133 protein-coding genes, 1 tRNA gene, 5 pseudogenes, 2 riboswitches and 1 other annotated feature (2 of these 142 only partly in view) are annotated in these 115343 nt (G+C 36.6%); of the genes and pseudogenes, 107 read left to right on the top strand and 32 right to left on the bottom strand.

Annotated elements, in window-relative coordinates; all coding sequences use genetic code 11:
- A protein-coding gene (locus CSE16_RS12175; RefSeq protein ID WP_371514655.1) for a hypothetical protein crosses the window boundary here: on the top strand, positions 1–57 show its 3' portion. The gene continues 132 nt to the left of window position 1, outside the view; the window shows 57 of its 189 coding nt (coding positions 133–189); the start codon falls outside the window, past its left edge; the stop codon is at positions 55–57.
- 1110 nt (positions 58–1167) lie between these two features.
- On the top strand, positions 1168–1761 hold the full coding sequence (locus CSE16_RS12165; protein WP_099424150.1) for a YpjP family protein: 594 nt from the start codon (positions 1168–1170) through the stop codon (positions 1759–1761).
- Positions 1762–1925: 164 nt separating this feature from the next.
- Here the strand turns inward: CSE16_RS12165 and CSE16_RS12160 are convergent, their stop codons facing one another.
- From CSE16_RS12160 to CSE16_RS12150, 3 genes are read right to left on the bottom strand one after another with little or no spacing between them, the layout of a single operon-like run.
- Entirely contained in the window at positions 1926–3092 is a 1167-nt protein-coding gene (locus tag CSE16_RS12160; protein WP_099424149.1) for a tyrosine-type recombinase/integrase, read from the bottom strand.
- Between the two features lie 46 nt (positions 3093–3138).
- Positions 3139–3567, bottom strand: coding sequence for an ImmA/IrrE family metallo-endopeptidase (locus CSE16_RS12155; protein ID WP_099424148.1), 429 nt, complete (start codon positions 3565–3567; stop codon positions 3139–3141).
- A gap of 28 nt (positions 3568–3595) precedes the next feature.
- Complete coding sequence (locus CSE16_RS12150) at positions 3596–4009, bottom strand: helix-turn-helix domain-containing protein (protein ID WP_099424147.1); 414 nt, start codon at positions 4007–4009, stop codon at positions 3596–3598.
- A 155-nt stretch (positions 4010–4164) separates the two neighbouring features.
- Between CSE16_RS12150 and CSE16_RS12145 the strand changes: the two genes are divergently transcribed.
- The 13 genes from CSE16_RS12145 to CSE16_RS12085 all read left to right on the top strand — a co-directional run bounded on the left by CSE16_RS12145 (position 4165) and on the right by CSE16_RS12085 (position 10979).
- Positions 4165–4425 carry a helix-turn-helix transcriptional regulator gene (locus CSE16_RS12145; RefSeq protein ID WP_099424146.1) on the top strand — a complete coding sequence of 87 codons (261 nt, stop codon included), beginning with the start codon at positions 4165–4167 and terminating at the stop codon, positions 4423–4425.
- A 26-nt stretch (positions 4426–4451) separates the two neighbouring features.
- Positions 4452–5144 carry a Rha family transcriptional regulator gene (locus CSE16_RS12140; RefSeq protein ID WP_172954385.1) on the top strand — a complete coding sequence of 231 codons (693 nt, stop codon included), beginning with the start codon at positions 4452–4454 and terminating at the stop codon, positions 5142–5144.
- 43 nt (positions 5145–5187) lie between these two features.
- Positions 5188–5496 (top strand): hypothetical protein, encoded by a 309-nt coding sequence (locus CSE16_RS12135; protein ID WP_099424144.1) that lies wholly within the window; start codon positions 5188–5190, stop codon positions 5494–5496.
- A 201-nt stretch (positions 5497–5697) separates the two neighbouring features.
- Positions 5698–5979, top strand: a complete 282-nt coding sequence (locus CSE16_RS12130) for a helix-turn-helix domain-containing protein (RefSeq protein ID WP_099424143.1) — start codon at positions 5698–5700, stop codon at positions 5977–5979.
- A 287-nt stretch (positions 5980–6266) separates the two neighbouring features.
- Complete coding sequence (locus tag CSE16_RS12125) at positions 6267–6545, top strand: hypothetical protein (RefSeq protein WP_099424142.1); 279 nt, start codon at positions 6267–6269, stop codon at positions 6543–6545.
- A 73-nt stretch (positions 6546–6618) separates the two neighbouring features.
- Positions 6619–7557, top strand: a complete 939-nt coding sequence (locus CSE16_RS12120) for a YqaJ viral recombinase family nuclease (protein ID WP_099424141.1) — start codon at positions 6619–6621, stop codon at positions 7555–7557.
- Positions 7558–7560: 3 nt separating this feature from the next.
- Positions 7561–8361 carry a recombinase RecT gene (locus CSE16_RS12115; RefSeq protein WP_099424140.1) on the top strand — a complete coding sequence of 267 codons (801 nt, stop codon included), beginning with the start codon at positions 7561–7563 and terminating at the stop codon, positions 8359–8361.
- Between the two features lie 49 nt (positions 8362–8410).
- The gene (locus tag CSE16_RS21415) at positions 8411–9436 is read left to right on the top strand and encodes a DnaD domain protein (RefSeq protein ID WP_157764810.1); all 1026 of its coding nucleotides are present in this window, start codon (positions 8411–8413) and stop codon (positions 9434–9436) included.
- Entirely contained in the window at positions 9433–9630 is a 198-nt protein-coding gene (locus CSE16_RS12100) for a DUF6877 family protein (protein ID WP_099424137.1), read from the top strand. The genes CSE16_RS21415 and CSE16_RS12100 overlap by 4 nt, the downstream gene beginning before the upstream one ends.
- Positions 9631–9945: 315 nt before the next feature.
- Positions 9946–10197, top strand: a complete 252-nt coding sequence (locus CSE16_RS12095) for a hypothetical protein (protein ID WP_099424136.1) — start codon at positions 9946–9948, stop codon at positions 10195–10197.
- A 139-nt stretch (positions 10198–10336) separates the two neighbouring features.
- Positions 10337–10579, top strand: coding sequence for a RusA family crossover junction endodeoxyribonuclease (locus tag CSE16_RS21900; RefSeq protein WP_371514477.1), 243 nt, complete (start codon positions 10337–10339; stop codon positions 10577–10579).
- A complete protein-coding gene (locus CSE16_RS21895; protein ID WP_253896077.1) occupies positions 10521–10754 on the top strand; it encodes a RusA family crossover junction endodeoxyribonuclease in 234 nt (77 codons plus the stop codon). The genes CSE16_RS21900 and CSE16_RS21895 overlap by 59 nt, the downstream gene beginning before the upstream one ends.
- Before the next feature lie 30 nt (positions 10755–10784).
- Positions 10785–10979, top strand: coding sequence for a hypothetical protein (locus CSE16_RS12085; protein ID WP_099424135.1), 195 nt, complete (start codon positions 10785–10787; stop codon positions 10977–10979).
- Between the two features lie 33 nt (positions 10980–11012).
- Here the strand turns inward: CSE16_RS12085 and CSE16_RS12080 are convergent, their stop codons facing one another.
- Both CSE16_RS12080 and CSE16_RS12075 read right to left on the bottom strand, forming a co-directional pair.
- Positions 11013–11165 carry an aspartyl-phosphate phosphatase Spo0E family protein gene (locus CSE16_RS12080; protein WP_253896076.1) on the bottom strand — a complete coding sequence of 51 codons (153 nt, stop codon included), beginning with the start codon at positions 11163–11165 and terminating at the stop codon, positions 11013–11015.
- Positions 11166–11741: 576 nt separating this feature from the next.
- A complete protein-coding gene (locus tag CSE16_RS12075) occupies positions 11742–12287 on the bottom strand; it encodes a collagen-like protein (protein ID WP_371514476.1) in 546 nt (181 codons plus the stop codon).
- Positions 12288–12524: 237 nt separating this feature from the next.
- Here CSE16_RS12075 and CSE16_RS12070 point away from each other — a divergent pair, with 237 nt between their 5' ends.
- Complete coding sequence (locus tag CSE16_RS12070) at positions 12525–12719, top strand: hypothetical protein (protein ID WP_099424133.1); 195 nt, start codon at positions 12525–12527, stop codon at positions 12717–12719.
- 68 nt (positions 12720–12787) lie between these two features.
- On the opposite strand, the gene CSE16_RS12065 is transcribed toward CSE16_RS12070, so the two are convergent.
- Positions 12788–13297 carry a DUF3231 family protein gene (locus tag CSE16_RS12065; RefSeq protein ID WP_099424132.1) on the bottom strand — a complete coding sequence of 170 codons (510 nt, stop codon included), beginning with the start codon at positions 13295–13297 and terminating at the stop codon, positions 12788–12790.
- Between the two features lie 275 nt (positions 13298–13572).
- Here CSE16_RS12065 and CSE16_RS12060 point away from each other — a divergent pair, with 275 nt between their 5' ends.
- Positions 13573–14070, top strand: a complete 498-nt coding sequence (locus CSE16_RS12060) for a sigma-70 family RNA polymerase sigma factor (RefSeq protein WP_253896075.1) — start codon at positions 13573–13575, stop codon at positions 14068–14070.
- A 41-nt stretch (positions 14071–14111) separates the two neighbouring features.
- Positions 14112–14681, top strand: coding sequence for a sce7726 family protein (locus CSE16_RS12055; protein ID WP_099424131.1), 570 nt, complete (start codon positions 14112–14114; stop codon positions 14679–14681).
- Here the strand turns inward: CSE16_RS12055 and CSE16_RS12050 are convergent.
- Positions 14673–15704: a beta family protein gene (locus tag CSE16_RS12050; RefSeq protein WP_099424130.1), complete on the bottom strand. Its 1032-nt coding sequence runs from the start codon at positions 15702–15704 to the stop codon at positions 14673–14675. The genes CSE16_RS12055 and CSE16_RS12050 overlap by 9 nt on opposite strands.
- 395 nt (positions 15705–16099) lie before the next feature.
- Here CSE16_RS12050 and CSE16_RS12045 point away from each other — a divergent pair, with 395 nt between their 5' ends.
- The 31 genes from CSE16_RS12045 to CSE16_RS11900 all read left to right on the top strand — a co-directional run bounded on the left by CSE16_RS12045 (position 16100) and on the right by CSE16_RS11900 (position 37868).
- Positions 16100–16996, top strand: coding sequence for a DUF6731 family protein (locus CSE16_RS12045; protein ID WP_099424129.1), 897 nt, complete (start codon positions 16100–16102; stop codon positions 16994–16996).
- A 19-nt stretch (positions 16997–17015) separates the two neighbouring features.
- Positions 17016–17465, top strand: a complete 450-nt coding sequence (locus CSE16_RS12040) for a hypothetical protein (protein WP_099424128.1) — start codon at positions 17016–17018, stop codon at positions 17463–17465.
- Positions 17466–17579: 114 nt separating this feature from the next.
- Positions 17580–18356, top strand: a complete 777-nt coding sequence (terS, locus tag CSE16_RS12035) for a phage terminase small subunit (protein ID WP_099424127.1) — start codon at positions 17580–17582, stop codon at positions 18354–18356.
- Positions 18356–19690: a PBSX family phage terminase large subunit gene (locus CSE16_RS12030; protein ID WP_099424126.1), complete on the top strand. Its 1335-nt coding sequence runs from the start codon at positions 18356–18358 to the stop codon at positions 19688–19690. The genes terS and CSE16_RS12030 overlap by 1 nt, the downstream gene beginning before the upstream one ends.
- Positions 19691–19694: 4 nt before the next feature.
- A complete protein-coding gene (locus CSE16_RS12025; protein WP_099424125.1) occupies positions 19695–21074 on the top strand; it encodes a phage portal protein in 1380 nt (459 codons plus the stop codon).
- Entirely contained in the window at positions 21058–22101 is a 1044-nt protein-coding gene (locus CSE16_RS12020) for a minor capsid protein (RefSeq protein WP_099424124.1), read from the top strand. The genes CSE16_RS12025 and CSE16_RS12020 overlap by 17 nt, the downstream gene beginning before the upstream one ends.
- Positions 22102–22398: 297 nt before the next feature.
- Positions 22399–23088, top strand: a complete 690-nt coding sequence (locus CSE16_RS12015) for a DUF4355 domain-containing protein (RefSeq protein WP_216641123.1) — start codon at positions 22399–22401, stop codon at positions 23086–23088.
- A 15-nt stretch (positions 23089–23103) separates the two neighbouring features.
- Positions 23104–23415 (top strand): hypothetical protein, encoded by a 312-nt coding sequence (locus CSE16_RS12010; RefSeq protein WP_099424123.1) that lies wholly within the window; start codon positions 23104–23106, stop codon positions 23413–23415.
- 27 nt (positions 23416–23442) lie between these two features.
- Positions 23443–24465 carry a major capsid protein gene (locus CSE16_RS12005; RefSeq protein ID WP_099424122.1) on the top strand — a complete coding sequence of 341 codons (1023 nt, stop codon included), beginning with the start codon at positions 23443–23445 and terminating at the stop codon, positions 24463–24465.
- Between the two features lie 14 nt (positions 24466–24479).
- Positions 24480–24641 carry a hypothetical protein gene (locus CSE16_RS21405; RefSeq protein ID WP_157764808.1) on the top strand — a complete coding sequence of 54 codons (162 nt, stop codon included), beginning with the start codon at positions 24480–24482 and terminating at the stop codon, positions 24639–24641.
- Positions 24642–24669: 28 nt separating this feature from the next.
- Positions 24670–24984 carry a phage head-tail connector protein gene (locus CSE16_RS12000; RefSeq protein ID WP_099424121.1) on the top strand — a complete coding sequence of 105 codons (315 nt, stop codon included), beginning with the start codon at positions 24670–24672 and terminating at the stop codon, positions 24982–24984.
- On the top strand, positions 24974–25297 hold the full coding sequence (locus tag CSE16_RS11995; RefSeq protein ID WP_099424120.1) for a hypothetical protein: 324 nt from the start codon (positions 24974–24976) through the stop codon (positions 25295–25297). The genes CSE16_RS12000 and CSE16_RS11995 overlap by 11 nt, the downstream gene beginning before the upstream one ends.
- Before the next feature lie 2 nt (positions 25298–25299).
- Entirely contained in the window at positions 25300–25740 is a 441-nt protein-coding gene (locus CSE16_RS11990; RefSeq protein ID WP_099424119.1) for an HK97-gp10 family putative phage morphogenesis protein, read from the top strand.
- Positions 25741–26094, top strand: a complete 354-nt coding sequence (locus CSE16_RS11985; protein WP_099424118.1) for a hypothetical protein — start codon at positions 25741–25743, stop codon at positions 26092–26094. It begins immediately after the preceding gene.
- Between the two features lie 15 nt (positions 26095–26109).
- Positions 26110–26529 (top strand): phage tail tube protein, encoded by a 420-nt coding sequence (locus CSE16_RS11980; RefSeq protein ID WP_099424117.1) that lies wholly within the window; start codon positions 26110–26112, stop codon positions 26527–26529.
- A gap of 131 nt (positions 26530–26660) precedes the next feature.
- Positions 26661–27197 (top strand): hypothetical protein, encoded by a 537-nt coding sequence (locus CSE16_RS11975; protein ID WP_253896074.1) that lies wholly within the window; start codon positions 26661–26663, stop codon positions 27195–27197.
- 54 nt (positions 27198–27251) lie between these two features.
- Positions 27252–27608: a DUF6096 family protein gene (locus CSE16_RS11970; protein ID WP_099424116.1), complete on the top strand. Its 357-nt coding sequence runs from the start codon at positions 27252–27254 to the stop codon at positions 27606–27608.
- A gap of 53 nt (positions 27609–27661) precedes the next feature.
- Positions 27662–27994, top strand: coding sequence for a hypothetical protein (locus CSE16_RS11965; RefSeq protein WP_099424115.1), 333 nt, complete (start codon positions 27662–27664; stop codon positions 27992–27994).
- Positions 27945–31031 (top strand): phage tail family protein, encoded by a 3087-nt coding sequence (locus tag CSE16_RS11960; RefSeq protein ID WP_157764807.1) that lies wholly within the window; start codon positions 27945–27947, stop codon positions 31029–31031. The genes CSE16_RS11965 and CSE16_RS11960 overlap by 50 nt, the downstream gene beginning before the upstream one ends.
- Before the next feature lie 15 nt (positions 31032–31046).
- A complete protein-coding gene (locus CSE16_RS11955; RefSeq protein ID WP_099424113.1) occupies positions 31047–31391 on the top strand; it encodes a DUF6711 family protein in 345 nt (114 codons plus the stop codon).
- Between the two features lie 8 nt (positions 31392–31399).
- On the top strand, positions 31400–33028 hold the full coding sequence (locus tag CSE16_RS11950; RefSeq protein WP_099424112.1) for a hypothetical protein: 1629 nt from the start codon (positions 31400–31402) through the stop codon (positions 33026–33028).
- Positions 33029–33424 carry a hypothetical protein gene (locus tag CSE16_RS11945; protein WP_099424111.1) on the top strand — a complete coding sequence of 132 codons (396 nt, stop codon included), beginning with the start codon at positions 33029–33031 and terminating at the stop codon, positions 33422–33424.
- Positions 33425–34480, top strand: a complete 1056-nt coding sequence (locus CSE16_RS11940; RefSeq protein WP_099424110.1) for a hypothetical protein — start codon at positions 33425–33427, stop codon at positions 34478–34480.
- 24 nt (positions 34481–34504) lie between these two features.
- Complete coding sequence (locus tag CSE16_RS11935; RefSeq protein WP_099424109.1) at positions 34505–34804, top strand: hypothetical protein; 300 nt, start codon at positions 34505–34507, stop codon at positions 34802–34804.
- Positions 34804–34968: a hypothetical protein gene (locus tag CSE16_RS21575; RefSeq protein ID WP_099424108.1), complete on the top strand. Its 165-nt coding sequence runs from the start codon at positions 34804–34806 to the stop codon at positions 34966–34968. The genes CSE16_RS11935 and CSE16_RS21575 overlap by 1 nt, the downstream gene beginning before the upstream one ends.
- Before the next feature lie 13 nt (positions 34969–34981).
- Positions 34982–35239 (top strand): hypothetical protein, encoded by a 258-nt coding sequence (locus CSE16_RS11925; RefSeq protein WP_157764806.1) that lies wholly within the window; start codon positions 34982–34984, stop codon positions 35237–35239.
- A gap of 102 nt (positions 35240–35341) precedes the next feature.
- Positions 35342–36079, top strand: coding sequence for a hypothetical protein (locus CSE16_RS11920; protein WP_099424106.1), 738 nt, complete (start codon positions 35342–35344; stop codon positions 36077–36079).
- A gap of 80 nt (positions 36080–36159) precedes the next feature.
- Positions 36160–36414 carry a hypothetical protein gene (locus tag CSE16_RS11915; protein WP_099424105.1) on the top strand — a complete coding sequence of 85 codons (255 nt, stop codon included), beginning with the start codon at positions 36160–36162 and terminating at the stop codon, positions 36412–36414.
- 191 nt (positions 36415–36605) lie between these two features.
- The gene (locus tag CSE16_RS11910; RefSeq protein ID WP_216641122.1) at positions 36606–36959 is read left to right on the top strand and encodes a hypothetical protein; all 354 of its coding nucleotides are present in this window, start codon (positions 36606–36608) and stop codon (positions 36957–36959) included.
- 1 nt (position 36960) lies between these two features.
- Complete coding sequence (locus CSE16_RS11905; RefSeq protein ID WP_099424104.1) at positions 36961–37224, top strand: hypothetical protein; 264 nt, start codon at positions 36961–36963, stop codon at positions 37222–37224.
- Entirely contained in the window at positions 37221–37868 is a 648-nt protein-coding gene (locus tag CSE16_RS11900; protein WP_099424103.1) for a M15 family metallopeptidase, read from the top strand. Before CSE16_RS11905 ends, CSE16_RS11900 begins: the two co-directional genes overlap by 4 nt.
- Before the next feature lie 78 nt (positions 37869–37946).
- Here the strand turns inward: CSE16_RS11900 and CSE16_RS11895 are convergent, their stop codons facing one another.
- Positions 37947–38531, bottom strand: coding sequence for a hypothetical protein (locus CSE16_RS11895; protein WP_157764805.1), 585 nt, complete (start codon positions 38529–38531; stop codon positions 37947–37949).
- A gap of 194 nt (positions 38532–38725) precedes the next feature.
- On the opposite strand from CSE16_RS11895, the gene CSE16_RS11890 reads away from it, so the two are divergent.
- The 11 genes and pseudogenes from CSE16_RS11890 to CSE16_RS11835 all read left to right on the top strand — a co-directional run bounded on the left by CSE16_RS11890 (position 38726) and on the right by CSE16_RS11835 (position 49074).
- Positions 38726–38947: a transcriptional regulator gene (locus tag CSE16_RS11890; RefSeq protein WP_099424101.1), complete on the top strand. Its 222-nt coding sequence runs from the start codon at positions 38726–38728 to the stop codon at positions 38945–38947.
- Positions 38947–39297, top strand: a complete 351-nt coding sequence (locus CSE16_RS11885) for a YhjD family protein (RefSeq protein ID WP_099424100.1) — start codon at positions 38947–38949, stop codon at positions 39295–39297. The genes CSE16_RS11890 and CSE16_RS11885 overlap by 1 nt, the downstream gene beginning before the upstream one ends.
- A gap of 330 nt (positions 39298–39627) precedes the next feature.
- Positions 39628–40464, top strand: coding sequence for a discoidin domain-containing protein (locus tag CSE16_RS11880; protein ID WP_099424099.1), 837 nt, complete (start codon positions 39628–39630; stop codon positions 40462–40464).
- Between the two features lie 452 nt (positions 40465–40916).
- Positions 40917–41189 carry a hypothetical protein gene (locus CSE16_RS11875; protein ID WP_099424098.1) on the top strand — a complete coding sequence of 91 codons (273 nt, stop codon included), beginning with the start codon at positions 40917–40919 and terminating at the stop codon, positions 41187–41189.
- Positions 41190–41225: 36 nt separating this feature from the next.
- Positions 41226–41429 (top strand): hypothetical protein, encoded by a 204-nt coding sequence (locus tag CSE16_RS11870; protein ID WP_099424097.1) that lies wholly within the window; start codon positions 41226–41228, stop codon positions 41427–41429.
- A gap of 252 nt (positions 41430–41681) precedes the next feature.
- Positions 41682–42527, top strand: a complete 846-nt coding sequence (locus tag CSE16_RS11865) for a copper amine oxidase N-terminal domain-containing protein (RefSeq protein WP_099424096.1) — start codon at positions 41682–41684, stop codon at positions 42525–42527.
- A 258-nt stretch (positions 42528–42785) separates the two neighbouring features.
- Positions 42786–43187 carry a DUF4362 domain-containing protein gene (locus tag CSE16_RS11860; RefSeq protein WP_253896265.1) on the top strand — a complete coding sequence of 134 codons (402 nt, stop codon included), beginning with the start codon at positions 42786–42788 and terminating at the stop codon, positions 43185–43187.
- A gap of 391 nt (positions 43188–43578) precedes the next feature.
- Positions 43579–45177 carry a stalk domain-containing protein gene (locus CSE16_RS21890; RefSeq protein WP_099424094.1) on the top strand — a complete coding sequence of 533 codons (1599 nt, stop codon included), beginning with the start codon at positions 43579–43581 and terminating at the stop codon, positions 45175–45177.
- 648 nt (positions 45178–45825) lie between these two features.
- On the top strand, positions 45826–46641 hold the full coding sequence (locus tag CSE16_RS11850; protein WP_099424093.1) for a glycerophosphodiester phosphodiesterase: 816 nt from the start codon (positions 45826–45828) through the stop codon (positions 46639–46641).
- 1088 nt (positions 46642–47729) lie between these two features.
- A pseudogene (locus tag CSE16_RS11840) lies at positions 47730–48438 on the top strand (SDR family NAD(P)-dependent oxidoreductase).
- A 33-nt stretch (positions 48439–48471) separates the two neighbouring features.
- Positions 48472–49074 (top strand): hypothetical protein, encoded by a 603-nt coding sequence (locus CSE16_RS11835; RefSeq protein WP_099424091.1) that lies wholly within the window; start codon positions 48472–48474, stop codon positions 49072–49074.
- Positions 49075–49609: 535 nt separating this feature from the next.
- On the opposite strand, the gene CSE16_RS11825 is transcribed toward CSE16_RS11835, so the two are convergent.
- Both CSE16_RS11825 and CSE16_RS11820 read right to left on the bottom strand, forming a co-directional pair.
- Positions 49610–49969, bottom strand: coding sequence for an MmcQ/YjbR family DNA-binding protein (locus CSE16_RS11825; RefSeq protein WP_099424089.1), 360 nt, complete (start codon positions 49967–49969; stop codon positions 49610–49612).
- Positions 49970–50130: 161 nt separating this feature from the next.
- Entirely contained in the window at positions 50131–50460 is a 330-nt protein-coding gene (locus CSE16_RS11820) for an antibiotic biosynthesis monooxygenase family protein (protein WP_099424088.1), read from the bottom strand.
- Between the two features lie 1349 nt (positions 50461–51809).
- Here CSE16_RS11820 and CSE16_RS11815 point away from each other — a divergent pair.
- The gene (locus CSE16_RS11815; protein ID WP_099424087.1) at positions 51810–52043 is read left to right on the top strand and encodes a hypothetical protein; all 234 of its coding nucleotides are present in this window, start codon (positions 51810–51812) and stop codon (positions 52041–52043) included.
- A gap of 79 nt (positions 52044–52122) precedes the next feature.
- Positions 52123–52287, top strand: a complete 165-nt coding sequence (locus CSE16_RS21570; protein WP_172954384.1) for a hypothetical protein — start codon at positions 52123–52125, stop codon at positions 52285–52287.
- Between the two features lie 472 nt (positions 52288–52759).
- On the opposite strand, the gene CSE16_RS11810 is transcribed toward CSE16_RS21570, so the two are convergent.
- Complete coding sequence (locus tag CSE16_RS11810) at positions 52760–53602, bottom strand: polysaccharide deacetylase family protein (protein WP_253896073.1); 843 nt, start codon at positions 53600–53602, stop codon at positions 52760–52762.
- A gap of 251 nt (positions 53603–53853) precedes the next feature.
- Between CSE16_RS11810 and CSE16_RS11805 the strand changes: the two genes are divergently transcribed.
- The 8 genes from CSE16_RS11805 to CSE16_RS11770 all read left to right on the top strand — a co-directional run bounded on the left by CSE16_RS11805 (position 53854) and on the right by CSE16_RS11770 (position 60739).
- The gene (locus CSE16_RS11805) at positions 53854–54075 is read left to right on the top strand and encodes a transcriptional regulator (RefSeq protein WP_099424086.1); all 222 of its coding nucleotides are present in this window, start codon (positions 53854–53856) and stop codon (positions 54073–54075) included.
- Complete coding sequence (locus CSE16_RS11800) at positions 54072–54452, top strand: YhjD family protein (RefSeq protein ID WP_099424085.1); 381 nt, start codon at positions 54072–54074, stop codon at positions 54450–54452. Before CSE16_RS11805 ends, CSE16_RS11800 begins: the two co-directional genes overlap by 4 nt.
- Before the next feature lie 47 nt (positions 54453–54499).
- A complete protein-coding gene (locus tag CSE16_RS11795; protein WP_099424084.1) occupies positions 54500–55387 on the top strand; it encodes an alpha/beta fold hydrolase in 888 nt (295 codons plus the stop codon).
- Positions 55388–55934: 547 nt separating this feature from the next.
- Entirely contained in the window at positions 55935–56126 is a 192-nt protein-coding gene (locus tag CSE16_RS11790) for an ABC transporter permease (protein ID WP_099424083.1), read from the top strand.
- 798 nt (positions 56127–56924) lie between these two features.
- Positions 56925–58121 (top strand): HD-GYP domain-containing protein, encoded by a 1197-nt coding sequence (locus CSE16_RS11785; RefSeq protein ID WP_099424082.1) that lies wholly within the window; start codon positions 56925–56927, stop codon positions 58119–58121.
- A 110-nt stretch (positions 58122–58231) separates the two neighbouring features.
- Positions 58232–59425, top strand: coding sequence for a PqqD family protein (locus CSE16_RS11780; RefSeq protein ID WP_099424081.1), 1194 nt, complete (start codon positions 58232–58234; stop codon positions 59423–59425).
- 40 nt (positions 59426–59465) lie between these two features.
- Positions 59466–59540 (top strand) — tRNA-Cys (locus CSE16_RS11775).
- 218 nt (positions 59541–59758) lie between these two features.
- Positions 59759–60739, top strand: coding sequence for a thymidylate synthase (locus CSE16_RS11770; RefSeq protein ID WP_099424080.1), 981 nt, complete (start codon positions 59759–59761; stop codon positions 60737–60739).
- Positions 60740–60965: 226 nt separating this feature from the next.
- On the opposite strand, the gene CSE16_RS11765 is transcribed toward CSE16_RS11770, so the two are convergent.
- From CSE16_RS11765 to CSE16_RS11755, 3 genes are all read right to left on the bottom strand, one after another.
- On the bottom strand, positions 60966–63785 hold the full coding sequence (locus tag CSE16_RS11765) for an ATP-binding protein (RefSeq protein WP_099424079.1): 2820 nt from the start codon (positions 63783–63785) through the stop codon (positions 60966–60968).
- Positions 63778–64140 carry a response regulator transcription factor gene (locus CSE16_RS11760; RefSeq protein WP_099424078.1) on the bottom strand — a complete coding sequence of 121 codons (363 nt, stop codon included), beginning with the start codon at positions 64138–64140 and terminating at the stop codon, positions 63778–63780. The genes CSE16_RS11765 and CSE16_RS11760 overlap by 8 nt, the downstream gene beginning before the upstream one ends.
- Before the next feature lie 145 nt (positions 64141–64285).
- On the bottom strand, positions 64286–65917 hold the full coding sequence (locus CSE16_RS11755; RefSeq protein WP_099424077.1) for a GGDEF domain-containing response regulator: 1632 nt from the start codon (positions 65915–65917) through the stop codon (positions 64286–64288).
- A 211-nt stretch (positions 65918–66128) separates the two neighbouring features.
- Here CSE16_RS11755 and CSE16_RS11750 point away from each other — a divergent pair, with 211 nt between their 5' ends.
- Positions 66129–66932, top strand: a complete 804-nt coding sequence (locus CSE16_RS11750; protein WP_157764804.1) for a DnaD domain protein — start codon at positions 66129–66131, stop codon at positions 66930–66932.
- Positions 66933–67066: 134 nt separating this feature from the next.
- Complete coding sequence (locus tag CSE16_RS11745) at positions 67067–67813, top strand: N-acetylmuramoyl-L-alanine amidase (protein ID WP_157764803.1); 747 nt, start codon at positions 67067–67069, stop codon at positions 67811–67813.
- A gap of 35 nt (positions 67814–67848) precedes the next feature.
- Here the strand turns inward: CSE16_RS11745 and CSE16_RS11740 are convergent, their stop codons facing one another.
- On the bottom strand, positions 67849–68304 hold the full coding sequence (locus CSE16_RS11740) for a hypothetical protein (RefSeq protein ID WP_099424074.1): 456 nt from the start codon (positions 68302–68304) through the stop codon (positions 67849–67851).
- A 194-nt stretch (positions 68305–68498) separates the two neighbouring features.
- On the opposite strand from CSE16_RS11740, the gene CSE16_RS11735 reads away from it, so the two are divergent.
- The 4 genes from CSE16_RS11735 to CSE16_RS11725 all read left to right on the top strand — a co-directional run bounded on the left by CSE16_RS11735 (position 68499) and on the right by CSE16_RS11725 (position 70835).
- Positions 68499–69038: a sigma-70 family RNA polymerase sigma factor gene (locus tag CSE16_RS11735; RefSeq protein ID WP_099424073.1), complete on the top strand. Its 540-nt coding sequence runs from the start codon at positions 68499–68501 to the stop codon at positions 69036–69038.
- On the top strand, positions 69013–70377 hold the full coding sequence (locus tag CSE16_RS11730) for a DUF4179 domain-containing protein (RefSeq protein ID WP_099424072.1): 1365 nt from the start codon (positions 69013–69015) through the stop codon (positions 70375–70377). Before CSE16_RS11735 ends, CSE16_RS11730 begins: the two co-directional genes overlap by 26 nt.
- Before the next feature lie 78 nt (positions 70378–70455).
- Positions 70456–70629 (top strand): hypothetical protein, encoded by a 174-nt coding sequence (locus CSE16_RS22235; RefSeq protein WP_371514673.1) that lies wholly within the window; start codon positions 70456–70458, stop codon positions 70627–70629.
- Complete coding sequence (locus tag CSE16_RS11725) at positions 70587–70835, top strand: hypothetical protein (RefSeq protein WP_371514475.1); 249 nt, start codon at positions 70587–70589, stop codon at positions 70833–70835. The genes CSE16_RS22235 and CSE16_RS11725 overlap by 43 nt, the downstream gene beginning before the upstream one ends.
- 120 nt (positions 70836–70955) lie before the next feature.
- Here the strand turns inward: CSE16_RS11725 and CSE16_RS11720 are convergent, their stop codons facing one another.
- On the bottom strand, positions 70956–71516 hold the full coding sequence (locus CSE16_RS11720) for a helix-turn-helix domain-containing protein (RefSeq protein ID WP_099424071.1): 561 nt from the start codon (positions 71514–71516) through the stop codon (positions 70956–70958).
- Positions 71517–71815: 299 nt separating this feature from the next.
- Here CSE16_RS11720 and CSE16_RS11715 point away from each other — a divergent pair, with 299 nt between their 5' ends.
- Positions 71816–72400: a LysE family transporter gene (locus tag CSE16_RS11715; RefSeq protein WP_099424070.1), complete on the top strand. Its 585-nt coding sequence runs from the start codon at positions 71816–71818 to the stop codon at positions 72398–72400.
- 142 nt (positions 72401–72542) lie between these two features.
- On the opposite strand, the gene CSE16_RS11710 is transcribed toward CSE16_RS11715, so the two are convergent.
- From CSE16_RS11710 to CSE16_RS11700, 3 genes are all read right to left on the bottom strand, one after another.
- Positions 72543–73364: a DUF2935 domain-containing protein gene (locus tag CSE16_RS11710; protein ID WP_172954435.1), complete on the bottom strand. Its 822-nt coding sequence runs from the start codon at positions 73362–73364 to the stop codon at positions 72543–72545.
- Between the two features lie 80 nt (positions 73365–73444).
- Positions 73445–73708 (bottom strand): YqhV family protein, encoded by a 264-nt coding sequence (locus CSE16_RS11705; RefSeq protein ID WP_099424069.1) that lies wholly within the window; start codon positions 73706–73708, stop codon positions 73445–73447.
- 205 nt (positions 73709–73913) lie between these two features.
- Complete coding sequence (locus CSE16_RS11700; protein ID WP_099424068.1) at positions 73914–74492, bottom strand: ABC transporter substrate-binding protein; 579 nt, start codon at positions 74490–74492, stop codon at positions 73914–73916.
- A gap of 317 nt (positions 74493–74809) precedes the next feature.
- A riboswitch (FMN riboswitch) is annotated at positions 74810–74939 on the top strand.
- Positions 74940–75086: 147 nt separating this feature from the next.
- A riboswitch (FMN riboswitch) is annotated at positions 75087–75217 on the top strand.
- Positions 75218–75394: 177 nt separating this feature from the next.
- Between CSE16_RS11700 and ribE (CSE16_RS11695) the strand changes: the two genes are divergently transcribed.
- The 3 genes and pseudogenes from ribE (CSE16_RS11695) to ribE (CSE16_RS11685) all read left to right on the top strand — a co-directional run bounded on the left by ribE (CSE16_RS11695) (position 75395) and on the right by ribE (CSE16_RS11685) (position 77291).
- Entirely contained in the window at positions 75395–76030 is a 636-nt protein-coding gene (ribE, locus tag CSE16_RS11695) for a riboflavin synthase (RefSeq protein WP_099424067.1), read from the top strand.
- Between the two features lie 14 nt (positions 76031–76044).
- Positions 76045–76623, top strand: a pseudogene (gene ribB / locus CSE16_RS11690) (3,4-dihydroxy-2-butanone-4-phosphate synthase); the annotation flags it as partial.
- A 203-nt stretch (positions 76624–76826) separates the two neighbouring features.
- A complete protein-coding gene (ribE, locus tag CSE16_RS11685) occupies positions 76827–77291 on the top strand; it encodes a 6,7-dimethyl-8-ribityllumazine synthase (protein ID WP_099424065.1) in 465 nt (154 codons plus the stop codon).
- A 144-nt stretch (positions 77292–77435) separates the two neighbouring features.
- On the opposite strand, the gene CSE16_RS11680 is transcribed toward ribE (CSE16_RS11685), so the two are convergent.
- The 3 genes from CSE16_RS11680 to CSE16_RS11670 are packed head-to-tail and all read right to left on the bottom strand — an operon-like array spanning position 77436 to position 79108.
- Entirely contained in the window at positions 77436–78101 is a 666-nt protein-coding gene (locus tag CSE16_RS11680) for a YesK family protein (protein ID WP_157764802.1), read from the bottom strand.
- Positions 78102–78120: 19 nt separating this feature from the next.
- On the bottom strand, positions 78121–78612 hold the full coding sequence (locus CSE16_RS11675; protein ID WP_099424063.1) for a hypothetical protein: 492 nt from the start codon (positions 78610–78612) through the stop codon (positions 78121–78123).
- Positions 78613–78616: 4 nt separating this feature from the next.
- Entirely contained in the window at positions 78617–79108 is a 492-nt protein-coding gene (locus CSE16_RS11670; RefSeq protein WP_099424062.1) for an RNA polymerase sigma factor, read from the bottom strand.
- A gap of 377 nt (positions 79109–79485) precedes the next feature.
- Between CSE16_RS11670 and CSE16_RS11665 the strand changes: the two genes are divergently transcribed.
- The gene (locus CSE16_RS11665) at positions 79486–79956 is read left to right on the top strand and encodes a 2,4'-dihydroxyacetophenone dioxygenase family protein (RefSeq protein ID WP_099424061.1); all 471 of its coding nucleotides are present in this window, start codon (positions 79486–79488) and stop codon (positions 79954–79956) included.
- A 160-nt stretch (positions 79957–80116) separates the two neighbouring features.
- On the opposite strand, the gene CSE16_RS11660 is transcribed toward CSE16_RS11665, so the two are convergent.
- Positions 80117–81022 carry a LysR family transcriptional regulator gene (locus tag CSE16_RS11660; RefSeq protein ID WP_099424060.1) on the bottom strand — a complete coding sequence of 302 codons (906 nt, stop codon included), beginning with the start codon at positions 81020–81022 and terminating at the stop codon, positions 80117–80119.
- Between the two features lie 399 nt (positions 81023–81421).
- Between CSE16_RS11660 and CSE16_RS11655 the strand changes: the two are divergent.
- A pseudogene (locus tag CSE16_RS11655) lies at positions 81422–81668 on the top strand (methyltransferase domain-containing protein); the annotation flags it as partial.
- Positions 81669–82177: 509 nt separating this feature from the next.
- Here CSE16_RS11655 and CSE16_RS11645 read toward each other — a convergent pair.
- Positions 82178–84172 (bottom strand): methyl-accepting chemotaxis protein, encoded by a 1995-nt coding sequence (locus CSE16_RS11645; protein WP_099424058.1) that lies wholly within the window; start codon positions 84170–84172, stop codon positions 82178–82180.
- A 305-nt stretch (positions 84173–84477) separates the two neighbouring features.
- Here CSE16_RS11645 and CSE16_RS11640 point away from each other — a divergent pair, with 305 nt between their 5' ends.
- From CSE16_RS11640 to CSE16_RS11595, 10 genes are all read left to right on the top strand, one after another.
- On the top strand, positions 84478–85635 hold the full coding sequence (locus CSE16_RS11640; protein ID WP_099424057.1) for a toxic anion resistance protein: 1158 nt from the start codon (positions 84478–84480) through the stop codon (positions 85633–85635).
- Between the two features lie 404 nt (positions 85636–86039).
- Entirely contained in the window at positions 86040–86972 is a 933-nt protein-coding gene (locus CSE16_RS11635) for an alpha/beta hydrolase (RefSeq protein ID WP_253896072.1), read from the top strand.
- A 14-nt stretch (positions 86973–86986) separates the two neighbouring features.
- A complete protein-coding gene (locus CSE16_RS11630) occupies positions 86987–87394 on the top strand; it encodes a hypothetical protein (protein WP_099424056.1) in 408 nt (135 codons plus the stop codon).
- Between the two features lie 172 nt (positions 87395–87566).
- The gene (locus CSE16_RS11625) at positions 87567–87863 is read left to right on the top strand and encodes a hypothetical protein (protein ID WP_099424055.1); all 297 of its coding nucleotides are present in this window, start codon (positions 87567–87569) and stop codon (positions 87861–87863) included.
- Between the two features lie 162 nt (positions 87864–88025).
- Positions 88026–88553, top strand: coding sequence for an EamA family transporter (locus CSE16_RS11620; RefSeq protein ID WP_371514653.1), 528 nt, complete (start codon positions 88026–88028; stop codon positions 88551–88553).
- A gap of 427 nt (positions 88554–88980) precedes the next feature.
- Complete coding sequence (locus CSE16_RS11615) at positions 88981–89994, top strand: multicopper oxidase domain-containing protein (RefSeq protein WP_099424054.1); 1014 nt, start codon at positions 88981–88983, stop codon at positions 89992–89994.
- Positions 89995–90009: 15 nt separating this feature from the next.
- A complete protein-coding gene (locus tag CSE16_RS11610; protein WP_099424053.1) occupies positions 90010–91179 on the top strand; it encodes a ZIP family metal transporter in 1170 nt (389 codons plus the stop codon).
- Positions 91180–91321: 142 nt separating this feature from the next.
- A complete protein-coding gene (gene tatA / locus CSE16_RS11605) occupies positions 91322–91507 on the top strand; it encodes a twin-arginine translocase TatA/TatE family subunit (protein WP_099424052.1) in 186 nt (61 codons plus the stop codon).
- A gap of 82 nt (positions 91508–91589) precedes the next feature.
- Complete coding sequence (gene tatC / locus CSE16_RS11600; RefSeq protein ID WP_371514652.1) at positions 91590–92291, top strand: twin-arginine translocase subunit TatC; 702 nt, start codon at positions 91590–91592, stop codon at positions 92289–92291.
- A gap of 300 nt (positions 92292–92591) precedes the next feature.
- Positions 92592–93317: an NAD-dependent deacylase gene (locus CSE16_RS11595; RefSeq protein WP_099424050.1), complete on the top strand. Its 726-nt coding sequence runs from the start codon at positions 92592–92594 to the stop codon at positions 93315–93317.
- Here the strand turns inward: CSE16_RS11595 and CSE16_RS11590 are convergent.
- Entirely contained in the window at positions 93304–93684 is a 381-nt protein-coding gene (locus CSE16_RS11590; RefSeq protein WP_099424049.1) for a YhfM domain-containing protein, read from the bottom strand. The two genes, CSE16_RS11595 and CSE16_RS11590, sit on opposite strands and share 14 nt — an antisense overlap.
- Before the next feature lie 135 nt (positions 93685–93819).
- Here CSE16_RS11590 and CSE16_RS11585 point away from each other — a divergent pair, with 135 nt between their 5' ends.
- On the top strand, positions 93820–94503 hold the full coding sequence (locus tag CSE16_RS11585; RefSeq protein WP_099424048.1) for a response regulator transcription factor: 684 nt from the start codon (positions 93820–93822) through the stop codon (positions 94501–94503).
- Positions 94503–95654, top strand: coding sequence for a sensor histidine kinase (locus CSE16_RS11580; RefSeq protein ID WP_099424047.1), 1152 nt, complete (start codon positions 94503–94505; stop codon positions 95652–95654). The genes CSE16_RS11585 and CSE16_RS11580 overlap by 1 nt, the downstream gene beginning before the upstream one ends.
- 434 nt (positions 95655–96088) lie before the next feature.
- Here CSE16_RS11580 and CSE16_RS11575 read toward each other — a convergent pair whose 3' ends face one another.
- Complete coding sequence (locus tag CSE16_RS11575) at positions 96089–96706, bottom strand: nitroreductase family protein (RefSeq protein WP_253896071.1); 618 nt, start codon at positions 96704–96706, stop codon at positions 96089–96091.
- A 129-nt stretch (positions 96707–96835) separates the two neighbouring features.
- On the opposite strand from CSE16_RS11575, the gene CSE16_RS11570 reads away from it, so the two are divergent.
- The 3 genes from CSE16_RS11570 (at position 96836) to CSE16_RS11560 (ending at position 99250) form a co-directional block, all read left to right on the top strand.
- Complete coding sequence (locus CSE16_RS11570) at positions 96836–97192, top strand: winged helix-turn-helix transcriptional regulator (RefSeq protein ID WP_253896070.1); 357 nt, start codon at positions 96836–96838, stop codon at positions 97190–97192.
- Positions 97193–97524: 332 nt separating this feature from the next.
- Positions 97525–98247, top strand: a complete 723-nt coding sequence (locus tag CSE16_RS11565) for a metallophosphoesterase family protein (RefSeq protein WP_099424045.1) — start codon at positions 97525–97527, stop codon at positions 98245–98247.
- Positions 98248–98749: 502 nt separating this feature from the next.
- Positions 98750–99250: a hypothetical protein gene (locus tag CSE16_RS11560; protein ID WP_099424044.1), complete on the top strand. Its 501-nt coding sequence runs from the start codon at positions 98750–98752 to the stop codon at positions 99248–99250.
- A 358-nt stretch (positions 99251–99608) separates the two neighbouring features.
- Here CSE16_RS11560 and CSE16_RS11555 read toward each other — a convergent pair whose 3' ends face one another.
- A complete protein-coding gene (locus tag CSE16_RS11555) occupies positions 99609–100406 on the bottom strand; it encodes an SAM-dependent methyltransferase (RefSeq protein WP_099424043.1) in 798 nt (265 codons plus the stop codon).
- Positions 100407–100425: 19 nt separating this feature from the next.
- A complete protein-coding gene (locus CSE16_RS11550) occupies positions 100426–101985 on the bottom strand; it encodes a hypothetical protein (RefSeq protein WP_099424042.1) in 1560 nt (519 codons plus the stop codon).
- A gap of 156 nt (positions 101986–102141) precedes the next feature.
- Positions 102142–102376, top strand: a binding site (T-box leader).
- Between the two features lie 149 nt (positions 102377–102525).
- Here CSE16_RS11550 and CSE16_RS11545 point away from each other — a divergent pair.
- Positions 102526–104115 carry a 2-isopropylmalate synthase gene (locus CSE16_RS11545; protein ID WP_099424041.1) on the top strand — a complete coding sequence of 530 codons (1590 nt, stop codon included), beginning with the start codon at positions 102526–102528 and terminating at the stop codon, positions 104113–104115.
- Positions 104116–104513: 398 nt separating this feature from the next.
- On the top strand, positions 104514–104936 hold the full coding sequence (fosM, locus tag CSE16_RS11540; RefSeq protein ID WP_099424040.1) for a FosM family fosfomycin resistance protein: 423 nt from the start codon (positions 104514–104516) through the stop codon (positions 104934–104936).
- A gap of 44 nt (positions 104937–104980) precedes the next feature.
- Here the strand turns inward: fosM and CSE16_RS11535 are convergent, their stop codons facing one another.
- On the bottom strand, positions 104981–105739 hold the full coding sequence (locus tag CSE16_RS11535; protein ID WP_099424039.1) for a glucosaminidase domain-containing protein: 759 nt from the start codon (positions 105737–105739) through the stop codon (positions 104981–104983).
- 272 nt (positions 105740–106011) lie between these two features.
- Here CSE16_RS11535 and CSE16_RS11530 point away from each other — a divergent pair, with 272 nt between their 5' ends.
- From CSE16_RS11530 to CSE16_RS11505, 6 genes and pseudogenes are all read left to right on the top strand, one after another.
- On the top strand, positions 106012–106434 hold the full coding sequence (locus CSE16_RS11530) for a DUF1801 domain-containing protein (RefSeq protein ID WP_099424038.1): 423 nt from the start codon (positions 106012–106014) through the stop codon (positions 106432–106434).
- Positions 106435–106600: 166 nt separating this feature from the next.
- On the top strand, positions 106601–107320 hold the full coding sequence (locus CSE16_RS11525) for a YwaF family protein (RefSeq protein ID WP_157764801.1): 720 nt from the start codon (positions 106601–106603) through the stop codon (positions 107318–107320).
- Between the two features lie 68 nt (positions 107321–107388).
- A pseudogene (locus tag CSE16_RS22230) lies at positions 107389–107508 on the top strand (arsenic resistance protein); the annotation flags it as partial.
- A 28-nt stretch (positions 107509–107536) separates the two neighbouring features.
- Positions 107537–107719, top strand: coding sequence for a hypothetical protein (locus tag CSE16_RS11515; RefSeq protein WP_099424036.1), 183 nt, complete (start codon positions 107537–107539; stop codon positions 107717–107719).
- Positions 107716–107922: a hypothetical protein gene (locus CSE16_RS11510; RefSeq protein ID WP_099424035.1), complete on the top strand. Its 207-nt coding sequence runs from the start codon at positions 107716–107718 to the stop codon at positions 107920–107922. The genes CSE16_RS11515 and CSE16_RS11510 overlap by 4 nt, the downstream gene beginning before the upstream one ends.
- Before the next feature lie 158 nt (positions 107923–108080).
- Entirely contained in the window at positions 108081–108782 is a 702-nt protein-coding gene (locus CSE16_RS11505; RefSeq protein ID WP_172954382.1) for a VOC family protein, read from the top strand.
- Between the two features lie 636 nt (positions 108783–109418).
- Here the strand turns inward: CSE16_RS11505 and CSE16_RS11495 are convergent.
- From CSE16_RS11495 to CSE16_RS11485, 3 genes and pseudogenes are all read right to left on the bottom strand, one after another.
- Positions 109419–111980, bottom strand: a pseudogene (locus tag CSE16_RS11495) (collagen-like repeat preface domain-containing protein); the annotation flags it as partial.
- A 340-nt stretch (positions 111981–112320) separates the two neighbouring features.
- A complete protein-coding gene (locus CSE16_RS11490; RefSeq protein WP_099424032.1) occupies positions 112321–113409 on the bottom strand; it encodes a glycosyltransferase in 1089 nt (362 codons plus the stop codon).
- 251 nt (positions 113410–113660) lie between these two features.
- Complete coding sequence (locus tag CSE16_RS11485) at positions 113661–114032, bottom strand: VOC family protein (RefSeq protein ID WP_099424031.1); 372 nt, start codon at positions 114030–114032, stop codon at positions 113661–113663.
- Between the two features lie 256 nt (positions 114033–114288).
- On the opposite strand from CSE16_RS11485, the gene CSE16_RS11480 reads away from it, so the two are divergent.
- Together CSE16_RS11480 and CSE16_RS11475 are read left to right on the top strand one after the other, a co-directional pair.
- Positions 114289–114828 (top strand): hypothetical protein, encoded by a 540-nt coding sequence (locus tag CSE16_RS11480; RefSeq protein ID WP_099424030.1) that lies wholly within the window; start codon positions 114289–114291, stop codon positions 114826–114828.
- Positions 114829–115202: 374 nt separating this feature from the next.
- Positions 115203–115343: the 5' portion of a methyl-accepting chemotaxis protein gene (locus CSE16_RS11475; RefSeq protein ID WP_099424029.1), read on the top strand. 1824 nt of this gene lie beyond the right edge of the window; the window shows 141 of its 1965 coding nt (coding positions 1–141); its start codon is at positions 115203–115205; its stop codon lies off the right edge, out of view.

Below are 115343 nucleotides of genomic sequence, written 5' to 3'. Positions count from 1 at the left end.
GGTGAAAATAAGGCAAAGTCTCAAAATAAAACGAATCCCGCAACATTAAATGAATAAGTTAGGTCTGCTGATTAACTAATTTATTCCAATAGAAATACATTATAAAAGAGGGATTCTCTAGTAAAATGTTAGTTATAACACATACTTTTTACGTAAAGAGAAATCCCTCATGTAAAATGACGGGATTTTCGGGCTAATCCTAAAAACATTACGAACATAGAGCTTCAGCCAATTTCCACAGAGTTTGATTTCATTGATTTTATCGATAGATCTGGAATCAGGACCCCTATTATCCCAGCATATTTTTCGTCCAATGAAAGTGGCTACATCCTCCTTTGCTTGATCACGTCCAGAAAACACCGTATCCAACTCTCCTTATGACTAAATATTTCACACAGTTTCAGGTGTTTACCTTTTTGACGAAATACCGTCAAAGGCACAACTAGTAAGCCTTCATAAATACAGGGAGTAGATGGTTTTAAACTTCAATTTCTCTTTATACATACGACCGATAATCTGTTCGGGTATCCAAGTTGCACCCAATTATTCTTGAACAGCTTCTGTTAACTCAAGTGTCAATTAGAAAATCGAACTACAATTCAGTTTGATGGATTTGTAACGAACATGTGCTTCTTCAGCACAATTAGCATGTTTTCTCAATCCATATAATATGGTAGATGGTTGTCAATTTAATTGATTCGTAATTTTTCTCATTGATTAGCCTGGATCACCTAATGTCCATATTTTGCACGTTTGGTTATAGTAATATACGAGTAGCTCATAACGTTTCCTATGTTCAAATGTTGTGTGGTAACTGCATTTTACACGAGGGCGTTAGGGGACTTTTTTTATTTCGCCGTGGGTGTTGCACTTAATATTAAAATTCAAGCAAAAGAAAAACCACCCAATTCGAAATTGAGTGGCGAAAAATAAAAGATATAATTAGTCCGTGAAGCATAAAGAAGTCATGTAACCTAACATTAAAAGTAAGCCAAGACCGATTACGATTGAAGTGTCCATTAAAACTAACCTCCTTTAAACAACGTACATTAGATTCTTCATTATTGTACAATGAATAGAAAAAAGATGAAACCTTTTCTTCCATTATTCGTATATAATTAGGAGAGCATGTTTCTAAATTATACATATATTAAGTAGGTGGAGCGAATGAAAAAATGGTTATATAAATCACTCGTCGTATCCGTAGCCTTATTAACATTTGGCATGATTACGCCGAAACACGAGATTTGGGCAAATTTTGAAGAAGAAAATAATTCAAATCGGGCTTTTGAACGGTCTGATAACAATAATATTTCGTCAGCCTATCAGCTCGATGAAATACTAGTTGAAGATTACACAAGACCAACTGTACAATCAATGACAGCCGCAGCAAAAGAGCAGTCTTATATGAAGTTTGGAACGCGTATTGGACCGGTTATTGAAAATGAATTTGAGACGAATATTTTCCCGAAGATTGAAGAGGCAATTGCATTCACCGTCGATCGTTTAGGTGAGGACAAGCTCAAGAATGCAGTTATTTCCGAAAAACCGAGTGGCGAATATTCTGAAAAGATTTTCCATATTACCGACAATAAATTAAAGCAAGATATTATTCGTTTTCATGTTCGAACAGAAAATCGCCCATTTGACGGCTTTTATTACAATTTCCATTACCACACGTTCGAAGACAATTTCGTCAAGCACTATAATTTAGGTGAAATTTACTGGAGCAAAAACACGCCTCCTAAGTGGTTATCATAAATAATACAAGGCACCCATGATTATTGTGGGTGTTTTTTTACGTCTGAGACGTTGATAAAACTGGATTTGCGGCGCTTTTATAATTTACTGAATTAACACCCCAACACATTGAATATAAGTGTAGAAATTGAAGTACCACAAAAAGTACCACAAATTAAGCAAAGTTATAAATCGAATGATTCTAAATTGATCAATTCATCCATTTTCATCGAAGCATCTTTTTCGTTTTTTGGGAGTGAGTGAGCATAAACTTTGTGGACTGTATCGGGTGTATCTCCAATCAAAGCAGCAACGGTTGTAACTGGCACATTATTCAATAGTTGGATTGTGACAAATGTGTGCCTTAAATAATGAGGGGTAAAATGAGAAATCCCTTCTTTTTCAATCATTAATTCAAGAATTCTTCTTAAAAAGTTTTCTCCAATCGGTGTTCCCGCATAATTTACAAATACTCGATTCTCAAGATTCCGAAACAAAAAGCGTTGCATTTTTTCATCAAACCATTCCTTATAATTCGTAAGTAGCTTTACGATACTATTATTCATCGGAAATTTTCTAATACTATTGGTCGTCTTAGGATCACGAGCACCAAAACGATCCTTTGTTTCATCGATATTAATATAGCCCGTATTGAAATCAATATCGTTCCAAGTTAATGCACGCAGTTCACCAATTCGCATGCCAGTTAAAAATAACAAAGCTACAGTAGTGTAGTGGGTGATTTTATATTTAGTTCGCAAAACCTCTAAAATAAATTCCATTTCTTCAATTGAAAAAGCGTGCCTCTTTATAGATTCTTTTGCATTTTTCAAATTAGGGGTAGTAAATTTTTTTCTAGGCAACAGTTCATTTTTAACACCAAACGAAAAAACGGCATTGAGTCGTTGGTATATAGCCATCAAAGTGCTAGATTTAAAATCCTTTTGAATAAGAGGGTTAAAAAGTTCATTTTGAATAATGATATTATTTATGTTCTTCGCTTTTTGGTGACCGATTACGGGCAAAATATAGTTTTCCATTACATATGTGTGATTTCTTTTTGATGTCGGTTTCCACAAAGCGTTGTTTAATTGTATATACATGTCGTTTAACTGAAGAACCGTAATATTATCGTTTTCTACATAACTTTCATTTCCATCTAATACATTGGCCTTTAATTCAATTAGAGCTCTCTCAGCTTTTTCGATTGAGCTAAAACCTTGTTTAGACCTCTCACGGCGCTTCCCAAGTTGATCGTAAAAATTGTAACGATAGGCAAACATCTTCTTTCCGTTATGTTTATACCAGTAAATACTATCTAGTTTGGTTTTAGTCATATCAAATCTAACCAATCAACTCACTCCTTTCAAAATAGAATATATGTTCTTTTTTTAGGTATTAAAATAGCTTCTTACATTTCAGCTCGATTAAATCGATTGGTACATTATGCAAAGAAGCTAAATCATAAATATTATTAATTTCAAAAAATGTGTCATCAGATATTAAAAGTTCAGCTGCAAACCGATTGGCTTCGCGTTCAATTTTGCTTACCGACAAAAATGTGTTGTTGCGCATAAATGGGGTGTTAACATGCTTATGGAGTACAGCATGGCCAAGCTCATGTGCGCATACAACACGTTGTAAATGCTGGTCTAAATTAACGTTAATAACGATGTATTGGTTACGGCGATCGTATTTATAGTAACCATTAATTTCTTCGTGCAAATCATGCTGCATAACATGTATTTTCAAGTATCTTGCTATTTCATATGGGCATTCAGTGTTATATCTCTGTTTTAACTGATTGGTTCTTTCTTTTATCCACATGCAATCACTTCACTTCACCAGTATTTAGTTATTCATCCTCACGAAATTTTTTTGGCGTAAACTTCTTATTAATCCGCTGAGTTTGTTTAAATAATAATTCCATTGACTCCAGCAGTGATTCCTTTGCTTCGTCACTCATTGGCTCCCCATCGAATGCAAGGCCATCGCTGTTTTCCAAATCTTCTTTAAAAGACTCCAGACGCTTGGCGATGTCGCGTTCGTCTTTATCTGATATTCTGTTAGGATTATCCGTTCTTCCATAAAGATAATCTATAGTTACATCATAATAATCAGCTAACTTTTCAATTGTTTCGTTATCAGGAGTTCTATTTCCTTGTTCGTATGCAGTATACGCTGGTCTTGAAACACCTAATATGGTAGCGATATCTTGTTGAGTTTTATTTCTACCTTTTCTTAGAGCTTTTATTCGAATGTTTAACATATAATTCACCTCACGTTCTATATAAATTATAGGTAACAATTCGTGACAATTCTATCTAAAATAAATAAAGTAACAAATCGAAACATTTATAGTTGACAATGTAACAAAAAGAAACTAATATAAGGGTAAGCCAAACGAAAGGCGGTGAAAATACCATGAGAAATGAAGTTATTCCAAGAGATTGGTTAAAGAAACTCCGTAGAGAAAAAGGGTTAACCCAGCAAGATGTAGCTGATTCGGGGAACTTTGCACGAACATATTACACAATGGTAGAACAAGGTAAAAGAACACCAAGTGTAGATATAGCAAAAACGATAGCCAAAGTATTAGGCTTCCACTGGACTATTTTTTTTGAAGATGAATGTAACGAAATGAAACGTATTTGCAATTTAGATGAAACTAAAGTAGCGATTTGAAACAAATTAAATTTGGAGGAATGAAGATGAATCAATTACACCGTAATATTTCAAGTTTAGAAATTGCTGAAATGGTAGGGCGCAATCATCCGGATGTTATGAGAGACATTCGAAAAATTCGCACTCATTTAGGTGAAAGCAGAATTGCTGAGACCTATTTTATCGAATCTGCTTATACAGATATTCAAAATAAATCACAACCTTGCTTCCTTTTAACAAAGAAAGGTTGCGAATTATTTGGCACTCGGATGACTGGAGAAAAAGGAACTCAGTTCGCAGTTAAGTATATTGAACGGTTTAATGAAATGGAGGAGCATATTCAACAACGGATGCCTGCTGATCCAGTCGAACTTGCTCTACAAACTTCACTCAAAAATTATCAAGAAATCAAGGGCATTAAAGAAGATGTGGATTTATTGAAGGATTCAATGCGAATTGATGGTCGACAAGAATTCGCTATTAAATCTCAAGGGAAGGCGAAAGTTCTTGAAACATTAGGTGGTTATAATTCACCTGCTTATAATTCACTCAGCAAGAAAGTGTTCTCACGTATGTGGCGAGATTTTAAAAATCATTTTGTTTTACCACGTTCGCCGGATTTACCGAAGGCGCGTTTTGATGAAGCAGTTAGGTATATTGCGATGTGGCGTCCAGACACATCGACAGCGATTGAAATTGAATCTTATAACAATCAATCGCAATTGAAGTTGGTTCAATAAAAGAGGGCGCTAAGCTAGCGCCTTTAAATAGGAGGAAGTAGTCATGATACCTCAAACAGAAAGTGCATTGATTACAACACTTTTCGAAATGTCGGGCATTACACCAGAAAAGGTTCAACAGCAGTTAACTGAGTTAGCGAATAATGCTGCTCAACCGCTAATCCTTTTTTGGGACATCAAAGACTTCGTACAAGCTACTACGTTTAGTAGAAAGTTTTTAGAGGACCACATTCTCACTGATCCTCGCATTCAACAATACGAGCGTCAACGTGAGAAAGGTGGTAAGCGTGTATGGCTGAAAGAGCCAACAGCGAAAGTTCTTCAAGAAATCATTATGAATGAATGGCTTTAATCGATTGGGCAGTGGTCCAGGGCAACGGACCACTAATAAATCATTCAGCCGAGGGCAATCGGCTTTTAAAGAAGAGCCAGGGCAATGGCTCAAAAGCAAGTTAACTTGCTAATTAGATAATAACCAAAAATTACGAGGGTGTGTGTTCTTTATTAGAACAGTTTGGAAGGTGTTCGATTTTCGAACAAGGAGGTGACAGTTATGCATGGGGAGCACCTAAAGCAATTCCGTGAGCAAGCTGGGCTAACACAGCAACAGCTTGCTGACCAATTGTTTAAGTCAAGATCAGCTATATCAAAAATTGAAAACAATGAGCAAGAAATCGGTATAGGGACATTTAAGGATTGGGCGATTATAACAAATAGCGAAATACAAGCAGCGATGATTTTGTTTGGAGCAGATATATTTGCTCAAGCAACGCAAATTTTATCTTTAGTACCAGCATTCATACCACCAGTTGAGATAACACAATTATTTATGTAGAAGGAGAGGTTACATGCGCATCAAACCAAGAGTTTGGCGACTTATGACAGTCAAACAACGTTTACAAGCGATGTACTTTTTGGCACAAAAAAACCGCTGATTGTTGGACCAATCAACGGCTGAATCAAATTTAACTGTATTTACATTATAGCAAATCTATATAGACGGTGCGAGACAAATTTTACTCGCTCTCGTCAAGCAGCTTAAAAGAGCGCCTGTCATTGCGCTACCTCCTAAAATTTTAAGTTGCTTGATGTGAAATGACCATCGGAAAGTAGGTGGAAAATATGGATTACGGTATTGAAAATACCATGTTTAGTGGAATAGGTTTTGAATTTTCAAAAGGCATAGAAGTAAATGAGAAAAAACCTGTTGATTATCAAGGTAAACGATTATTAAAAGGGGAAGAATATTACATCTTTGATCGAGCTGGAGAAGTGGTTTATGTCCATATCGAAGAAGTTCGTGATTACTTACAAGACACACGTTTGGACGAAATTGAGTGCTATGAAACTTTAATCCAAGCAATCGATGCGCTACATGATAATTATCCCATCATTATGTAAAAAAGCCCACTGCTGTAACAGTGGACTGCAAAACAAAATTATTTCCAACAGTATAACATAGGAGGTTTTCAAAATGGTAGCGATTAAAACATCAACTTTAAATATGAGCCATGAAGAGTGGCTTGAATTACGTAAACAAGGCTTAGGAGGGTCGGACGCAGGAACGGTATTAGGCTTCAATAAATACAAATCACCATTCCAACTTTACTTAGAAAAAATCGGTGAGTATGAGGAAGTTGTAGACGGCGATGCAGTGTATTTTGGTAATGCACTTGAGGATTTCGTTGCACAAGAGTTTGCAAAGCGAACAGGTAAAAAAGTACGTCGTATGAATCAATTCTTAACACACCAAGAGCACCACTTTATGTATGCGAATCTTGACCGTGTGGTAGTTGGAGAAAAAGCCATTCTTGAATGTAAAACAGCTTCTGAATATTTAAGAGAAGCTTGGGAAGGTGATGAAATTCCAGCTACGTATCTTTGCCAAGTGCATCACTACTTAGCAGTAACAGGCTACGAAAAAGCGTACATTGCAGTGCTGATTGGTGGTAATAAGTTCGTTTGGAAAGAAATTGAGCGCGACGAAGAGTTCATACAGATTCTTATCGAACGCGAAAAAGACTTCTGGGAAAATCACGTACTCGCGCAAGTAGAGCCTCCTATTGATGGTTCAGAAGCTGCTAGTCAACTACTCAAGAAGATGTACCCACAAGACGACGGTACAGCCATTATGTTGACGAAAGATGATGAAACAGTCCTTGATGCGATTGATGCGATTTCATATGAAATTAAACAGCTGGAGACGCAGAAGAAAGAGTATGAAAATCGATTGAAATTGAAACTGGAATCTGCAACAGAGGGGCATTCGCCACGTCATAAATTGACCTTTAAAACCGTTGTGTCTAATCGAATCGATTCCAAACGTTTAAAAGAAGAAGTGCCAGATGTGTACGAAAAATACACGAAACCATCTTCAGCTCGACGACTAACTATTAAGAAGTTGGGGGCTTAAAACATGGCAACTTCAAACGAATTAAAAAAACAAGCACAAGGGCAAGTAACAGCTAAACCAACAACACCTGAAGGTTCTTTAAACGCTTTACTTAAAAAAATGGGTCCAGAAATCCAACGTGCTTTACCAAAACACATGGACGCTGACCGAATTGCTCGAATCGCATTAACAGCAGTTCGCACTACACCAAAATTATTGGAATGTGACCAACTTTCATTCGTAGCAGCATTAATGCAATCGGCTCAATTAGGTGTAGAGCCAAATACAGGTCTTGGACAAGCTTATTTAATCCCATACGGAGGCAAAGTTCAGTTCCAGTTAGGTTACAAAGGGTTAATCGATTTAGCGGTACGAAGTGGACAATATAAAGCAATTTACGCGCATGAAGTCTATGCAGATGATGAATTTAGCTTCGCGTACGGTTTGCACAAAGATTTAGTGCACGTTCCATCCGCTAATCCATCTGGCGATCCGATTGGTTATTACGCAGTGTATCACCTTAAAAATGGTGGTTACGACTTCGTTTACTGGACACGCGAACGTATTGATATTCACTCTAAAGCATTTTCACAAGCTGTACAAAAAGGCTGGACAAGCCCATGGAAAACGAATTATGACGCGATGGCCAAAAAGACTGTGCTAAAAGAGGTCTTAAAATACGCACCAAAATCCATTGAAATGCAGAAGGTCGTCGAGGCAGACGAAACGATTAAAAATGAAGTTGCTCCAGATATGAGTAATGTCATCGATGTTACAGATTATTCAATTTTAGAGGATCCACAGGACGTAACAGACGCACAATAAGCGGTTGGGGAGCAATCCCCATTCCGCTTTAAATAGGAGGGCTAGGGCAATGGCTAAATTTAGATTAATACACACATCATTCTGGAATGATCCACGTGTCGTTGAAGAAATGACAGCAGAGGATAAATACTTCTTTCTATATTTGCTAACGAATGAAAGTACTACACAAATTGGAATTTATCAAATTACTAAAAAACAAATAGCATTTGATTTAGGTTACTCACCAGAGAGTGCAAATGCATTGTTACAACGTTTTATAGAGCATCATAAGTTGATTAAATACAATGCTGAAACTCGTGAAATAGCTATCAAAAATTGGGGTAAATATAATCTGATTCGTGGCGGTAAACCGATACTTGATTGTGTGAAATCAGAGTTAAAAAATGTAAAAGATGCAACGTTAATTGAATGGGTTGGTGAATGTATACCAAACGATTCTATACGTAACGTTTACGAGTCGTACTACGATACGTCAACGATACGTGAGTGCAATGAGTCTAAAGAATCACAAGTCAATGGTGATGCGCCTTCTCACGTAACGTCGACGATAAGTGGACAAGAAGAAGAAAAAGAAAAAGAAAAAGAAGAAGAAAAAGAAGAATATAAAGAACAACAACAAGATAAAGAAAAAGAATCGGCTCCGCCTTCTTCCGTAGCAGTAGTAGTAAATCCCTTTAATTTTTATGCTCAAAATGGTTTTGGGTTAACAATGAATGATATTACAAGACAAAAGATTATCGCCTGGTGTGAGGATTTATCTGATGACCTTGTTATACATGCTATGCAAATCGCAATGGAACGTAATAGCGTTAGCTGGTCTTATGCAGAGGGAATATTAAAGAAATGGAACGCTAAAGGCGTTAAGTCCTTAAAGGATGTAGATGCCTTATTGGCTCAATTTGAAGCACAGAGAGCACAAAAGAATCGTCCGTATGGAAATCAACGCACAGAAAACATTCCAGAATGGTTTAGCAAACATCAAGCTGAATCAGCTGCTACACAACAAATCGTAAATGAACCAATTGATTTTGAAGCTGAACGAGCAAAAGTGTTAGCGAAATTAGGTGGAGCATGACCAAACAGCAAGTAGATCAAGCAATCAGTGAGTTAATTAGCGAGTATGTATTTCCGTTTGAAGCTTTGGTGGATGTACATACAAGATTGCTGGGCTGTACAGGTGTGCATTACGCAGCCCAGCAGTTGCGCTATCTTCAAAATTTAGTTAATGCCGGAATGGCGAAGAAAAGGGGCGAAACGATTGAAAGCTAACGAGAGGGATAAATTATTATTCAAACCATATGCAGACGAATGTACGACTTTTGAAAACGTAAGGGTTTTGCGTTTTTATGAGGAAGCAATGGAGGTCGTGATAAATCACGAAGGAGAAAAGAAGTTCTTTTAAAATTCTAAGCCTTTCCCGCTTTATTACGACACAGTGAACTTAAAAATTTTAAACGTGTTGCAAATAGTGAGATTCGAGTCGGAAAAAATAAAAGTTAAATACAGATTAAAAGAATTAATCGAGCTGTCGGATATAGAGCGAAGGTTGAAGGATTGGAATAATCGTTCATTGGAGGTATCAGCATGACACCAACATACGAAAGTAACACAGCTATTTACGACAACTATCGTGCGCCAGCTAGGTTCATAGAGTTCGAGGGGCATGTTTATAAATTTAAGGGCACAGAACTAAAAGCGGATGTTGCTATCCATAATTATCGTTGTAATTACGAACAACATAATTTACGGATCCATTTGCAAGGTGGCGTACCATTTTACGTTGAAGGGATTTATAAAATTGAGGATAGTGCAGATGCAGTACTCAGAGCTATGTAAACGTGTAGATAAAGACATGTTAGTAGTCGTGGGAATGTTTACAGCAAAAGAAATTAAACAGTTAAAGTGCGAGGGGTACAAGTTAGTGCCACTCAATAAAAATGGGATTCGGGTGGCTTAGGAGGTTTAGGGCACGGCAATGATTCAATTTACAGTACCAGGTGCAGTTCAAGCACAAGAAAGGCCAAGGTTTTCGAGAATGGGTAAGGGCGTCAGAACACACGACGCCCCCAAGTCTCGTAATTATAAAGAGTTGGTCAAGCTCGTAGCATGGCAGAATAAGCCACAAGAGCCTATACAGGAGTCGATACGGTTAGAGGTGGATGTATTTATCGTTCCACCGAAAAAGTACCACACAAAGCCAAAGCCCGCTTATTGCTAGTGGTGAATTACGGCCGACGACTAAGCCGGATTTAGATAATTTAGTTAAGGGCATTAAAGATGGCTGTACAAAAATCATTTGGCATGATGACGCGCAGATCGTTGAGATGGTGGTCCGTAAATTTTATGATATGCAGCCTAGGGCAGAGGTAAAGGTTAAGGTACTAAGCATTTGAAAGATATTGCGGAGTAAGGAGGATTCTCTTTTGACTGAAAGACAGAAACAAAAGTTACGAAAGAAACATATACTTTTTCTCGCTAACAACGGTAGAGAGTTCAAGTCGGTAGAAGCGAAAAGAAGATGGATAAAGGACACTTACGATGGATGGGGAACAGCTTACACCAAATATCATTTAAAAGGCTATCCCGAATCCCCTTACAAAAAGTTTTTCGATTACTAAACAATTAGTGAAAAGAAGAACGTATTTACCTAATTATTTCGTGCCGTATTCATTTAACAACTTATCAAGATCTTGACTTGCTTTAATAGTATTTGGATGGGTTAGACCTTTTTCCATCCCAACATTTATTAAATGGGATCTTAGTTTTTCTATTTTTTTCATTTTTATTTTATCAGTAAAAGGCACTTTATAATTTCTCCTATTAATTAACTTAATAAGACAAATATACAGAAAATAACATTCCGATGGAAGATGTAAATTATGGAAATAAAATACTGGAAGCAAACGCTAACAATTGGAGGGCAGCATGGCATACAAAAACAGGGCAAAAGCCAATCTTGGGATGCAGCTAGAACGCATTATTGATATGGCCAACAACAAATATCGTAACGCTAGTGTAGCGGATATACGCAAGGTGCCTACGAGAACCCATTGCTGCCAAAGGTCAATTGAGCTTATGGAATGGGAACAATAGAACAATTATAAGAACCAAAATATTGAGTAATGAATTGAGAACACATTGTATCACATACTTGATGTGATTGTTGGAAAGAGATTGTGCATTTAAAGGGATGTGAAGGGTTATTAAGTGTTCTTTAAGATGAATAAGTATGAAAAGATAAGAAAAGAGGAGCAATTCCTTCTATAAAGGATACTCACTCCTAACTAGGCATACCTATTTTGAAGTTTTCTCCTGTTAATTAATACGATATCTGTTGAAGTCCATTTGAACCGAGGTTATCTTTCCCAAGTATTTTAACTCTAGACAATAGGACTTAACATTTTAAGGATAATAGAAGCATTTACGTTTATTTGTGTGCCTCCCGCTAAAGTTTGAAGTATTACTGCTGCGGCAGAAGAATGATTCCTAAGTGTTAGAATACCGCCGGCTGGTATAGAAATTATTACCTGACCTGTGTTTTGTTGAGTACCAGCTCCTGAACCATAGACTGCTTGCGTAACCGGATTACCATTTAAAAATAGTGTGAATTGGTTAGGTTCAACACCTGATACGATGAAAGTAACCTCGTAGATTCCTGGTGTGGTAACAATAATTTGAGAGGTACTAGGGACGTGCGTAATTCCAGATGTAACTATACCTGTTGAACTAAAAATAATATCTGCCTCTACAGCTACAGTTTCAGCGGCCAGATTATATATATATCCATATTCGCATAAACCGCTACATGTTGTTGGTGGGTTTACTAGAGTGCCACTAGGAAATTCACATAGTTCGACAGCTCTGAATGGTCCTATTTGATTTCCGCATAAGCAGGAACGTTTATTACAGTTATTACAGTTATCCATTTTCTCACCTCCGTTCATAATATATTATTCGTTCAAAAAACAGAGTAAAGGGCAATCGGCTACAATCTACTAATAATTTTATTTCCTTAATTGAAATTTATTTTAGAAAGAGTTTGGCTACAAGGTTAATATATTTGAAGGTATGTTACAGCACACTTTGTGAAAAATGGGCAGTAGACAGAAAGTAATTTTAAATGTGAATTAGCTTTAATCCTTGCAAGAATAGAATATTTTGAATTGGTTAATTTATTTCTTGGAGGTGATAAATATGCAAAAAAAAGGGGCAATAAAGAAGAAGTAAAAAGAGAAGAATTTGGAACCGATTTAAGTCCTGATGATTTAGATATCCGTGAAGAAAACGATCTAACAGAAGAACAGTATAAGAATTCAAATCAAGTAAAACAATCCGACAATAATGAAAATAATAAGTAAAAAAAATCCCCAGTTTTAAACTGGGGAAATAATTATTTTGCAGTTTGACCAGGCTTAATAAATACTTATTATTTTTCTGGATGATCTACATGTAATGGTGGAGGTACTAACCAACCTTTAGCTTTATTAAGGCGTAATAGTTTGGCGCCAAGAAGTGCTTTAGCTGTATGGAATTGACCATACATTAAGCCGATGTCTTCTCTAATAGACATCCCCATTGCTTGACTACATGCAACTAAACTAGCAGCAGCGTCTAATGATAATGCGGCACTAATTTCAGGATCATTAAACTTTGCACCAGGAGGGATATCTTCTAGTCTTGCATCTGCACGTTCAGGCGGTGCAGGAGGTAATGCAATGCCATTGGTTTTTAGAATCTCTTCTAAAGGTTTAACTTCCTCTTTTGCACCTTGAACAAATTCTTCTATGATTTTTTTCAAGTCTTTATCACCAGCATGATTATAAAATGTTTGATACCCAGCAATCATGCCATAGTTTGCAGCAAGATTTGTCCAGATACCGAATACCTCACCATAATGTAATGGTTCGTCTTTTGAGTTACCGCTTAAAATACCCATACTTGCACTTCCTTTTCAGTTTTATTTCGCCATTTTCAAACAAGTGTAGTATGAGCAAAATCAGAAATATAATTCTTGAAAAATTAATTTTACTGAACAATATGTCAATTATGCGTAGTAAAAGCCATAAAAAAAGACCTGAGTTTTCACACCCAAGTCAGCAAAATTATACAGGTCTAGTATAACAAAAAAGCCACAGCTTTGCAGAGCTACGGCTTGGTAAGTCCCTTTTATGTTATTGCGATAATCAAATTATAACATAAGGGGGCAATCTTATGGCAGGGCAAATCATGAATAATTGGGCAGATGAATTAATAAAAGAATATACAGATGGTTGTAAAGAATTGAAACGTATGAAGGATAGTTTAGAAAACAGTAACATTAATGATGCAAAACAAATTAACAGCATGATTGAAAGTATGTCTTTTTCAGTTGAGTGGTTGAAGACTGGCATTCAACCAAGAACTTATCGGAGTATTAATAAAAAATCCATCTATCACCGTCAATTTTTTGAAAGTTTAGATGTTATACCAGACATTATAGATCAACTTGAATGCATTAATGAAAAGCGTTTTTATCTAACTAGTGAAGAGAAAAAAGTACTTGCAGATATCTTTGTGTCACTTTCAATACGTGAACGGCAGTGTTTCGTTATGTATGTAGCAGAAGGTAAGAGTATGGGGAATATTGCGGAAGAAATGCAACTAAGTAAGAGAACGGTGCAACAGTATATTGAAAGAGCAAGGAAAAAAGTTCTAGAAAAAGTATCTTGAATTCGCTCCTCAAATTAATTAAGATAACGGTAGGTGATATTATGGACTTATTAAATGACTCTAAGGTAAGAGAATTACTACTTTTGGAGTTAAATGAAAAATATTCAAATTGTAATGATACACGTATAATCAATGAGTTAGGCTTAGATTTTGGTGCAGCAAGAGTTGATGTAGCAGTGGTTAACGGAATAATGCATGGTTATGAAATAAAAAGCGATGTAGATACTCTTTATCGGCTTCCGAGACAATTAGAATATTATAATCGGGCTTTTGAACGGATGACAATTGTAGTTTCAAGGAAGTATCTTGATGAGGTTAAAGAAATCGTGCCTAGTTGGTGGGGAATAAAAACTATTAGTGCTGATCAAACGAGATTGATTGATGTTCGAAAAGGAAGGAAAGTAACTAATCAAGACCCTTTCCTTATAATAAAATTATTATGGAAAAAGGAATTAGAAGGCTTAGTGGATTTCCTTGGTTTACCAAGGGAGTTAAAAAAAAATAGAAAAAAGCAGCTTCTAAATATACTTATAGAAGAAGCTGACTTTGAAATAATACGAATGTATGTTTATAACGTATTGAAAAAAAGAAGCAATTGGAAATTAACCTAATAGTTGATTGATGGTTGTTTCAATATGATGATTTACCCCAATAGCAATAGGTGTCTGATGACCACTTATTGTTATTTTTTTGTCTGCACATTTTTTTATTTCATTATCACCGAAGGAAAATCCTTCCCCTGGATAAAAATCTTGTTCGATCAGTTCCTGACAAACTTCATAAAAGCTATCTTCCCCATCATTTTTAATCATCTTTGATTTTACAATGTAATAATCGGATTCGGATGAATAGAATATTTTTATATATGAATTATCGTTATTAAATCCACTTAATATTTTACCCTTAAGTCTTGTTGTATAATCTCCAAATAATAAGTGTAAGTTTTTTTTCTTTAATTCCAGATACATATTCAGCTCATTTCGTGGTCCAACCAAATTAATTGAATGTGATTTTGTTTTACTTGCGTCTTCAGGACAGGCGGTTGCGACATATACCATATTCGAATGTGGTATATTTTGGAAAGTGTTTATGGCATTTTGAATTCTACTTAAAGTTGCTGGTAGATTGTAAAAATCTAAGATGATAGTGAATTTGGCACTAACTTCAGAGGTATTAATAATTTTCAATAAGTTCTGCATAACTAATTCATCTAATGGTTCCTTAAAATCATGACATCTGACCCTTATAGCAATTTCCTTAAAATCATGTTCGAAAATAGTTTTGATAATCCAGCTAGGTGAATCATGTTGGAAACATGGAATAAAATCTAGATTTTTGTCTTCCATTTTTTCTATACAAAAAGTCACAAGATTTTGGTTTTTAGTATTAAGGAATTCTTCATCAGAACCTAGATCATCTAAGGTAGTGTTAAAGTCATAGATAAATTTGATGTTTTCTAATCTTTCACCTAAATAACTCCCTAAAGTATTGAATGTTGATTCCCAATTGTTAATGTTCTCGGGTTTAATCCTTTTCGATTCAATAATTGGAATTAATTTAGAACGGCTATCTTCTTTAAGATTTCTTAATGCCTTCATTTCATTATTATTATTTTTTAATAGTGGATAGTACAATAGAATCTCCTCCTAAACGGTTATTTTACTTACAATTATTTCATATTCGACATAAATTTACATAAACCCTTTTTTATTTTATAAAAGACGTACGATTGACGTACGAAGTCTGTATATATGAGTGGAAATAAAATCGGTAGAAATGGAATAGGGCGATCGAGGGACATTCACAAGGGCAATATGAACGTATTAAGATGATATTGTGATCTTTTTATAACTACCGCATTCTCTTTAATCCCCTTTAAAGTGTGCGGTAGATTTTGTTTGATTTTGTCGCGGGTATAAGATAATATAATTGGAACAAATGTTCTTTTTAGGACTATTAGTTTACTGTAATATCCAAATGCTGTATGATTATACCGATAATTCATATAGTTAAAAAGGGGATATGAAAGATGGTAAAAAGAGACATCAGGTTTGATTATTACAAGTTACAACAGGGAGTGAACAGTAACTCGTTATTGGACTGTCTAGTTGAAATTGAATCAGAATTGAGGCAAAGTCCTGAAGTTCTAAGAAACAAATCAATCAACGGATATTTTGTCAGATTGAGAGAGATAAAAAAAGTACTTGTCGATACTACTCCGAACTCGCATTACTTTTTGATAGGTCACATTGAAAAAATAGATACCTATTCGGAAGCATATGTTGGTAAGATAGATGGGGCAAGAGCAACATATGGTGAAGCAGATGACGAAGGACCGATAAAGGACACAATAATTTTATACGATCCATTTAACGGTATTGTATCAAGCCATAGAACAAATGCGCTTAGCTATGCACAGGTGACTAGTTTTTTTAAGCAGATTACAGATGATGAAGATTTAGACTTAGAAGTAATCGTGGATGATGCTGTTATTGATAAATTAGAAAAAATTCCAGGAATTAGAGAAATAGAATATAGTATTGCGGCACCGCAAAGATGGAGTAAGCTTGCATCAGGTAGAAGTATAAATGCGGATTTAGATTTAGGTTCAAAATTAGAGGCTGGAAGAATGAAAGTAATAATTACACCGGAAAAGGGAAGCTTTATTAACAGAGAGATGGCTGTAAAAAAAGTAAAAGCACTCTTACCTTTTATAAATGAAGAAGTGTCCGTTCTTAAAGTTAAAGGAAATGTATCAGAGAATACTGACACACTAGATCTCATTAATGGAAAAATTGAGTCCTTAAAGGTAATTAATATTCCAAGAGGGAAAAAACTAACTTTTGTTCTAGTCAAGCAGAAAATTGAAGAAGCCTACCGCGAAAAGAAAAAGTTGTTTGATAATATGTTTGTTAGATCAAAATAAGCAGAGGAGGTGATAACTGTTGGGGATTTTAGAAAAAGTATTTTTCACTATAATTTCTTTAGCAGTTGTTGTTTCCCTATACTTTCTCGAAATAACATTAAAGGATATAGGGAATTTTGATAATGTCCTATTAGGAACCATCACATTAAATTCAATAGGTATAGGTTTTTTAGTGGCTTCAGTATCAATGATACCTTCACTTTCGGAAAACGAATTTTTTAAGAAGTTGAAGGAATTGAAGACCGATCAAAAACTAATGAGGTTATTAATAGTCACTATCAGATTTTTACTTCTTATTTCAATAATATCTTTGGTATTGTTATTTACAAATACAATAGGGCAGATCCAAGAATATTTAGAGTGGTTATTTTATTTGTGGATATTCTTGTTGACTTTTTCGTTGTTACTAATAAATAGTGTTGTAAAGATATTTTTAACAGTTGTTAAAAGCATACAGGAAAAGGGATAGAGTTAAACTATCAGAGCATCTCTTCGGAGGTGCTTTTTCTTTTGACTAAAATAAGCAACTAGCATACCGGGTGATTACAAAACAAACAAATGTTGGAGGTGGTGGTTATGAGATATGGCTAGACCGAGAAATCCAAAGCGTGATGAAGCGTTTCAAATGTGGCTTGAAAGCAAGGGGCAAATGCTCCTGAAAGATATTGCAGAACAACTAGATCTATCCGATTCCCAAATTCGTAAGTGGAAGAATCAAGATGGTTGGGATGGGAAGTTGAATGGTAACGTTACTAAATCCAATGGTAACGTTACTAAACGAGCGAAAGGTGCACCTGTTGGCAATAACAACGCTAAGGGTCATGGTGCACCTAAGCAAAATCAGAACGCTACTACACATGGTTTCTTTGCTAAATTCCTACCCGAAGAAACATTAGAAATCATGGAAGCGATGAATGAGCGTTCCCCAGCAGATTTAATTTGGGACCAAATCCAAATACAATACGCTGCTATTATTCGTGCTCAACGGATAATGCATGTTGAATCGAAAGAAGAAATGATTAAGGAAATCAAGAAAGAAAAGTATGGCTATTCAGAAGTTGAAACAACAAATGATGATGGCGATACCGGAACAAAATATGAACGAACATTGGATGAAGTAGAATACAACTTCCAGTTTTCTTGGGAACGACAGGCGCAACTACTCACAGCTCAATCACGAGCTATTGGGGAGTTGCGTTCTTCTATTCGTCAGTTTATTGAGATGGTTGATGCAGAGGATGAACGTCGCTTGAAGCTGGAGCAGATGCAGTTGAATATTGATAAGACGAAAGTAGAAATCACTAACCTTGATAAAGGTCGTGATAAATCAGTTCGAGTGGTGATTGTGGATGATGTGTAATGGGTGAACGACATGTAAGTATAAAGAGTATACTCACAGAACAATTTAAACCATTTTGGAGAGCTTCTAGAGCAAAAGAACATCTACGCTATGTATTAAAAGGTGGGCGTGGTTCGGGCAAGTCGTTTCATATACCAATGCGGATTCTATTAGACATCATGGAATATCCAGTTTCGGCATTAGGTATTCGTAAGGTACAAAATACCATTCTTAAATCCGTTTATGCCAACTTTAAAGCGGCCGCCAATATTATGGGGGTCCGTGATGATTTTCGTTTCGTCGATTCTAAGTTAGAAATCACATACCTAGGTCGAGGTAATAAAATTTACTTTGCTGGTGCCGATGATCCCGAGAAAATCAAATCGATTAAAGACGCTGATTTCCCGCTTGCTATTGTATGGTTCGAGGAATTAGCTGAATTTAAGTCAGAAGATGATGTAACGACAATTGAAAACTCTATTCTACGAGAGGAGTTGGAAGGGAAGATATTCTCGCAAGCTGAAAGACAGCAGGCGTACCCTTTCGACTACTCTTTTTATTATTCTTACAATCCACCGAAACGAAAGCAGTCGTGGGTGAATAAAAAGTATGAGGGTTCATTTATTGATGCTAATACGTATGTTCATCATTCGACTTATTTAGGAAATCCGCATTTATCGAAGAAATTCATTGAAGAGGCTGAAAATGTAAAGCGAAATAAGCCTTTGAAATATCGGTGGGAGTACATGGGTGAAGCGATTGGCTCGGGTGTTGTACCGTTTGATAATTTACAAGTGAAAGCCGGTAGCATCACTGATGAAATGGCTAAGTCCTTCGACAATATCCGTAATGGCATCGACTATGGTTATGCAACAGACCCTCTTGCTTTTGTCCGATGGCATTATGACAAGAAAAAGAACGGTATCTATGCTATCGATGAAGTGTATGGCGTGAAAATTAGTAACCGTGAACTTTCTAATAAATTACATGCAAAAGGCTATGAAAATGACCGTATTGCAGCAGAGAGTGCAGAGCCAAAATCTAACGCAGAATTAAAAAACGAACTAGGTATTAAAAGGCTTTACACAGTTAAAAAAGGACCTGATAGCGTGGAGTACGGCGAGGAATGGCTAGACGATTTAGATTTCATTTGCATTGATCCATTACGCACGCCGAATATTGCTAAAGAGTTTGAAAATATCGATTATCAAACGGATAGAGACGGCAATCCATTGCCTCGCTTAGAGGATAAGGATAATCATACGATTGACGCTACACGGTATGCATTTGAAGAGGATATGAAAACAAATACGAAGCTGAAAGTAAGCAACAAATCAAGATTAGGATTGAGGTGAGAATATGGCGGTTATTCGTGACAGGGATTTAATAGAGAACGGCATTCCAGTTGAACTGATAGCTAGCTGCATTAAGGAGCACCAGGAAGGCATTATCCGCCTAAACAAACTGGACGATTACTACCAAGGTATACATGCTATCCTTGACCGTCCGTCAGATGAGGACAAGGGGCTGCCAAATAACAAGCTGGTAGCAAACCATGCAAAATACATTACCGATATCGCTACTGGTTACGTATTTGGCAAACCCGTCAAATACGAGGGCGAACAGATTGAAGCTATTACAGAGGCATATAAAGCGATTGATATTGTTTCACATGACTCGGAGCTCTCTAAAGATTTATCTGTATTTGGACGAGGATTAGAGCTTTATTTCATGTCAAGCGATGAAGAGCCAATCTCAAAAGTATCTGTCATTGATCCACGGCAGATTTTCCTTGTGGTCGACGATACGGTTGAATATAAGCCGATGTTTGGTGTTCATTATTATGAAAAGCGTAATATCGACAATGAAGTGATTGGCTTCAAAGTCTTTGTCTATTCAGATACAAATGTAGTTGAATTCTTTATTGAAAAGGTAGATTCAAAAGACTTCACGTTAGTTAAAGAAGTCCCACATTATTGGGGAGCTGTTCCTATTACGGAATTTCTGAACAATGAGGAAGAGCAGGGCGACTTTGAACAGCAAATCAGTTTAATCGATGCTTATAATTTGCTCCAATCTGACCGTGTGAATGACAAGGAACAGCTGGTAGATGCACTGTTAAAAGTGGTAGGTGTTTCTTTTGGTGATGATGAGGACGAGGTATCTAAAACGGCAACGATGATAAAGAAACATAGGATTTTAGAGTTGCCTGAAGCTGGTGCAGATGCTGATTGGCTTGTTAAGCAACTTAATGAAGCTGAAGTAGAAATACTCAAGGATTCTATCAAGTCTGATATTCATGAGTTTTCCATGGTTCCTAATCTGACAGACGAAAACTTTGCATCTAATTCGTCTGGCGTGGCAATGAAGTACAAGTTATTTGGCTTAGAGCAGTTGGCTGTCATCAAGGAGCGCTTCTACATCCAAGGATTACGAAAGCGCTTGAAGCTGTTTGCCAACATCCTAAAGGTGAAAGCAAAAGCGGTTGAAATAGCTGGAGTTCTTATTACGATGATCCGTAACCTACCTGTAAATGATCTTACAATTCAAGATATTGTTTCTCTAATTGGATTAGTAAGTAATGAAACGCTTCTTTCGCTCCTTCCATTTGTAGAGGATGTTTCAGAAGAGGTGATTAAATTAAAACAACAGCTAAAAGAAGATTTGGAGCGACAGCAATCCGCATTCAATTTCCCAATAGATCCGCCAGAGGTTGTTGACTATGAAGACGAGGGGTAACGGCTATTGGGATAAGCGGTCAATGGAACGCATGGCTGAGTATCATCGTTCTGCTGATGCTACAGTTCAAACGGTGAATAAGGCCTATGAAAAGGCGCAGCAGGATATTGCAGCTGAAACTCAAAAGATATTTGATAAATTCGCAAAAGATGGAAAGCTGTCCACAGAAGAAGCTCGTAAAATATTGAATGAGCCGATTTCTAAAGCCGAATGGAATGAAATTAAAGCAAAGATAAAAGATATCAAGGACCCGAAAATAAAACGACAAATGCTAAATCGATTGAATGCGCCAGCATATGCCGCACGTATTACTCGTTTAGAGGCGTTAAAAGAAAACACCTACTTACAGTCCAAAATTATTGCCGATGCAGAAATAAGGGAAACGACGACGGGCTTTGCGCAGACAATTAACGATGCTTACTATCGAATGATGTATGATGTCCATCGAGGTTTAGGAGTGGGATTTGAGTTTGCTGCTATGCCTGCAAGTACTGTTGAATTAATTTTAAAAAATCCATGGAGTGGCAAACATTTCAGTCAGCGAGTTTGGGACAATACGGATACGCTTGCTAGTCAAATATCAGAAGTGATTACAGCAGGCTTCATGTCTGGTACTGGCACTCGCAAAATGATACAGGATTTAGCGGAACGCATGGGTGTAGGGAAGTTTGCTGCTAGTCGCCTAATCCGCACCGAAACAACGTATATGGCAAATGCTGCTGAAATGGAAAGTTATAAAGAGTCAGAAGTCGATGAGTATATGTTTCTTGCTACATTAGACATGCGCACATCACCACAATGCCAAGAGCAAGATAAGAAAGCTTACAAAGTAAAAGATGCTAAACCAGGTGTTAACATGCCTCCTATGCATGTTTTTTGTCGTTCTACAACTCGTGCTTATTTTGGGCCGCAAACACTCAAGAATATTCAACGTAGAGCACGCAATCCAATCACAGGTAAGAATGAACTCGTTCCAGCGAATATGGCATATCTTGAATGGAGGAAGAAATATTCGAATGCGGGGTGATAGTGTGATGTTGAAATATTTTAATTGTTTTTTCTTGGTGGCACTTACGATATGTTTCGGAAGTTACTTTTTCTTTGAAGAAGGAACCACGTTTGAATACCTTGTGTTACTTTTGCTATTAGGAATCTTTACAAATTTAGTAATAGGTGATAAATCGAAAGGTTAGGTCGATTATATAACTTTTAAACGATTTAAATCAGTCGCTAATTTAGCGGCTTTTTCTTTTGTCCAAAACGTGACCACGACATTAAAAGGTGCATGGATAAAGCCGACGGGCGTAAAACGGAGGAGGTAGTTATGAAATTTATTCAAATGTTTATTTTGTACATTAAAATCTTGTTTGGAAAAACTAAGCAAGCAGATCCTTTCAGTAAATTTGAGCCGTTATTACCGTTAGATATTAAATTCTTCTCGGATCCAACTGACCCACCGACGGACCCAGTAGATCCACCTGCTGCCCCTCCAACTGATCCGCCTAACAAAATTGAGTTCACACCAGAACAACAGGCTGAACTAGATCGCATCCTCGGCGAACGATTAGGGAAAGAACAAGCAAAATGGGAAAAGGATTACCAGTCAAAACTCGAAGCTGCTAAAACAGAAGCTGAAAAGTTAGCCAAAATGAATGCTGATCAAAAGGCAGAATACGAACGTCAAAAGCGAGAAGATGAGCTAGCGAAACGTGAGAGTGAAATCACTCGTCGTGAGCTTCGTGCCACGGCACTTGAAACATTAGCAGATAAGAGTCTTCCATTATCGTTAGCGGAAATTCTCGTATTCACTGACGCTGCATCTACTAACGCTAGCTTAGATGCAGTAGAAAAGTCATTTCGTGAAGCAGTTGAGGCTGGTGTGAACGAACGTCTACGAGGTGGCAATCCACCTGGTGGCGGAGGGAAAGGCAATGGTGAAGTAAGTGTTGGAGCCAACTTCGCCAAATCACTGAACGAAAAAAGCAAGCCAATTGCAACAACATTATGGACTTAAGAGAGGAGAATTTTAATGTACGTATCAAAAAAAGAAACAGCAAAACAAATTAACTTTTTAGCAAGTGCGCGTTTTCAATCGTTTACTACTCAGGTAGAACAAACGGGGGTGGTTGCTAATGCGAAGGGACGCAAAATCGTACCTGCTGGAACAATTTATCCGAAAAACGATGCAACGGCAAAAGGTATTTTGCTAAATGATGTAGACGTAACAGAAGGTCCACAACCTGGAGCTTTACTGGTAGAAGCGTATATCTTGGAAACTCGACTTCCAGTAGCTCCTGATGCTGCTGCAAAAGCCACATTAACTGAAATCAAATTTCGATAATAAATAATAGAAAAGAGGAATCGCAATATGCCGAGCGTATTAGATTTATTTAACCAACGAGAAGTTTTAAATTACTTACAAAATCGTGAATATCCAGCGCTTTTAGGTGCTAGTTTATTCCCTGAAATCAAGAAACCAACACTTGAATTCGACTTAATCAAAGGTGCAGGACGTACACCGGTTGTTGCCTCTGTTCACTCGTTTGATACAGAAGCAGAAATTGGCTCGCGAGAAGCTAGTAAGATGGCTTTAGAGGCAGCGTTGATTAAACGTAAATTACCATTAACTGAAAAAGAAATTATCGCTTTAGAAAGTCCGCGTAATGCAGCGGAACAACAATATTTAATGCAAAATGTATACAATGACATTGACGTGTTAGTGGCTGGTGTAAATGCGCGTGTTGAACAAATGCGCATGGAGGTACTTGCAAAAGGTACTCTAACATTGGCAGAAAACGGGTTGAGCGCAGTCCTAGATTATGGCGTGCCAACCGAAAATAAAGAAGCTTTATCTGGAACTAATTTATGGACAGATCCATCTTCAAACCCAATTGAAGATATGATTCGATGGGCGAATTCGTTATCTATTACACCTACTAGAGCCTTAACATCTAATACCGTGTTGGCTGCTTTATTAACAAACCCTAATGTTAAATCAGCTTTATACGGAAAGGATTCAGGTCGAATCGTTTCAATTGGAGAGTTGAACACGTTTTTAGAGAGTCTTCAACTTCCAAAACTTGCTTCGTATGATGCTAAATTCCGCAAGCAACTGGCAAACGGAACATATTCAACGCATCGCTATTTCCCAGCGAATTCATTTGTTATGTTCGGTGATGGAGCGATGGGGGAAACTTTATTTGGGCCAACCGCTGAAGAAAATCGTTTGACTCGTGATCCATCGATTGAAACTAGTAAAATCGGTAACGTGCTTGCAATGGTGTACGAGGAAAATGTTGACCCAGTATCAACTTGGACAAAAGCTGTAGCAACTGCTATACCATCATTCCCAGCTGCTGATGAAGTATTTCAAGCACAACCGATTGCATAGGGAGGGCGCGTTAAATGAAAGTAAGAGTTAAAAAAGTACCTGTTCGATATAATGGTAAGTCCTATCAACCAGATGAAACGTTTGATATGGCGGAAAAGTATTTCGATGAGAATCTTGTAGAAAAAGTGTCTGAACAGAGAAAAGATAGCAAACAAAAACAAGAGGGCGACAATTAGTCGCTCTTTTTTTCTTAGGAGTGATTAAATGATTAAATCTCAACTGGATAAGCTAAAAATTGCTCTAGGTATAAAAGATGATTTGCAAGATGATTTATTGCAATTGTTTTTAGATGATGCTCGTAACGATATTCTCACATGGACGAATCGAGTTGAACTATCACCGTCGCTAGAATCCGTTCAACGGCAAATGGCTACCATCTGTTACAACATGCAGGGTGTTGAGGGGCAATCCTCACATTCAGAGGGAGGCATTAGCCGTTCTTTTGATGATTTGCCGCAGTCTATACAAAACACTATCAACCAATCCCGTTTATTAAAGGCGGTACGCTATGCGACTTAGACAACGCGATTTAAAGCCGTATAGGATAAAGCAATGGAAGAAGCTGTCTGAACCCGATGGCACCACATATGATGGGTGGGATGATGGAGGGACTCTTCTTGCAAATGTACAACCTGCAGGTGGAAGAATGCTTGTGGAAATGTATGGAGCAAAATTAAAGTACATGTTAGTTGCTTATGCAGAAACGATTGAAGGTCTTTCTGAAAACGACGGTCTCTGTATTTATGTTTCAATTGATAAAGATCCTGATTATAAAGTTGTAGCAATAAGACGATGGAATGCCCATTATGTCGTTGATTTGGAGAAGGTATAAACATGACTATTCGAGGTTTAGACAGTCTTATGCGTAAAATTGATGCACTTGGCGGTAACAGTCAAAAGGCTCTTAAAACAGGTATCCAACAAGGAATAAAGGTGGTACAGGGCGATGCAAAAGAACTTGCTCCAATCGCTGAGGTTGACGGCGGCCAATTGAGAAACAGTATTCAAGGTACAGTTGAAGAAAAGTCAGGCGTAATCATCGGAAAAGTATCTACAAACGTCGAACACGGTGCTTACGTAGAGTTTGGCACAGGTCAACGTGGCGAAGGTTCACCATCCCCGCCTAAATCTCCAGAGAATTTAAATTACCGTCAAGATTGGGCTGGTATGGATGCCCAACCATATCTGTACCCAGCACTAAATCAAAATAAAGAAAATGTAAAAAAGATTGCGAAAGAGCACTTGAAAAAAGAAATACGAAAGCTAGGTGGTTAAATGTACGATGCAAAGCCGGAAATAAATACGTTACTGAATACAATTGCTGGTGTAACAGTATCTGATCAATTTCCATCGGGTCCAGCGCAAACACCACATATCACATTTAAAGAAGCTGATAATGCTAATTATCGTAATATGCGGGTAGAGTTGCAATCTGAAATAATTATATTAATTGATGTGTGGCATACAAAGTCGACTGGAACTATTGCAAAAGCGGTAAACGACAAGATGGCTAGCATTGGTTTTCTTCGACAGTTTCAATCAGATTTAAATGATCCAAGCGGAATGAAACGTAAAACGATGCGCTTTCGTGGCGTTGTCGATAAACGAACGAACTTAGTTCATCAATAGAGGAGAGTGTAAATAATGGCAGGATTATTATCGAAAGACACAACACTGAGCTACAAAAAGAGTGGTTCGACATATACAGTACTGGAACACCTTATGGAAGTTCCAGAAATGGGTGGCGACCCAGAAAAGGTTGAAGTTACCACGCTATCTGATGGTGTAAAGAAGTACATCAATGGGGTAAAAGACCTTGGAGATTTAACATTCAAGTTCTTATATGATAATGACACGGCAGACAGTAACTTCCGTGTGTTAAAAGGGTTGCAAGATGCGAATACAGCAGCTGAATTTAAGGTTGAGTATCCAGATGGTACAGGACACGAATTTAGCGCATTCGTGAATGTAAAAATGGATGCTGCGGCAGTTAATGCGGCCATGACATTTACGGTTGGAATGAGCTTGCAAAGTGATATAACCGTGACAAATCCAGCACCATAACAATTATGAATTTAGAGATAGCGGTAAATGTTGAAACTTAACATACTTGGAATTTAACTGGTTGGTCTCTCTCTGTTATGGTAGAATATTTACGCAAATACATTTGACAAACATATTTGGGGGAGAACAAGTTGAAAAAGTTTTTATTGATGATGATTATTATGTTGATAGGCGTAGTTGTTGTGGCATGCGGTAAAGAAGATGTTGAAATCACTTTACCTGCTTCGATGTTTAAAGATCAAGACGCCGATACTATTATTTCAGAAGCTAAAAAAGATGGTGTAGAGGATGTTGTTAGTAATAGCGACGGATCATTCACTTATAAAATGTCAAAAGCAAAACATAAAGAAATGCTAGAGGAAATGAAAACTAGCATACTAGGAACTATCGAAGAAACTAAAACAAGTGAAGAGTTTGCCTCTATTGAGGAAATCACTTCTAACAAGGACTTCACAGAGTTTACTATGGTTGTAGAAAAAGGGAAGTTCGAAAGTAGTTTTGATGGTTTTGCAGCTATGGGATTAGGTATATCCGGCATTTACTACCAGACATTTAACGGTGTAAAAGAAGATAAAGTCAAAGCTACTATTATCGTTAAAGATAAAGAGTCAGGGGAAACGATAGATACTATTGTTTATCCGGATGATTTAAATCAACAAAATAAATAATTTAGAAGCACTCTCAAATTTTGGGGGTGCTTTTTATATTGGAGGAATACAAAAATGTTATATACAGAATTTAAAGTTGGGGAACAGGAGTTTAAATTACGCGCTACGGCATCAGCTATTATCGAGCTGGAGAAAAAGTTAGGAGGACGCAATCCACTGCAAGTACTTATGACGGTTGAAAACGGTGAAATCCCATCAGTTAGTAGCTTGTTACTCATCTTACATGCATCTTTACAAAAGTACCATCATGGCATGACGTTCGAAAAAGTGTTAGAGCTTTACGATGATTATGTTGATGCAGGTAATTCGTACACTGATTTAATTCCAGTTATGGTCGACACATTCCGAACTAGCGGTTTTTTCAAGACAGTGAAGAAGGAGGAGGCAGCGACAATAACAGCGAGCCTATAAAAAACTTAACAGAACTATTCGAAAAACTGTATCCAATTGCCGTAGAAAGCGGAGTGGATGCAGTTTTTTATTGGGATATGACCTACAAAGAAATTTTAGCAGCTATTAAAGGGAAATCGAAAAGGCAAGAAGCAGAATTGCAATATCAATCAATTATCGCTTATCACCAAGCAAATCTTATCTCACATCTAGTAGGTATCTCGCTAGGTAGTAAGCAAAATCCACAAGCTTTGCACGAAGCTTTCCCAGGTGTTTTCCCTGAGCTTGAAAAACAAGCGCAACTACAACTAGTGAAACAACAGAATTGGCAAATCATGAAAGCTAGAATTGATGCTTATGCAGCTGAGAAACGGAAACGAGGTGAGAAAAATGGCGATGACAATTGAAGAACTACAAATTTTGATCACGTCAGAGACCTCGGGCTTAAGAAAAGAACTAACTAATGTTAAAAAAGAGCTAGGTGGATTGGATCAAGCGGTTAAACAATCTACAGAAGCAATGAAAAATGCATTTAAAAGCGTAGTTGCCACTTTAGCTACCCTTGGCCTTGGTAAGTATATAAAAGATGCTGTCCAAGCATCTAGTAATTTAGAGGGAGCCTTTCTTGGTTTGCAAAGCATCATTGAGGGGCAAGGGCGTTCCTTCGCAAAAGCTAAAAGTTTTATTAATGACTATATTGCTGATGGTTTGGTACCACTTGGTGATGCTGTTAATGCTTACAAAAATTTGGCTGCACGTGGTTATAATGACGAACAGATACAAATAACAATGGAACGGCTGAAAGATGCAGCGGCATTTGGTAGACAATCATCTTTATCTTTAGGGCAGGCAGTATCGTCAGCCGCAGAAGGTTTGAAGGCAGAAAATAGCATACTTGTCGATAACGCAGGTGTGACAAAAAATGTTGCTAAGATGTGGGATGAATACGCTACATCAATTGGTACCACAGCTAACAATTTAACCCAACAGCAAAAAATCCAAGCCGAAGTGAATGGCATTATGGAAGAAACAAAATTCCAGGTTGGGGACGCGGCGGCATATGCTGATACATTTGCTGGTAGACTCTCTCTCCTAAGCAAGACGCTAGGTGACATTCAGACAAATATTGGTGATGCGTTCATGCCAATAGCTAATATAGTCTTACCACTGCTTCAGACCCTGGCAAACTGGCTTGTAAAAGTCACCGCTTACTTCCGATATTTCATGCAGGCGTTTTTTGGCGTTTCTAAATCACAGAAACAATCGAATATAGCGGCAGGTGGAGGTGCAGCCGCGCAAGATTCGTTTGGTGTCGCAGCTGAAAATGCAGGCAAGAAAGCGGAGAAGGCAGGTAAAAAGACAAAGAAAGCAGCTGAAGAAGCAAAACGGTCAGTTGCAGGATTTGACGAAATCAACTCATTAACAGAGCCGTCAAAAAAAACTGACAGTGGTTCGGGAAGTGGAGGATCTGGTGCAGGTTCTGGTGGCGGAATTGGCGGCATGGACGATATGGGCTTTGACGATTTAGATATGCCGGATATCGATACAGAAACAATTCCAGCTCACATCCAAGCGATGGCAGACAAAATCAAAGAAATATTTAAGGACATGTGGGGCGGTATAAAAGATACAGGCTCACTTTTTGCTGATGCTTTTAGCGGTATTGGACCAGCGCTTCAGCCTTTACGTGACGCTGCGGATCCTATTAAGCAATCATTAAAACAAATTGGCGAGACTTTTCTTCAGTTAATCGAAGAATTTTTAAAACCTGCGGCAAGCTATATTCTGTTTGATTTCATTCCAAGCATCGTAACTGGGTTTGTAGAAGACTTCGCTCCAGTATTTGCTGATGCAGCAGTATGGGGCATGAATTTACTTGCAGAGACATTCCAAAACGTAACGGATTTAATTATTGCGTCATGGAACGAGGTATGGTTGCCATCATTAGAAGCGATAAAAGTAGCCTGGTTAGATGCGAGTAAATCTATTGCTCAATCATTACAAAGTTTACTAGATGGCACAATCAAGCCGCTAACAGAATTTATTTTAAATCAATTTTTATTACCAATTGTAGATCAGCTTAATAGAGTGCTAGTTCCCATCTTTACGGACGTTTTAGTGTTTGCGCTAGAACTGTTTGCTAAAACATTTAAAAAAGTTACGGATACTCTTAACAATCTAACTTCAACTGTAATAATCCCAGCGCTTGAGCGTATTCGAGATGCTTTCTTGGATTTCTTACCTCGGATGGGAAATGCGCTACAGACTTTACTAGATGGTACTATTAAGCCTTTTGTAGACTACATTTTAAACGGGTTCGCTATCCCAATTGCAGATGCTATTATCAAAACAGTTGTACCGATTTTTACCGACATTTTAGTAGCAGCATTTGAAGTTGCAGCAGAAGCTTTTGAGGGGGCAGCCGATTTAATGAACGATATTTATAAATCCGTGATAAATCCTACGTTTGATTTAGTAAAGAAAATTGTAACAGATACATTAAAGATCATTACTGATGCGTGGGATAAGCACGGCAAAGACTTGTTGAAAAACCTCAAAGACTTATTTAAGAATTTACAAGATATATTCCAGACTTTGTGGGACAAGGTGCTAAAGCCAATTGTTGAACCGTTCTTAGAACAATTATCAACATTGTGGGATAAGCATCTAAAGGGTGTTGTTGATGAAGTAGTGAAATTTGTACTGAAATTAGTTGATGCAGCTTTAGATATTTTAAATAAATTTATTCTGCCAGTTATAAATTATTTGGTAAAAGAACTCGGGCCGACATTTACAACAGTTTTTAATTTGGTCGTTAGTATAATTGGGACAGCCGTCGGTTTAATCGCTGACTTAATAAAGAGTTTGCTCCAAATATTAGGCGGTTTGATTAAATTTATTGTTGGTGCCTTTACAGGGGATTGGCGAAAAGCTTGGGATGGCGTTGTTTCGGTCTTTGACGGTATTGTAACAGGTATTTCAGGGATTTTTAAAAGCGTATTAAATCTTACTATTGATATCGTAAACGCTGCAATAAGCGGAATTTTTAATGGTATTAATAGGGTGATTAGCAGCGTGAACGATCTAGTTGGGGCTGTTCCAGGAATTGATATAAAAATTAATCCTATATCTCCACCTAGGATTCCAAAATTAGCACGTGGCGGTATCGTCGATGGCGCTACTAACTTTGGGAATTACATTGCCGGTGAAGCTGGTGCGGAAATGATTGTGCCACTCGAAAATACACCGTTTGTGGACAAACTGGCATCTGCATTAGGAACTGCTGTAATGGCAGCTATGCAAATGGGTAACAGCGGTCAACAATCGAGTGACGGTGGCGACATTGTACTAAACGTAGATGGAACTACATTTGCCCGTATTCTTAACCCGTACCTTGCAAAAGAAGGTCAACGTTTAGGTTCTACAATCATTCAACCAATCTAAAGGAGTGAGGGACAAATGATAAAAATTGACGGCAAGGAGATCCCCACTCCTTCTGATTACCAAGTAGGTATTATGGACATATCAAAGGCTGAACGTAATGCCAGGGGCGATATGATCATTGAACGGATAGCTACAAAAAGAAAGATTGAACTCGGGTGGAAATACCTAAGTAAATCAGACTTACAAACGGTAATGAATGCGGTTAGTCCAGTGTTCTTTTCAGTTAGCTACATCGACCCGTTAACCAGCTCACAGAAAACAGGAACGTTCTATTCCGGTGATAGAAATGTTGGTGCGCTTGATTACATTAATGGTGATATTCGTTGGAAAGATATTAAATTTAGCGTCATTGAAAAGTAGGTGATTAAGTGATTGAGGTAAGTCGTGATTTTAAGCAAGCGGTTTATGCTCCTATAAGAAAAACAGCAGCCAAAGTTATCTTTGAAATCTTGGATAATGCTGCTTATGCAGATGCTGTTATTTCTGCAAATTCGGAAGCTAAAATAAGCAAAAAAGGGCAGCTTGTCAATAAGGTACGAAATATGACCCATAAATATGCTACGTTCGAACAGGACTATTTCAAACTGGACGGAAGTTTCCGTATACCTCCACCACCAGGTGAGGATGATAGCGAGCTAGGTTGGTGGAGTGGTGATTTGTGTGGTGCAGACGGTGTTTTTGCCGTCCCTCAAGTCGTCACGTTTACCTTTGATGAGCCACATGATTCGATGGGCTTAACTATCCATTTTGACGCGCTAACCAATGAGCATGCGACTGATTTTGACATTATTGCATATTCTGCAGGTGACACTTTGATAGCATCAGAAACTGTGAGAGGGAACAATGCAAATGTTTATGTATGGGTTCGTGGTTTGGATGCATATGAAAAGATTGAAATCATCATTCGAAAGTGGGCTAAACCGTTTAGACGAGCTCGCATCGTTGAGATTGATTTCGGTGTTTTTCAGGTTTATGAGGGCGACAAGCTAATTAAAGTAAATTTGATTGAGCAGATGAACGTGGTTGGTGATACATTGCCAGCCAATGAAATTAAATTCACCATTGATAACTCGGACAAAAACTTTAATATCTTAAACCCCATAGGATTCTACCGCTTTTTAAAAGAACGACAGGAACTAACAATGGGTATCGGCATTGAGATTGAGGAAAATGTATTTGAGTATGTGACTACCAAAGGTTATTATTTGACCGATTGGCAGTCAGATGAAGGTGCTCTAACAACAACTTTCACCGCTAGGAACATTTTTGAACTGCTTGAAAAAGAATATTTGCAATCAGGTGCATTTGAAAAACTATATGATTTGGCTGAGGATATTCTAATCAAAGCTGGTGTGACTTATTTTAAAATCGATGAAAAGTTAAAGGAAATTCCTACAAAAGGTTTCCTAGAGAAAATAACATTCCGGAAAGCCCTCCAATGCATCGGTATAGCGAGTAAAAGTGCCATTTACCAAAATAGAGATGGCGTGCTAATTATCAAGCCTTTCGTCATTTTGGATGAAAGTACGAGCTATATTTACTTTGCTGGTCCTGACATGTTTACAGGGATGACCACACCTACCGTATATAGCGGCTACGATATGTTGAATATTACATTTGACAACGTTTATAGCGAACCACAAATTAAGCTAGACAAGCTGATTCAATCGCTTGTAATGACGGTGTATGTAAGCGGAGTAAAGGAGGAACACACTTTCATGAATACAGACGTCAAAGAGGGTGCCAGCATGAAGTGCGACAATCCCCTCATTAATTCGGTGGGACATGCGGCAGACATTGCCCAATGGATCATCGATGAAAGTAATCTACGCGCTCTGTATCAAGTCAATTGGCGTCAAAATCCTGCTCTTGAATGCGGTGATATCGTTATCATTGAGGATTCATTTGGTACTGAAAAGCAAAGTCGAATCACAAAGCAGGAGTTTGAATTCGCCGGCTATTTAAGCGGCAAAACAGAAACAAAAGGCGGTGTTTAAATGTGGATTACGCCTAAATTAGATTGGAAATCATCTGACTTTTATAACTTTCAGGACTTGAATCGGGTGGAAAATAACACAGAAGTCATTGCAGAGTTGATTCGTTATTTTATCCTGTTACCTTCCATGTTAACCATTACGAATCGCGACATGAAACGTATCGAATTTGCTGACAGTTTAAATCGCTTAGAAAGCAATCAAAATATATTAAGGCAGCGTTATACTCCTATGGGGTGGCTACAGAATAAGCTCGACTGGGTATCAAATAATCCTTTCACTTTTAACGATGCCCAACGGCTTGAACACAATTTAAACTTGCTATATCAGCACTACAAGGGCAACACGGAACTCGTGCCCATTTGTGGTGCTTTTACATGTGGAGAGGAGGCGGTTTGATTGGCTTATCAACCAACTATATGGGAAAACCGTGAAGTTGAAAGACCACGGACATTTACAATGCAAAACAATCCAGATGGAACAGTTACATTAATACCGGCTGAAGGGGTTGTAAATAAACCAGGAACACCGATTATGGCAGTAAATATGAATAAAATTGAGGATGAACTAGTTAGGCAAGATGGAGTAGTTACTAAGCATTTGGACGATTTAGTGACACATGGAGTGTATGGTATTGCAACAGGAACAAATGCACTTAAAATGTCAGTCGATAATGTAACTTCTTATGTAGAAGGTATGTTAGTAGCATTTAAGAACACAACAACCAATACAGGGGCGGTTACACTTGGCATTAACGGATTGGATAACAAGTCAATCCGAAAATCTAACGGAAACCCCTTAACCAGCGGAAATCTAAAGGTTGGTGGGGTTTATCAAGTACGCTATGATTGCGTAAATTTTATCTTGTTGGGTGAAGGTGGTGAGTATGGTTCGGCAGACAGACCGCAGGTATTGACGGGATACACCATCGGCACAGACAATGGCGTTGTTTCTGGAACAATGACAAGCAGGATAGGATTCGTGTCTGGTGGCTCAAGAAGTGGTGCAGGCTCTACGTATATAGATGTAACACCGCCAGAAGGATATTACAACGGAGCATCTAACAGTGGTGTTAGGGTAACTGACAGCAACTTCATACCAGCTAATATTAAAAAAGGCACTAGTATTTTTGGCATAGTTGGTACACTTGGAGGGCAATATGCCAAAGGGCAAGCATATAACTCAACTGGTAGTGTCGAATATCTTAAACTGACTAATATAGGATTCCAACCCAAACTAGTAGTAGCCAAAAAGAATGGCAAATCAGCAAAGGATGGATATTGTGCAATATATTATATATCCAACGAAATATACGGTGATTTAGATTTTAGGATATCCGATGACGGAAGGATATACTCAAATAGCAGTAAAGTAGTGAGTAGTTCGGAGTTCTGGTTACAAGTAGATTCGATTAATTCTGTATTATTTAACTGGGAAGCCTTCGGGTATCCATGATATTGATGAAATGGGGAATATATTATGAACATTAAGGTTGGTTGGAGATTTATATTTGACCAAGATGGTAATATCATTCACACAGAAGGTGAATGTTCAGGCGATGTATTGTCACGTAAAGAATTAACCTCTATCGACTATATAGACTTAGAGTATGGCGAGATAGACCTTACGAAATGGGATGTTGTCGGCATCGACACCGTTACTCTAAAGCCAATACTGGTAGAAAAACCAATATACGAAACGGAAGAGCAAAGACGCATTAGAGAGTTGGAAGATGAACTGTTATTACAAACAGAAAATGAATTTGGGGGTATTTTATAATGACAAATGTAAATGCAGTAGTGGTAAGAATTGCGGCGGAAAGAATTATGAAGGGTGGGTTAAACCCAAAGACAGAGTTGGTTTATGTGATTGACGACGTCACTAATCCAGACTATCGTAAAGCGATTGAGGATTATATTTTAAGTGATACTGAAGGTATTTAATATTTAGATATTGTTGAAAAAAGAACAAATTTTCATTTTATCGGTAGAACCTGCAAATAAAACATTGAATTTTATGGGTTCCATTGATGGGAATTTAAATTTTGAAGAAAAGTTAAGGTTAGTGCTATCATTTTCAGAAGCTGAAGATGCTAAGGAGCGTAATGAGAATAGAATGGGGACAAGCTTTTATTTTGATAACATATCGACTATTATGAGAGAAATTAGAAATGTTAAGTTAGGGAAAACTGCTACTCGAAATATTAATAGATAATATACAATAGTCTTAAAGAAATTAGTAGAATCATAAAGTAAGAATATGACAAAATGCAGACTCATGATATATTTATATGTATTATGCTTATTTGGAGGATTTATGAAATCATTGACCGTAGAACAGAAGGCGGACTTAGTTGATATCGCGAAAATGTCGTATAAATTGGCATTGGAAGCAAGAATAGAAAAGGGCGATTTATTTGCAATACATGATAGCAGAGTTCACTATTTAAATGAGAGTTGCTACAGAATTTCTAGTTTGATTTATCATATAGTAAAAAAGGAACATGGAATATCTGATGAAAATAACAAAGTCCATCATTGTTTGATTCAATTTGGCGAAGGTTTAAACACAAGGGTTTATTCTCATTTTATTAATGAGGTGTGTGGGGAATATATTGATGCTAGTATTGAACAATTTAATGGTAGAAGAAGTGATTTGGTTTTGTCTCCGTATGAGAACAATGAGCAGTATTATAAAGAAGTTGAAGAAGAAAAACCGTTGGTTACTAATGCAATTAGAGATGAGATTGAAGCTTATGAGAAGTTTAGTTCTAAACAGCAATTCAATCCTCTTCAAGAATTGGTGATTGAAAAATATATAAATACGAAAAAAAAAGCAATGAAGAAAGCAATGAAGAAATCATCGAATGCTAGATTAAAAGTAATAATCACAATTGGCTTAATCCCTTTGACAGTAACTGGTTTACTCTTTGTATTTTTACCCTTATATCTAACTTTACATGATGTAAAGTGGATGATATTTGCTTGTTTATTTATTTGCGTAATGATATTTTCTGGCTATCTTTTGTATAAGTTCCGAGCTAGTGATCTCTAATTTCGACTTAGTCTTAAAATGTGTAGTATCTGTTAATCATTCGATAAGCCGATTTTTAGTAAAAAAAAGTGGGGTTCTATATGAGTAACTTAACTAAAGAAACATTTACTAAATGTATTAATTTATTGAAACAAGTCGCAAAGCAAAATGAATTGTCCGAATTAGTTATATCATCAAAAGATGTTCATAAGTTAGTAGGTGGATATCCAGGGAAAGACCATCGCATGCCAGTATGTTGCGATGCCATGTATGATGCTATGTCTGATAAAGATGAAATCTTAGAAAAGCCTCCTAAGGATAAAGGGGCTAGTTTAAAAATTAAATATTATTTATAAGCGCTCTCAACCGGGGGTGCTTTTTATATTGTTTTTAGATTCGTGAGCGCAATCGAGACGGGCAACTACCTACAAAGTAGAATCTCGATGCGTCTCATAGCGAAAGAAATCAAAATAGTAGAACAGTACATCAAGGCACCAGCAACGCACTGTACCGAGCAGTGCTATTTTTACGGGCAGAGGTGAGGGCAATGGAACTATTAGTAGTAACAGGGGCAGGTATAGCAGAAAAAGTGGCTAGCAGTCCAAATCCGTGGATTTACTTATCAATCATTTTAATCATTGCAGCATTATTAGCTGGGCGATATATTTTCAATTATTTAATCAATTTAGATCAAGCCCATCGAGAGGAATCGAAAGAGCGCGAGAAAAAAATGAATGAGCAAATAAATAGATCAATTGAAGCAAATTTATCGTTGAGTGAGACACAAAAGGAAATCGTGACAGCCATCAATACCATGGGAGCTACAGTTAATGAGGTAAAGACAGATGTTACGGATTTACGTTTACGTTTAGAGAAATTCGAAAAAAGGGAGAGTGCATAACATGGATTTAACAACATTATTTATCATCGCATTGGCAATTGTAGGATTAATTACAGCTCTTGTACAGGTATTAAAAACGACACTCAATTTAACAAAACGATATGTACCGATTGTCTCCGTGGCAGTCGGTATTTTATTTGGTCTTTTATTTCAGCCACTAACGGACTACAACATTTATACGATGGCTGTTGCAGGACTAATTGGAGGCTTAGCAGCATCAGGGGCATTTGATTTAAGTAAAGTTGTAAAGGGTGGTGGTAAATGAGTGTAACAACAACATGCCGTGACTTATCTGAACTAACAAAGGTAGCCGAATTAGCGTGCCGTTTATTATTCCAGGAGTGTTTTAAAGCAGGCATTAAGGATGTTTTTATTACAGAAACTTTCCGTAGTCCAGAGCGCCAAAAATACTTATACTCACAAGGTCGTACAAGACCAGGTCAAATTGTTACATGGACACTTAATAGCAATCATAGTGGCCGTTTAGCATGGGATATTGCGGTTGGCCCACCAAAATCCTTATACGATTTAACTACATTAAATAAAGTTGGTGCTATTGCTCGTAAGTTAGGGATTACATGGGGTGGTGATTGGTCTAAAAATATCGACCGACCACATTTTGAAGTTAAGACTAATTGGTCAGCGCCAACAGGCTACAAACTAGAAGGACAGGTTATCGTACCATCCAATAGCAAAATGAAAGTACAATTAATTGTAAAAGATGAATCGAAGGAGGCTGAAATTGTGGCAAAAGAAACATACGAAAAAGATGCAGCACCAGCTACGTGGGCAAAGGATGCAGTTGAATGGACTAAGGAAAACGGCGTATCAGATGGCACATTTTTAAAGCGCCCAGCAACACGCGAAGAAGTTATTGTAATGCTTCATAATGTACAAAAAATAAAATAAGTTTTAAATTCAAAGCCCGTCACACTGTTAAATGCAGTAGTGGCGGGCTTTTTGCGTTTACATATTTAATTACTGAAGTTAGCTTAAAGGTTCATCATAAAAAGTATCAAAAATACCTTTATAATTCATTTTTAGGTTTTTAATATTTATAGGATTTGTAGAAAGTATATTGATTACGTCCCCACTTGTTCCAAAATAAATTAAATACTTACTTGTGACAATAAAAAATCCAGCATTAGAGGCACGTCTATTTTTGTTGAGAAGCACATCTATTGTAAATAAAATGATGTCATTTACTGCTACATTTTTTATTAATGCAATCTTACCAAAGCCTTCATAAAAATCAATCTCTTCACTTGTAAGTTTATATTCTTTCCAATTAACTAAGCGTATACGCTTGGATAAGTTAAGAGGGATGTAATTCTTTTTATTATCGTATTCTAAAGAAATGAATAGATCAACAGTGGGATCATCTAGCGTGAGGTTATTAATAAACTTTTGAATTCCTTCCACTCGAACTTCTCTAAAATAATCTGTTGAAAAACGAACACGCTTTTCCATTGGTGCATTAAAATACATTGAAGAACTCCAGGGTTCAGTTATGGGCACCCCAGACTTAGTATTAATAGATTTAGTCACCAATCCTGTTAAGGTCTTTATCATATGTACCATACTCCTTCTTTTCCATTTTATTAGCAATGTTTTGAGAAGTACATAATAAAAAGCAGACAACTGTATTAGTTATCTGATAAAAAGTAAGGGCTTATTTCAAATTTCTTGATATTACCTCTTTTAAAAGAGAACAAATGTGCGTATAATACAAACAGACAAATGTTCTGTTTTATGAGGGGATAACAATGAAAGAACAAATAATAAAAGCTATGCAACGCAATCAATTGATCGACTTAATGTATATAGCAAAAGATGGTGTCATTAGTAAACGACGTATTAAAATAATCAAAATGATTGGTGGTAAGTTTCAGGCATTTTGTTTTACGAAACAGGCAAAGCGTACTTTTATTATCGATAATGTTCTTGCTGCTGTTCCAGTGATTCGTAAAGAAGGGATGGTAATCTAATGTTAAGTATTGACCATCGTCAATTAGTGCATGAATATTTGGTATTAGATTTAGCTGTTCAGTCACTTCAAACGGACTACAGTAAGATGGAACAAACCGAACAAATGAAGATGAAAAAAATTTATTTACCAATCATAGATAACATACTAAAAAGTGTGCGTAATGATTATTTAAACCAAAAGCGTTTGCTGGCTAAAGATAAAATACGCGTTGTGAAATGGGTTAAAATTGATGAGCATTTTAGTGATGTGGTAGTTGCTACGGTTGGTGAAGACATTACATTACGCTATGCAAAACAAGCTTTAAAAACGCAAGTAGAGCAGTTGATTATTGGTCGTATGAATAAATAATAGCTACCGTATTTAATAAAGATTAATTAAACGACAACTTTTTATTTACAGTAAAACAGTATAATCGAAGGTCATTAATATACTTTAAGATATTTTACTAAAATATTAAATAATTAAAATAAATTACCAAAAATATAAAAAATTGATATAATGGAACTACCTCAGTTGTGCGCTATTATAATTTGTGATGTTAGGGCAAAAGTAAGAGATTTGTTTAAACATGGGGTATGTAGGGATGTGACGCATTAGGAGATAATCAAGTGGATGCGTCATGAGGAAGGAGAAGTGTTTTAAATGGGATTATGTATGAGAAAAACTAGGAGGAATTATATGAAAAGAGTAATTTTATTTATGTCTCTAATACTATTATTTGTTTCTTTTGAAACTGTCAATGCGAATACATCGAATTCTATGGATTTGATTCCTGAAATGACATCAAACACTTCGCCATCAGGTATTGCTAGTGCTAGTAGTATCTGGAGCAAACAACATCAACCGTTTAACGTTTTCAATGAAAAAAGTGATTATGGGTGGTCCACAAAACAAGGTATTACTGTTGGATGGGTAGCCTATGAATTTGATAATCCGGTAGTTGTAAATAAATACACTATAAGCTCTAGAAGTAAACATATTGACTCTAAAAAAGAGGCTCCTAAAGATTGGGTATTTGAAGGTTGGGACGGTAATCAGTGGATAGTACTTGATACCCAACAAGATATTACTGAATGGGGTGTAGGAAGCAAGAAAGAATTCTCTTTTTCTAATTCAAATGAATACATAAAATACAGGATAAATATAACGAAAAATAATGGTCATGCAGGTTTTACAACAATAGGTAAAATGAGTATGATGTTTGATGAACCAGAACCAGAACCAGAACCAGAACCAGAACCAGAACCAGAACCAGAACCACCTAGCGAAGAAGCAGGAGATAGGGCTATATTAACAGTTACAATGATTACGGATTTAGAAAAAGAATTCGATTTAAGTATGGAAGAAGTTGACGCTTTTATTAATTGGTATGAAGGCAGACACCGAGGAACTGGGACAGCTACATTCTCAATTAATAATCATGGTAACAATAAGGGACCATTCACAAGTCGCAAAGATTATATTATTTTCGATAAGGTACTTACTTTTAAAGTAAACGAGTATAAAATCAAATGAAAATTTAAGTATAGGGACTGACCCTTTTGCTAAAAAAAGTAAATAGTCCCCCAGATCAACCAGATGACAACGATTGATAACTACCGGTATATAACCAAGTTACACTGTTTGGACCTTATTAAAATCAAGAAAATAATGTTATATTAATAATTGTATTTAATTTCGATCAATCTTTATTCAAAGCTATAGCTTTTTATATGCTGTGTTATTAAGAGTTTAGATTAATTTATAATCAAACTTTATTCTAATGGTTTGAAATAGTGAAAGTAACAAGAAAAAGAGACAGTACCTAAAATAAATAGGTACTGTCTTTTTTTCTAGGCGCTTATTAAACCAAACTTCCAAATTGTTTAAGTAATTTTCTTCACAATAATACCTAAAAAGAAATTTTGATACCTTTTATAGATTATTTTACCATTTTATTGTAACTTGGCATATAAGGGGGTGAGACAATGTATGCACTATCAAATTCTTTTTTAAAACCAACCGGAGAATACCATGTAGAAACGTATTGCATGGAACTTTTAAGTTATGCTGCTTTTGTTTCCATCGAGTTGAAAATTTTTGGGGGAGGATTTTATACCGCCGGATACGAAATTGAAAGAGAAGATGGGAAAACAACGGAAGGTACTTGTATGAATCGACCTACAAAAGAAGATACACTTTTAGCGGTTGAAGAGGCTGTGATAAGAGCGATGGAGGACGAAAACCGTTATTGGAAATAGCATCATGTAAACTGGATTTCAAAAAAGGGGAGAGAAATGTATAAATATAAATTTAATGCAAACAACACTGGGGGCTACGAGTTTGAGAGCAATCTTTATTTACCCGAAATTGAAGTAATGATTATTAATGGAGTAAGCATGTTATTTTTCGAAGATGCACAGATAGGAATTAACTTAGCGGAATTGAAGGGAATCGAAATTGATGGTCAGACATATGAAGTACCAGGTTATAGAGTATAACAAAAGACCTTCAAAGGGTCCCGTCAGAATAATGCGGATTTACAACGTTAAGGAAAGAATGGTTACCAAACGACGCCTTGGGAAGGTTTGTACCTCAACTAACTTAGCAAATATCTAGGAATGAAGGAATTTTATAAACCTATATTGAATTAGTGCATTAGCAGTAAAGGTTTTGGTTATTTTTAAAGGCTTAAGGTCTCAACAATTAACCTCTTGGGGGATATTTACATTTAAAAAAGGAGTTATCAAAAAATGAAAAAAGTATTTTCAGGAATTTTACTTGTTATGATTCTAATCATTACATCATCACCTACTTATGCGGCGACCACTCAAATAAAAATTGACGGTGTTACGATTGTATCCGATGTGAATCCCGAAAGTAAGAGTAACCGGACAATGGTTCCATTACGTGTTATTAGTGAAAATTTAGGAGCCAACGTCAAATGGTCGGATTCGCAAGTCACACTTACTAAAAACGATATGAAAGTAATCTTAAAACTTAATAGCAATAAAGTGGTGAAAAACGGTAAAACGGAACTTCTTGATGTAAAGCCATACATGAAGAATAATCGTACTTTTGTTCCGATGCGTTTTATTGCCGAAACATTTGGCAGTAACGTTGATTACAAAAACGGCATAGTGACGATTGATACAAAGCCATTCGTTATAGATGGTGTAATAGTAAAAGCATTACAGTATGAATATCATGCGACAATGGGCGGAGTAATACAGCAAATCAAAGGAAATGGTTATAACGAAGCCATTTATAATATTTTTATAGAAAACAAAGGAAGTAAGGTCGAACCGCCTTCAGATTACACATGGTCAGTTCATAGCATCACAACTGGGGGGTATTATAAAGGTGGTCAATATGATTTTCTAGACCAAGAAGGGAACAGCGTAGAACGTTTTGATATCTATAATTTAGTTCGAGGTTATGATGAAAAGTTGCCCCTTCCACCCCAAACTTTGATTCATGTGCCTACTGAAAATCAATGGTATTTGTTTAGTGATCCCGCAGGACAAGCCATTGATCAATTAATTGATAGAGCTTCGGTGAGCGGCTTTGTAACGGTTATTATTAATACAGTTCCATAAAGTAGACAAAGGTGTTTTCTTATTGTGTTAACAGGAGCTTTAGTGCAACCAGAACGAATAACGTATACATCAATAAACAAAATAACGTTCCCAAACGCAAGTTAGGGAATCACCTCCATTCAATTGAATGGGGGGGCTGCTTATGATCAGTATGTCCCCAAACCTCATTTGGGGTGTATTTCTTGTTCAACTAACGGTGTAAGTTAGTTGAACAAGGATTTGAAACTTTATTTTAAATTTAATGTCTAATTGAAAGAAGTGTTAATTATAAAAAAGGTATTTACTTTATTATTGTGTTTTGCATTAGTTGGATGTTCTCAAGAACCAAAGAAAGTTGAAGAAGTGATAAATAACCACAATGATATTCAAAATTTAGGGGGGTTAGACAGATTTGTTAAGAATGTAGAAAATCAAAACGAAGCAAAAGTAAAATATATTCAGTATGGGATAGAGGGTCAACGAGGAGTTATGACATTAACGTTCGATGGTGTACAAGTAAATGTTTCTCATAGTGTAGATGGTGATTTTGTTTCAGAATATAATTGCAAAAAAGTAATAGTTGAAACTGAAGAAGAAACACAAAAATATATTCTCAGCGAATGTACTGGGAATTTTATTGGGGATTTCGAGTTATTATCAATTCAGAATAAATTCAACTAACAGGGACTTTAGTGAAACAAGGATTTATAACGTATACATAACTAAACAAAATAACGTTCCCAAATAAAAGTTTGGGAAGCCACCAAAAGCCACGAAATGTTGTGACATCAACGTTTCGTGGTTTTTCCTATGAACATTGTTTATACGTCTTTTTATACAGGTGGCATAAACGGTTGATGTAGCAGTATTTTTACTTGTTTGGTTTGTTTTTCACTTAGCATAAAATCGTGTATATTTCTTAACGTTGTAAATCCGCGTTTTTCTGATGGGACCCCTTCCACAAATTATTGATTGTGGAAGGTTTTTGATTTTCAGTACTGACTATTACTATTGCTAAATATCTCATTACGTACCATAATTAGGGCGTACAACAAATACATGGAGGTTTATTATGAAGAGTTTAAAAGTTATACTTGCAGTAATGCTATTCTCTGTTACATTTTCTTTTGCTAATGTAGGTGATGCAAACGCCTCAAGTAACATTACGATTTATGTGAACAATGAAAAACAATCGTATAGCAATAAAGCTGTATTAAAAGGTGGAAGCACTTTAGTGCCGTTACGTGGCATTTTTGAAGTTTTAGGAGCAGAGGTTAAGTGGGACCAAACATCTAAAACAATTGACGCAACAAAAGGTACAACTAAAATATGGCTGAAAATCGGCTCTAAAGCGACAAAAGTAAATGGTAAAACGGTAAATATCGATGTGCCAGCACAAGTTGTTAATGGCAGCACACTTGTGCCATTACGTTTTATAGGTGAAGCTTTAGGCGCAGAAGTTAAGTGGAATCAATCTTCTAAAACGATAAATATTACAGCACCTAAAGAAGTTACTGGTGAAGTTCCATCAAAGCCAAATACTAAAAAGCCGATGAAAGTTCACTTTATTGACGTAGGACAAGGTGATTCAACATTTATTCAAATGCCAAACGGTAAAACAGCCTTAATCGATGCCGGGACCGATGCAGCAGGAGAAAAAGTGGTAGCCTACTTAAAATCATTAGGTATCAAAACAATCGATTATGTAATCGCAACACATCCGGATGCTGATCACATTGGTGGAATGGTTGATGTATTAAATGCATTTACAATTAGCAATTTTATTGATTCTGGTAAAGTACATACATCAAAAACATACGAGAACATGCTCTTAACGATTCAAAACAAGAATATTAAGTACATTGTGCCTGAGGAAGAAGATATCTTAAGCGAAGATGCAGAGACATATTTACAGATTTTAAACGCAAATCCAAACGCAGATGATAATAATGACGCGAGTTTAGTTGTTGCAGCTGGGTATTGTACGAATGATGTGTTACTAATGGCTGATGCTGGTGTAGAAGTTGAATCTGAAATGATTCAAGAATACGAGGAAATTCAAGCTGAAATTTTAAAAGCTGGTCATCATGGTTCGAACACAAGTAGCTCACTTTCATTCTTGAAAGCTGTTGATCCAGAAGCTGTTATTTTAAGCTACGGTGCTAGCAATTCTTATGGTCATCCTCATAAAGAGGTAATGTCTAATATTAAATCTGTTGGCGCTAAAGCGTATTCAACTGCTCAAGATGGTACGATTATAGCTACAATTAACTGTGGTGATTACTCAATTGCAAAAGAATTTAAGTATGAAGTTGATAAAACACCACCGACTACTAAACCAGAAGAAAAACCTGAAAGTTTATTTAAGAACTGTACGGAATTAAAAGCAGTTTATCCAAGTGGTGTACCTGTTGGTCATGCAGCTTATGAGCTTAAACATGATGGTGATAACGATGGTTGGGCTTGTGAGTCAGAAACGGTAACACCAATACCTGATCCAGAACCAGTTCTGCCGGTTACCCCAACACCGCCGCCAGTTACTACACCTCCGGTAAAAACATATAAAAATTGTTCGGAATTAAAAGTAGATTATCCTGATGGAGTGAAAAGAGGTCACCCAGCATACCAATCTAAAATGGATGGTGACGGCGACGGACATGCCTGTGAATAAAATTTATTAAAAACAGCCCTTCCACTTGTGTGGAGGGCTTATTTTTATTTCTATTGTTATTTCATAACTTAAATTATCAGTACCACAAAAGTACCTCAATTCGATATGTTATAATATACGAAAGTAAAAGCGATAGAAATTCTAATAATTCCAAACGTCGATAATCAAAGGGGCGAACAATAAAAAACTATTCATTGCCAACCTAATTGAACTCTGGAGCAAAAACACGCCTCCTAAGTGGTTATCATAAATAATACAAGGCACCCATGATTATTGTGGGTGTTTTTTTGCGGTTAAAAGCTTGATATTTCACGGTTTTTACGAATTGTTCACAACAATAAATCATTTGCAAACAGACCATGATTTTCATGCAATAAATGATGTACCCCAAATTCACTCTATTTCGATTTCATCTTTTTCAAATGAATTGGCATATGTTACATACTGTTTCAGGTGTATATCCAAGCGCAAGATACAAATTAACTGTCAGCGGATAATTGTGATATTGCTAATATATTGGGTAGCATGAAAAGAGGTTTTTAGCTTGAAATATAAAAGTAAATCTCAGTGCATAAGATAAAATTAGGAAGGCTTTATTCCGATGTCCTTAATGGAAATATTTCATGAATTAGTCAGGGGAATTGTTTGATGATTAGGATATTTACTTGTTTTGCAATATTTTTTAGCGTAGCGGTCCTTTTTTACTTTTATAATCCTAATAGTAAAGATGTGGAAAAGGTAAGTAATGAAGCTTTGATTATTGCACACAGAGGGGCGGTAGATCAATTCAATGAAAATACCATCGAAGCATATGAGCAATCTATAAAAGACGGTGCAAACTGGATTGAGATAGATATACGTATGACAAGTGACGGTGTACTTGTACCAATGCACGATGTTGATATAGACCGTACAACAACAGGTACAGGTGAGGTAAATGATCTGACATGGAAACAACTTTCCCAATTTGAAACAGTAAAGAATGGTCATAGGGCACCAATTCCTAAGTTAGAAGAAGTATTCCAAAAGTTTGGTCAAAATATGCATTATTATATCGAAACAAGATCAGTAGATGGGAAGCTTTTAGTGGAAACTAAATTGATTTCACTCTTGAAAAAATACGATTTACTAGATAAAGAGCTCATAACCATTGCATCATTTGAGACGGAAAGTTTGGAAAAAATAAAAGAAATCGCCCCATCTATCCCACTTGTTCGCCTCTACAAAAATAGTGAATTCTCACTTAAAGATGCAGTAGAAAATGATTATGAATTGATTGGCTTAGAATCTCTAGTTGTATCGGAAAAAATAGTGAAGCGTTTACACGAGGCTGACAAAAAAATTCACGTATATTTCAATATACCAATAATTGAAAAATTCGAACAGAAACGAGTTCGCAAATTATTAGTTGATGGGTATATAACGAATTCCGTGAGATTTACAAAGGAACTAATTTGGCGTTAAATCCGTGAATATGCAGCTGGTGTGTAACTGAACATAAAAAAAGCCCTGGCATCCACGCACAGTAAACGTAAGTATTATTTACAATCAAAGGGAGGTAGGAAGGCAAAGCCCGAAACTTCCTATGTTCTAAGAATTTTATAAATCCGAGGGGCTCTATATTGCTATGTAATGGAAGAGTACTACTTATTCAGTGCTCTTTTTTCCATGTCCAGAAAAGAGTGAAAATATGAATTCTGTATTGCAGTGTGAGGATTGTAAACGACCAGCACCAGTGGTTGTGGCTGTTTTTTTCAGTTGAAACCTTGATAAATTAGGCATTCTTCAGTTTGTTAACGACAAATAATTTGCAAATAGAGTGAAATTTTCATGCTATAAACCATGTACCCAAAATTCACTCTATTTCGATTTCATCCTTCTTAAAAGAATGGGCATATGTTTTATAAGTTGCTTCTATTGTATCTCCAACTAATACTGTGAAGGAATTTATGAAACTTTTTTACTTAACGAACGTAAATAGGCTAAAGTAGGGAATTTAATGAATGAATTAAATAATTTTCTTAAACTTTTTTATTGCCAAGAAAGAGGTATACACATGTTCTTTAACCGTAAAAAGCAATCCGAACAACTAAATCCTTATAGCAATAACGAGCAAGATTACTCTAGAAAGAATATAGACACCGAGGAAGATTATAACGTCGATGTGCTAATCCACTTCACACCACAAATGAACTACGTCTACATCTCAAACACTTGTAACATCTATATCTGTTCTGATTCAAACTTTGTTGAAGTAATAAGAGATGGCGTAGATTATACTATCTCTGGTTCATTCGTAGTACTAGAGTGCATAGACATCAGAAATCTCGACTCTATTCTAAACAACCAGTACCAACTAAATAATTTACCTATACCATTCGTCAAAATAGATGTAGAATAAAATCTTTTTAAGTTGAAAGGGAATGAAATAATTGACGCTAAATGTACAGTAACGTCGTTTATACAAACTAGTGATTCAAGGAATTTCATTGCTACATATCTTTTTGATTATTATAATTAATAAATGATAGTTATTTTGAGAGGGTGATAGAATGAGCAAGAATTTCATTATCTTTGGAGCAAGCCAAGGACTAGGTGATGCGTTTGTAAAAGGTTTACCCGTAAAGGGGGATACTGTATGGATGGTGTCACGTACCCGACCTAAAAGTTTAGACATAAATGATGGTGTAAATCGCCAATGGCTACCAATTGATTTGTCTAGTCAACAACAAATTCCAACTTTAAAAGAAATGTTAAAAGACATTCCTTTCTAATGTTGGTGTATGGGAAAAGCGTGGTTTCGAGGATGACTATACATTTGATAAGGATGAAATTGAAGATGTTTTCAACTTGATCAATATAAATCTAACTTCTACTATTACATATATTCAGGCGCTTATACCAAACTTAAGACAAGCGAAAAATGGAAAAGTCATTTTAATTGGTTCAACGGCAGGCTTAGATCACACAAACAGTGCACAAGTTTCATTTGTTACATCTAAATTCGGCTTGCGAGGCATTACAAATGCTCTACGTGAACATTTGAGAAAAGATAAAATCTCAGTCACTTGTATTAATCCTGGAGAACTGGCAGCAGAAGTACCTTATGAAGAAGGTGCCAAAAAGGCAATTGATTTATATGAAGGTACAAGAATCCCTGTACAAGATATTGTATCTATTGTTCAATGTGTAATTAATTTATCACCAGTTTCATGTGTTAAGGAAATTAATATCCCTGCAATAACAGACTTAAATGCTTGATTGTAGCATTATTCGAAGCAAGGATGTGATTGAATGTTTCATGATGGATTTCCAAATTATTTGAGAGATGATGTAACTACAGTGGTTGGAAATATTCCACATAAAATTTATAATAATGTCGCTATTGGTGTGTCCGAGGATACTATTCAATATTTTCAAGATAAAGCCGTGATTAGATTTCCGTATCGTATTTATTACATTGATAGTTCAGATGAAGTTATAGACGATTTAAGTCTACGACAAAAAATGATTTTGCACTGTATTTATTCAAGAAGTTGTAACGGGTTTGTTCGCCAAAAGCATATTTATTCGTTGCTCCAGATGGATTATGAGGACTGGGCTATTCCTTATATCGTAAAAATATGTGATGAATATGTCGTAGAAATATTAGAAATGACTTATGATATTTTAAAAGAGCAGGAAACAGAACGGATTAAGAGATTTTGTCTTGAAAATATTGTGCCGTTTTGCAAAAGCTATAATAGAATGATTAGTTATTGGAACGAGTATTACCAAGATAGATACAATAATTTTCATAAATATATTGGCAGGAAGTTATTTAGAGATTGTTTTGGTTACTCTAAATCAATGGAACGCGGGAAAAATGGAATTTGTGAAACATTTCACTTAAAGTAACGGACGGGGACGCTAATCTAACAAGTTAAGTCAACAATTTGTTGGCTTTTTTTGTGCATTCGTAGCATATTGTTCAATAGCAATAAGAATAGCGCTGCCATAAAGCAACGCTAAGTTCGTTCAATCTTAAATAACTTTACAACACTAAAAACAAAGCCTATCAATCCGCTAATCAAGAAAATATATGCTACTACAATTGACATAGCTTCTATGTTGTTTGAAAAGATTCTATATGCGCCTAATGAAAATAATGCCAAACCACTAACTGAGCTAAGTAATGTTCTATTCTTGACAGTCAAAAAAACACCTCCAAATAATGGTATTAATAATATGTTAACACAAACTCAGTTTTTAGTTAACTTATTATGGTTTTTTCTTTAGAGCGGGTAATAAAAACAAAGAAACTTACTAAACAATATGTCAATAACAATGAGCAATTTGAGCATAAAAAAAGACCTGAGTTCCAACCCAGATCAGCAAAGCGCGTATGTTTGTATGGTTCTAAATAATTGTGCACTTAAGATGTTGATGAAAACTATTTAGGATTAATTTGGTTTTGAACTTTCTTTGTTAGTTTCTCAAATACTAGCTGGTAGGAATGCAGAATTAGATTTTCTATCAAATCATTGGATAAATCTGAATCTAAATAAATTGAGTTCCAGTGTGTCTTATTCATATAATAACCTGGTATAATGCCTTGAATGGTTTCTCGTAATTCTTCAGCACGAGCAGGGTCACATTTCAAAGTGATGATAGGCTTTCTTTCAGCGTCTCCTCCCATCATTGCAAACATCTTACCGCCAACATGATAACGATCCGCTTGCCAGTCTACCTGGTAATCATGTGTCGTTCCGGGTAGGGTGAGGCAAAAAGATTGAAGTTTATTTTTTTCCATTTAACAGACTCCTTTTATAATAACATTCTTAAAAACTAGAATTTGATTACATATATATCATCAACAAATTATGAATTTTACTAATCTTATAGAAAATATTGTGACTTAATTGAACAAAATTATTGAGGAAGACCTTCACAAAATTTAGGAAGCTCAGTAAATTAGATTCTATTTGTATAATCTCTTTCAACTTTGCAAATTCGAGTTGTGTATGAAGAATACCAATCTGTCTTTCCTTTTTCTTGTGCTCTCATATGGGAATGATGTTCTTTCCATTGTTGGATAGACTCTAATGAATCCCAATAAGAGACTGTAATGCCTAATCCGTTAGCTTCTCTAGCACTTTCAACTCCTAAAAATCCTGGTTGCTTTGAAGCAAGTTCTACCATTAAATCAGCCATAGTATGGTAGCCGTCATGATTGTTCATATTCCTTTGGGAAGTAAAAATAACAGCATAATATGGGGGAGTGGGTGTATTTTCAAAAAACATATTGATTACCTCCAATACAATTTATATTGAAAATAATACCATGATTTTTCATTCAACATTTAGTAAAATGCGTAATTGTGACATATAGCGAATTACTAAAAAAAACCATGTAAATTAATATTACCGAATTTTACATCAAAGTCGTGCTAATTAATTATGGTACGGCTTTTTATTATGCCTTGAACACCTATGATTACCGCAAACAATATTTCGCGAATGGGAATAATTGAATTTTCACCAGAAACATGAACAGGTTGGTAGTAGAATTAAGATTTCTGAAACAACAGGTAATCGTGCAATCTTATTAGCAGAGGAAAAAAATTATCCGCATTTGCAGAACATCGTAAATGTAATTGAAAAATTGTACAGCGAGTTAGACAACGACCAATAGACCATTGTAGATATGCGTTACTGGGACAAGGTCGGCTTTTATGTATGGGGAGATATTGCGGATAAGTTGTATATGTTACGGCATAAGGTATTACGTAAACGGAATATTTTGATTGATAAGACGACAGAAAGGATTGGTTGGGTGTAAATGTTAAAATCAATAAAAGTAAAGAAAGTAAGAAAAGTTATATTTAGTGTTATTGGATTTGGAGTTGTATTTGCAATATTCATCTCCTTGAGTGTCAACAAGTCAATACTGTGGGCAATCCTCCACGGAATATTTGGATGGCTCTATGTGATTTATTATGTAATACAAAGTTGAACTACCTAACACTAGCGAAGTTCACTAATTAATGTCGTAAAGCTTTATCATGAGTTACTTTATAAACAGTTACAGGAGCAAGTGCTATGAACGTACCTGTTGAAGGAGGTGGAGGAGGTAAACCACCGTCCTGCGTTAACTTACCAAACCCTTGTCTTCCGACTTAACAGGGATAATCAATTCAATGAGATTTTAGGCATTTTCTGCTTAATTTAGTATCGAAAGCTATTTTAATATTTTCAAAATAAGGCACTCACAGTTGTGGGTGCTCTTTTTATATTCACAAAAGGAATATTGCCTTTCTTCGCGTTCTTGCTCCATATTTTCTTGTGGACTCATTTTGTATTTACTTCTTATATTTTTTTAGTTCTTCTAAATCGTAAACTAAATCTATTACTTATCACTTCCAACCCTTTATCTAATGCATAGTTATTTATAGCTTTTCTCTTTTTATTTCAATTCAGCAATTATTTTCTTTGATTTTTTATTAGGTGTAAAAACCCCCTAAATAGAAAGTGAGAAGGAAAATACTTTATAAAGTAGTGATTACTCAAAGGGCGAATGTAAACCAAGACAACTAGAATTAATTTGCTAAACATTTTGTCAATTGCAAGAATCATTTTACTGAGGGGTGAGAATGATAAAACAGTTAATAAGAGTTTTATACACCGATGTGCAGTACGAAAGGGAGTTTGAAATGGAGAAAGAGAAGATTATTGAAAAATTAAATGACGTGAGACACGATCTTATGAAAATAGAGAATGAACTATTTGAAATATATGGTGTTGAACCAAAAAGTCCAGGTGCGATTTTATCCGATGTTTCTTACATTGTTGCAAGCCTTACAGAAGATATAAAAAACAATTACTGAACAATAGGTCAATTAGATTTAACCCTTGCAAGAATAGATTATTCCCAAATGGTTAATTTATTTATTGGAGGTGTTAAATATGCAGAAAAAGAAGGGCAATAAAAAAGAAGTAAAAAAAGAAGAATTTGGTACAGATTTAAGTCCAGACGATTTAGATATACGTGAAGAAAACGATCTAACAGAAGAACAGTATAAGAATTCAAATCAAGTAAAACAATCTGACAATACTCAAAATAATAAGTAAATAACCCCCAGTATTTTTACTAAAAAAGCCGCAGCGAGTACAAGCGCTGCGGCGATACATAAGAATCTCTTATGCTTGGATGTCACCATTTAAGGAATTTTATTTTCCGACCATATACTTATATATTTCGTTTGTAATAATACGTGGTGTAGCTCTCCTATGACTCAATAACTCCAATTACCACAATAACTAAATAGACGAATTTAAAGTCCCTTAAGCGGATATGAGGGGCTTTATAACGCTACCCCAAAAATATTTTGATGGTACATTATCAGATACAATAGTTTCAGTTCGGCTTGGGGTATTAGGGCGATACAACAAATGAAAAGCGAGAGAAACGATGTATCGGATGGCACATTTATAAAACGTCCAACTACTTACGAGGAAGTTATTACGATGCTTTGTAATAATAAGAAGTGATTCCAAGCCCGTTACCTTTCAATGGTAGTGGGCTCGGAATCACTTTTACAAGTTAAAGATTACTATTTTTTATTTTATTTATTAATTCTACCCCGGAATCATTTCCATTTACCGTTATTCTACTTAATACAAACCGATTGTCGCCCTTAATAACACTTTTATTATTAATTACAAACCCCAATTTAAACCCAGCTGCTTTGACCGAGTTTATTGCTTCATTGGAAATAACACCATAGGGATAGGTAATAGCAATTGGTTCATAACCTAACTTCTCTTTAATAATTTTTCTGGACTGAATAAAATCATTTGTTACTCTTTCTATATATTCTGTTTGATTTTCCAACTTATTATTAATGTAACCAGGACCATATAAAGCGGTATTTGTACTTCCATTGCTTGATTTAAATTTATAATGCGAGTCCCAAGTATGGCTTTGGATAGTAATATAATCTTTCATCTCTCTTAATTGATTCCAATTCATTTTGGGAATCTCTTTGGAGTTTGGCTTATCAACAGTGTTTTCTAAAATACGACTAGTGATAACAAAGATTTCCGCATGCATTTTGTATTTTTTCAAAATTGGATAAGCTATTTCATAGTTGCTTAAATACCCATCATCAAAGGTGATCAACACTGGCTTTTGCGGTAACTGCATGCCACCAATTAAGTAATTGTATAATTGCTGGGCTGTTATGGTATTGTATCCTTCTTCTTTAAGTGATTTCATTTGATTATCGAAATTTTCCCGAGAAATAACCAAATTGTTATCCAGTTTTTCTTCTAGATGGTGATACATAAGTACAGGAATTTTCTCGTCATTGTATCCTTTTGTGGGGGAGAAATTCGAGAACAATACAAAGTAAGTAATAACTAAAATAATTATTCCCTTTTTCAAATACGCACCCCGTTTTTTGTGTTGTTATGTTAAAAAAGCATTCAATCTATTTTGTACAAAGGAAAAATATTTATTCTTTGGTTTAAGGTTGTTGTTCGAACCAAAATGATGAGTTATTAGAGTAAATTTTTAAAAAGTTGAATCCTTCCCGTTTATTTTAAAATTTCTTTTTATTACCGCTTTTAAAATAGAACGCATGTGCGTATAATGAAACAAACAAACGTTCTGTTTTTACTTGGAAGGGGATAACAATGAAGGAACAATTAATAAAAGCGATGCAGCGAAATCAATTAATTTATTTGATGTATATAGCAAAGGATGGCGTCATTAGTAAACGTCGCATAAAAATTCTTAAGATAACTGGTGACTCGTTTCAAGCATTTTGTTTTAATAGGCAAGCCAAGCGTTCTTTTATTATCAATAATGTCTTAGCTGTTTTTCCTGTCGTATATAAAGAGCGTGGTATCGTATGATTACAGAAGAACTAAGGCAGCTAGTACACCAGTTTATTCTAATCGATATGGCGCAAAGGTCTGTAAAAGTTGACAAAGAGTATATCGAGAAATATGCAGACAACTTTAAAACCGCTAAATTGCAATTAAACTTAATTAATAAATTGCTCGATGAACTTCATCAGGACTATCATAACCATAAACGGCTTTTAACATTAAATAAAATTCATGTTGGCAAATGGAAACGTGCAAATGATACGCATACCAATTATCATTTCATGCTAAACGGAATTGAAGGGTCATTAATGTACAATAACGTCCAATTAAAACGCGAAGTAGAAAATATGCTCACTTCTGTTTTTTTTAGCGATTCAAGTATGGGAACCTCTCAAACGTAGTGGGCATAAGCTTATAATATTTGTCAATTTGAAAGGGTGTTTTATAGATGTTTCCTTATCACCAAAAAATTCATCAATTTCCCTATATCAATTATAGGTTTATGCCCAGCTGTTTTTATTACTCTCCTTATTCTGATGTATCGTCGCTTCAGACTAATGGTGCCCTTGAATTTGACGAGAAATACCTTTTACCCTCACAACAACAACTTACCTTTGTGCTTGTCCATGGTTCTTGGGCAGATGCTCACTTTTGGGATGGAGTAGCGGCAGAACTTCGCAGTCAAGGGCATGTCGTCTATACACCTGAATATGCAGGTCACGGCAATGATCCGAACAAAAATGTAACACATGCGATGATTACGAATTCCGTTGTTGATTTTATAACGAAATGGAACCTACGTAACTTTATTCTCGTTGGGCACAGCTTCGGCGGAACAGTCATCCAAAAGGTTGCAGAACAGGTACCGGAGCGCATAAAACGCCTTGTCTTCTGGGACGCGTTCGTACTGAGAGACGGCGAATCAGTTGCCGATGCGTTTCCTGCCCAAATGAGGTATGGTTTCGAGCACCTTAGAGCTAACTCACAGGATGATACGATTATGCTTCCGTTTCCTCTGTTTCGGGATTCATTCGTCAATACGGCCACTTTGGAGGAAGCTCAACGGATGTATAATGGAGTCACTCCGGAACCGGCTAAGCCGCTTTTCGAGAAATTGGACCTTAAAAGGTTCTACTCGTTATCTACGCCAAAAAGTTATGTCTATTTCTATCAAGACAACGCATTGCCACAAGGAGAGGGTTACGGTTGGCATCCGAATATGTCTAGCCGGCTTGGGCAATTCCGATTGATTGTAGGGGACGGTGACCACTTTACAGATACGCTTACAAGACCGGCTATGGTGGCACAGAAGTTATACGAGGCGGGTCGCGAATGACCTACTGTAAGTGGATGTCATCGATAGTATGAAGCACCCAATAACTGACCTAAGAAAGTTAGACAATTGTATTTAGGCTACTTCATGGACCTATGTTCAGTATTCCACCGGGCATAGGTTTTTTGATTTTTACTACAATTTCACAAGGGAAAAATTCCATAAATATTTATTAAAACAACATTCCATAGTAAAAATATAGAACACTTTTAGAATCATTTGAAACCTACTTAACAAAAATACCTATATAATTTAATGAATGAATATTATAAAACAGCAAAAAATATTTATTAAGAACGGATGTAAATTCCGTACAAGAACTGAGAATGTTAGCGAAATTTAAGGGTCAGACAAATTTGCTAGCGATTCAGACGGTTCTAAGTACAAATCCATTGGGAGGTGTTAGTAATTTTTTTACCGAACAAGCTACGTAAACAGTATAAATATTCGTTATTATACAAAAATTACTTAAAAATTTTGTTTGGATAGGTGAAATTTTTGAGTAAATAAGGTAAAATTAGAGCATATCATATGAAAAGGGGGACTGCCGATGGTGACCGGTCAGTTAGAGCGAGCATTCCAATTAGCGGAAAAACATAAGCTCGACGTAAGCACAATTTTAGAACTAAATAAAATTATTGCAAAAGAAGTGAATATCTCTTTTAAAATGGAGGAGAAGATTTTAAATCAATTCATTCACATTCTTGAAAACAATAAGACAATCCTAAAGGAGGCTACTTAGTAATTGGAAAAAACAATTGAACTTTACGATGATTTAGACACATTTGACTAAAGGCGTTGCTCAGCAAAAGTAATACGAGCAGCGCCTTTTATTGTGCCCATTTTTAAGTGATACATAAAAATGAAGGAACCACATAATCGATATCAGCTCATACAACAATCCGATATTTAGGCTATAAAGGGTTAAGTGAAATTTGCGATTGGAAATAAATTAAGAAACTTTAAAGCAATAATCTGTACAATGTAATCCATTTTAAAAACCAACTATAAATTTTAACCCATTAGTTCTTCTAACTACTTTTTATTATTCCTCACAAAGTTAACTGTTTTGCACCAGAACGGAAAAAATACCGTTGGAATTAATACCTGATTATTACAAAGTTTCATTTACATTTTAAAAAAAACCACTATAATTACAGTAATAAAGAAATGAAATTTTATATTAAAATAAAAGATCTAAAGACCTGTTCGGTGTAGGTTGGACCTAATTTTGTAGTATAAAATAGAAATTTGTAGGTGAAATAATTGGATGATATCGTCATCACTCGGTATGGCATTAAAGCTCCCGGGTGTTTTAGATAAATTTAGATTTTTAGATGTATTAGATAAAGGTATTTGTACTCAGAGCGTTCTAAAAATTGATAATCAGCTTCAGTCTAGTATGATTGCGGGTTTGATAGAGGATTGCTTTTAGAAGATAAATAGGAAATATTACAAATGATATTCTCGTGTTTTAGTTGGATGTGGAACATAAGGTCGTTTGATTGGTAAATAAATTACGAAAATTAAGAGGTGAAAAATGAAGAAAACATCTTTGTTACAAGAAGAAAAGCATTCAACGGTACTATTTTTATGGCTATTTTTTGTTGTGTTTTTTGTTTATGAAATAATTTATTATAATCTTTTCCCAGCATTTCCATGGGGCGATGTTAATGCAAAGAGTTCCAAATGGGACGATTTTATGTTTTTTAAATATGGAATCATATTTGCGCTCATCCCTTTATCTATTTATTTGATAAAAACGGAGAAAACAAAATCTGTAAAATACATATTATTTTCCGGTTATTTTTTAACGAATGTAGTTTCAGATATATTGTATTATAAAGATAGTACGCTTACTTACACTAGTGGAAACATGGTAGAACTTGTAATTGTCCTTTTCTCACCGATTTTTGTGAATAAAAAATTTACATATTTTATTACAGGTGGTTTAATTCTAAAATATATTTTGGTTGGTATATTTATACATGATCCATTGGTTTTGTTTCCAATTAGTGCATTGATTGTACTATCATTTATTTCCTTTTTACTACTGCTTCGTTTTTTAAATTATATTAAAGCATTGAAATATTCGTACGACGAACAATTGGAAGGTATTGTTAAGGGAGTTATTGCTATTCTAGAGTTGAAGGATCCCTATACTCGTGGACATAGTGAACGAGTTGCTGCATATGCAATGAACATGGCGGAAGCTACTGGAAAATTTAAACCATCTGAGTTAAATTATTTTTATTACGCCTGTCTGTTACATGATATTGGAAAAGTTAATATTCCCGACTCAATTTTAACAAAGTCTGGTAGATTAACAGATGAAGAATATGATATAATTAAGACGCACCCGGTTGTTGGAGCCGAAGCTATTCGAGAAGTTGACGGGATTGCCGATAATCTTGAAGTGATTTACCACCATCATGAAAGATGGGACGGGAAAGGGTATCCAGATGGACTATCAGGGGGAGATATTCCATTTTTAGCTAGAATTACGGCGGTGGCCGATGCTTTTGATGCGATGACTTCATCCAGATCCTATCGCCCAGCACTTCAATTTGAAGAAGCATATCAACGAATTCTCGATGGACAAGGGAGTCAGTTCGATCCACAACTTATCGAATTATTTAAACAGGTTTACCCCCAATGGATGCAAATTTCTAAAACATATCGGAAGGGTATGAACATGAGAGGAGGAGAAAAACATGAAAATTCGCAAACTAAATAAAATTAAAGTGACTTGCTGGTGGTGTTGGTGGACTCCAGTAGGATGAGTAAGTACGTTTTAGGATGCTGTAATTTTAGCATCCTATTTTATTTTATAGAGGAGGCTATACGTTGAAGGTATCCTTGCAATCCGAAATAACGTTATATCCGCTATCCATTCAAAAAGATAGCAAAAATTATATCGTGGAGGAGCCGATTTCTGGTGATTTCTTTGAATTGCCTGAGATAAGTGTTGATGCAATTAAACGATTGGACAAAGGTGAAGGACTAGCTGCGATTGAAAAGACACTAAAAGATTCTTATCCTGAGGAAGAAGTGGATATCATTGAATTTGTGGAGCAATTGGTGGAGTTAGGCATTGTTCAAGAAGTGGATGGGGTCCGAGTTAATAGAGATAAAGAGAAGCGGGCTAAATCTGCATCTGATGCAGGTGGTTTCTTATGGGTCCCTCACTGGGTTGGACGTTTGTTTTTTAATGGAACGATGAACATGGTTTACTTGCTTCTGCTAGTATCGAACGTAATAATTCTTATACTGAATCCAGAACTTTTTCCCCATTACAAAGACATATTCCTATTCGATTCCATGGTGCTAAATGTAATTAATTATCTATTGATTTCTATAGTATTAATTTTAATTCATGAATTTGGGCATATCCTTGCCATTCGATCGTATGATTTGCCAGCTAAATTAAGTATCGGAAACCGGCTGATTTTTATTGTTTTTGAAACCGACCTGACTCAGGCGTGGAAACTTGAACCTAAACAGAGGAATATCCTGTATCTTGCGGGAATGTCTTTTGAGCAGATCATTCTTTTCCTTTCATTCGGTTTTATGCTTCTTTTTCCAAATGCAAATTTTGTAGGAATTCTTAGCATCATCGTGTTAGATATTTTTATTAAATCAATATATCAATGCTGTTTCTATATGAAAACAGATGTATATTATGTTGTAGAAAATGTAACAGGATGTTATAACCTGATGGAGAGTGGCAAAATATATTTAAGTTCATTCCTTAATAAACATCGGAAATCAGGGAAGGATCATAAAGAGATGTTCCAGGATGAATGGAATTTGATTCGTATATATAGTGCATTTTACATAGTCGGAGTTTTTTTGACGTTACTTTTGACAGTTTTGTATTTTTTACCGCAGCTCTATTATATGTTTAGTACAATTTATTTAAATATTCTGGGAGCAGGAGATCGTGCAGCTTTTTGGGATGCTATTGTATTTTTAGTACAGACAATGTTCATGCTTGTCTTGTTGGTTTATTTGGCGAAAAAACAAAGGCGTGAGAATTAAATAAACCGAATAGTAGATTATTTTATTCATTAATACAGTATTCTCAGTAGCTCAGCAAGATAGAGCAACGGGTTTACAAAGCCGTCAGTCCCAGGTTCGAATCCTGCCTGGGAGGTAATCAGGTTTCAAATAGTCTTGATAAACATAAATCAATACTTGTGTACTCAGGCTTACTAATAACGATTTCATATTTAATATTAACCATATTCCATATCAATGAACAATTAAGTTTAGTGCGTACGATAAAAGATAATAAAACCTCCACGTAAATTCTACAAAAAAGAAAAATTTCAGCTATAATGGGTAAGTGAAATATTTCGGAGGTGCACGATCGTGGCAAATAAACTAGAACAAACATACTTAGATCTTTTACAGTCTATTTTAAATAATGGTGTAAAAAAGGAAGACCGTACAGGAACGGGGACGTATAGCGTTTTCGGTCATCAAATGCGCTTTGATTTAGCGCAAGGATTCCCGTTACTTACGACGAAGCGTGTGCCATTTAAGCTTGTTGCGAGTGAGCTTCTTTGGTTTATTAAAGGTGATACGAATATTCGTTACTTATTGCAAAATAATAATCATATTTGGAATGAATGGTCGTTTAAGCGCTGGGTGGAATCGGATGAATATGATGGTCCCGATATGACAGATTTCGGAAACCGCTGTTTAGTAGATGAAGATTTCAACAAACTTTACAAAGCGGAAATGGCTTCTTATTGTGAGCGTGTATTAGAAGACGATTCATTTGCTGAAAAATATGGGGAACTAGGCAATGTATACGGGAAACAATGGCGCCGTTGGACAGACTCAGAAGGAAATGAAATTGATCAGCTCCAAGATGTCATTGACCAAATTAATAACAATCCAGATTCTCGTCGCATCATTGTCAACGCATGGAATCCTGAAGATGTTATTAATGCCGGCGCAAAAGGAAGTAAGGCTGCATTACCACCTTGCCATGTGATGTTCCAATTTTACGTAGCTAATGGAAAGTTAAGCTGCATGTTGACGCAACGTAGTGGGGATACATTCCTCGGCATTCCATTCAACATCGCAAGCTATGCTTTATTAACACATTTAATTGCACATGAATGTGGTCTAGAAGTAGGGGAGTTCGTGCATAGTATTGGGGATGCGCATATTTACTCGAACCACGTCGAGCAAGTGAAAGAGCAGCTAAGCCGCGAACTAAAAGACTTGCCAACATTAACAATCAATGTAGCAAAAAAATCAATTTTCGATATCGAGTTGGAAGATTTAACGATCGAAGGCTATGACCCGCATCCAACGATTAAAGCACCAATAGCTGTATAAAATTAAAGTACCTGGAATTAGTAAAAATTCCAAGGTACTTTTTTAATGTGCCCGGCTTGCGCAACAACTCGTTGGTGAAAGTCCATTACAGGGTTGGTAATAGAAATTATAAGCCAAAAACGACCCAAGCGAATAAATTCACTTGGGTCGTGCAAAGACAAGTTAACGTATTTTGTCCTACAATCTATTTTAAAATTAGGAATTTAATACTGAGATTACCGTATTACTATACTTGGCAAACTACGGATGCCACAAGTATTTTTGAAAGTTCTTCTGGAGGGTATGGTTTCGTAAAATACTTTTCAATGTTGTATTTTTCAACGTTTTCTTTTGACTCATCTAATGCAGAAGAAATAATAATTGGAATTTTACTTGTTTGTTCTGTTTCTTTTAGGAGTTGTACAAAATCCCATCCGTTTATTTCATCTCCTAGCATTAAATCAATCACAATTCCAACTAAAGGTGTTTGAAGCGCTTCTTCAAAAGCAAGCCTCGTATTATCATGAAAAAGAACAGTAAAACCTTTACTTTTTAATTCTTCTGATAAGAGTAAGGCTAAACTTAAATCGTCTTCTATGATCATAACGTTTAAACCAGTTTGTTCTTCATCTAAATCATTTCCTTCAATATTTTGTCTTGCTGAAGTCTTAATGTTAAGTGGTAAGTTAAAGTATACGGTTGTCCCTTGTCCTTCTTCTGAATTAATCCAAATATCGCCACCATGTTTGGTAATAATTTCTTTACAAATTGATAGTCCTAACCCAGTACCACCAATTTGTCGTCTTGAACTATTATCAATTCGTTTAAATTTCTGAAATAGTTTTGGAATTTCATTTTTGGGGATACCAATTCCTTGATCTTTTACACTAACTTGCAGCATTTCATTGACGTTTTCGAGAGATATGGTCACATCGCCTCCTGTGGGGGAGAACTTGATAGCATTCCCGATGATATTAATAAATACTTGAACTAGTCTTTCTGAATCTCCGTTCACATTCACGAATTTTGCTTTATCAATTAAATGTACATGATGGTTCGTTTCGTGACGGAATCGGTTAACGATATTAATGGATAGCTCATCCATTGATAGTTGCTGCATACTATACTGTTGTTTACCAGATTCCATTCGCTGTAAATCAAGAAAATCATTAATTAGATTTGTTAGACGAACAGCTTCCTTATGAATTGTTTCAATATATTTTGTTTGACGTTCCGGTTTTAATTCTTTTGTTAACAAAAGCTCAGTAAATCCTAAGACGCTAGATAATGGCGTACGTAGTTCATGACTAACTGTACTTACCAACTCAGATTTCATTTGATCTACCTCGTATTCTCTAGTGATGTCACGGTGAACAAACATAGTTCCAATTTTTTCTTCACCTTCATACACGCTGGTTGCATATACTTCAACAAAAACTTGAGTACTTTGTGAAATTGAATAGCGGAAAGTTCTTTTATCTATAAAATCCTCTACAACAGCTTCTGTGAAAAAATGAGTCAATTCTTCGGGATGATCACAAATATTCTGTAAATCTTCCAGCCAAGTTTGTTGAGAAACATGTTGCTTGTTTAATTTGTTTTGTGAAGGAATTATTTGAGATAACGCTTTGTTGACTAAGACAACATCTCCTGTGGAGGATACCAGTTGGATTCCTTCATTTACATTGTCAATAATATTTTGATTCAGTTGTCGTGAACGCTCAACTTCTTCATACATTAGTATACGTTCAAAGGCGATAGACACACGATTCATTAATCCGTTTAAATCTTCTATTTCATGACAAGTAAATGGAAAACCTTCTCGAGTAGCCATCATAACAGCAACTAAATGCCCCTCAGAATTCAAGACAGATGAATAGAGGTCATAGCAATAATAGGGGTGTTGTGCAATATCTTGTGCACCTGGAATTACTTTTCGCGTAATGACAAAAGACTTTTCTTCCTCTAAACGAACTTGTTTATCTTTATTAAGGTTGCCAACAAGAAGCTCGGTTGATTTTTTTGTTAACCCTTTAGATACATAAACATGCCCTTCTAATAAATACAAGATACTAGTATCGAACTTGTAGATATCATTTAAATATTCGTTAAGATTCTCCAATAATTGTTGTTTATCGAGTGTGAACGTTAAAACATGATTCAAATCATTATATTTTTGTAACTGACTTAGTGAGTGTTGTAATTGAATTTGATTTCCCTGTAATTCATCTTGTTGTGCAGTCAGTTCTTCATTTTGAGTCGTCAAAACTTCTTCTTTCTCTTGAATAGACATCGTCATTTTATGAAATGAATTAGCTAAAATACCTAGCTCATCTTCTTTCTGAACTAGACTACTAAGATCTATGAAATGTCCTGATGTTATGGCATTTGTAGCATTTGTTAACTGCTCAATTGGTTGAATCACATTAGAAAGTACTCTGCGCATTATGATTGCTACAAAAAATAGAAGAATTATTCCTAATAATAGGGATATTAATGTGAAATTTTGAGCCTTTTCAATCGATTTTGAGAATAAATTGTTTAATTCAATCTCATTTTTTTTGTTGTAAGTATTTGTATAGGCTACAAATTTATTTACAAGATTATTTGTCCCATCGCCGGAAAGCTTCCTTAAAGCTTCATAGTCATTTGCATCTACATAACTTATAGCTTGAGGGAGGATGACTGTTTTATAATTTTGACTAAATTCAAGTAATTCTTCATACAATGCTTTTTCTTCTTTTGTGTGAGGTAATTGACCGAATTTATTTAAATATAATTCGAATTCCTCTAAATTTTCATGTAATAATTGTAGTTCTTGTTTATTTTGAAATGCATAATACCCTCTAGCCCTGAAATTAATGCCATTAAAACTATCCGCTAGTCCACCTACAATTTCTGCTTTTTCCCTTACAGCTTCTCGTTCTACTTTTAAACTCTCATTACTAGATTTAACATACAAAAAGAAAACAATCACGATTATTAAAAATGTAATGGATACTTTAAACAACATTTTTAGAAATTGACTACGAATGTTTTTATCTAGTCGTGGGAAAGATTTATACATTTAAAATTTCCTCCACTAAGCCCAACAATTCAACAGGACTAAAGGGTTTGGACATAAAAAAATGAGCGCCTTTCTCTAATACGATTTGACGGTCTGCTTCTTGTGCTTTAGCAGTAAGCATCAGAATAGGAGTGTTGTTTTTTACATCATCTGGTAGCTGCTCAATTACCTCTACGCCCGTTAAATTTGGCATCATGTAATCGAGTATCATTAAGTCATAAACTTGCTCATTGATTTTTTGAAGTGCTTCAGCCCCATCCTCTGCTTCGTCAATTTCGAATCCTAGGTCTTCTAAGGTATCACAGATAAGCATTCTTAAAATTTCTTCATCATCTACAACTAAAATTTTCTTCATAATTTCCCTCTTTTCTTCACTAAATCAATTACGCCTCGGCGTAATTGCGTCCAGATTTTTTTCGAGCTCGCTCGAAAAGCTCCTCTAAAAAATCTGTGACATCCACCAGGAGATTTAACATGATTCAGCCCCCGGCTGAATCATGTTAAATAAATAAGCGTTTAATCAGACTCATTATTCGCGTTGAAACATCAATGATATTAAACGGTTTAACAATATAATCATCTGCTCCATTTTCTAGTGCCTCTAAGACGTAATTCTCACCTTTAAGACCTGTTAACATTGAAATGATTACATCGTTTGAAGTATGTTTTTCTCTAATTTTTTTAAGTACTTCAATACCATCCATTTCTGGCATCATGCCATCTAGTAAAATAATATACTTATAATTTGGCGTATACCAATTAGAATTTAAGAAGCTAACACCATCACCATAAGATATAACTTCAATATCGAAGTTTTCACTTGATTTCCAATTTTCGAAGTGAGTTGTAATTAGATTCCTAATGATATAAACATCATCAATCACAATGATTTTAACTTTTATTTTCTTCTGCACTCCAGCTGTTAGGCTATCAAACATAACAGTCTGATTTCTTCCAAATTCCTTTGCATTGTATAGCGCTTGATCTGCTTCTTCGAGTATTTTTTTGGGATGAAGATTTTTGGTAGTGGCTTCAACTACTCCAGAAGAGAAGGTTACCTGAAATCTTGCACCGCTCGCTGTAAAATGTTTTTGTTTCATTGACTCACGAAGTTGTTCTAATAGCATGTATGCCTGATCGACAGTGGTTTGCGGCATTAACATGACAAATTCTTCACCACCATATCGACAAAAAACATCTTGCTCACGTTTAGAATTCATTACTAAATCTGCAAATCCTTTTAAGACTTCATCTCCAACCAAATGTCCGTATGTATCATTGACTTTCTTAAAATAATCTAAATCAGCTATCGCAAGAGCAAATGGTTCTTTATTACGATTGTATTGCTGGATTAACTTTATAAGTTGTGAGTCCATGAATTTACGATTATAGATTTGTGTTAATTCATCAATAATAATTGACTGTTCTAACTCTTTTCTATAAGCTAAGCGATTCGTTACATAGGAATTCAAAATATCTTCCTCTATAGGTTTAGAAATGAAATCTAAAGCACCCATGTCATATGCTCGTATTCTGTTTTCCTTGCAATCATTGGAACTCATAACAGCAACAAACATACGATCCTTTTTTATCTTCTTTACATTTTTTAATATAGAAAAACCACATGTATCAGGTAGCATAATATCTAAAAATACAATAGAAGGTTTTAATTCATAAATTAGTTCCAATCCACGTTTGCCATTGTACGCAACGATAACGGAATGACCCTTTTTTTCTAAAACATCTTTTAAATAAGAAATAAATACAATATCATCATCTATAATTAATATAAATTCTTGATCATAACTATTATCAGTTGAAATTAATTGTGTATTTTCTACTTGCTGTACATTAAAATTTGTTTGATAAAAACTAATTCCTTCAATTATAGGTGCAAGGTAACTCTTCCATTCAGACTTACTCCAATGTCTTTCCTCATTTTCATTTAAAGGTTCTATTTTCTCACTAGCAATAGTAGTTAGTTCACATAATCCGATTGATCCAGCTGTTCCTTTTAAGCTATGTAGAAAATAATATATTTGTCGTTCTGTAACAAACTCTAGTTCATCCCATTTTTGAAAGTTCTCGTACATACTTTTATAAATCATTTGTTGATATTTTTCTTTTACCATAATATATCTCCTCAGTTATTATTACCTGCATCTATAGTATAACTTGAAATATATTTATATCTATCATGAATTTTTGTTTGTGGAACTCTTGAAATACCGTGGTTACCCTTATTAGCTAGCTGTAGTTTTAAAGAGCAGACTAAAGAGCAATAATAAAATAGTCCCTTTTTGCCCGAATTTCAGTAATACATATAATAAAGGAGGAATGTCCATGAAATTATTAGAAGCGGATTATGTGTTAATTGTCCAACCGAAGTTAGCGAAGGCGGTCGGACTGAACGAGGCACTTTTTTTGCAACAACTGCATTATTGGGTGACGAAAAGTGGCATCACACTTGATGGCGAAAAATGGATTTACAATGCGTACACAAGCTGGCAAAAACAATTCCCTTTCTGGAGTGAACGTACAATTCGGCGCATCGTGAAAAGGCTGGATGAATTAGGGGTTTTAATCAGCGCGAATTATAACCGTGCGAACTTTGATAAAACGAAATGGTATCGCATTCATTATAAACAATTAAATCAGCTTCTGAATGAGGCTTCTTTTTATGACGTTTCAGGACAGAATGACAGGATCAATAGGCCACAATGTCCGGTTGAAGAGGGACCAATTTGTCATACACCACCGTCCAAAATGGCCACACCAATACAAAAGACTAATACAAAGACTAATGATAGATTAAATAACATAGAACATGTTTTTCGGAATTTTGGTATTCATTTAACGAAAAAGCATGAACAACAATTGCTCGAATGGCAAACTCATTTTTCGGAGGGAGAAATAATAAGAGCGGTCAACGTAGCTGTGAAACGTGATATTTTAAATTGGCCGTATGTGAATGGCATTTTGCAGGCATGGCAGAAAAAAGGGGGGTCAAAAAAACGCAACGAAAAGATTCCGGATTGGTTCACAGCACGTCACGACGTAATTGAGGAAGAAGTTTTAGATGAAGCACAAGTAAAAGCGGTGCGCGAGAAGTTAGAAATGCTAAAGTTTGCTAGTCAAAATCTATAACAGCAAGATAGTTTAGCAATAAATAATGCTATTTATTAAGCAAATAATAAAATAGTAGTTTATAACACATTCAATAAAAGTGGGTTATGTATATTCTAAAATACATCTTAGTTTTTGAAGGGAGGGAATATGAAATGACACAGCCAGTAGAAATAGAATTGCATGTAGGACATTACGGTGATGGAACGGGTTCGCGTGGGTATGTTGATGAGGTGCAATATGCCCGGAAATTTATAAAGCGAATTTATGAGATTTTGATCGCCAATAAAGTTGCAGCGACATTCTATGAGGATAAAATCTCTAAAAACCAAACCCAAAACATTAATCATTTAGTATCCTATCATAACAAAGATCGCAATGGGCTTATTGTAAGTGGTCACTTAAATTCAACGACTCCGTTAACCGATCAACCAATCGGAGGAGAAGTACTATACAGTACACAAAAAGATTTAGCGGCAAAAGTAGCAAAAGCGATGAGTGACGCTTCCGGCTTAAAAAATCGTGGCGCCATTTACCGTAACAATATTGGCGTTTTAACGAAAACATACGAGCCAGGCATTTTAATAGAATTCGGCTTTGTAAACAGTAAGAAGGATATCGAATTGCTGGATCAAAATTTGGAAGCAATTTGCCTAGCCATAGCAAAAGTATTAGCAGCAGCCATTGGTCATCCATTTTCAACACCCGCAAAGGAGGAGGGGAATGAAGTGGAAACGTCCAAAAATACATTAGACGCGACTGGTGTATCAGAAGCAAAAAAATTATTCGGAAAGCTGTATGAAAAAGGCGTATTTAGCGTAGATCACAGTGATAAAATCGAACAGTATTCAGATGGCAAAATTCTTAGTTTGTTGCTTGCCTATTTAAATCGCTCACAATAAATTTTGTGTCAGCTGTATATCGTAGGTTTCCGCTCTTATTTAATTAGGGGCGGAAACTTTTTTATTATCGAATAAAAAATACCTAACAAAAATCTCGCGAACGGAGTGGTAAGAGGCAGTAAAATAAATGCATAAATTGTTCCCCAAATGAGTGTGCCTTCTACGTTAATTGTTTCCATACCACCCCGAACGATCGTTTCTCCAAAGATAGCCCCAATCGTACCACTATATAGCGTGACTAAAAACGCACTGATAAGACTGATAAGCCAAAGTTTTCTATTGGATAGTTCGTTTCTATTGTGAAAATAGCCACCTAAAATGGCAAAGGTGATGACAAATGGAATGATGACGGCAAAATATAACCAACTTTCACCCCAAAATGAAGTGATTCCACCAGCCGATGTTTGCGCGAGAAGCATGAAAATTAATGCAGAGACCAATGACAATACTGCACCGAAAATAAGACCCGTTATCCAAGAAAAATTTTTCATAAAATCATCACCACCAAATACATATTTTTGGATTTACCGATTTTATCCTATACTAGTTAGTTTACTATATAATTACAATTTAACTAATCGTTTTATCCGTTCCAGTCTACATACTGAAAGTAATTGAAATCGAATAAAATAGTTGAAACTTTTTTGGGCTGTTTTTGCTCTAATGAACGAAAGGAGGCAAGAACATGAATGAAAGGAAGCTTGTAAAAAAGGCAATGAAAGGTAACGATGAAGCGTTTGAAGAACTTCTCGTCATGCATAGTACTCAATTGTACCGCACCGCTTTTCTATATGTTGGAAATCGTGAAGATGCACTAGATATCGTGCAAGAAACGGCGTACAAAGGGCTGATTGCAATTGAACAATTAAAAAATGAACAATTTTTCTTAACATGGCTGACAAGAATTTTGATCCATTGCGCCTTTGATGTGATGAAAAAGAAAAACAAAGAAATACCAGCGGATGAAATAATGGAAAATTCTCATGGGCTACTTGAAACAAAAGATGAAAATTTAGATTTAGTTAGCGCTGTCAGTCAATTAAAGGGTCACTATCGTACCGCCATCATCTTGTTTTACTTTAAGGATTTTTCGATTAAAGAGGTAGCTAAAACAATGGATGTGCCAGTAAATACAGTAAAAACGTATCTTTCAAGAGGAAAGGTCGAATTAAAAAAACGCTTAAGGGGGCATACATATAATGGAGAAGAAACCGTTTCGAGATGAATATGAAAAAATTGAAGTACCCCAAGAAGATGTGTTAAAAGCGATACAAACGGGGATCGGCCGCGCAAGTTTACATAAAGTATCAAGAAGAAATAACAGGCGAAGGAAACCGTTTATTTTGTCGGCCGCTGCAGCAATTTTTATTAGCTCAAGCTTTATTGTTCCGTCCATGTCACAGGCTTTAGCAGAGGTTCCGTTGATTGGCACACTATATACTAATTTTAATGATTTAGTTGGAAGAAGTTTAGCGTCACAACAATTGATTACCGAATTGAATGCATCCGCTAGCCATCGAGGGATTGATGTCACCGTGACAAGTGCCTATTATGATGGAGCGGTAGTTGGTGTAACGTTTCATGTGAAAGGTGATGTGAAAACAGAGTCAAATGGTCGCTTAATGGGGTTCTATGAAATATTTGATGGTGATGACGGGATTGCGGATAGTAAAGAGCTTGTTTATTTGGATCAAACAGATGGTGGCTTTGTAGGGAATATTCGATTAAATTATCCGAAAACGGAATTACCACCAAATACGACGTTTCCGCTTGAATTTAAGCGGTTAGGAAATAAGGAAGGAACATGGAAATTTGATGTTCCAATTAAGCAATTAGCGTATGAAGAAAGGGATATTAATGAAGAACGAAGTAATATAAAGGCGGAAGTAAACGTCCTATTTGATTCGATTATTCATGGGGAAGCATCTACGGCAATTAATTACACAGCTTCTTTTCCGCTTGAAAGTAAAAATGATCAAGTCCGTTTAGATATTTTTGACGATCAAGGCAATGAAATTAACGTTTTGTCCGATGGTATTGATTTAGAAACGCACAAATTTGAAAATCACAAAACGGTAAAAGGAAGAACGGTATTTGCGCAGTCTTTAATAGAACAAACAAGTTACATCGTCATCGAACCAAAAGTTGCGATTAATGAAAAAGATCATTTTGTATTATTAGCTCAACCAACGCCTTATTCCATCCAATCTAATCGCCAAAATTTATCAGTAGATATTGAAAAAATGGAGATATATGATAAAAAGTTCATTGTAGATTTTCAAGTGAATAGTGGCGAGCGCGGTCAACAGAATTTGACGTTCTTTAAAAATTACGCAAAAAATAATCTTATACTTGTGAAAGAAACAGAGAAAGAAGTGTATGAGGAGCCGATGAAACATACAACGGAAGTGCTGGATGAAGAAAAGTTGCGATTTAGAAGTACCTTTGAAATTGGTAAAGTGAAGAGCTTCAATCCAATAGATTATGTTCTACGAGTGAGTTTAAGCACCCTTAGTTCGAATATGCCAGTCGAATTGGATTCAGTGAAAATTGATTTGCAGTGAAGTTTAACTGTTTGGCGCATACATTGCTCATTAATATAACCATATATATAATAACTATAAAAATAGGATGGATATACAATGGATGTGAATTTAAAAGAACATTTAAAGCAAATAGAGGAAAGTCACACAGTACTTGAAGTGCGGAAAAGCCCAAAAAAACTAGTTAAATACTGGCAAACAAGTTTTTTGAAAATGGTAGTTCAGGGTATATGTATGATAAAAAAGAATGCCTTGAAACGGGTGTTGTTTTGACTGAGATGTCACTACATAACTACGAAATTTATCCGTTAGCACCTGATGTGGTTTTTGCTACCTATTTTATTGTTGATAAAACGAGAAACCGTAACACGTTAAGAAGTTCGATATGGAAACTTATTGATAGCAGATGGCAATTATTTTTACATCAAGGGACGATATCTCGATTGCAATTAAGCGAAGTTCTTAAAGACACTAAGTAAATGTGATCCAAAGAAAACAGCCATTTCTCCGTGAAGTGGCTGTTTTCTTGTAGCAATCCGGGATGGAAGAATGCTTTTTGGGGTTTATTTATGAAGCTTCGTCAAATGTTGAATTTCACGTCACTGAAAAGGTGGATAAAAGATCGTCATACTTAAGCGGATTAATGTGCTACCAGCATTCGTATAACTGTGAGGTTTGTCCGCCTTGAATCGGATGGAGTCACCCTTATTTAGTGTATATTGACCGTCACCGACAGCAATCGTGAGTTCGCCATCAAACACAGTAATAAATTCCTCGGTACCTTCTCTATGGGCATCCGCCTTCAAATGTCCACCTTTGTCAATTTCAACCGTATATATTTCAAAGCGTCGGTCACCCTGGAACGGGAAGGAAGGGTAGACGCGATATTTACCACTGTTTTCAGATAAAACTTGAATCTCATTTCTTAAAACAACTGTTGCATCTGGCTGCGGATTGTTAATCAGGGATGTAAAGGAAACCTTTAAGCCGTTCGCTATTTTCCATATCGTTGTCAACGTTGGACTAGACTCACCTCGTTCAATTTGACCAATCATTGTTTTGCTGACACCACTTAATTGGGCGACCTTTTCTAAGCTTAGTTTTTCCTGTTCGCGAATCGCTTTTAAATTTTTTGCAACAATTAGATGAATTTCTTCCATGTGCTCATGCCTCCACTATGTACAATATAACGACTGGAATGTATAATAAAGCGAACGACGCTATATTGTGTGTTTTGTACATTATAACATACATAATCAATTACGCTTTGGCGTAATTGAGTCCAGATTTTTTCGAGCTTGCTCGAAAAGCTCCTCTGAAAATCTGTGCCATCCGCTGGAGGCATTATCTTTGTTCAGCGGGCATTTGAACACCAACTGAACAGGAAAAAAACTGTATTCATCTCAACACCAATAAAAGTGGGAGTATTCTGCTGAAGAAAGAAAAAGGAGGTCCGACTATGCCTATATTTTCATTTCTGTTATTTGTCTTCATTTCTAGTTTTACGCCAGGTCCAAATAATATTATGGCGATGGCATTTGCGAATAAGTATGGCTTAAAGAAAACCGTGACATTTTGTTTAGGTGTCGGTGTCGGCTTTTTTGCGATTACATTATTATGTAGTGTTTTTAATATCGTGCTGACAAGTGTGATGCCAAAAATAGAATTCCCATTGACGCTTTTGGGTGTCGGCTACATGCTGTATTTGGCGTATAAAATTTTGATGAGTAAAGAGGGGAATGACAATGCAAGTAGGGAGCATAAAAATTTTTTCTTCATCGCGATTTTGCTCCAATTTGTCAATCCAAAAGGAATTTTGTTTGGGATTACTGTCGTTGCAACATTTATTCTCCCTTATTATGATTCCTATTTTAGCTACCTGTTGTTTTCCTTATTTTTAGGGATAGTCGGTGTCATGAGTACATTCAGCTGGAGTCTTTTTGGTTCAGTTTTCCAGAACCTGTTGGTGCAATATCGACAGCCGTTTAATATCGTAATGGCGGGCTTATTAGTTTACAGTGCTTTTTCGATTGTTGTGAATTAAATCAACGTGAGTTAGGTTAATTGACCATTGTCATATTGAAAGGACAAACATAAAAAGGCATTCCATCATAGCACGGATGCCTTTTTATTAGGTGTTAATGTGAAAGTTAATCAAATGTTTTGTTCTATTGGACTCTGACGTTTTACGATTTTTGGGAAGTAAGGTGGTCTTCGAATGCATCGATAATGTGAAGGAAATGATCGGCTTCGCGGTAAACATGGTCTGCGAGCAGTGCAGGAATATTACTTTTTATACGGCAAGCTTCAATTAAATCTCTCGCCGTTTTCTTGAAGTCTCGTAATGCCACAACAGATACGCGATTTTGATCAAGAAATTGATCTAAAAGTGATGGTGTTTCGGATTGAGGGCGCATATGATCTAAATCTTGCGCTTGGAATAGTAGTTGGTCGAAATCATTGCTAAATTCACGTGCCTGATCGACTAATTTTCGTTCTGATGGATCCATTAAGTGACCGATGAATTTTGAATGATCGGCCATAATTTTTAGGAAAAACACATTCTCTTTAATAATGGCTTCAGGTAACGGAATTAATTTGCCTTCATTTAGTTCTTTTAATCGTTTCGCAAAATAATAGGCTTCTCGGCTTGTATGATCCACTAATAAAGGCATATTGTTACTTACTATTTTACAGCTTAAAATTAAACCGAGTACTTTACGTTTATAAGCCCAAATATACGTGGTAGCTTGGAACACCTGAATGTTAAACTGTTTAATTACTTGAGGATCTGTTTGTTCGTTATATTGATTTGCCTGCTCTTGAATTTGTTCAAATACGGGGATAAAATATTTGGCTTCATTTATAAGTTCGGTTTGATCAGCGGTGAACCCAAGACTTAAAAAGAAAGCATGTTCCTTCATTATTCGAGACCAAAATCGTATTTCCTCCAGTGATTGCGTAACAAATGTAGGAATTACTATCCCTCCTCCAATACTAGTTATCATTGCATAATGTATTCGAGGGAATTCGGAATCATGCACTTATAAAAAATTAGCTTCCTCGGGATGGGCAGACGTTTGTCCAATCATTTCATTCGTAAACTAATAAAGATTAAGAGCACCCCACTAAATAGACAAATCATTTTCGGAAGTGATACTTTATCACTAAGACCAGCTAATCCTATGCCAGTTGTGAGGATAAAAATAAGTGGTCCAATGAGCGCAAGGGAGGTATTCACTACAAATGCTTTTTCCAAATTATTTAATTTGAACATAATATATGCAGCTACAATATCAACGCTACCCGAAAGGATACGTAATAATACGATATATATAAGTGCAGTTTGCATAGATCAACCACCTTTTTTATCTTTAATTCATGTTTAATCCATTGTATGATTAGCTATTTTTAATTATTATAGGAAATCAAGAGGGGGAATTTCTATTTCATCATTTTTATAAACAAAAAAAGCAGCATGTCCTTTAAATCGTGCAAGGAAATGCTGCCTTATATGAGTAGTGAACCGTTTATTTCTTTAAAAAAGTCGGAGCACGTTATTCTATTGCGGTTTTTAAAAGCTGATAGGCATCAATATTAATTGTTTGTGTCGGATTAATCCCATCCATAATATTCACAATGTCTTGCAGAAGTGGGGTTAAATGCTCTTCGATAAACTCCTTTTTCACCGAATCCTGAACTTCTATTTCAAGGTTGTCCATTCTTGCAAGCAGCTCATCACACATTAAGTGGAGAACTGCCTCTTCTCTGTGAGTGGGCGTATTGTTCAGTAATAATTTCGCCCGTAAATCCAAATATTTATACCAATAATCCCGTAAAGTGTACTGCTCCTTGTGCAAATATTGTTGGCGTTTCATCCCTTTTGGATCTGCATCTTTTGTCAGTGTTAGCAGGCGTTCCATTTTATACTCAATCGTATTTTGCGCATCAATCTGTTGTTGCTGCTTTGTTTCCAGCGCCTGCTGTTCCTTGCGTTTTTGATTCCATAAAAAGAGGAATCCAATCACAATAAAAATCCCGAAAAAGCCTGCTATATATGTCCAAAAGTTCAAAATAATACTAATAACTAAGCTCACCACAATGATAATCCCAAAACAGCCTAATAATTTGTCCATCTCTTCACCGACTTTCTATGTTCGTGTGTCCTTCATTATACGATGATTGTAAGCTGAAGGTTTCATTTTACTTTTATATATCTTCGCAGCAAATAAGGATTGTTTGCTAATTATCAAATAACAAAAATCTACAAATAACTCTCATTAAAAAGACGTATTGCGCAGATTTAGTGGTATTAATGATGGTTCTTATAGGTTAGGTTGGCTAAAACACTTGAGGAACATAGCAATGCAAATAAAAATAAGTTTTTAGTTTGGTGTTCTCAATTTATTTTGCCTTTATAAAAATAGTCTGCTATAATGGGCGTCATAGTTGAATAATCCTTCGGGGTCGGGTGAAAGTCCCAATCGGCGGTGATGAAGAAATTCTAAGCCCGCGAGCCTTTTTAGGCAGGATTTGGTGTGAATCCAAAGCCGACAGTATAGTCTGGATGAGAGAAGGATTGGTTAGGTTTAAAATGAACCCTTTGTGTAGTTTAGCGTTTACACTAAGGTTTATTTAAATACGCCTAAAAAAGAATTTTCTAATCACCCCGTAGAGCATCTTCTATGTGGTTTTTTTGTTTTTTGAAGAAACTTTGTAAAATTTTATATGTTTTCCTTCGGGGTCGGGTGAAAATCCCAATCGGCGGTGATGAAGAAATTCTAAGCCCGCGAGCCTTTTTTAGGCAGGATTTGGTGTGAATCCAAAGCCGACAGTATAGTCTGGATGGGAGAAGGAAATAAAAATGGTCGACTTTTTTCAAAAATAAATGGAAAAAAGCTTATTTGACTATGCCATTTTTACAACTCTCATCAAAACTCCGAGCTAATATCGGGGTTTTTTCTATTTTATTTTCTTTATGAAAATAAAGCTAGATGCAATTACGCCAAGGCGAAATTGATAGGATGAGGTGAGAAAGATGTTTACAGGGATTATCGAGGAGTTAGGAAAGATTCACCAGATGAAATCAACTCCTCAAGCAATGGAGTTATCCATTCATGCTAAAAAAATTTTAGAAGATGTAAGGCTAGGGGACAGTATTTCAGTAAATGGCGTTTGTTTAACTGTGACAAGCTTTACAAGTAATGCTTTTACGGTAGATGTTATGCCGGAAACGGTGAAAGCATCGAGCATTCAACAATTGCAGGTCGGCTCAACAGTAAATTTGGAGCGTTCCATGGCAGCAAATGGTCGCTTTGGCGGACATTTCGTTTCAGGACATATTGATGGAGTGGCCAAAATTGTTCAAATACGCCAAGTTGCAAATGCTGTGTATATGGATTTGGAAGTACCGAAAGAACTGTTAAAAAATTGCTTAGTAAAAGGTTCCATTACACTAGATGGCACAAGTTTAACTGTTTTTAATGTTACAACGTCCTTAATAACCGTTTCATTAATTCCACATACGTATAAAGAGACGGTACTCGGTATGAAAAAAGTAGGGAATCTCGTCAATGTTGAAACCGATCTTATTGGCAAATATATTTTGCAACATTTGACGAATAGTCAAACAAAAAATCTTTCAATGGATTTTTTACAACAACATGGATTTTAAAGGAGTGCACCGAGATGTTTCATACAATTGAGGAAGCGATAGAATCGTTAAAAGCAGGGGAAGTCATTATTGTAGTTGACGATGAAAATCGTGAAAATGAAGGAGACTTCCTAATACTTGGGGAACACGCTACACCAAAAAATATTAACTTTATGGCAACGTATGGGCGCGGCTTAATTTGTACACCGATTTCACAAAGAATTGCGGATAAATTACAGCTTCAGTCAATGGTTCAAACAAATACGGATGTCCATCAAACCGCATTTACTGTGAGCATTGATTTTAAAACAACAACAACAGGCATTAGTGCTTTTGAGCGTTCAGATACGATGTTGGCACTATTGGATGAAACCGTTCAACCGCAAGATTTTAGAAGACCAGGACATGTATTTCCACTGCTTGCAAAAGACGGTGGAGTATTAGAGCGTAGAGGACATACGGAAGCTGCGGTCGATTTGGCAAAGCTTTGCGGTTCCGCACAAGTAGGGGTTATTTGTGAAATTATGAATGAAGACGGCACAATGGCACGCGTACCGGATTTATGGGAAATAGCCAAAACCTTTCAGTTAAAATTTATAACAATTGATGCATTAGCATTGCATATAAATCAATTACGCTGTGGCGTAATTGCGTCCAAATTTTGAATTTAAATGGAGGCCTGTATCTGGCAGCCATCAATATAATTAATACTTTTCAAAATCTGTGACATCTGCCAGGGACTTCTCTTCTTACAATGGGTGTTTGAACACCTATTGCACGAAAAGAGAAAATTACAATTAGCATAGGGGATATGAACATGGGAAAAACATTTGAAGCACAATTAGTAGGTACAGACTTAAAAATAGGTATTATTGTCGGGCGATTCAATGAATTTATTAATGCTAAATTATTGAGCGGTGCAATGGATGGTTTAAAGCGCCATGGTGTTTCAGAAGAAAATATTGATATTGCATGGGTACCCGGTGCATTTGAAGTGCCCTTTCTCGCAAAAAAAATGGTCGCTACCGGGAACTATGATGCGGTCATTGGACTAGGTACAGTCATCCGTGGATCCACAACACATTATGACTACGTTTGCAACGAAGCAGCAAAAGGCATTGCCAATGTATCCCTAGAATCAGGCGTTCCAGTTATTTTCGGTATCGTAACAACTGAAAATATCGAGCAAGCGATTGAACGCGCTGGAACTAAAGCAGGGAATAAAGGATATGACAGTGCAATTTCGGCTATTGAAATGGCGAATTTAAATAGAATGTTTTAGTTTTGAAATATGATTAATGACATGCCAGGTACAAAATCAAAGATGAATTCTCCTAATATTGCAAAGTAAGAGGAAAAGTGTTTTTATGAAATCAATGGTAACTGTACCTGGCATGAAATTCTAAATGGATACACGTAGGAAAAGTCATTTCGTCGGTACATTAATGACCGACTCAATGATTTCGCCGTCTGTCGTTTTAACAACAAATGGTTCAACAATCGTTTGTAATCCTATTTCAATAAAAGGCATTTTTTGTGGTTTCCCACCATCAATAATTTTAATAATCACTTCTGTGTTACCAATGGTTTTAACCTTTTCTACAAGTATTTGCTTTCCTTCGTACGCTTCACCTAATTGTATTTTAACTTTTTTCATCCCCTCGGATATTGTGGTGGTTGTATAGTAACCCGCTGCTGTATACTTGTTCTCCTCAATAAAACCTTCACTGATTACCCAGTATCCATCATCGTAGTTAATTACCCATATTATAGAAGCAAATAATAGGAATGGTGAGATAATTAAAATCGATTTGTCGAACTTGTTTAACCCGTTTTTATCAATTTGCTTAACTATTAATGGAAGTATTAAAGTGCCTATAACTGCTACCACAAAAATACTTACACCTATAATGCCATAACCCATTCCTTCAAAGCCACCCACTTTAAAAATGCTATAAAAAACAACAAATATAGCAATAGCAAAAGTTACAAGAGGGGCTAAATAGTAATGGCCATTAATTTTTGAAATAGCAAATGAAAAAAGAAAAATTAAGATACCAATAAAAAAGCCAAAAATAATAATTGTAGCCAATTTCGTCACCTCCGTTTATTTAGATCAATATAGATATGAAAGTATCTAAAAATAAAATAATGATTAAGTCGAATAAAATAGCTAGCCAAACCCATTTCTGATTAAAAAAAACCAACGTAAATAAATTCAAAAAAATAGTACTCGGGAAATAGAAAAGGAAGAGGGTATTCTTTATAAATTCCACCGCTGCATCACTAGATAATTCCCAATTATAAAAAATAAAACTAATACCTAAAATGAAAAACAATAATGCACCTCGAATAACAAAAAGCATTCCTTTAAGACTCCGGTTAAATTGCACTAATTTTTTTAAAGGCTTCATTTCAATTTGCTCTTTGTCTTGCACAGGAATAGAATAATCTTCATCATTTAATTGATTTACATAAAGAGAATGGCAGTTCTTACAAATTTCAATATGCTCCAAAATAATGTTCTTCGATGCGTCTTCTAATTCATCAAACACAGGAATTAGCTCCTGTGAAAGAATATGGATTTTTTCGAATTCCTTCATATTCTCACCCTCTTTTAGCCATCTGTTTTCTAATCCTAAAAACCGTAGACTTTATTGTTGTAATCGAGATGTTTAAAAGTTCACTAATTTCTTCATAGTTGTATCCATAATAAAATTTTGCCAATAAAATGGATCTATCTCTTTTTGACAAATCCTTTAAAGCCGCTTCGATTTGAGCATTTATTACAGCCTTAGATTCAGGTGTTTGATAATTTACCAATAAGTCCTCAATTAGATTTTCATCCTGGAACAGTTCGGGTTTCTTTTTTTTATAATAATCGAGCAATGTATTTTTGCTGGCCTTTGTTAACCAGCTTTTCATATGCTGAACTTGCGAAATTCTTGAAGGATCTTTTAGTATTTTGGAAAAAAGCTCTTGAATAATATCGTTGGCTATATCTTCATTTATGGTGAGTTTGAGCAAATAATTTTTTAAATATGGATAGTAAGCTAAATAAATTTCTTCAATAGCTTCAAACGGATGTTTCTTTTTCATTTTGAGCCCCCATTAATTGTCACTCACTTATGAGACGATTGAGGTGTGGAAAAAGTTGTTTTATTTTGGTAAATTACTAAATTTTATAATATTCCTATACAACTCATTCTAAAATATTATGAATTGCTGACTTGTTTTTGAGTACTGCTTTAATATTTTGAAATCCCCATTTAGCGTTAAATAGGTAAATCGAAGGCGGAGAATGAGCGGCCTATACATATTAATGAAATTGAATTGCATATTAAAAATTTTAATTTGATTACGTTTATTATTCTGAATATACTGAAAACACGAAGTTCGTAAAGGCTAATAAGCTAACTAGAATGAAAATCATCAATATGCGAATTTAAAAAATTACTTTGGAAGAGGGGATTTCAATGAATAATGCAAAAGTGGTAGAAGTGTATAATGCAAGTAATATTTGTCCAGATGATTTACCATGGATTCCGTATTTTGGAGTGGCTCATTTTAAATTATTAAAGGCTAACCCAGTAACAGGACAATCAATCACACTGTTAAAAGTTCCAGCGGGTACAAAGCTTCCTACTCATTTCCATTCTGGCACAGTTATTGTGTATACGGTTCAAGGCTCATGGAGATATATAGAGGACTCTTGGGTTTCTAAAGCTGGTGATGTTGTTTATGAACCTGCCGCATCCACACATACTCCTGAATCAGTAGGAGATGAGGAAGTTATTACGTTAAATATTACTGAGGCAACATTAGACTATTTGAATGAGAATGGAGATATTATTGCTAGAGATAATTGGCAATCATTCTTGCAAAAATACCATGATCATTGTGCTGCTGAAGGCATTACACCTATTGATGTGACTCGATTCTATTAATTCAATTTGTATAAAAGAGAAGTACATCGCTCGTGTGTGGCGAAATACTTCTCTTTTTTATGGCCGACACATGTAGCTTTTAATTTGTTCGACCTAATCGATTCAAAAATGAAAAGAACATAGCTTCTACGAAAGTCGAAGCAGCTTCTTTTTTTGTGTCTTAAAATTTCATGATCTCGGATTTCATATATTGAATATACTTGTTAGGGAGATTCGACAAATGTTTGTCTTCAGATATTACTAGCCCAAATGAAATATTTACAGCTCCGTGATTAATCAATTCAATCGGAATGATATCGCCATTCAAGACTGAGGGATAATTTTTCATTATGAAATCAGGTGCCATTGTAATCGCTAAATTTTCGTTGATAGCTTGAAGTATGCCGTCAATATTATTTGCAGTAAATAAAATTTTCAATGGTGCATATTTCGTGAAAAAGTCATGTACAAAATGTTGCATAAATTCACCGTAATAGGTAACGAGAGTTTGATCAAGAATCTCTTGTGGTGTGATAGTTTTCTTAAATGCTAACGGTGAATGCTTACAAACATAGACTTTCTGCTTGCCTTCCAGGAGAGATTCAAAAACGATTCCTTCCATGTTGATGTTCCAATCAGGAGAATATGCAATTAATCCAAAATCGGTCTTATGCTGGCGAACATCTTCAATCACAGCGGTAACGCTTTTTTCGTTTATTTCAATATTAACTTGCGGGTAATCAAGTTTAAATGCACCTAGAGTTTTTATGAGAACATTAGTAAATCCCGGTATTGAAGCTACTTTTAGCGTTCCTATTTTAGAAAAATTGATTGAGTGCGCCGTATCTCTAATTTCTTCAAACCTTTTAAGTACCTCATAAGCTTGTTTCAAGATGATTCTACCTTCTTCCGTCGGAACAGCACCTTGCCCTCGTGAACGATGTAAAATCTTTAACCCTAATTCCTTTTCTAAACTTGAAATGGACTGGCTAACTCCAGATTGAGTCACATGAAGATTCTGCGCTGCAATAGAAATAGAGTTGTGTTTTGCGACTTCAACAATATATTGTAATTGTTCAAAGTTCATCGTTATTCTCCTCGTATATTAATCAATACCTATCAAAATCATTCTTGTATTTTTTCAAGCGATGTAGTAGTGCTGGTAGATGTATTCATAAGGAAATTACACTGTACCTTGAAAACAAGCGAGATAATTCGATTGTCCGAATACTGAAGAATTAGTCATTCACATCCTTTTATTTGTCTGAGCCCATGAAACTCTTAATTTAAAATGACAAGAAGACAGAGCGCTTCCTAAAATTATGTAATGTGCGTGATGACATAAACAGGAAGGGGAATACTTTAGTTCAATTATACGACAAGAAAATTTATTTGATATTAAAATTTTAGAAAATTTAGATATATATATCACTTTTCATCTAAAAGGGTGACTATTTAAATCTAGAAAAATGCTCAAATTCAAAGCTATTTAGGACTTGAATTATTAGCTTTACTACCAACCGGTTCAAAATACACAGGAATAGAACAAAGGGCAAAAGCTTATTAATAAGGGGAGAGAACTTTTTCGTAATCTGAATTATGAAGCTGAATTCTTTGTAGCTGATATAAATGAGATAGAAATTGAGCGTAAGTATGATATTGTTGTTTGCCACGCTTTTCTTTTAAATATGTCCGAACCCAAAAGAATGCTTCAAAAAATGGTCGAATCTGTTGTGGGGGTGGTTTCAATATTTCATTAAATTTAGAGGATAAGGTGAACATTGGATTATTATTTTTTAACGAAGGGCGAATTAATTCAAATCAGGTGATTTCATTCAACTGGCTCCTTCAGACAAAAAGTACATATAAACAAGTTGAACCCACAAAAGAAATGTCCCAGCAAATAATTAGGCTGTTAGTAGGGGAAGGTTATTTAATGAAATCTTCCCCAAACTTGAAATTATAGGTCACCATTAATAATTTTCACCAAAAAGTTAATTTGTCACAAATAGAAGTTTCAATTTCAGATTTCCGGGTATCCTATAAATATACTCATATGAGAAGCTTATGAGTTATAGGTCTCTCCCCCAATAGTAGACTTGAAAAGATGTCCTTTCGCGCATAAAAAGGGCATTCTTTTTTTTGTCGTGAATCGAAACAGATCGCCTCATATTCCATACAAAAAACGCGTTCGAATAGGTAGGGCAGCTCCTACCAGTCGAACGCGTTTTATAATATTCGATTACAGTTTAAAGCGGCTAATAGCAACGGCTAAATCATTGCTTAAACTGTTTAGTTGCTCAGAGGCTTCAGCAACAGATTGAATGGCTTGTAGCTGTTCATCGGAGGAAGCGCTCACTTCTTCACATGTCGCGGCAACGATTTGTGAATTGGTTGCCATTTCTTCGATTGTGGAAATGACGTTTTCTTTGTAATGCATCATCTCTCGAATTTCACTAGCAAGTAATTCAAATGAGTGTTCGATTGTCGTCATTTTGTTGGACAGCTGATTAAATGTTTGCGTTGTTTCTTCTACAACGATGCCTTGCTTGTCGAAGGTTTGTTCCATTTCATGCATTTGTGTCGTAACGGAATGCGATTCGCCTTCTAACGCAGAGATTGTTGCTTTCACTTGCACTGTAGCGGCAGCGGATTGTTCGGCTAGTTTTCTTACTTCATCCGCTACAACGGCAAAGCCTCTCCCATGATCACCAGCGCGTGCTGCTTCTATTGAGGCATTTAACGCAAGCAAATTTGTTTGGGCAGAAATAGCGGAAATGCTGTCTATGACGGATTCAATGGATGTAATTTTCATTTCAAGTGCCGTCACAACTCTAGACATGGCATGTAAGTCATGTTTGGAATGTTCAAAGCTTTGTAAGAGGTCACTCATTTTGTGCTGGCCCATTGTATTTAATTGCACCATTTCTGTTGTTGTTTGCTGAACGGCTTTTGTTTGCTCATGCATTTTATCAATTTCGGCACCTAATTGCGTAGCTTGTAATGTGACAGCCTCCGCATGTACGGAAGATTCCGTAGCGCTTGCGGCGATTTCACCAACAGCTTGCGAAACGAGCATGCTGGATGCGTTTGTTTCTTCCGCCATCGCACTTAAGTGATGCGAACGTTCTTCAACATTCGTGGAGGAGCCCTGCACAACACTAACAATTTCTTTCATATTTGTGATCATATTATTAAAATGATGCGCAAGCCGACCAATTTCATCCTGTGTTTTGACCTGAATATGTACAGTCAAATCCCCATTTGATACACGCCCCATTAATGTTCCGAGCGTATAAAGCGGTTTGATCATCCGTGAAATAAAGAAGTACAACACGATAAAGGTTACGACTAAAATGCAAGCGGTTATAAAGAAAATAATTTTCTGAATGTCCGTAGCGGTTGCATGGAGATTGGCTTCTTTATAAACTGCGGCAACCGTCCAACCAATTTCAGGGATCTTCGAAAAGATAACTGTATTATTTTCCCCATCCATTTTGGCATGTACGACATCATTTGTTTCTGAAGATGCGAGTACTTTAGCAATGGCTTCTTGTTCTTCAATGTTTTCTCCTGTTGCAGTTGGATGAACAATGGCGACACCTTTCGGATCAATGATGATTGGAATGCCTTCATAGCCTAATTCAATTTCTGAAACCATCGCAGTTACTTCGGATAGTAAGATATCTACACCTAAAACCCCAACAATTTTATTGCGATCTTTCACTGCAACGGAAGCGGTAATCGTATAGTTTCCTGTCGCCTTATCAATATAAGGTGAAGACCATTGCACTATATTAGGACTGTGGATACTTTTTTGATACCACGAACGTGTCAGTGCACGAATGTTTTTGACTTCATCAAAATGTGGATAAACTGTAATAGCCTCTTCGTCCGCATAATAAATAGAAGAGGTAGCAGGAAAGCTTGTCGCAAAATTTTCGAGCTGCTTCCTGTAGAGTAAGTCGGCCTCTCCTTTATACGTGCGATCATCTGCTTGAGCAAATTTCTTTACTTCCTCGGAAAGGGACATATTGTAAAGCACTTGTTCATACGTACTTAAAAAGGTTGTGACTGTATTGGATACTTGTGTGACAAGGGCACCACTTTGATCGACAACCGTATCAACTGTTTTATTTTTAATAATGGCAGAGCTAATGGTAGCTAATGAACCAAGCCCCGCAATGACGATGACAACAACGAGTCCAATAATTCGCCATCGAATGGATAATTTCAAAAAAATGCGCCTCCCTATAAAACTGTTGTATAAATGAATCCAATTTTTCTAGTGTTAATTTCAAATTATCATAATTAACTGAAATTTCGGTCATTATGAATAATTTTATAAGAAAATTTTGGATTTGGTAGTATAATAATACTACTAAATTTTTAATATTTCAAATTGTTATTCAACCCAGATAAATTGCCAAATGAATATCAAGTATTTCGAGTGTAAATGAGCTATAATTTAGGTAAGTAACGTGAAACCTTTTGCACGTTAATACGTAAGTATATAATAGACATTTAGAACGGGGGATATAGATGACAGATAATCCATTATTTGATGATTTAGACAAGCGTACGCAGCAACATGAGCAGCCCATCCACGAGGTGACAACGCCAGCACCCGCACCACAAGTTTTAGTGAATGAGCAGGAGTTATCGCAAATTCGCCAACGACAAGAAGCCTTAAAACAACAGCCAACCGTTCAAACATTGGCACAAAAAATCGATGTAAAAAATCAGATTGCTGTATTAGAATTTGGGAAGGAAACGGCTAAGGGCATTTCGACGTTTTCCGACCGTATGCTGGCAACGATTAAGCAAAGCAATTTAGAAAAATCAACAACTCTATTAAATAACTTAAATAAAATTATGGATCGCTTTGACCCAGTTGATTTCAAGGAAGAAGAGAAAAAAGGCTTTCTGAAGAGGCTGTTTTCAAAAAGTAAAGAGCAGCTGGACCGCATCCTTTCAAAATACGATACGATGAATAAAGAAGTCGATGCAGTGTACACGGAAATCCAAAAATACGAAGTAGAAATGAAGCGCAACACGATTCAGCTTGAGCAAATGTATGATGAAAACTTAAACTATTTCCATACATTAAGCGAGCACGTGGCAGCAATTGATCTAAAAGTTACCGACTTGCGTCAAAAATTGCCAGCACTTTCTGCACAAGCAGATGCGGGTGACCATGAGGCAATTATGGAGCTGGAAACGGTGACGCGCGGTATTGAACTACTAGAACAAAGAGCCTATGATTTAGAAATGGCACAGCAAGTCTCGTTCCAATCTGCCCCGCAAATTCGACTTATGCAGCAAGGGAATAATCACCTTATTGGAAAAATTAACTCCGCGTTCGTTACGACAATTCCTATTTTTAAGCAAGGGCTTATTCATGCCGTGACGATGCAGCGTCAAAAATTAGTTTCGGAGTCCATGGCGGAGCTTGATAAACGTACAAATGAAATGCTTGTTCGCAATGCTGAAAATGTTCGCCAAAATTCTGTGAACATTGCACGTCAAGCGGGGAGTCCAAGTATTAAAGTGGAGACAATTGAAACAACTTGGCGCTCAATTATGGCGGGAATTGAAGAAACGAAGCAAATTCAAGCCGAAACGATGCGTAGTCGTGATGAAGGACGAAAACGAATTGAGCAGCTACAACTGGAATATGAAAAACTAAAAAAAATGTAATGTTAAATGCCTAGAAATATCGGAGTTTATCCGATTTCTAGGTTTTTTTATGTGAAGATGTGATTTGCAATTTTAGAAAGAGTTCTTTATAGTTATAACATAGTAAACTTATAAGAATTAATTGTATTCGGTATTCAGAACCTAGACGTAATTGATTCTAGATTTTTTTCGGCGCTCGAAAAACTCTAATAAAAATCTATAGCATCCGCCGGGGGCTTTGGGCCAATACGATGTTGGTCACTCAGGCGTTGTCGCAGGAAGAGGCGTTCTTAGCCAGAGTTCCCCCTATTCAGATTGAGTTTGAACACCCGCTGAATTAAGGTCATACCTGGTAAAAATCCCGACTTGTAAAAGTGGAGGAATTCTGCTGAAGCAAGTTAAATAGTAAAGGAATGTGAAAAGCTATGGCAAATTTACTTGAAAATACTAAACGTTATTTAGCGAATGTGAATAAACTGCCATCATTGGCATCAATGGATTACGATACGGCGAGAAGGATGCGAGCGGCTATGCCAAAAAAACAATTTCACTTGGCTCCGTTAGCAAAAATAGAAGATCGTTTTATCTTCGTTCGTGATGGAGAACAAATTGCCATACGCATTTATACACCTATGGGAGATGGTCCATTTCCGGTGATTGTTTATTTTCATGGTGGCGGTTGGGTTTTGAATGATTTAAATACCTGCCATGAAAGCTGCTCACATTTAGCGCATGTGACAAACCAAATTGTCGTGTCTGTTGCGTACCGGTTAGCACCAGAGTATAAATTTCCGGTGCCTGTAAACGATGCATGGGATAGCGTACTTTGGACGAAAGCACATGCTGAACAATTCAATGGTATTGGCAGCCAAATTTCAGTTGCTGGTGATAGTGCAGGTGGAAACCTCGCAATTGCGGTATGCCAACTTGCAAAAGAGCAGGGAAATTTGCCAATTACCGCACAAATTTTACTTTATCCTGTAACGGACTTGAGCTATGACAGCAACTCCTATACACTATTTGAGAAAGGTTTTGGTCTCGATAAAGATGTGATGCAATGGTTTGGCAATTACTATATCAACGCACAAATTGATGCAAAAAATCCGCTCGTCGCTCCTTTACAATTGCAGGATTTTTCATCGTTACCGCCTGCGCTCATTATTGTGGCAGAAAATGATGTTTTGCGTGATGAAGCCGTGCAATACGGAGAAAAATTACGTGTAGCAGGGACGAAAACGGAAATTTTGACAATGGAAGGCGTTGTGCATAGTTTTTTCACACATAATGACGTGTTTCCAAACCAAATCCAAAACGCCATCGACCAAATTCAAACCTTCTTAGTAACGATCGCTGATTAGATGGAGGAATTGTTGTGCAAGTACTGAGTCGTAAATTTTCAATCGCACTAATTTCAATTGTTGTATGTAGTTTCATTTTAACAGTTATGAGCATTGGCGCTTCACAGGAATTCGATTTAACATTTGGAACATTATGGATGACGTTTATCATTTTAAGTGCACCGATGTTTTTAATTGTAGGCGTCCTTTCTTCGTTTATTTATTGGAAATACATTCGTTCTACGCGCATTCGTTTCATTTGCTATGTTGTAACCGGCACGATTCTCATCATTCCGTATTCGAACTACTATTTTCAAGGGTCGGATGCGCTGCGATTCGCTTTGCTAGGCGCGTGTGGGGCAATGATCTTTTTCGGAATCGAATGGCTGTTCAATCGATATATTTTCCGTGGAGAGCGCCAGCAAAAACGAAAATCATCTTAAATCATGTGAACAAATCCACCACTCTCAATTTATTTGAACTGGTGGATTTTTGTATTCGTACATCAAGTGGGATTAAACAATTATTAACTTCAAAGAAAGTATAATCCATGCGCGTATTTGTCTAAACTATAAAAAATGAGTGATGTTCAATCATGAAGGGAAGACGTTGAAAATGGATGTAAATGTGTTAATGATCGATGAGCTATTAAACATGTCAAAAAATCGTGTTCGAAAAGCAACGGAACGAGATGTCTTAAATATTAAAAATGAAATGCTACTTTTATTAAATGATAAGTTCAACACATCAGAGTCAACCAGCATTCGCACATTAATTAACGAATTACATTATTTGAATGTCTATGTGGAAAAAGAGGATGAGCATAAAATTATTTATTCCTATGAACCGCCAAAATTTTCGACAAAAAGAATTACCATTACAGAAGGTGGATGGATAAAAATTGATAAATAAAGGCTTTCCCGTAACAAATAGCTAATATGCCTATGTAAAATCATTGTCTATCCCTTATCCTGTAAAGCGTGCTAAACTCTTCATAATAGGTTTGAGGAAGAAGGGTATTTGTGGAACGTTTGAAATGGCGATGATTCATAAAAAGCTGCCACCCAAAAGTCAATTTATTGGGATAATAAGTACACTTTTTGGGTTGTATCTACTGTTAACGAACTGTTCTTTACTGCACTATTTGTCAGCTATGAAGCACTGATTTGGGGCGTATTTTTAGGGCTAACATATGCCTTCTATACGCTTTACCCAGCAAGATTAATGACTGAAATCGGTGTCATCACCATCATCGGCTGGGGAATGATTATTAGTGGCACGGTGTTTGCTATCATGGGAACAGTTTGGTCTAGTGATGAATGGTCGCTTTTAGCCAATCCGCTTATTATCCTGTTAATATTGGGCATTAGCATATTTGGGGCAGTGGCGTATGTACTATTTTTAATGAGCTTAAAATACATAACAGCTGTGGAAACGAGTATATTATCAAGTTTTGAACCCCTTGCAGCTATGATCATCTCTGTAATTTGGTTAGGTGCGGTCTTGTTAAAATGGCAGCTTGTTGGCATTATGCTCATGCTCATTTTTGTCGCTTATTTATCGATTTCAGGTGGGAAAAATAAAGAAACAATGGATGCCTAAGTGTAAAAGCTTAGGTATTTTTTTTAGTTATTTTTCAGTAAAAATCAATCGCATGAGGGAGAAAACGGAGGCGTTATGAGAAGGAAATTATAGAAGTCATAAAGCGGCTCGTCCAAATCGATTCGCCGTCGCAAAATTAAGAGCTTCTGGATTGCTGCAAGGAACCCATTCAAAAGATGTTTTTCGATACGTTTCAAGACAGCTTATGAAAATGGTAAACCCTCGCGTATTAGCTCGAGGGTTTAACGCGTTTCCGTAAGGGGGAGCCAAAGTTACTTCCGTAAAAATTTGCACAGGCCCTTTAAATTTTAAGTTTTCTTTTACAGCCTTGATTTTAAAAATAAACAAGGACAAGAGTTTGCCTAAGGAATAAAGTTTAGTTATATAACATATTGTTGCGTAAAGGAAACTTTTTAGGGGGTTAAACATGGATGAACAGAATAAAATTTCTAGGCGTGACATATTAAAGTTGGGATCTGCTGGTGCTTTAGGATTGGCGGGTAGTTATTTTTTAAATAATTTAGCACCTTTTAATCCTGCGGTTAAAGCTCAAACACATAGCCAAAATCACAGTAATATGGATCATAGTCAAATGAAAGGAGATACTACAAAAACCGCAGGCTATAAAATGGCTGAACAGTTACTTACTACATTCAATTATGGAACAGTAAGTAAATTACCAAATGGTCAAACGCTTCGTGAATATGAAGTTGTTGCCATAGACAAAGAAATTGAAATTGCAAAAGGAATTAAATTTCCAGGGTGGACTTATAACGGAACGATTCCAGGACCTACATTTCGTTGTACGGAAGGGGACTTGCTTCGTTTCCATTTTATAAATCAAGGAAGTCATCCCCACTCTATTCATTTTCATGGTATTCATCCACCAGAAATGGATGGACTTGAACCAATTTCCCCTGGGCAAAAATTCACTTATGAGTTTGAAGCTAAGCCATACGGAATACAGGTATATCATTGTCATGTAATACCACTTGCGCGCCATATTCATAAGGGTTTATATGGAAACTTTATTATTGATCCGAAAACACCAAGGGAACCGGCGTTAGAGTTAAATATGGTGATGAATGGGTATGATTTGGATTTAGATGGTGAAAATGATTTTTACACGGTTAATGGGTTTGCATTTGCATTCATGAATCATCCGATTAAAGTGAAAAAAGACCAGCTAGTCCGTATTTATCTCAGTAACTTAACAGAATTTGACTTAATTAACTCTTTCCATCTTCACGCTAATTATTTTACGTATTATCCGACAGGAAGAAATGATAATCCTTCACAATTCACAGATACGATCATGCAGTGTCAGGGGGAGCGTGGCATTATTGAAGTGAGATTCCCCTATAAGGGAAAATACATGTTCCATGCCCATGTCAGTGAATTTGCTGAATTGGGATGGATGGGATTTTTTGAAGCAGAGTAAAGGAGGGTTGGTAAAATGAAAATAAAATGGCTGATTTCAGGTTTAATCCCTTTAGTAATGCTTATTGGAGTATTAGCTTGGGTATTGATAAATGGCTCAGGAATAGAAAAAGATCCCGCTGCACCAATCGAAGTATTAAATATTGAAAGGATTAAAGTAGTAAATGGAGGTTTTGAACTTTCAGTAAGTAACACTGGTCCAGAAACACTTACGATTTCACAAGTAATTGTAGATGATTCTGTTTGGAATTTCAGCGTTTCACCTAACCCTATGCTAAAACGATTTGAAGATGGAAAAGTAACGATTTCTTATCCATGGGTTGCGGGAGATCCTCATGCGATTAAAATTATCACAGAAAATGGCATTGTAACAGAAGGAGATATTGCTGCTGCAACTCGGACTCCTGAAGCTAGTTGGAGCAACTTTTTAAACTATGGCTTTATCGGTTTTTATGTCGGAATTGTCCCAATCACTCTAGGATTATTGTGGTATCCATTTATGAAGCGTTTTAAGCGAAAATGGATTAATTCTATTCTTGCACTCACTGTTGGACTCTTATTATTTCTATTTGTTGGAACACTTGCTGATGGGTTTGAGATGGGCGCTGAAGCTCCTGCCGTCTTCCAAGGAAATATGGTAGTTATAATCGGAGCGGCACTAACCTTTTTACTATTAATCGGATTTGACCAGTATCAGCACAAAAGACAGGAAGCAAAAGGCTATTCACCTATTAAATTAGCACTTCTAATGGCTTCAGGAATCGGACTTCATAACTTTGGAGAAGGATTAGCGATTGGATCTTCCTTTGCACTCGGAGAAGCTGCATTAGGAACATTTTTAATCGTTGGCTTTACCCTGCACAATATTACAGAAGGTATTGGAATAGCTGCACCACTTTTAAAAACAAAGCCAAGTATAAAGGACTTCTTAATTCTAGGAACACTCGCTGGCGCACCTGCCATTTTTGGTACTTGGTTCGGTGGTTTCATATTTTCACCAATCTGGGGTGCCTTATTCTTAGGAATTGGTGCAGGTGCTATTTTACAAGTAATCTATGTTATTACAAGAATGCTCATTGAAGATCATCGAACACATAAAGAACCATCTGTTTCATGGCTAAATCTTTCTGGATTCACAATTGGTCTGTTAATCATGTACTTTACTGCATTCTTTGTTAAATTTTAAGGAACTCATTTAATCATTGGACCTGAACGTGCTGTGCAGCGATCCGGAATATTGTCCGAAATATTCAGCTGAGACTATTCTAAAAGTGATAATAATCATTTATAAGGGAATTACAAGATTTGAATATTAGGAGGGGAAAATTATGCTTCAAAATATTGGTGTACCGGGATTAATACTAATTTTAATCATCGCCCTTATTATTTTCGGTCCTTCTAAGTTACCGGAAATCGGGAGAGCATTCGGCTCAACATTAAGAGAGTTTAAAAAGTCTACCAGAGATCTTGTAACAGACGACATAGAGTCAGAAACAACTAAAAAGAAAGAATAACTAATCAAATTAATTAATAGTAGATGTAGGTTCTGGCTTACATCTTCTTTTTCATGGAGGGATTAGATTGGGAGATGAAAACATGCGCTTAGTTCAGCACCTTGAGGAATTACGTAAACGCATTATCATCACTTTAGTCATCTTTCTGCTGACTTTAGTTCTAACATTAATTTATGTCCAAGATATTTATCATATAATCGTTCAAGAATTGCCATTTAAGCTGGCTCTGTTAGGACCAAGTGATATCATACTCGTTTATTTAATGATTGCCAGCGTTGTTGCTATTACAGCTACTATACCAGTTGCCGCGCACCAAGTTTGGCTGTATGTACGTCCAGCTTTAACACAAAAAGAACGCAGAATTACAATCGCTTATATTCCAGCACTATTTATTCTATTCATATTAGGAATTAGTTTTGGTTACTTTATTTTATTGCCTCTTGTACTAAATTTTTTAATGTCACTATCAAACGACATGTTTACTACGTTCTTTACAACAGAGAAATATTTCCGATTTTTGCTTCATATTACATTACCTTTTGGATTTCTATTTGAGCTGCCTGTTGTCATTATGTTTTTAACAAGTTTAGGAATTATAAATCCATACCGTCTGCAAAAAATCAGGAAATATGCCTACTTTATTTTAGTCATCGTTTCAATTTTGATTACGCCGCCAGATTTTCTATCAGATATCCTTGTGATCATACCTTTATTACTCTTATATGAGAGTAGTATCAGTTTATCTAAGATTGTTTATAAACGACAGCACAAGGGAGATAAATAAAAAGCAATTCATAGTATTAATAAAACTAGTGGGGATGGATGAGATGTTTCTATTAATTAGAAGCATCTCATTTTATCGTAAATACACGAAGACCTTTTGTGTATATTAACGGGGAAAAGATGGAAACTTTAAATATTCGTTAGTTGGCACATAAAGATTTAGGATGTATTAAGGATCTACCTAAATATTTTGATGAAGTAGTTACTGGAATCAGCATTCTCGATTTGATAAGCTTACGATAATAGCAAACCGTCACGATTTAACTTGAGGATTTAACGCGTTTTCAAAAGGGGGATTAATATGACAACTTCGACTTTAGCAAAGTGGATGTTGCAGTCCAATTCAACGGTCATTTTAACTGGGGCGGGAATGTCAACTGAATCGGGCATTCCTGATTTCCGCTCGCGCACAGGTTGGTGGAAAAATATCGATCCGCGAACGGTTGCATCTGTAGAAAGCTTGCAGCAAAATTACGAGCTGTTTCGGGAATTTTATCAAATGCGAATACTAAGCTTAACGAACTGTGAACCGCATTCAGGGCATGAAATTTTAGCAAATTGGGAAGCGCGGGGGCTCCTAACACTTATTGCGACTCAAAATGTGGATCGTTTTCATCAGCAAGCAGGGAATGGGGCAGTAGCTGAGCTGCACGGCAATATTGTTACGATTCGTTGCCAAACTTGTGGGAAAGCACTTCCACTTGGTCATTTTATGGATAATGCCGTGTGTACGTACTGCAATGGCAAGCTTCGTCCAAACGTCGTGCTTTTTGGTGAAGCATTGCCACAGCAGGCTTGGAACCGTTCGCTCCATGCAATTCAAAATGCAGATGTTGTCATTGTCATTGGAACAAGTTTAGAAGTGTATCCGGTCAATCAATTACCCGCGATGTGTCAAGGAAGGCTCGTGTATATAAATCTTGATGTATCGGGTAATAGCAGAAATTTTGATTTAATCTTACAAGGAACGGCTGGAGGAGTGCTTGCGGAGATAGACAAGTACTTACGTGAACTTATTGCTGAATAATGTTGATGAACTTTTCAGCACCGTAAATTCTATAAATCGTATTTGTATCGTTTACATTCATAATGGTCGCTGTGTTATTTGGGTTTATCCATAAGTAATAATTGTATTTCCCTAACTGTAACTGATAGTGTGGGTCGGCTATGTCTACAATGCCGGCCATTTTTTTCGCACGGTTCACTGCATCTGTAATTGTTAAAATGTCATCTTGATTTGAAATTACTTGAAGGGTATTTGGCTTTTGTTCAGAAAAGCTAATCATTTCATGAATTTCTATTTTATCAAAGTTATTTGTTGAAAGGTCATTATTTTTACAGGCGGCTAAGCTGAATGAACAAAGTAATGCTAAGATAAGTATGTTGAACTTCATTTATTTCACCTCTTATTTGATTAGACGTGGAAATACTTGTAAAGTTACAATTTCAAAAATGCAATTCCATCTAATCACTTAACATAGATTTAACACATACCTAGCTAAACTTAGGATATTGAGGTGATTTTTAATATGAGAATTCTTGTTGCTGAAGATGAGTTGGATTTACAGGAAGCGATCGCTGAGGGACTTCGAATGGAAGGCTATGCAGTGGATACTTGCGGTAATGGAGAAGATGCCTATGAACTGGCATTTGTTGAAAAATATGACTTAATTATCTTGGACTTAAATCTTCCGAAAATGGACGGATTCCATGTGTTAGAAAAGATAAGAGAAGAAAATGAAGAAGTAAAAGTTTTAGTACTAAGTGCAAGAAGTAGTATAATTGACAAAGTGCAAGGCTTAGATATGGGGGCAAATGATTATTTAACGAAGCCATTTGACTTTGCGGAACTGGAAGCAAGAATACGAAATTTATTACGACGGAAATTTGTGCAGGAAAATAGCCTTTTAACTTGTGGAGAAATCAATATGGATTTAACTAAACGCAAAGTATTTGTGGGTGCGAATGAATTGCTCCTAACAAAAAAAGAGCTCGCATTACTGGAATACTTCTTACTTCACCAAGAGAAAGTAGTTAGCCAAGAGGAATTGATGGCACATGTTTGGGATCAACATGCCGATAGTTTTAGTGGGGTTGTTCGCGTGCACATCGCCACATTACGCAAAAAACTAAAAGCGCTTTTAAAGAATGATCCGATACGGACAAAGATTGGTGAAGGTTACTATATTACAAAAATTGATGGTGACGCTTAATGTTTAAAAAAATGCCAATTCGGCTACGACTTACAGCTTTGATGGTTATTCTATTAACAATTTGCTGTGTAGGGCTTACCGTCATTTTAAATTTCTCAGCCGGTATTATGGCAACGAAAATTGATGCTGTTGCTTTATCCCCTGCACAAAATACGGTTGAAAATCGTGATAATTTTGAAAATGTTCAAACGCCGTCAATTGACCCTATGATGACAACACCGTCCATAGAGTCACAACAAGCAAGAACGGAATTTCAATTTGAAAGTGTCATTTATTTACTATTAATCATTGTTTCTGGTGGCGTACTGACATACTATGTATCCGGAAAAGTGCTAAAACCACTAGATACATTAAATCGTCAAATTAATAATCGATCGGTGCATAATCTAGCAGAAACAATGGAAATACCCCCAACGAATGATGAAATTGCCGAGCTTACGCAGTCTTTTAATGAAATGACAGATAAGCTAAATGATGCTTTTCTAATGCAAAGCCGCTTTACTGCCAATGCAGCACATGAACTCCGAACGCCACTTGCCGTTTTAAAAACAAAGGTAGATGTATTTAAAAAGAAAACCTTCCATTCTACCGATGAATATGATGCACTCATTACCATTTTTGAAAAGCAAATTCAACGATTATCTGAGCTTGTCATTGCCCTTTTAGAGATGACAAATATGAATGATGGATTTGAAAAGGAACCGATTTGCTTGAAGGATGTTTTACAAGAAATGATTGCCGAGCTTGCTCCTATTGCCGATGAAAAAAAGGTTCGATTATATTTGGAATGTGATAATACCGTTATTTACGGAAATCCAAACTTACTTTATCGCGCATTTTATAACCTTGTTGAAAATGGCATTAAATACAATGTTGACGGTGGTAACGTAATGATTCATGTGAAATCGAATGACAGGCAAATAATGGTTGCCATCAAAGACACAGGTATTGAGATCCCTGATGAATTGAAAAATACGATATTCGAGCCATTTTACCGGGTAGATACATCACGCTCTCGTGAAACGGGCGGGGTTGGACTTGGACTTTCTATTGTGCAAAGCATTGTAACGAAACACAGGGGAACGATTAAAGTTTCAAATAATGAAGACGGCGGTACATGTTTCGAACTTACATTTAGTAAAACAAATTAAGAAATTGAAAAAGGCATAACAATAGCAATAGAAGGTAAATAAAGTTTGATAAAGAAAGCTTTTTTGTAAAGTGATTCTTAGTTCTACAATCGGGCGCTTTTCTAGAGTAATGAAAAATCCAATTTCTCAATTTTAATTTTGAGAAATTGGATTTTTTAGTATTGTACTTTCTTTAACGCTGTAAATGAGATTTCCTGACGCTACCCCTTATTTTAAGAAAAGTATACTAGAGATGGAAATACTTATTGTAATAATTTGGGGATATTTTCTACTAGGGAGTTCCTTCGCATGAATATTTCTTCAAGTATTATTAATAGCACTTTAGCAGCACTAGCGAAAAATTTTAATAAGAAAATACACACAGTTGAATATTTGAAAGATGCCAGGTACTAAACAATTCGAAATCCGATAAGAACCTGGCACTCATAGTAGTCTTATATGAATTTTACCTTATCCTCTATCGGGAGGCGTGTTGTTTGATAGGCTGGTGCGTTTTCTTTGCCTAGCGTAATCAGTACAATTGGGAAATAACGGTCAGGTACATTGAAGCTCTCCGAGAATTTAACTTTATCGAAGCCGCCCATTGGTCCTGTAGCGTATCCCCGTTCCTTAGCGATTAACATAAATTGCATTGCAGCCAGTCCGGAATCGAATGTTGCTAAATTCTTGCGTGCTTCTTCTGGTGCATATGGATAGGTTTTTTTTGCATTGCCGACTAGTACTTCTCTTCTGGCGTCATCAATATATCCTGCTTCAGACATGCTGTCATAGACAGAATCGATATTATTATGAAATTCTTTATCTCCTAAAACTGCAATGACAGCTGAAGCCGTTTCAATTTGTTCCTGATTATACGCAATCGCTCTCAAGTCTTTCCTCACTTCGGGATTTATGAAAACGATAAATTCCCAAGGTTGCAAATTGCTTGTAGAAGGTGCAAGTGTTGCCACCTTCAACATTTCTAAAATCTCTTCTTTATCAATAATAAAGTTTGGATCGTATTTTCTTACCGAACGGCGTTCTTGAATTAATGTAGAAATTTTTTCGGACAATTGAATTCCTCCTATTATTCGAACTAATTTTTAGTAAGTACAATTACAGCATACTTTTAGTAAGTTAGAACTGTCAAGTTTTTCGTAATATGGTATGATGAGGAAAAATACAAAAAGAGGTTTTGGCTAATGAACAGGAATGGAATAGAGCGGGAGCCAAGCATTGAATCATCGTGCCAAATGTATCGGCTCGCAATAGAATTTATTGGAAAACGCTGGACGGGAATCATTATTTATCAATTATTCGAAGGACCAAAGCGCTATCACGAATTACTTAATGCGATAGATGGAATTTCGGACAGGCTGTTAACGGAGCGATTGAAGGAATTAGAAATAGAAGGTTTGCTTAGGAAGAATGTCATTGCAGAAGCACCGAAAAAGGTGGAGTACGAACTGACACCCCCGGGTTATGAGTTCATAGAAGTATTCAAAGCGATCATGGCCTGGGCGAGGAAAAAAGAAGATTTTTTGAAAGACCGAAAGTAAGCAAAACAGGAGTGCCGGGTTTATAAATTTCATACCTTTGAAACAAACTATCGGTGTTTGTCAATATAGTCTCGCATTTGGCAAGTATACTTTTCTAAAAATCTTATTTCAAAATATAGAGGATCATGTTTTCTGCATTCTTCCCTAGTGATTTGAATCGAAAGTATGATTTTTCTTTTGGTTCAAATCACCAGGGAAAGGGGTTGTTTACGGCATTATCAATTCTTCTGTTTGCACTCTCGGACAAAGCAACCTGTTTCGTTCTCTCGGGTGGATTACTATTTTTAAAATACTATAAAATATAAAACAATCTTACTGAAGGAGGAAGTAATTTGTCAAAAATAGCAATTATTTCAGATATTCATGGTAATTTAACTGCATTAGAAGCGGTACTAAAGGATATTGAAAAACGTGGTGTGGACAAGATATTTTGTTTAGGAGACTTGGTAGGCAAGGGGCCACGTGGTTCGGAATGTATTAAACTTGTTAGAAAGCATTGTGATAAAGTCATTTATGGGAATTGGGATGTGTTTATCCGAGATGAGACAGATAACGAAATTATTAAGTGGTTTCAAACTCAGCTAAGCGAAGAGGATTATAACTACCTGGCTTCCTTACCTTTTCATATTGAATTTGAGTTAAACGGGAAACTAATTCGTTGTTTTCATGCATCACCGAGGAGTGTTTTCGAGCGAATTGCACCTGAGTATCATCCAATAGAAGAGTGTTTGTCGCTTTTTGAAAATAGTGAAGAAACCGAATCTCATCAATTAAAACGTACCCCAGATATTGTTTTTTATGGCGATATTCACTTAACTTTTTTAAGAACTTATGAAATCGGTATCCTCTGCAATGTGGGTAGTGTAGGTTTAGATGTAATTGATGCTACATATGTTATTGTTGATGGTTCGTATGGAACTAATTCGATTAATTTTATACGTGTTCCGTATGATAGAGAAGCCGAGCTTAGCGCTGCGAGGGAACTAGGAATGGTAGGATATGAGCAATATTATAAAGAGATTATGTACGATCAATTTGTGGAAATGAAAAAATAATAACGGAAATGTGCCTTTTAGAAGGAGAAGGATACAATAGATGTTGTTAATATGATGCGTTTATTTATAGGCAAGCAGTATTAATGTTGATTTTATTAGCTATTTGGTTTTTAACTACAATGTTACCAAGATAACGTGTTACGGCATGTTATGGGATGATTAAACTTTCCAGCGTTATTGAAAAGCTAAGCAGAAAAAATGACGAAACTTTTTTATAAAACGTTATCTTAAATCTTTACATAAGAATCCCTTTTGAGCAATATTCACTCGAAAGGGATTTTTATATTTTATAATAAAATTCGTATTTCGAGGTAATTTTAATCAAACCTTATTTTATAGCAACAGTTTGTAAGAACAACTTTTTATTTATTTTCAATATCAAATTCCCTTAACAAGGATTTAACATAGCTTGTTATACACTGGAGACATCCATTAGGAAAGATGCAGCATTGTATCTAAAGATTATTGGGTAGAAGATAAAACATTTTAGGAGGAATTTATTATGAAGAAAAAATTAACAATTACATCGGTGATTCTAGGATTAAGCGTGGTTGCTGGATCGGCATATGCAGCGAGCAACACAGATATTTGGAGCGCGAAAAATACGAATGGAACAAGCACAGTACAAGCAGTTTCAAGATCAACTGCAACAATGAGTAAAGAAGAAGCAATTAAATCAGGCGAATACACAGACTACGCACAAATGGCAAAAGACAAAGGCATTACAGTAGAGGAACTATTTGAACAGCTTGAAAAAGAAGGCAAGATGACAAAAGTAGTTCCGTCAACGGAAACTGTGAAAGCTGAAGGGGAAATTGAATCCCCTAAGACAGATGGATCAACAGGAATGGTTCAATCAAGTGAGCCAATAAACTTAGAAGAAATGGCGAAAGAAAAAGGGATTACGGTAGAAAAACTAATCCAACAACTTGAAAAAGAAGGCAAATTAACAAAAGCTGCAGAAACAACTGAGTCAATGTCAGCAACACCAAGTAATAAATAAAAGTATAGTAAAGTAAAGGCTTTGAATGACGGTTGTTACCGTTTTCTCAAAGCCTTTTTCATAGTAGATTTTTGAAAAGTAGTGGAATTAACAGGGGTTTAACACAGCTTGTTTTACACTAGCGATATCCAATTAGATTGAATTGCGTTAATACTCTTTATTATTATGTTGAGCGTTAAACTTATTAACACTGAGCCTGCCGTTGCATTAAGGAAATAAAGGACACCTTGCAAAATTGAAATTTAATTTATAATTACAGATCTGAAATGTTTAAGGTATTAATTAATCGTTCGAGCGAATAACTGCAAAAATCCACCACATTAACCATTGTTAATGTGGTGGATTTTATTATGCCAACTTACTTCGCACAAATAATAAAACTGTTTAACGAATGGATGGCAGCGGTTTGGTCATTCATTAGTTGGCCATAGCTTGTGACGATTGTTTGGAATTTGGCAGGGGCTTTTTGAAATTGCTCTAGCACTTCATTCGCATAATCTACTTCCCAAGCGCCGTCTTGTAAATAAGTGGCATCGATTATTTGCTCAGATTCAATCGTAAAGCCGGCTTCGATCAACAGTTGCTCTATTTGTGCTTTATGGAATAAGTTTTGAATATTTCCTTGACCTTCAAATAATGCTTCATAAAGAGCTAAAATACTCGCTGCACAAAAATGAGCTCGTTGAGAAGGGGAGGTATAGTCAAGATCCCATTCAGCAAAACAGACACGGTCGGCAACAGATTTAAGCTTTTTGAAGTAGGCCAATAAGTCATCCGGCTTGTGAAAATACCAAGAACAGTGAGATAGCACGGCAACATCAAATTTTTCGTCCATGTCTAGCTGTAAAAAATCCGTTTCAAATTGGAAGTGGATGCGTTTTCCAAGTGATGAATGGGTAATGGCATCGGCTGCTTCACCAAGTGTGATCGGTGCACCATAATGAGGTGAAGCAAGATCAATCGCAAAAATCGAACCCGTTTCCCCAACGGTATCGGCTAATGCAACTGTAGTATCCCCTTGGCCACAGCCGATTTCTAAGATGCGCATCCCTTTCTGAATTTGAAAAGCCTCGACAAGTGCCATGCGGTGTTTTAGCTGGGTACGCTGAATTGTATCGTCGCCAATTATCTTCATGCATTGTATTAAATGGTCCATTTTTATTCGCTCCTATTATCTATAGGATATCTTTTAAGCCATAAAAGCGTTTTTGGTGTTCTTTTAATTCTTTTTTCACGTCGAGTAAGTCCGCTTCGAGCTTTGCAATGTCTTGACGCATTTGGATGCTTGATTTTGAATAATCTGAGCGCTCGTGATTGAGTTCGCTAATCCGGTCTTGAATGGCTGCGTAGCGCTGTTGCTCTGATTGTAAAATCGCGCAATCCATTGCAAGAAATTCAGTAACAAGTTGATTTTCCGTTTGCTCGACATCTTTTTCAAGTGAGCGAATTTCGTTTTTATAGGAATTTTTATCAAAGGCCGAAGTTAACGTATTCCAAAAGCCGGATTGCTTAGAATTGCTCATCATTTGGACTTCTAATGACGCTATTTGCTCCTTTTTACTCGCCGAAATTTCTAATAAACTTGTGTAAAGAGCGGATTGCTCACCAGGCTGAATACTATAAATCATTTGCTTGAACGAACGGTGCAGATGCTCCATTTCACTAATCAAATGGGCAATGTCCTTTGAGATTTCACTTGATTTTTTCTCTAACGCACGCGCATTTTTTTCATTAAATGCAATTTCTTTTAATAATCGGTGTAGCTGCGTATTTTGTTCATTTTGTTTCTCGCGTTGATGCTGCCAGCGGGCAATAAATGCCTGAAGATTTTGCTGTTCTACTTCCTCATGTCCAATGCCAACAATTAAAGGTAAGGTCATTTGTAATAGGACAACAGGTACTAATTTTTTGCGTAAATGTTTATTTTGACGGGTTATTAACCAGCCACCACCACCAAGTGCAAGTGGAATAAGGACAAAAGGATTGATAATTAAGGATAAAAGAGTTGTTGCAAATGTATACACCCCAAATGGGAGTGTCACACCAACAATTGCCATCGACGTTGCAATCGCAGTCGTTAATGTTGTATACGCAGCAAAGCCAGCAACTTCAACAATAATGGAGAGTACGATAACGGAACCTTGTGTCACCATTATTTGTCGGACCGTTTCATTAGTTAAGTCATCAATATTGAGTTTTTCTTTTAATTGCGCCTGTTTTTCAGCTGGTAATTCCATTAAAAATTGATGAATCTTCTCAGTGAAATTATTACGTTCTTTTTCATCAAACTCTCTAAATTTCCCATCAAACGCTGAAAATAATTTTTGCATTTGATAATGAATCATAATTTGAAGTGCTGTTTTATCACTGGCACTATGTACAAATTCCTTATATTCCTTCTCATCTTTGAGCATTTCCTCATGGGCACTTTGAATAATTTCTGCACATTTTTGTTCAATTTCGAGCGCTGAATCATATTGGCTGCCTTTTAACTCATAGATTTCAGTGAGCTTTAAAAATAAATCAATTTGTAGTGCTTCATCCGAAATATGGGTAAGCTTTTCAATTTCTTTTTCGAGTGAAGCATTAAAATGATCTACGTCTTTATTAAATAAATCTTTCGTTTTCGCGCTAATTAAGCTGACGATGTTTGTTTTAAAGAGCAACGAATAAATCATCCGTAACTCTTGTCCTTTTAGCTGGACTAAAGAAGATGTCAGTATTTTACCATCCATGTTCATTCCTCCTCTATGTATCTCTATTGTATGATGAAATGAGCGGACTAGCATTATGAATTTTCTAAAATAGGGAGAAATCACTGTAAAAATTAAATTTTCAGAAAACGGTTGACTTCTTTTATAGAACACTTTAAACTTGCTTTCAAGAGAACAAAATAAGCCTTGATTGGAAATAGTAGAAATGCCGTATGCTTTTAGAGAGCCAGTGGGTGGTGTGAACTGGTACATACAATTTTGAACTCGTCCATGAGCTACAACCTGAAACTAAGTAGGGAAGTCGGAAGCCACCGTTAAAGGGCAAGACAGTATATACTGTCGTAAAGTGGAACGGATTTCAGCAATGACCGTTCAATTTAGAGTGGTAACGCGAGCAAACCTCGTCTCTATCGGATTTAATCATCCGTGGAGGCGGGGTTTTTATATTTATTCAGGGAGGGTTTCTAAACTCACTGAACGCAATCACGCCTCGGTGTATTTGTATTTTATTGCTTATGATTGGTAAAAAATCAAAATGAACTGGAAAAGGGGTTTTGGAAAATGAGTAGAAAAATTTGGGTGTTTGATACAACTTTACGTGATGGCGAGCAAGTGCCAGGTGCGAAATTAAATTTATATGAAAAAGTAGAAATCGCTCAACAACTCAAAAAGCTTGGTGTTGATATCATTGAAGCTGGTTTCCCTGCTTCTTCACAAGGTGATTTTGATGCGGTAAAAGCAGTAGCACAAAAGGTCGGTAATACATCGGACATCATGATTACGGCTTTAGCACGTGCGGTGAAATCAGATATCGATTCGGTATATAACGCAGTCAAATATGCTGAAAATCCAATGATTCATATGGTTCTAGGGACTTCAGATATTCATGTTGAAAAGAAATTTAGCAAGTCCAAGGATCAAATATTACAAATTGGTGTTGAAGCCGTCAAATATGCGAAAACATTACTGCCACAAGTGCAATATTCAACAGAGGACGCATCTCGCTCCGATTTTGAATACCTATGGAAAACAATTGAAGCCGTCATGAAAGCTGGTGCGACAATGATCAACGTGCCTGACACTGTTGGTTATGCAGAGCCTGAGCAATGGGGCGAGCTGATATACAAGCTGAATGATCGCATGAAAAATTTAGATGATTCAGTATTACTTTCCGTGCACTGCCACAACGACTTAGGGATGGCGACAGCGAATACACTGGCAGCGATTAAAAATGGTGCGGACAAAGTAGAGTGTACGATTAACGGAATCGGTGAACGTGCAGGGAATGCGGCATTAGAAGAGGTCGTAATGGCGCTGAAAACACGTGGTGATATTTACGATGTCTTTACGGATATTCAGACGAAGGAAATTATGAATACATCGCGCTTAGTTTCAAGCTTTATGGGTCTAGATGTACAGGTAAATAAGGCAATTACAGGGGACAATGCGTTTGCCCATTCTTCTGGTATTCACCAAGACGGTCTTTTAAAATCGCGTGATGCGTATGAAATCGTGCACCCAGAAGATGTTGGCTTAGATGATATGGAGCTTGTGCTAACGGCGCGATCAGGTAGACATGCAGTGAAAAATTCATTATCGAAGCTTGGCTTTAAGGATTTTGCGGTCGAAGAATTTGAAGGCATTTTTGAAGGTTTCTTAAAGTTAGCTGACTCGAAGAAAGAAGTATACAATCACGATTTATACGTCATCGTGGAAAATTATTATGAAAAGGCAGAGAAAAACAATCCAAATAAAGAAAATTATTCGGATCAGTTTTTTGACCTAGAGGATTTACAAGTTATTTCGAATGCGTCGTTCCCATCTGCGAGCGTAAAAATCCGTCGCGGAGAGGGAATTTATAAATCAAGCGCGGTCGGCTCTGGTCCAATTGATGCATTATATTCGGCCATTGCTAACATTACAGATATTGAAGTAAAGCTGATCGAATATAATATTAGCTCAGTATCTCGTGGTCAAGAAGCGCTTGGTAAAGTGAAAATCATCGTAGAGCATGAAGGCGAAAAGTATATCGCAAAAGCAGCGGATACGGATATTTTAAAGGCATCTGCTCTGGCTTATATTAATGTCATCAACAGCATCATCGTCGCACAAATACAACCACAACGATTTGAAGTGAAGGCAACGGTGTAACACATTATCCACCAGGTACACAAACAAGGAAAGGCACTTCATGGCTATGGCTGTGAGGGGCTTTTCTTTGAGTTTGAACGCAAAAAAAATTCATTCATTATTCCTCTATAAATGATTTAATAATATCAAGGAAATTACTGTCCTAGGTTGAGCATAGGTTTATTCCCTTTTCTATTTTGATATTGTTACAACAATCAATACTCCTGCAATCAATTCAGACGAACTACAAAAATTAGTAGAGAATAAAGAACCACTGACAGTTGTACTTGAAAATTACGATGATGTTCATTTGATCTAGAGAACACCTAAAGGACCGAGTATGTGACAAACAATGTAGGAATGCGCCTACTTCTTTTGTATAATGTAAACAATAGGAAGTTTAAATTTGAGGTGGTATCGTGTCTATAAAGGGTATAAATCATTTTTTATTTTCAGTGTCGGATTTAGAGAATTCTATTTGGTTTTATGAAAATGTATTTGATGCAAAATTGTTAGTAAAGGGTAGAAGTTCAACTTATTTTGATTTAAATGGTATGTGGCTTGCTCTTAATGAAGAAAAAGATATTCCGCGCAATGAAATCAGTCAATCCTATACGCATGTCGCTTTTTCAATAGAAGAAGCTGAATTTGATCAAATGTACGAGAAGCTTAGGGGATTGAATGTAAATATTCTACCAAGTCGCCCGAGAGACGAAAGGGATAAAAAATCAATTTACTTTACAGATCCGGATGGTCACAAGTTTGAATTTCATACTGGAACTTTACAGGACAGGCTAAATTACTATAAACAGCAACATACACATATGGAGTTTTTCGATTGAGATTATAAAAAAAGGATTTGAGCACGCCCGCTCAAATCCTTTTTCTAATAATAAATTGTCAATGTTTGTCCAGCTTCTATAAAATTAGAATTTAATTGATTCCATTGCATAATGGAAGTAACGGTAACATCATTTGCTTCAGCAATCAACGGGAGTGAATCGCCATCTGCTACTTGAATCGTTTTTTTACTTTGGATCGGTTTGTCGTATTGCGCTAAGTCGTATTGTGCAATAAGCGCGTTCAGTTTATCATTGTATTTCGAATCCGTCGCGTAGGAGCCAGTTAAAAAAAGGGTCGCATCTTTATACGATGCTGTGTTGCTTTTGAAAACGCTCGTATAATAATTCTTATTCCAGGACACCCCGTTACGAAGCAAGTTGACATAGTCCTTCAAAGATTCTTCATAGGAAGCATACTTGCGGAATTTTGCCTGTATCGTTGTCATATTACCCGCGCCATCATCCTCTAACGTTTCAAGCACAACGGAACTATTTTGATACTGTCCTTTTATGCCAAATAAATTATAGTTTGGGGATGCAGCAAGGCCACTTTGTCCACTTTTGCTCTCGAGAATAGCTTGTGCAATCATAACGGACGCATATAAATCATTTTCAGCACCAAGCTTGCGCGCTGTTTCTCCAATTTCGCCTATAAATTGTTCAACAGCCGGACCTTCCTCGATTTGTTGTGGAGCTGCTGTGTTCGAAGGTGTAAATAAAAAATAGTTGAGTCCGAAAATTAAAAGCCCAAAAACGACACCTAGAATTAGGAACGTTAATAAAATTTTTCGAATAAATGCCATGCCAAATTACTGATGTTGAATGCTTACAACATCTTCCTCCTTTCTTTCATCATATAAATATAGGTTTAATAGTATTGAATAGAGTTTATCATTCTTTTAACGAATTGGGAGTGAAATAGTTTCAAAGAATGGATATTTACATTAATAAATTTGTCTATCTTAGTTGAATAAACGATAAATGGAAGCGTTTGAATTGAATTGGCTATTGCTGTAACATAGTAATTCAAAAAGGTAAATTGGTTTTAATGACAAACAAGGGGAGGAGTGGAAATATGTACGAGCCAAAAACGAAGGAAACAGATGAAAGCGTTGTTGAATTTATTGAAAAGGTAGAGAGTCCTAAAAAACGGGATGATGCGTATCGATTGCTCCAATTATTTACGGAAGCAACAGGCCATGAAGCGAAAATGTGGGGGCCTAGTATTATTGGATTCGGCGCGTACCATTACGTTTATAAAACAGGACATGAAGGGGACGCGCCGCTTGTTGGTTTTTCACCACGGAAGGCAAAAATTAGCTTGTATTTTGCACCAGGTGATACGGCACGTGAAGAGCTCCTTGCGAAATTCGGCAAACATACGACTGGAAAAGCATGTGTCTACATTAATAAAGTAGATGATATTGATATAGACGTATTAAAAGAGTTGATCCTTCAATCGATATTGTTTTTACAAAGTCAGTATCCTGAAAAATAGGGGTACGGGTGTACGAACCAATCTGTAGCATGCACGATAAAATGCCATACAACCTAGCAAATTTCAATATCTAGCCACTAGTCATGCACACAATTCTCATGCAACCTATAAAATAGAGAATAAAGAAAACATGGATCTTTTTCAACTTGAAAAGAGGTGTTTATGTGTGCTAAGTGAGACGATTCGATCATTAGAAAATGGCTTTCAATTATTTGATGGGTATCACTTTAGCTGGCTGATGTTGACGGTACTTGTTATTTACATCATGTATAAAATGTATAGTGGCGCGGATTTAGCAGGGCAAAGAAAAATAAAAATACGATGGGCACTTGTCATTTTGCTGCTGGAGAGCATAAAAAATGTCTTGTTAATCCAGCAGGGTGAATTTTCATACGACTCATTGCCCCTACATCTTTGCGGATTGGGCATTTTTATCGTATTAGCACATGCCTTACTGAAAGATCATCGCATGGATATGCTGCTCTATTGTTTGACGATGCCGGGTGCATTCATGTCGCTCATAACACCAAATTGGACGGATGTATCCGCGTTTAATTATTTTCATTTTCATAGTTTTTTCTTCCATCTTCTTTTATTTGCCTATCCGGTGACGATGCTTTTATCAAAGGAATTAAAGTTGTCCGTACGTAAAATATGGCAGCCGATTTTATTTTTATGTGTGACCGTTCCAATAGTCTACGTCTTGAATGTATTGTGGGGAACGAATTTTATGTTCCTTAACAAAGCGGCGGAAGGAACACCATTAATGCTACTTGAGCACTATTTAGGGGAACAGTATTATATCATCGGCTTTATTGGACTCGTCCTTATTTTTTGGCTCCTCTTGCTATTGCCGCTAATTATTTGTAATAAAAGTAAAAGGTAGTTAAAAAGGTGAGCTTCGACGGTTTGTTGGGAGTTTGCCTTTTTCTAGTATTTAGAAAAATAGTCGCTCTACCGGGAGCTTTACCTGATTCTTGGGCAACATTAGCCGCGGCTGTGATCGTGACACAAACAATAGTGGAGTTGGTGGGGGAATTATTCTATATTAAAAAAATACATAAAATGATGTAATGGGCACACCGAAAAAAGGAGGTGGATGGTGGGATCAGCCACCAAAAATTGTATGAGAAAAATGATTGAACCATTTATTAAACATGTCATTGTAAAAGAGGTACAGGATGGTAATATGATTTATTTTTACGGAGCCGATGAAACAATGCTTGCAGAGCTATATTTTGAAGAGCAAAAAATAAGTTCAGTCACTTATTATACCAGGAAATGAAAACAGAGAAAGTTTCTCGTGAGCAATTAATCAAAATCATTAAGCAAGTGCAGCAAGTATTTAAAAAGGAAGATTATGGATTTGGTTCGCACCGCTATCAATTCATATATTTAATCGATTACCCTACCTCTACGACACAAGGGCATATTCACTACATTGATGGTGAAACAGGGGTAGTACATTTTGTGGAAACAGCGTTTTAACAACCTATATATAACTTTAGAAATAGTTTACTTGAATACAGCATTCAAACTATGAAATGCGCTATCTTTTACGAGAGATGTCACACTTTAATGTACAAAGGTCTAATTTCCGTTCTAACATTTGGATACTATAATTAGTAAAAAAGGAGATTAGATTTATGGAAATTAAATTACTGACGTTACAAACGGATAAATTACAAAGTATGAAAGAATTTTATACGAAACATTTAGGTTTTTCGCTTTGTGGTGATAGTCCAAAAAGCTTTCGAATCCAAGTAGGAAAAAGCATGTTAGAATTCACAAACAGCAATGGAGCGAGGGAGCCTTTTTATCATTTTGCAATGAATATTCCATCCAATCAATTTCAAGAAGCAAAGGCTTGGTTGAAAGAGAAAAAACCGCTTCTATTAGAAGATGGGGAAGATGAGGCGGACTTTTCATTTTGGCCGGCACATTCATGCTATTTTGAAGATCCAGCAGGAAATATCGTAGAATTCATTGCGCGGTACAATGTAACCCCAACAAGCGAACTGCCTTTTTCAAATCATAGTATTTTGAATATTGGAGAAATTGGTTTGATCTCACATGATGCACCTATGATTGGGGAGCAGTTAAAAACGATCAATATTGTAAATAGTGACGATTCTCCCATTACGAATTCGAAGTTGAGTTTCATGCAAGAAAGTAACAATGGTGTTTTTATCATTTTAGCGGGTCCAGGTAGAAGGTGGCTGTTTTCTGAAAAGAAGTCCAAAGTTTTTCCAATGAAAATAATATTGGATAATCAATTTTGTTTAGGGATTAATGAAGATCAAGAATTTTTTATGTGTAAAAGTAGCTTAAACTATAAGGAGATTTAGCGCGGTATAGAACTCAGAATGCTTTTCTCAAAAATAGGTATTCAAGAACAAAGTTTGCTTATTTTAGAAATGAAAAAATACATCTTTAAGAATAAGCCTTAAGGATGTATTTTATTTGGATCATTTTTTAAAAGTAATGAGGGATTTCATTAATTAATTCTATGACATGACCAAACTATCCCAGCAGTGTTATCGCCACCTATGTAAAGTGGCACAGTTAATCCATCTGCTTCGTAAAATAATTCAATTGTGTCCCCCGAAATATGCAAATAAGAGTGTTCTCTTTGCGAAGATTTTCTATGAATAGAAATAGATTTTAAAAAGCGGTTCAAATTATTGTTTAGAGGAGAGGGAGTTATGTAAATACAATATGTGTTCAAGACTCACTTACAGTCCCAGCTCCAGGTAGCGTAAAAGTAACAGTTCGCATTCATTGAATTTTAGTTTTATATGAATTAGAAAATCTAAGGCGCAGTCAGTCAAACAAATAATTACATAAAGAGGTATGCTATCTATTTGAGATGGTGTACTATTTTAATTGAAAATTTTGTAAATTAATTTATTATGAATTTAAAATAGAACTGCACCAAAAAGCTTTGCGCTTTATGTGCAGTTCTATTTTTTGTTTTGAATTGTTTAATTAATTGAGATTCCAGCACTTGCGTATCCAGCCACTGTGTTAAGCAAACTTATTCCGGTAGCGGTTGCAGAGAATACCATTAATAGTCGAGTTCCAGCAGTTACAGGTATATTTAAACCTGTAACGATTGCAGAATTATGCTGTCCAATAGAAAGTGGGCCTGGTAAAGGTATGTTTACTTCAGCACCAACAATTGGAATAAAGATGTTAGTAGAGGGAGCAGCTGATTGATATAATTGAGCTTTAATAGTAATAGTACTTCCTCCAATTGCCAAAGCAACAGTTGAACTGAAGTATGCGGCTAGGGAAGTAATAGTAACACCTCTAGGAACAGAGAATGCGAAGTTTAAAAGTGTTCCGGCTGCTCCAGTAAGATCGATAGTCGCTCCTAGAATAGTAGCAGATGTAACGGAATTACCGAAACCTACTAAACCAGGTAAACCTACTAATCCTAGTGCGATTGTTGTTGGAGCGATAGGAAGCCCTGATGCAAATGCGATAATTGCACCGCCGCCAGTAGCGCCAGTAGCGCCAGTAGCGCCAGTAGCGCCAGTAGCGCCAGTAGCGCCAGTAGCGCCCGTTCCGCCAGTAGCACCCGTTCCGCCAGTAGCACCCGTGCCGCCAGTAGCACCCGTGCCGCCAGTAGCACCTGTGCCGCCAGTAGCACCCGTTCCGCCAGTAGCACCCGTATTGCCAGTAGCACCCGTGCCGCCAGTAGCACCCGTGCCGCCAGTAGCACCCGTGCCGCCAGTAGCACCCGTGCCGCCAGTAGCACCTGTGCCGCCAGTAGCACCAGTACTGCCAGTAGCACCCGTGCCGCCAGTAGCACCCGTACCGCCAGTAGCACCCGTGCCGCCAGTAGCACCCGTACCGCCAGTAGCACCCGTGCCGCCAGTAGCACCCGTGCCGCCAGTAGCACCAGTACTGCCAGTAGCACCCGTGCCGCCAGTAGCACCCGTTCCGCCAGTAGCACCCGTGCCGCCAGTAGCACCCGTACCGCCAGTAGCACCCGTGTCACCAGTAGCACCCGTGCCGCCAGTAGCACCCGTACCGCCAGTAGCACCTGTGCCGCCAGTAGCACCAGTACTGCCAGTAGCACCCGTGCCGCCAGTAGCACCCGTACCGCCAGTAGCACCCGTGTCACCAGTAGCACCCGTGCCGCCAGTAGCACCAGTGCCGCCAGTAGCACCCGTACCGCCGGTAGCACCCGTGTCGCCAGTAGCACCAGTACCGCCGGTAGCACCAGTGCCGCCAGTAGCACCAGTGCCGCCAGTAGCACCCGTGCCGCCAGTAGCACCCGTGCCGCCAGTAGCACCAGTGCCGCCAGTAGCACCAGTACTGCCAGTAGCACCAGTGCCGCCAGTAGCACCAGTGCCGCCAGTAGCACCCGTACCGCCGGTAGCACCAGTGCCGCCAGTAGCACCAGTGCCGCCAGTAGCACCCTTGTCACCAGTAGCACCAGTGCCGCCAGTAGCACCAGTACCGCCAGTAGCACCAGTGCCGCCAGTAGCACCAGTACCGCCGGTAGCACCAGTATTGCCAGTAGCACCAGTACCGCCAGTAGCACCAGTGCCGCCAGTAGCACCCGTACCACCAGTAGCACCCGTACCACCAGTAGCACCCGTACCACCAGTAGCACCAGTGCCGCCAGTAGCACCCGTACCGCCAGTAGCACCAGTGCCGCCAGTAGCACCAGTGCCGCCAGTAGCACCAGTGCCGCCAGTAGCACCAGTGCCGCCAGTAGCACCCGTACCGCCGGTAGCACCAGTGCCGCCAGTAGCACCAGTGCCGCCAGTAGCACCAGTGCCGCCAGTAGCACCAGTGTCGCCAGTAGCACCAGTGCCGCCAGTAGCACCAGTGCCGCCAGTAGCACCAGTGCCGCCAGTAGCACCAGTGCCGCCAGTAGCACCAGTACCGCCGGTAGCACCAGTGCCGCCAGTAGCACCCGTACCGCCAGTAGCACCAGTGCCGCCAGTAGCACCAGTGCCACCAGTAGCACCCGTACCACCAGTAGCACCAGTGCCGCCAGTAGCACCCGTACCGCCAGTAGCACCAGTGCCGCCGGTAGCACCCGTACCACCAGTAGCACCAGTGCCGCCAGTAGCACCAGTGCCGCCAGTAGCACCAGTGCCGCCAGTAGCACCAGTGCCGCCAGTAGCACCAGTACCGCCAGTAGCACCAGTGCCGCCAGTAGCACCAGTGCCGCCGGTAGCACCCGTACCACCAGTAGCACCAGTGCCGCCAGTAGCACCAGTGCCGCCAGTAGCACCAGTGCCGCCAGTAGCACCCGTACCACCAGTAGCACCAGTGCCGCCAGTAGCACCAGTGTCGCCAGTAGCACCCGTACCGCCAGTAGCACCAGTGCCGCCAGTAGCACCCGTACCGCCAGTAGCACCAGTGCCGCCAGTAGCACCAGTGCCGCCAGTAGCACCAGTGCCGCCAGTAGCACCAGTGCCGCCAGTAGCACCAGTGCCGCCAGTAGCACCAGTGCCGCCAGTAGCACCAGTGCCACCAGTAGCACCAGTGCCGCCAGTAGGTCCAGTAGCCCCAGTAGATCCTTTAGGTTTACATGGTACCCATCCACAATCATCATGTTTTAGACCACCGTGACTCCAATGATTACCTAAACATTGGCATGGGTAGCAGTCACAAGTCTTACATATCTTACGTTTAAAAAAATCATCAACATTCATTATTTCACCTCCTTTCTCGACTATTTTATTCAATAGAAGAGAAAGAGGGAGAAGACAAGTAACTAATAAATTAAAAATAAAGACGACAGAAAAAAATAAGGTAATAAGAATAGAGACTAGAAAATTCTTTTTCAAAGACTCGCATTTGTATTTCGTAAAAATTGTTTGAAAAGGTTATGTGAATCATGATAGTTAATAGGGATTTTTAGTTGACTGACTCATCGTCCTTTTTTAAAATTCGGTCGAAGTAATCTTTATTGAATTGTATTTTAGGATCGTTCGGTATAAAGGTTCCTGCTAGTTCATTATGTGCATTAGCAATTTCGTATTGTTTTAAGCGGTCATATAGGACACATAGCTGGAGATGAGGTAACCAGGTTGTAAAAGTGTTGTTTTGGAATGGGGCATTCGGTTGCTGTTTCGTTAGGAGCGCTTGTTCGTACCAGTGAATAGCTTCGTAATTTTTAAACTGCTCCATAAAGTAATATCCGAGTCTACAACATGCCTCTGGGCGAGGAATATCATATTCAAAACTTCTTAAAATTGCGCTCAATATATTTTCTTTGTCGTTTAAATGAATGTAACAATCCGCTAGTTTAAAGCAGGCGCGAATGTTATCTTCTATCCATCCTAATTGAGAGGTTAAAAAATGTTCGTAGTAAAAAACAGCTTTTTCATAATGTGCATGGTCATAAAGTTCATTTGCGTAATAGAAAGTATCACGAGGTGACAACTCTTCGCCGGATTTTACTAATCGATTGTATATTTCAATATTTCTATTGTGGTCATGACTTAGCGGTAAATGGCTTACCGCGACATCGCACTGATAGATATTTCCACCGACTGATAAATATTCATGTACAGCACCGATCCATTGGAAATTTTTCTCTCTTTTCACGATACGATTTCTCCTTAGTAGAGAGCTCACATTACCTTCTGCATCAAAACTTAAATTATAGTTCATAGACACGGCATCAATGTCAGATGTTAATGACTTTTTTAATGCTTTAAACTTTTCCTGATCTTCAACAGAGAAAACATCATCTGCATCTAGCCACAGAATATATTCTTTTGTTGCTTGTTGAAAGGAAAAATTTCGTGCATCTGCAAAATTGTCGATCCATTGAAAGTCAAAAATACGGTCAGTGAACTGTCCCACAATGTCCTTCGTGTTATCAGTAGAACCGGTATCCACAATATTAATTTCATCTACTAAGTCTTTAACTGAAGCAAGACATCTTCCAATTACCTCATCTTCGTTTTTGACGATCATACATAAACTGATTGTAATCAACTTGTACCCCTCCTAAAATAATCCTTGTAGTATATGTAATTTGGGGTTTTTTGCTTTTTTGCTTGGATGGACAATTGAATGCAGAATCGTACGTATATAAGGTAACGAAATGATGCCGTCCATGCATGATAACTACTGCATCAGGTGCAAGATTAATAACTAATTAAGCTCAAAACATAAAAAAGCAATTAAGCCTCGGCCTAATTGCTTCAAGATTTTGAATTGTGTAGATTTCCATTCTAGACATTATTTCATCTGTGTTGATCTATAAGAATAGCATTACCATCAGGATCTTCAATTGTAAAGCTTGCAGGGCCTTCGCTTGATTCATCTGCTTCAGTCAGTAATTTAATGCCTTGTGCTTTAAGCTGTTTCTGGAGATCTCGAATATCCGTAAACGAATCGAGATTTTCTGCATTCTCATTCCAACCGGGATTAAAAGTCAAAATATTCTTTTCAAACATGTTTTGGAATAGACCAATGATCGTACTCTCATTTTTCATAATAAGCCAATTTTGAGTAATATCCCCGCCAAAATCTTGAAACCCTAAATTTTCGTAAAAGGCTTTTGATTTATGAATATCTTTTACACTTAAACTAACAGAAAATGCACCTAGTTTCATATTTCCTCCTATAAAAAATTAATAATAAAGAAAGTATACAACATTCCTTTGTATAACATGATTCAGTTTGTCCAATTTTTGTAATGTTAATCCGATATCATTCTGCACCAGTAACACAAACAAGTCATCCCTAGAATTTGTTAATGATCCAGTATTTAGATGACTGATTATTTATATTCTTATATACTATAATTAATTTGTAAAATTTTCAAATCTTCAGTACCGTGAATGGAAACTTTAAAAGGGGTTGTTGTATATGAATTTCATCTCATGGATGATCGTCGCATGTGAAATCGGCTTTTGGATTGTTATCTTGCTGGGGCTCATCACACGATACATTCTCAAATTTGAACGACTGGGACTTTTTTTTCTTGCCTTGACGCCAGTAATTGATTTAATATTACTCATCGTCACAGCAACTGACTTGTATAATGGAGCAACCGCGACGCAAGTGCATGCAATCGCTGCCATTTATCTTGGGGTGTCAGTCGCGTTTGGTAAAAGTATGATTCACTGGGCGGACGAACGTTTTGTTTATTACATTCAAAAAAAAGGACCAAAACCGATAAGGAAAACAGGCTACGCACATGCACGTCATTCGATGAAAGGTTCATTACAACACGTTCTTGCCTATATTATCGGTGCTGCATTTCTAGTGGCCATGATTTTTTTCATCAATGACCCAGCAAGAACGGAAGTGTTTTTAGAGACATTGAAAATATGGGCACTTGTGCTCGGTATCGATTTTGCTTTCTCTATTTCTTATTTCATTTGGCCAAGACCCGAGAAAGCCTAGTAAAGTCCATTCTGTAATTGGTTTGGGAACTTTTGTCAGTAACAATAAAATGCAATCAAAAAAGTTTTGTTGAACTTTATTGTTCAACAAGGCTTTTTTGGCGTATCGAGGTATAGAAAATGTATATTCTACACCGTGTGCAAGGTACATTTTTGATCGGAATTACTAGAAGTATAAGGGCACATCGAAATTTGAGAATAATAAGTAATATATTTCATGTGAGTAACAAAAAAGACTTCGAATTATAAAGTTTCGACCGATAAAAATTATGGACATCATTTATGAATCGAAAGGGCTGTTGTAAAGCGTTTTTCGAATTAATGCATCTAAAGAAAAAGCTTTTAAAGCTTATACAGAAAAAGGAGAACCGTTACATGAAAAAATTATTTAGAAGCCTTAAAAACAAGCTGTATATTGCGTTTGCACTTGTATTAGTAATCCCAGTTGTTTTAGTAGGGAGCCTCTCCTATCTAGCAGCAAAAGATTCAATTGAAGAAGAAATTCTTCAAAGTGCC

The organism is Solibacillus sp. R5-41 (assembly GCF_002736105.1).
Lineage (GTDB): Bacteria > Bacillota > Bacilli > Bacillales_A > Planococcaceae > Solibacillus.
Note: the sequence above shows the minus strand (reverse complement) of the source record. Positions and strands in the feature narration are given on the sequence as shown.

What these genes read in the sequence shown, in the direction of transcription:
- CSE16_RS12165 (WP_099424150.1), top strand. Translation starts at nt 1,168, where the DNA reads ATGAAAAAATGGTTATATAAATCACTCGTCGTATCCGTAGCCTTATTA.
- CSE16_RS12155 (WP_099424148.1), bottom strand. Translation starts at nt 3,567, where the DNA reads ATGTGGATAAAAGAAAGAACCAATCAGTTAAAACAGAGATATAACACT.
- CSE16_RS12150 (WP_099424147.1), bottom strand. Translation starts at nt 4,009, where the DNA reads ATGTTAAACATTCGAATAAAAGCTCTAAGAAAAGGTAGAAATAAAACT.
- CSE16_RS12145 (WP_099424146.1), top strand. Translation starts at nt 4,165, where the DNA reads ATGAGAAATGAAGTTATTCCAAGAGATTGGTTAAAGAAACTCCGTAGA.
- CSE16_RS12140 (WP_172954385.1), top strand. Translation starts at nt 4,452, where the DNA reads ATGAATCAATTACACCGTAATATTTCAAGTTTAGAAATTGCTGAAATG.
- CSE16_RS12135 (WP_099424144.1), top strand. Translation starts at nt 5,188, where the DNA reads ATGATACCTCAAACAGAAAGTGCATTGATTACAACACTTTTCGAAATG.
- CSE16_RS12130 (WP_099424143.1), top strand. Translation starts at nt 5,698, where the DNA reads ATGCATGGGGAGCACCTAAAGCAATTCCGTGAGCAAGCTGGGCTAACA.
- CSE16_RS12125 (WP_099424142.1), top strand. Translation starts at nt 6,267, where the DNA reads ATGGATTACGGTATTGAAAATACCATGTTTAGTGGAATAGGTTTTGAA.
- CSE16_RS12120 (WP_099424141.1), top strand. Translation starts at nt 6,619, where the DNA reads ATGGTAGCGATTAAAACATCAACTTTAAATATGAGCCATGAAGAGTGG.
- CSE16_RS12115 (WP_099424140.1), top strand. Translation starts at nt 7,561, where the DNA reads ATGGCAACTTCAAACGAATTAAAAAAACAAGCACAAGGGCAAGTAACA.
- CSE16_RS21415 (WP_157764810.1), top strand. Translation starts at nt 8,411, where the DNA reads ATGGCTAAATTTAGATTAATACACACATCATTCTGGAATGATCCACGT.
- CSE16_RS12100 (WP_099424137.1), top strand. Translation starts at nt 9,433, where the DNA reads ATGACCAAACAGCAAGTAGATCAAGCAATCAGTGAGTTAATTAGCGAG.
- CSE16_RS12095 (WP_099424136.1), top strand. Translation starts at nt 9,946, where the DNA reads ATGACACCAACATACGAAAGTAACACAGCTATTTACGACAACTATCGT.
- CSE16_RS21900 (WP_371514477.1), top strand. Translation starts at nt 10,337, where the DNA reads ATGATTCAATTTACAGTACCAGGTGCAGTTCAAGCACAAGAAAGGCCA.
- CSE16_RS21895 (WP_253896077.1), top strand. Translation starts at nt 10,521, where the DNA reads ATGTATTTATCGTTCCACCGAAAAAGTACCACACAAAGCCAAAGCCCG.
- CSE16_RS12075 (WP_371514476.1), bottom strand. Translation starts at nt 12,287, where the DNA reads ATGGATAACTGTAATAACTGTAATAAACGTTCCTGCTTATGCGGAAAT.
- CSE16_RS12065 (WP_099424132.1), bottom strand. Translation starts at nt 13,297, where the DNA reads ATGGGTATTTTAAGCGGTAACTCAAAAGACGAACCATTACATTATGGT.
- CSE16_RS12060 (WP_253896075.1), top strand. Translation starts at nt 13,573, where the DNA reads ATGGCAGGGCAAATCATGAATAATTGGGCAGATGAATTAATAAAAGAA.
- CSE16_RS12055 (WP_099424131.1), top strand. Translation starts at nt 14,112, where the DNA reads ATGGACTTATTAAATGACTCTAAGGTAAGAGAATTACTACTTTTGGAG.
- CSE16_RS12045 (WP_099424129.1), top strand. Translation starts at nt 16,100, where the DNA reads ATGGTAAAAAGAGACATCAGGTTTGATTATTACAAGTTACAACAGGGA.
- terS (WP_099424127.1), top strand. Translation starts at nt 17,580, where the DNA reads ATGGCTAGACCGAGAAATCCAAAGCGTGATGAAGCGTTTCAAATGTGG.
- CSE16_RS12030 (WP_099424126.1), top strand. Translation starts at nt 18,356, where the DNA reads ATGGGTGAACGACATGTAAGTATAAAGAGTATACTCACAGAACAATTT.
- CSE16_RS12025 (WP_099424125.1), top strand. Translation starts at nt 19,695, where the DNA reads ATGGCGGTTATTCGTGACAGGGATTTAATAGAGAACGGCATTCCAGTT.
- CSE16_RS12020 (WP_099424124.1), top strand. Translation starts at nt 21,058, where the DNA reads ATGAAGACGAGGGGTAACGGCTATTGGGATAAGCGGTCAATGGAACGC.
- CSE16_RS12015 (WP_216641123.1), top strand. Translation starts at nt 22,399, where the DNA reads ATGAAATTTATTCAAATGTTTATTTTGTACATTAAAATCTTGTTTGGA.
- CSE16_RS12010 (WP_099424123.1), top strand. Translation starts at nt 23,104, where the DNA reads ATGTACGTATCAAAAAAAGAAACAGCAAAACAAATTAACTTTTTAGCA.
- CSE16_RS12005 (WP_099424122.1), top strand. Translation starts at nt 23,443, where the DNA reads ATGCCGAGCGTATTAGATTTATTTAACCAACGAGAAGTTTTAAATTAC.
- CSE16_RS21405 (WP_157764808.1), top strand. Translation starts at nt 24,480, where the DNA reads ATGAAAGTAAGAGTTAAAAAAGTACCTGTTCGATATAATGGTAAGTCC.
- CSE16_RS12000 (WP_099424121.1), top strand. Translation starts at nt 24,670, where the DNA reads ATGATTAAATCTCAACTGGATAAGCTAAAAATTGCTCTAGGTATAAAA.
- CSE16_RS11995 (WP_099424120.1), top strand. Translation starts at nt 24,974, where the DNA reads ATGCGACTTAGACAACGCGATTTAAAGCCGTATAGGATAAAGCAATGG.
- CSE16_RS11990 (WP_099424119.1), top strand. Translation starts at nt 25,300, where the DNA reads ATGACTATTCGAGGTTTAGACAGTCTTATGCGTAAAATTGATGCACTT.
- CSE16_RS11985 (WP_099424118.1), top strand. Translation starts at nt 25,741, where the DNA reads ATGTACGATGCAAAGCCGGAAATAAATACGTTACTGAATACAATTGCT.
- CSE16_RS11980 (WP_099424117.1), top strand. Translation starts at nt 26,110, where the DNA reads ATGGCAGGATTATTATCGAAAGACACAACACTGAGCTACAAAAAGAGT.
- CSE16_RS11970 (WP_099424116.1), top strand. Translation starts at nt 27,252, where the DNA reads ATGTTATATACAGAATTTAAAGTTGGGGAACAGGAGTTTAAATTACGC.
- CSE16_RS11960 (WP_157764807.1), top strand. Translation starts at nt 27,945, where the DNA reads ATGCAGCTGAGAAACGGAAACGAGGTGAGAAAAATGGCGATGACAATT.
- CSE16_RS11955 (WP_099424113.1), top strand. Translation starts at nt 31,047, where the DNA reads ATGATAAAAATTGACGGCAAGGAGATCCCCACTCCTTCTGATTACCAA.
- CSE16_RS11945 (WP_099424111.1), top strand. Translation starts at nt 33,029, where the DNA reads ATGTGGATTACGCCTAAATTAGATTGGAAATCATCTGACTTTTATAAC.
- CSE16_RS11935 (WP_099424109.1), top strand. Translation starts at nt 34,505, where the DNA reads ATGAACATTAAGGTTGGTTGGAGATTTATATTTGACCAAGATGGTAAT.
- CSE16_RS21575 (WP_099424108.1), top strand. Translation starts at nt 34,804, where the DNA reads ATGACAAATGTAAATGCAGTAGTGGTAAGAATTGCGGCGGAAAGAATT.
- CSE16_RS11920 (WP_099424106.1), top strand. Translation starts at nt 35,342, where the DNA reads ATGAAATCATTGACCGTAGAACAGAAGGCGGACTTAGTTGATATCGCG.
- CSE16_RS11915 (WP_099424105.1), top strand. Translation starts at nt 36,160, where the DNA reads ATGAGTAACTTAACTAAAGAAACATTTACTAAATGTATTAATTTATTG.
- CSE16_RS11910 (WP_216641122.1), top strand. Translation starts at nt 36,606, where the DNA reads ATGGAACTATTAGTAGTAACAGGGGCAGGTATAGCAGAAAAAGTGGCT.
- CSE16_RS11905 (WP_099424104.1), top strand. Translation starts at nt 36,961, where the DNA reads ATGGATTTAACAACATTATTTATCATCGCATTGGCAATTGTAGGATTA.
- CSE16_RS11900 (WP_099424103.1), top strand. Translation starts at nt 37,221, where the DNA reads ATGAGTGTAACAACAACATGCCGTGACTTATCTGAACTAACAAAGGTA.
- CSE16_RS11895 (WP_157764805.1), bottom strand. Translation starts at nt 38,531, where the DNA reads ATGATAAAGACCTTAACAGGATTGGTGACTAAATCTATTAATACTAAG.
- CSE16_RS11890 (WP_099424101.1), top strand. Translation starts at nt 38,726, where the DNA reads ATGAAAGAACAAATAATAAAAGCTATGCAACGCAATCAATTGATCGAC.
- CSE16_RS11885 (WP_099424100.1), top strand. Translation starts at nt 38,947, where the DNA reads ATGTTAAGTATTGACCATCGTCAATTAGTGCATGAATATTTGGTATTA.
- CSE16_RS11880 (WP_099424099.1), top strand. Translation starts at nt 39,628, where the DNA reads ATGAAAAGAGTAATTTTATTTATGTCTCTAATACTATTATTTGTTTCT.
- CSE16_RS11875 (WP_099424098.1), top strand. Translation starts at nt 40,917, where the DNA reads ATGTATGCACTATCAAATTCTTTTTTAAAACCAACCGGAGAATACCAT.
- CSE16_RS11870 (WP_099424097.1), top strand. Translation starts at nt 41,226, where the DNA reads ATGTATAAATATAAATTTAATGCAAACAACACTGGGGGCTACGAGTTT.
- CSE16_RS11865 (WP_099424096.1), top strand. Translation starts at nt 41,682, where the DNA reads ATGAAAAAAGTATTTTCAGGAATTTTACTTGTTATGATTCTAATCATT.
- CSE16_RS21890 (WP_099424094.1), top strand. Translation starts at nt 43,579, where the DNA reads ATGAAGAGTTTAAAAGTTATACTTGCAGTAATGCTATTCTCTGTTACA.
- CSE16_RS11850 (WP_099424093.1), top strand. Translation starts at nt 45,826, where the DNA reads ATGATTAGGATATTTACTTGTTTTGCAATATTTTTTAGCGTAGCGGTC.
- CSE16_RS11835 (WP_099424091.1), top strand. Translation starts at nt 48,472, where the DNA reads ATGTTTCATGATGGATTTCCAAATTATTTGAGAGATGATGTAACTACA.
- CSE16_RS11825 (WP_099424089.1), bottom strand. Translation starts at nt 49,969, where the DNA reads ATGGAAAAAAATAAACTTCAATCTTTTTGCCTCACCCTACCCGGAACG.
- CSE16_RS11820 (WP_099424088.1), bottom strand. Translation starts at nt 50,460, where the DNA reads ATGTTTTTTGAAAATACACCCACTCCCCCATATTATGCTGTTATTTTT.
- CSE16_RS11815 (WP_099424087.1), top strand. Translation starts at nt 51,810, where the DNA reads ATGATAAAACAGTTAATAAGAGTTTTATACACCGATGTGCAGTACGAA.
- CSE16_RS21570 (WP_172954384.1), top strand. Translation starts at nt 52,123, where the DNA reads ATGCAGAAAAAGAAGGGCAATAAAAAAGAAGTAAAAAAAGAAGAATTT.
- CSE16_RS11805 (WP_099424086.1), top strand. Translation starts at nt 53,854, where the DNA reads ATGAAGGAACAATTAATAAAAGCGATGCAGCGAAATCAATTAATTTAT.
- CSE16_RS11800 (WP_099424085.1), top strand. Translation starts at nt 54,072, where the DNA reads ATGATTACAGAAGAACTAAGGCAGCTAGTACACCAGTTTATTCTAATC.
- CSE16_RS11795 (WP_099424084.1), top strand. Translation starts at nt 54,500, where the DNA reads ATGTTTCCTTATCACCAAAAAATTCATCAATTTCCCTATATCAATTAT.
- CSE16_RS11790 (WP_099424083.1), top strand. Translation starts at nt 55,935, where the DNA reads ATGGTGACCGGTCAGTTAGAGCGAGCATTCCAATTAGCGGAAAAACAT.
- CSE16_RS11785 (WP_099424082.1), top strand. Translation starts at nt 56,925, where the DNA reads ATGAAGAAAACATCTTTGTTACAAGAAGAAAAGCATTCAACGGTACTA.
- CSE16_RS11765 (WP_099424079.1), bottom strand. Translation starts at nt 63,785, where the DNA reads ATGTATAAATCTTTCCCACGACTAGATAAAAACATTCGTAGTCAATTT.
- CSE16_RS11760 (WP_099424078.1), bottom strand. Translation starts at nt 64,140, where the DNA reads ATGAAGAAAATTTTAGTTGTAGATGATGAAGAAATTTTAAGAATGCTT.
- CSE16_RS11755 (WP_099424077.1), bottom strand. Translation starts at nt 65,917, where the DNA reads ATGGTAAAAGAAAAATATCAACAAATGATTTATAAAAGTATGTACGAG.
- CSE16_RS11750 (WP_157764804.1), top strand. Translation starts at nt 66,129, where the DNA reads ATGAAATTATTAGAAGCGGATTATGTGTTAATTGTCCAACCGAAGTTA.
- CSE16_RS11745 (WP_157764803.1), top strand. Translation starts at nt 67,067, where the DNA reads ATGACACAGCCAGTAGAAATAGAATTGCATGTAGGACATTACGGTGAT.
- CSE16_RS11740 (WP_099424074.1), bottom strand. Translation starts at nt 68,304, where the DNA reads ATGAAAAATTTTTCTTGGATAACGGGTCTTATTTTCGGTGCAGTATTG.
- CSE16_RS11735 (WP_099424073.1), top strand. Translation starts at nt 68,499, where the DNA reads ATGAATGAAAGGAAGCTTGTAAAAAAGGCAATGAAAGGTAACGATGAA.
- CSE16_RS11730 (WP_099424072.1), top strand. Translation starts at nt 69,013, where the DNA reads ATGGAGAAGAAACCGTTTCGAGATGAATATGAAAAAATTGAAGTACCC.
- CSE16_RS22235 (WP_371514673.1), top strand. Translation starts at nt 70,456, where the DNA reads ATGGATGTGAATTTAAAAGAACATTTAAAGCAAATAGAGGAAAGTCAC.
- CSE16_RS11725 (WP_371514475.1), top strand. Translation starts at nt 70,587, where the DNA reads ATGTATGATAAAAAAGAATGCCTTGAAACGGGTGTTGTTTTGACTGAG.
- CSE16_RS11720 (WP_099424071.1), bottom strand. Translation starts at nt 71,516, where the DNA reads ATGGAAGAAATTCATCTAATTGTTGCAAAAAATTTAAAAGCGATTCGC.
- CSE16_RS11715 (WP_099424070.1), top strand. Translation starts at nt 71,816, where the DNA reads ATGCCTATATTTTCATTTCTGTTATTTGTCTTCATTTCTAGTTTTACG.
- CSE16_RS11710 (WP_172954435.1), bottom strand. Translation starts at nt 73,364, where the DNA reads ATGATAACTAGTATTGGAGGAGGGATAGTAATTCCTACATTTGTTACG.
- CSE16_RS11705 (WP_099424069.1), bottom strand. Translation starts at nt 73,708, where the DNA reads ATGCAAACTGCACTTATATATATCGTATTATTACGTATCCTTTCGGGT.
- CSE16_RS11700 (WP_099424068.1), bottom strand. Translation starts at nt 74,492, where the DNA reads ATGGACAAATTATTAGGCTGTTTTGGGATTATCATTGTGGTGAGCTTA.
- ribE (WP_099424067.1), top strand. Translation starts at nt 75,395, where the DNA reads ATGTTTACAGGGATTATCGAGGAGTTAGGAAAGATTCACCAGATGAAA.
- ribE (WP_099424065.1), top strand. Translation starts at nt 76,827, where the DNA reads ATGGGAAAAACATTTGAAGCACAATTAGTAGGTACAGACTTAAAAATA.
- CSE16_RS11675 (WP_099424063.1), bottom strand. Translation starts at nt 78,612, where the DNA reads ATGAAGGAATTCGAAAAAATCCATATTCTTTCACAGGAGCTAATTCCT.
- CSE16_RS11670 (WP_099424062.1), bottom strand. Translation starts at nt 79,108, where the DNA reads ATGAAAAAGAAACATCCGTTTGAAGCTATTGAAGAAATTTATTTAGCT.
- CSE16_RS11665 (WP_099424061.1), top strand. Translation starts at nt 79,486, where the DNA reads ATGAATAATGCAAAAGTGGTAGAAGTGTATAATGCAAGTAATATTTGT.
- CSE16_RS11660 (WP_099424060.1), bottom strand. Translation starts at nt 81,022, where the DNA reads ATGAACTTTGAACAATTACAATATATTGTTGAAGTCGCAAAACACAAC.
- CSE16_RS11640 (WP_099424057.1), top strand. Translation starts at nt 84,478, where the DNA reads ATGACAGATAATCCATTATTTGATGATTTAGACAAGCGTACGCAGCAA.
- CSE16_RS11635 (WP_253896072.1), top strand. Translation starts at nt 86,040, where the DNA reads ATGGCAAATTTACTTGAAAATACTAAACGTTATTTAGCGAATGTGAAT.
- CSE16_RS11625 (WP_099424055.1), top strand. Translation starts at nt 87,567, where the DNA reads ATGGATGTAAATGTGTTAATGATCGATGAGCTATTAAACATGTCAAAA.
- CSE16_RS11615 (WP_099424054.1), top strand. Translation starts at nt 88,981, where the DNA reads ATGGATGAACAGAATAAAATTTCTAGGCGTGACATATTAAAGTTGGGA.
- CSE16_RS11610 (WP_099424053.1), top strand. Translation starts at nt 90,010, where the DNA reads ATGAAAATAAAATGGCTGATTTCAGGTTTAATCCCTTTAGTAATGCTT.
- tatA (WP_099424052.1), top strand. Translation starts at nt 91,322, where the DNA reads ATGCTTCAAAATATTGGTGTACCGGGATTAATACTAATTTTAATCATC.
- tatC (WP_371514652.1), top strand. Translation starts at nt 91,590, where the DNA reads ATGCGCTTAGTTCAGCACCTTGAGGAATTACGTAAACGCATTATCATC.
- CSE16_RS11595 (WP_099424050.1), top strand. Translation starts at nt 92,592, where the DNA reads ATGACAACTTCGACTTTAGCAAAGTGGATGTTGCAGTCCAATTCAACG.
- CSE16_RS11590 (WP_099424049.1), bottom strand. Translation starts at nt 93,684, where the DNA reads ATGAAGTTCAACATACTTATCTTAGCATTACTTTGTTCATTCAGCTTA.
- CSE16_RS11585 (WP_099424048.1), top strand. Translation starts at nt 93,820, where the DNA reads ATGAGAATTCTTGTTGCTGAAGATGAGTTGGATTTACAGGAAGCGATC.
- CSE16_RS11580 (WP_099424047.1), top strand. Translation starts at nt 94,503, where the DNA reads ATGTTTAAAAAAATGCCAATTCGGCTACGACTTACAGCTTTGATGGTT.
- CSE16_RS11570 (WP_253896070.1), top strand. Translation starts at nt 96,836, where the DNA reads ATGAACAGGAATGGAATAGAGCGGGAGCCAAGCATTGAATCATCGTGC.
- CSE16_RS11560 (WP_099424044.1), top strand. Translation starts at nt 98,750, where the DNA reads ATGAAGAAAAAATTAACAATTACATCGGTGATTCTAGGATTAAGCGTG.
- CSE16_RS11555 (WP_099424043.1), bottom strand. Translation starts at nt 100,406, where the DNA reads ATGGACCATTTAATACAATGCATGAAGATAATTGGCGACGATACAATT.
- CSE16_RS11550 (WP_099424042.1), bottom strand. Translation starts at nt 101,985, where the DNA reads ATGGATGGTAAAATACTGACATCTTCTTTAGTCCAGCTAAAAGGACAA.
- CSE16_RS11545 (WP_099424041.1), top strand. Translation starts at nt 102,526, where the DNA reads ATGAGTAGAAAAATTTGGGTGTTTGATACAACTTTACGTGATGGCGAG.
- CSE16_RS11535 (WP_099424039.1), bottom strand. Translation starts at nt 105,739, where the DNA reads ATGGCATTTATTCGAAAAATTTTATTAACGTTCCTAATTCTAGGTGTC.
- CSE16_RS11530 (WP_099424038.1), top strand. Translation starts at nt 106,012, where the DNA reads ATGTACGAGCCAAAAACGAAGGAAACAGATGAAAGCGTTGTTGAATTT.
- CSE16_RS11510 (WP_099424035.1), top strand. Translation starts at nt 107,716, where the DNA reads ATGAAAACAGAGAAAGTTTCTCGTGAGCAATTAATCAAAATCATTAAG.
- CSE16_RS11505 (WP_172954382.1), top strand. Translation starts at nt 108,081, where the DNA reads ATGGAAATTAAATTACTGACGTTACAAACGGATAAATTACAAAGTATG.
- CSE16_RS11485 (WP_099424031.1), bottom strand. Translation starts at nt 114,032, where the DNA reads ATGAAACTAGGTGCATTTTCTGTTAGTTTAAGTGTAAAAGATATTCAT.
- CSE16_RS11480 (WP_099424030.1), top strand. Translation starts at nt 114,289, where the DNA reads ATGAATTTCATCTCATGGATGATCGTCGCATGTGAAATCGGCTTTTGG.